The 111528-nt window shown below is 71.0% G+C and carries 108 protein-coding genes, 3 pseudogenes and 1 riboswitch (1 of these 112 only partly in view); of the genes and pseudogenes, 55 read left to right on the top strand and 56 right to left on the bottom strand.

Annotated elements, in window-relative coordinates; genetic code table 11:
• Both ACZ4UU_RS00555 and ACZ4UU_RS00550 read left to right on the top strand, forming a co-directional pair.
• Positions 1–63, top strand: partial view of a dienelactone hydrolase family protein gene (locus ACZ4UU_RS00555; RefSeq protein WP_468035591.1) — the 3' end only. Its footprint begins 1095 nt before the window's first position; the window shows 63 of its 1158 coding nt (coding positions 1096–1158); the start codon falls outside the window, past its left edge; its stop codon occupies positions 61–63.
• A 52-nt stretch (positions 64–115) separates the two neighbouring features.
• Positions 116–1228 carry a right-handed parallel beta-helix repeat-containing protein gene (locus ACZ4UU_RS00550; RefSeq protein ID WP_468035589.1) on the top strand — a complete coding sequence of 371 codons (1113 nt, stop codon included), beginning with the start codon at positions 116–118 and terminating at the stop codon, positions 1226–1228.
• Position 1229: 1 nt separating this feature from the next.
• Here the strand turns inward: ACZ4UU_RS00550 and ACZ4UU_RS00545 are convergent, their stop codons facing one another.
• Positions 1230–3437, bottom strand: a complete 2208-nt coding sequence (locus ACZ4UU_RS00545; RefSeq protein WP_468035587.1) for a glycoside hydrolase family 43 protein — start codon at positions 3435–3437, stop codon at positions 1230–1232.
• A gap of 235 nt (positions 3438–3672) precedes the next feature.
• On the opposite strand from ACZ4UU_RS00545, the gene ACZ4UU_RS00540 reads away from it, so the two are divergent.
• On the top strand, positions 3673–4827 hold the full coding sequence (locus ACZ4UU_RS00540) for a right-handed parallel beta-helix repeat-containing protein (protein ID WP_468035585.1): 1155 nt from the start codon (positions 3673–3675) through the stop codon (positions 4825–4827).
• A 185-nt stretch (positions 4828–5012) separates the two neighbouring features.
• On the opposite strand, the gene ACZ4UU_RS00535 is transcribed toward ACZ4UU_RS00540, so the two are convergent.
• The 3 genes from ACZ4UU_RS00535 to ACZ4UU_RS00525 all read right to left on the bottom strand — a co-directional run bounded on the left by ACZ4UU_RS00535 (position 5013) and on the right by ACZ4UU_RS00525 (position 7365).
• Positions 5013–5846: a pectate lyase gene (locus tag ACZ4UU_RS00535; RefSeq protein WP_468035584.1), complete on the bottom strand. Its 834-nt coding sequence runs from the start codon at positions 5844–5846 to the stop codon at positions 5013–5015.
• 86 nt (positions 5847–5932) lie between these two features.
• Positions 5933–6799, bottom strand: coding sequence for an anti-sigma factor (locus ACZ4UU_RS00530; protein WP_468035582.1), 867 nt, complete (start codon positions 6797–6799; stop codon positions 5933–5935).
• The gene (locus tag ACZ4UU_RS00525) at positions 6796–7365 is read right to left on the bottom strand and encodes a SigE family RNA polymerase sigma factor (protein WP_468035581.1); all 570 of its coding nucleotides are present in this window, start codon (positions 7363–7365) and stop codon (positions 6796–6798) included. Before ACZ4UU_RS00525 ends, ACZ4UU_RS00530 begins: the two co-directional genes overlap by 4 nt.
• A 263-nt stretch (positions 7366–7628) precedes the next feature.
• Here ACZ4UU_RS00525 and ACZ4UU_RS00520 point away from each other — a divergent pair, with 263 nt between their 5' ends.
• A complete protein-coding gene (locus ACZ4UU_RS00520; RefSeq protein ID WP_468035579.1) occupies positions 7629–9080 on the top strand; it encodes an NCS2 family permease in 1452 nt (483 codons plus the stop codon).
• 31 nt (positions 9081–9111) lie between these two features.
• Here ACZ4UU_RS00520 and ACZ4UU_RS00515 read toward each other — a convergent pair whose 3' ends face one another.
• The 6 genes from ACZ4UU_RS00515 to ACZ4UU_RS00490 form a co-directional block, all read right to left on the bottom strand.
• Complete coding sequence (locus ACZ4UU_RS00515) at positions 9112–10557, bottom strand: peptidoglycan D,D-transpeptidase FtsI family protein (protein WP_468035577.1); 1446 nt, start codon at positions 10555–10557, stop codon at positions 9112–9114.
• A 55-nt stretch (positions 10558–10612) separates the two neighbouring features.
• On the bottom strand, positions 10613–11275 hold the full coding sequence (locus tag ACZ4UU_RS00510; RefSeq protein WP_468035575.1) for a response regulator transcription factor: 663 nt from the start codon (positions 11273–11275) through the stop codon (positions 10613–10615).
• Positions 11272–12558 carry a sensor histidine kinase gene (locus ACZ4UU_RS00505; RefSeq protein WP_468035573.1) on the bottom strand — a complete coding sequence of 429 codons (1287 nt, stop codon included), beginning with the start codon at positions 12556–12558 and terminating at the stop codon, positions 11272–11274. The genes ACZ4UU_RS00510 and ACZ4UU_RS00505 overlap by 4 nt, the downstream gene beginning before the upstream one ends.
• Positions 12555–13556, bottom strand: a complete 1002-nt coding sequence (locus ACZ4UU_RS00500) for a hypothetical protein (RefSeq protein WP_468035571.1) — start codon at positions 13554–13556, stop codon at positions 12555–12557. The genes ACZ4UU_RS00505 and ACZ4UU_RS00500 overlap by 4 nt, the downstream gene beginning before the upstream one ends.
• 80 nt (positions 13557–13636) lie before the next feature.
• A complete protein-coding gene (locus ACZ4UU_RS00495) occupies positions 13637–14107 on the bottom strand; it encodes a GNAT family N-acetyltransferase (protein ID WP_468035569.1) in 471 nt (156 codons plus the stop codon).
• A gap of 19 nt (positions 14108–14126) precedes the next feature.
• The gene (locus tag ACZ4UU_RS00490) at positions 14127–14900 is read right to left on the bottom strand and encodes an IclR family transcriptional regulator (RefSeq protein ID WP_217208659.1); all 774 of its coding nucleotides are present in this window, start codon (positions 14898–14900) and stop codon (positions 14127–14129) included.
• Between the two features lie 132 nt (positions 14901–15032).
• Here ACZ4UU_RS00490 and ACZ4UU_RS00485 point away from each other — a divergent pair, with 132 nt between their 5' ends.
• Together ACZ4UU_RS00485 and ACZ4UU_RS00480 are read left to right on the top strand one after the other, a co-directional pair.
• Positions 15033–16562, top strand: a complete 1530-nt coding sequence (locus ACZ4UU_RS00485) for an aldehyde dehydrogenase (NADP(+)) (RefSeq protein ID WP_468035567.1) — start codon at positions 15033–15035, stop codon at positions 16560–16562.
• Between the two features lie 46 nt (positions 16563–16608).
• The gene (locus ACZ4UU_RS00480; protein WP_468035565.1) at positions 16609–17217 is read left to right on the top strand and encodes a DUF1349 domain-containing protein; all 609 of its coding nucleotides are present in this window, start codon (positions 16609–16611) and stop codon (positions 17215–17217) included.
• On the opposite strand, the gene ACZ4UU_RS00475 is transcribed toward ACZ4UU_RS00480, so the two are convergent.
• Entirely contained in the window at positions 17177–18565 is a 1389-nt protein-coding gene (locus ACZ4UU_RS00475) for an MFS transporter (protein ID WP_468035564.1), read from the bottom strand. The two genes, ACZ4UU_RS00480 and ACZ4UU_RS00475, sit on opposite strands and share 41 nt — an antisense overlap.
• A 71-nt stretch (positions 18566–18636) precedes the next feature.
• Between ACZ4UU_RS00475 and ACZ4UU_RS00470 the strand changes: the two genes are divergently transcribed.
• The 4 genes from ACZ4UU_RS00470 to ACZ4UU_RS00455 all read left to right on the top strand — a co-directional run bounded on the left by ACZ4UU_RS00470 (position 18637) and on the right by ACZ4UU_RS00455 (position 22081).
• On the top strand, positions 18637–19632 hold the full coding sequence (locus tag ACZ4UU_RS00470) for a GlxA family transcriptional regulator (RefSeq protein ID WP_468035563.1): 996 nt from the start codon (positions 18637–18639) through the stop codon (positions 19630–19632).
• On the top strand, positions 19629–20141 hold the full coding sequence (locus tag ACZ4UU_RS00465; protein ID WP_468035561.1) for a GNAT family N-acetyltransferase: 513 nt from the start codon (positions 19629–19631) through the stop codon (positions 20139–20141). Before ACZ4UU_RS00470 ends, ACZ4UU_RS00465 begins: the two co-directional genes overlap by 4 nt.
• 63 nt (positions 20142–20204) lie before the next feature.
• Positions 20205–20921, top strand: a complete 717-nt coding sequence (locus ACZ4UU_RS00460; RefSeq protein WP_468035559.1) for a DsbA family oxidoreductase — start codon at positions 20205–20207, stop codon at positions 20919–20921.
• Between the two features lie 107 nt (positions 20922–21028).
• Positions 21029–22081 (top strand): aminotransferase class V-fold PLP-dependent enzyme, encoded by a 1053-nt coding sequence (locus ACZ4UU_RS00455; protein ID WP_468035557.1) that lies wholly within the window; start codon positions 21029–21031, stop codon positions 22079–22081.
• Between the two features lie 166 nt (positions 22082–22247).
• On the opposite strand, the gene thpD is transcribed toward ACZ4UU_RS00455, so the two are convergent.
• The 6 genes and pseudogenes from thpD to ACZ4UU_RS00425 form a co-directional block, all read right to left on the bottom strand.
• A complete protein-coding gene (thpD, locus tag ACZ4UU_RS00450; RefSeq protein ID WP_468035555.1) occupies positions 22248–23150 on the bottom strand; it encodes an ectoine hydroxylase in 903 nt (300 codons plus the stop codon).
• A 7-nt stretch (positions 23151–23157) separates the two neighbouring features.
• A complete protein-coding gene (locus ACZ4UU_RS00445; protein ID WP_468035554.1) occupies positions 23158–23562 on the bottom strand; it encodes an ectoine synthase in 405 nt (134 codons plus the stop codon).
• A 28-nt stretch (positions 23563–23590) separates the two neighbouring features.
• Positions 23591–24862, bottom strand: a complete 1272-nt coding sequence (gene ectB / locus ACZ4UU_RS00440) for a diaminobutyrate--2-oxoglutarate transaminase (RefSeq protein ID WP_048583630.1) — start codon at positions 24860–24862, stop codon at positions 23591–23593.
• A gap of 32 nt (positions 24863–24894) precedes the next feature.
• Positions 24895–25401, bottom strand: coding sequence for a diaminobutyrate acetyltransferase (gene ectA / locus ACZ4UU_RS00435; RefSeq protein ID WP_468035552.1), 507 nt, complete (start codon positions 25399–25401; stop codon positions 24895–24897).
• A gap of 306 nt (positions 25402–25707) precedes the next feature.
• Positions 25708–25827, bottom strand: a pseudogene (locus tag ACZ4UU_RS00430) (mycothiol transferase); the annotation flags it as partial.
• A gap of 156 nt (positions 25828–25983) precedes the next feature.
• Entirely contained in the window at positions 25984–27099 is a 1116-nt protein-coding gene (locus tag ACZ4UU_RS00425) for a pyridoxal-phosphate-dependent aminotransferase family protein (protein WP_468035550.1), read from the bottom strand.
• A gap of 182 nt (positions 27100–27281) precedes the next feature.
• On the opposite strand from ACZ4UU_RS00425, the gene ACZ4UU_RS00420 reads away from it, so the two are divergent.
• From ACZ4UU_RS00420 to ACZ4UU_RS00375, 10 genes are all read left to right on the top strand, one after another.
• Positions 27282–28133: a transporter substrate-binding domain-containing protein gene (locus ACZ4UU_RS00420; protein ID WP_468035548.1), complete on the top strand. Its 852-nt coding sequence runs from the start codon at positions 27282–27284 to the stop codon at positions 28131–28133.
• Positions 28130–28963 (top strand): amino acid ABC transporter permease, encoded by an 834-nt coding sequence (locus ACZ4UU_RS00415; RefSeq protein ID WP_468035546.1) that lies wholly within the window; start codon positions 28130–28132, stop codon positions 28961–28963. Before ACZ4UU_RS00420 ends, ACZ4UU_RS00415 begins: the two co-directional genes overlap by 4 nt.
• The gene (locus ACZ4UU_RS00410) at positions 28960–29769 is read left to right on the top strand and encodes an amino acid ABC transporter ATP-binding protein (protein WP_468035544.1); all 810 of its coding nucleotides are present in this window, start codon (positions 28960–28962) and stop codon (positions 29767–29769) included. The genes ACZ4UU_RS00415 and ACZ4UU_RS00410 overlap by 4 nt, the downstream gene beginning before the upstream one ends.
• A gap of 20 nt (positions 29770–29789) precedes the next feature.
• On the top strand, positions 29790–30881 hold the full coding sequence (locus tag ACZ4UU_RS00405; protein WP_468035542.1) for an amidohydrolase family protein: 1092 nt from the start codon (positions 29790–29792) through the stop codon (positions 30879–30881).
• 259 nt (positions 30882–31140) lie between these two features.
• Positions 31141–32073: an SCO1860 family LAETG-anchored protein gene (locus ACZ4UU_RS00400; protein ID WP_468035540.1), complete on the top strand. Its 933-nt coding sequence runs from the start codon at positions 31141–31143 to the stop codon at positions 32071–32073.
• 160 nt (positions 32074–32233) lie between these two features.
• The gene (locus tag ACZ4UU_RS00395) at positions 32234–33088 is read left to right on the top strand and encodes an ABC transporter permease (RefSeq protein WP_468035538.1); all 855 of its coding nucleotides are present in this window, start codon (positions 32234–32236) and stop codon (positions 33086–33088) included.
• A 35-nt stretch (positions 33089–33123) separates the two neighbouring features.
• The gene (locus tag ACZ4UU_RS00390; protein WP_468036384.1) at positions 33124–33984 is read left to right on the top strand and encodes a carbohydrate ABC transporter permease; all 861 of its coding nucleotides are present in this window, start codon (positions 33124–33126) and stop codon (positions 33982–33984) included.
• Between the two features lie 39 nt (positions 33985–34023).
• Complete coding sequence (locus ACZ4UU_RS00385) at positions 34024–35673, top strand: type 2 periplasmic-binding domain-containing protein (RefSeq protein ID WP_468035536.1); 1650 nt, start codon at positions 34024–34026, stop codon at positions 35671–35673.
• A 32-nt stretch (positions 35674–35705) separates the two neighbouring features.
• Positions 35706–36773: a LacI family DNA-binding transcriptional regulator gene (locus ACZ4UU_RS00380; protein WP_468035534.1), complete on the top strand. Its 1068-nt coding sequence runs from the start codon at positions 35706–35708 to the stop codon at positions 36771–36773.
• A 118-nt stretch (positions 36774–36891) separates the two neighbouring features.
• On the top strand, positions 36892–38808 hold the full coding sequence (locus ACZ4UU_RS00375) for a DUF2264 domain-containing protein (protein WP_468035532.1): 1917 nt from the start codon (positions 36892–36894) through the stop codon (positions 38806–38808).
• On the opposite strand, the gene cobC is transcribed toward ACZ4UU_RS00375, so the two are convergent.
• From cobC to ACZ4UU_RS00325, 10 genes and pseudogenes are all read right to left on the bottom strand, one after another.
• Positions 38756–39817, bottom strand: coding sequence for an Rv2231c family pyridoxal phosphate-dependent protein CobC (gene cobC, locus ACZ4UU_RS00370; protein WP_468035530.1), 1062 nt, complete (start codon positions 39815–39817; stop codon positions 38756–38758). The genes ACZ4UU_RS00375 and cobC overlap by 53 nt on opposite strands.
• A gap of 219 nt (positions 39818–40036) precedes the next feature.
• Positions 40037–40465 (bottom strand): annotated as a pseudogene (locus ACZ4UU_RS00365) (cobalamin biosynthesis protein); the annotation flags it as partial.
• Positions 40435–41940 carry a cobyrinate a,c-diamide synthase gene (locus ACZ4UU_RS00360; RefSeq protein WP_468035528.1) on the bottom strand — a complete coding sequence of 502 codons (1506 nt, stop codon included), beginning with the start codon at positions 41938–41940 and terminating at the stop codon, positions 40435–40437. The pseudogene ACZ4UU_RS00365 and the gene ACZ4UU_RS00360, both read right to left, overlap by 31 nt.
• Positions 41940–42539, bottom strand: coding sequence for a cob(I)yrinic acid a,c-diamide adenosyltransferase (gene cobO, locus ACZ4UU_RS00355; protein WP_468035526.1), 600 nt, complete (start codon positions 42537–42539; stop codon positions 41940–41942). The genes ACZ4UU_RS00360 and cobO overlap by 1 nt, the downstream gene beginning before the upstream one ends.
• Positions 42539–44605 carry a putative cobaltochelatase gene (locus ACZ4UU_RS00350; protein ID WP_468035524.1) on the bottom strand — a complete coding sequence of 689 codons (2067 nt, stop codon included), beginning with the start codon at positions 44603–44605 and terminating at the stop codon, positions 42539–42541. The genes cobO and ACZ4UU_RS00350 overlap by 1 nt, the downstream gene beginning before the upstream one ends.
• A complete protein-coding gene (locus ACZ4UU_RS00345) occupies positions 44602–46113 on the bottom strand; it encodes a cobyric acid synthase (RefSeq protein WP_468035522.1) in 1512 nt (503 codons plus the stop codon). Before ACZ4UU_RS00345 ends, ACZ4UU_RS00350 begins: the two co-directional genes overlap by 4 nt.
• Positions 46110–47051 (bottom strand): cobalamin biosynthesis protein, encoded by a 942-nt coding sequence (locus tag ACZ4UU_RS00340; RefSeq protein ID WP_468035520.1) that lies wholly within the window; start codon positions 47049–47051, stop codon positions 46110–46112. Before ACZ4UU_RS00340 ends, ACZ4UU_RS00345 begins: the two co-directional genes overlap by 4 nt.
• Positions 47052–47153: 102 nt before the next feature.
• Positions 47154–47293, bottom strand: a riboswitch (cobalamin riboswitch).
• Positions 47294–47419: 126 nt separating this feature from the next.
• Complete coding sequence (locus ACZ4UU_RS00335; protein ID WP_030051597.1) at positions 47420–47641, bottom strand: hypothetical protein; 222 nt, start codon at positions 47639–47641, stop codon at positions 47420–47422.
• Between the two features lie 42 nt (positions 47642–47683).
• Positions 47684–48940: an inorganic phosphate transporter gene (locus ACZ4UU_RS00330; protein ID WP_468035518.1), complete on the bottom strand. Its 1257-nt coding sequence runs from the start codon at positions 48938–48940 to the stop codon at positions 47684–47686.
• 176 nt (positions 48941–49116) lie between these two features.
• Entirely contained in the window at positions 49117–49866 is a 750-nt protein-coding gene (locus ACZ4UU_RS00325) for a lysozyme (RefSeq protein ID WP_468035516.1), read from the bottom strand.
• Between the two features lie 207 nt (positions 49867–50073).
• Here ACZ4UU_RS00325 and ACZ4UU_RS00320 point away from each other — a divergent pair, with 207 nt between their 5' ends.
• From ACZ4UU_RS00320 to ACZ4UU_RS00310, 3 genes are all read left to right on the top strand, one after another.
• Positions 50074–50805, top strand: a complete 732-nt coding sequence (locus ACZ4UU_RS00320; RefSeq protein ID WP_468035514.1) for a class II aldolase/adducin family protein — start codon at positions 50074–50076, stop codon at positions 50803–50805.
• A 297-nt stretch (positions 50806–51102) separates the two neighbouring features.
• Positions 51103–52230 carry an alpha/beta hydrolase gene (locus ACZ4UU_RS00315; RefSeq protein WP_468035512.1) on the top strand — a complete coding sequence of 376 codons (1128 nt, stop codon included), beginning with the start codon at positions 51103–51105 and terminating at the stop codon, positions 52228–52230.
• A 193-nt stretch (positions 52231–52423) separates the two neighbouring features.
• A complete protein-coding gene (locus ACZ4UU_RS00310; RefSeq protein ID WP_468035510.1) occupies positions 52424–53836 on the top strand; it encodes a hypothetical protein in 1413 nt (470 codons plus the stop codon).
• Positions 53837–53869: 33 nt separating this feature from the next.
• Here ACZ4UU_RS00310 and ACZ4UU_RS00305 read toward each other — a convergent pair whose 3' ends face one another.
• Complete coding sequence (locus tag ACZ4UU_RS00305) at positions 53870–54286, bottom strand: VOC family protein (RefSeq protein ID WP_468035508.1); 417 nt, start codon at positions 54284–54286, stop codon at positions 53870–53872.
• A gap of 557 nt (positions 54287–54843) precedes the next feature.
• On the opposite strand from ACZ4UU_RS00305, the gene ACZ4UU_RS00300 reads away from it, so the two are divergent.
• From ACZ4UU_RS00300 to ACZ4UU_RS00285, 4 genes are all read left to right on the top strand, one after another.
• The gene (locus tag ACZ4UU_RS00300) at positions 54844–55095 is read left to right on the top strand and encodes a hypothetical protein (RefSeq protein ID WP_468035506.1); all 252 of its coding nucleotides are present in this window, start codon (positions 54844–54846) and stop codon (positions 55093–55095) included.
• A 92-nt stretch (positions 55096–55187) separates the two neighbouring features.
• Positions 55188–56786 (top strand): ABC-F family ATP-binding cassette domain-containing protein, encoded by a 1599-nt coding sequence (locus tag ACZ4UU_RS00295; protein ID WP_468035504.1) that lies wholly within the window; start codon positions 55188–55190, stop codon positions 56784–56786.
• Between the two features lie 335 nt (positions 56787–57121).
• Positions 57122–57340 carry a helix-turn-helix domain-containing protein gene (locus ACZ4UU_RS00290; RefSeq protein ID WP_019758351.1) on the top strand — a complete coding sequence of 73 codons (219 nt, stop codon included), beginning with the start codon at positions 57122–57124 and terminating at the stop codon, positions 57338–57340.
• 132 nt (positions 57341–57472) lie between these two features.
• On the top strand, positions 57473–58276 hold the full coding sequence (locus tag ACZ4UU_RS00285; protein WP_468035502.1) for an enoyl-CoA hydratase/isomerase family protein: 804 nt from the start codon (positions 57473–57475) through the stop codon (positions 58274–58276).
• A gap of 11 nt (positions 58277–58287) precedes the next feature.
• On the opposite strand, the gene ACZ4UU_RS00280 is transcribed toward ACZ4UU_RS00285, so the two are convergent.
• Entirely contained in the window at positions 58288–59010 is a 723-nt protein-coding gene (locus ACZ4UU_RS00280; protein ID WP_468035501.1) for a nucleopolyhedrovirus P10 family protein, read from the bottom strand.
• An 87-nt stretch (positions 59011–59097) separates the two neighbouring features.
• Between ACZ4UU_RS00280 and ACZ4UU_RS00275 the strand changes: the two genes are divergently transcribed.
• The 5 genes from ACZ4UU_RS00275 (at position 59098) to amaP (ending at position 61523) form a co-directional block, all read left to right on the top strand.
• Complete coding sequence (locus tag ACZ4UU_RS00275; protein ID WP_468035499.1) at positions 59098–59577, top strand: Asp23/Gls24 family envelope stress response protein; 480 nt, start codon at positions 59098–59100, stop codon at positions 59575–59577.
• Between the two features lie 66 nt (positions 59578–59643).
• The gene (locus tag ACZ4UU_RS00270; RefSeq protein WP_062719301.1) at positions 59644–59829 is read left to right on the top strand and encodes a hypothetical protein; all 186 of its coding nucleotides are present in this window, start codon (positions 59644–59646) and stop codon (positions 59827–59829) included.
• A complete protein-coding gene (locus ACZ4UU_RS00265) occupies positions 59826–60230 on the top strand; it encodes an Asp23/Gls24 family envelope stress response protein (RefSeq protein ID WP_468035497.1) in 405 nt (134 codons plus the stop codon). The genes ACZ4UU_RS00270 and ACZ4UU_RS00265 overlap by 4 nt, the downstream gene beginning before the upstream one ends.
• On the top strand, positions 60227–60940 hold the full coding sequence (locus ACZ4UU_RS00260) for a DUF6286 domain-containing protein (RefSeq protein WP_468035495.1): 714 nt from the start codon (positions 60227–60229) through the stop codon (positions 60938–60940). The genes ACZ4UU_RS00265 and ACZ4UU_RS00260 overlap by 4 nt, the downstream gene beginning before the upstream one ends.
• A 4-nt stretch (positions 60941–60944) precedes the next feature.
• Positions 60945–61523, top strand: coding sequence for an alkaline shock response membrane anchor protein AmaP (gene amaP / locus ACZ4UU_RS00255; RefSeq protein ID WP_468035493.1), 579 nt, complete (start codon positions 60945–60947; stop codon positions 61521–61523).
• Between the two features lie 8 nt (positions 61524–61531).
• Here amaP and ACZ4UU_RS00250 read toward each other — a convergent pair whose 3' ends face one another.
• From ACZ4UU_RS00250 to ACZ4UU_RS00230, 5 genes are all read right to left on the bottom strand, one after another.
• Complete coding sequence (locus ACZ4UU_RS00250; RefSeq protein ID WP_468035491.1) at positions 61532–62287, bottom strand: SDR family oxidoreductase; 756 nt, start codon at positions 62285–62287, stop codon at positions 61532–61534.
• Between the two features lie 5 nt (positions 62288–62292).
• Positions 62293–64080, bottom strand: coding sequence for a glycoside hydrolase family 15 protein (locus tag ACZ4UU_RS00245; RefSeq protein ID WP_468035490.1), 1788 nt, complete (start codon positions 64078–64080; stop codon positions 62293–62295).
• A gap of 64 nt (positions 64081–64144) precedes the next feature.
• Positions 64145–64453 (bottom strand): hypothetical protein, encoded by a 309-nt coding sequence (locus ACZ4UU_RS00240; RefSeq protein WP_468035488.1) that lies wholly within the window; start codon positions 64451–64453, stop codon positions 64145–64147.
• Positions 64450–65022 carry a sigma-70 family RNA polymerase sigma factor gene (locus ACZ4UU_RS00235; RefSeq protein ID WP_468036383.1) on the bottom strand — a complete coding sequence of 191 codons (573 nt, stop codon included), beginning with the start codon at positions 65020–65022 and terminating at the stop codon, positions 64450–64452. The genes ACZ4UU_RS00240 and ACZ4UU_RS00235 overlap by 4 nt, the downstream gene beginning before the upstream one ends.
• A 17-nt stretch (positions 65023–65039) precedes the next feature.
• Positions 65040–66578 (bottom strand): sodium:solute symporter family protein, encoded by a 1539-nt coding sequence (locus tag ACZ4UU_RS00230; RefSeq protein WP_468035486.1) that lies wholly within the window; start codon positions 66576–66578, stop codon positions 65040–65042.
• 168 nt (positions 66579–66746) lie between these two features.
• Between ACZ4UU_RS00230 and ACZ4UU_RS00225 the strand changes: the two genes are divergently transcribed.
• The 3 genes from ACZ4UU_RS00225 to ACZ4UU_RS00215 all read left to right on the top strand — a co-directional run bounded on the left by ACZ4UU_RS00225 (position 66747) and on the right by ACZ4UU_RS00215 (position 70392).
• Positions 66747–66965 carry a DUF3311 domain-containing protein gene (locus tag ACZ4UU_RS00225; RefSeq protein WP_468035484.1) on the top strand — a complete coding sequence of 73 codons (219 nt, stop codon included), beginning with the start codon at positions 66747–66749 and terminating at the stop codon, positions 66963–66965.
• A gap of 60 nt (positions 66966–67025) precedes the next feature.
• On the top strand, positions 67026–69179 hold the full coding sequence (locus ACZ4UU_RS00220) for a carbon starvation CstA family protein (protein ID WP_468035482.1): 2154 nt from the start codon (positions 67026–67028) through the stop codon (positions 69177–69179).
• 259 nt (positions 69180–69438) lie between these two features.
• Entirely contained in the window at positions 69439–70392 is a 954-nt protein-coding gene (locus ACZ4UU_RS00215) for a hypothetical protein (protein ID WP_468035480.1), read from the top strand.
• Positions 70393–70423: 31 nt separating this feature from the next.
• Here ACZ4UU_RS00215 and ACZ4UU_RS00210 read toward each other — a convergent pair whose 3' ends face one another.
• The 3 genes from ACZ4UU_RS00210 to ACZ4UU_RS00200 form a co-directional block, all read right to left on the bottom strand.
• The gene (locus tag ACZ4UU_RS00210; protein ID WP_468035479.1) at positions 70424–71215 is read right to left on the bottom strand and encodes an SURF1 family cytochrome oxidase biogenesis protein; all 792 of its coding nucleotides are present in this window, start codon (positions 71213–71215) and stop codon (positions 70424–70426) included.
• 58 nt (positions 71216–71273) lie between these two features.
• A complete protein-coding gene (locus ACZ4UU_RS00205) occupies positions 71274–71507 on the bottom strand; it encodes a hypothetical protein (RefSeq protein WP_062719308.1) in 234 nt (77 codons plus the stop codon).
• A 79-nt stretch (positions 71508–71586) separates the two neighbouring features.
• Positions 71587–72615, bottom strand: coding sequence for a DEDDh family exonuclease (locus tag ACZ4UU_RS00200; RefSeq protein WP_468035478.1), 1029 nt, complete (start codon positions 72613–72615; stop codon positions 71587–71589).
• 196 nt (positions 72616–72811) lie between these two features.
• On the opposite strand from ACZ4UU_RS00200, the gene ACZ4UU_RS00195 reads away from it, so the two are divergent.
• Positions 72812–73522 (top strand): VIT1/CCC1 transporter family protein, encoded by a 711-nt coding sequence (locus ACZ4UU_RS00195; RefSeq protein WP_468035477.1) that lies wholly within the window; start codon positions 72812–72814, stop codon positions 73520–73522.
• 103 nt (positions 73523–73625) lie between these two features.
• Here ACZ4UU_RS00195 and ACZ4UU_RS00190 read toward each other — a convergent pair whose 3' ends face one another.
• From ACZ4UU_RS00190 to ACZ4UU_RS00180, 3 genes are all read right to left on the bottom strand, one after another.
• On the bottom strand, positions 73626–74633 hold the full coding sequence (locus ACZ4UU_RS00190) for a CopD family protein (protein ID WP_468035475.1): 1008 nt from the start codon (positions 74631–74633) through the stop codon (positions 73626–73628).
• Positions 74634–74733: 100 nt separating this feature from the next.
• Positions 74734–76182 carry a CoA transferase gene (locus tag ACZ4UU_RS00185; protein ID WP_468035474.1) on the bottom strand — a complete coding sequence of 483 codons (1449 nt, stop codon included), beginning with the start codon at positions 76180–76182 and terminating at the stop codon, positions 74734–74736.
• Positions 76183–76257: 75 nt separating this feature from the next.
• Positions 76258–77787 (bottom strand): S8 family peptidase, encoded by a 1530-nt coding sequence (locus ACZ4UU_RS00180; RefSeq protein WP_468035472.1) that lies wholly within the window; start codon positions 77785–77787, stop codon positions 76258–76260.
• Between the two features lie 388 nt (positions 77788–78175).
• Between ACZ4UU_RS00180 and ACZ4UU_RS00175 the strand changes: the two genes are divergently transcribed.
• The 3 genes from ACZ4UU_RS00175 (at position 78176) to moaA (ending at position 81294) form a co-directional block, all read left to right on the top strand.
• The gene (locus tag ACZ4UU_RS00175; protein ID WP_468035470.1) at positions 78176–78532 is read left to right on the top strand and encodes a DUF485 domain-containing protein; all 357 of its coding nucleotides are present in this window, start codon (positions 78176–78178) and stop codon (positions 78530–78532) included.
• The gene (locus ACZ4UU_RS00170) at positions 78529–80157 is read left to right on the top strand and encodes a solute symporter family protein (protein ID WP_468035468.1); all 1629 of its coding nucleotides are present in this window, start codon (positions 78529–78531) and stop codon (positions 80155–80157) included. Before ACZ4UU_RS00175 ends, ACZ4UU_RS00170 begins: the two co-directional genes overlap by 4 nt.
• Positions 80158–80304: 147 nt before the next feature.
• The gene (gene moaA / locus ACZ4UU_RS00165) at positions 80305–81294 is read left to right on the top strand and encodes a GTP 3',8-cyclase MoaA (protein ID WP_468035466.1); all 990 of its coding nucleotides are present in this window, start codon (positions 80305–80307) and stop codon (positions 81292–81294) included.
• Here the strand turns inward: moaA and ACZ4UU_RS00160 are convergent.
• Together ACZ4UU_RS00160 and ACZ4UU_RS00155 are read right to left on the bottom strand one after the other, a co-directional pair.
• Entirely contained in the window at positions 81277–81516 is a 240-nt protein-coding gene (locus ACZ4UU_RS00160; RefSeq protein ID WP_468035464.1) for a hypothetical protein, read from the bottom strand. The genes moaA and ACZ4UU_RS00160 overlap by 18 nt on opposite strands.
• A gap of 214 nt (positions 81517–81730) precedes the next feature.
• Positions 81731–82129: a DUF3099 domain-containing protein gene (locus tag ACZ4UU_RS00155; protein ID WP_468035462.1), complete on the bottom strand. Its 399-nt coding sequence runs from the start codon at positions 82127–82129 to the stop codon at positions 81731–81733.
• A 212-nt stretch (positions 82130–82341) separates the two neighbouring features.
• On the opposite strand from ACZ4UU_RS00155, the gene ACZ4UU_RS00150 reads away from it, so the two are divergent.
• On the top strand, positions 82342–82623 hold the full coding sequence (locus ACZ4UU_RS00150; RefSeq protein WP_468035460.1) for a GlsB/YeaQ/YmgE family stress response membrane protein: 282 nt from the start codon (positions 82342–82344) through the stop codon (positions 82621–82623).
• A 169-nt stretch (positions 82624–82792) separates the two neighbouring features.
• On the opposite strand, the gene tyrS is transcribed toward ACZ4UU_RS00150, so the two are convergent.
• The 3 genes from tyrS to ACZ4UU_RS00135 form a co-directional block, all read right to left on the bottom strand.
• Positions 82793–84061, bottom strand: coding sequence for a tyrosine--tRNA ligase (tyrS, locus tag ACZ4UU_RS00145; protein WP_468035458.1), 1269 nt, complete (start codon positions 84059–84061; stop codon positions 82793–82795).
• A gap of 66 nt (positions 84062–84127) precedes the next feature.
• Complete coding sequence (locus tag ACZ4UU_RS00140; protein WP_468035456.1) at positions 84128–85531, bottom strand: metallopeptidase TldD-related protein; 1404 nt, start codon at positions 85529–85531, stop codon at positions 84128–84130.
• Positions 85528–87051, bottom strand: coding sequence for a TldD/PmbA family protein (locus ACZ4UU_RS00135; protein ID WP_468035454.1), 1524 nt, complete (start codon positions 87049–87051; stop codon positions 85528–85530). Before ACZ4UU_RS00135 ends, ACZ4UU_RS00140 begins: the two co-directional genes overlap by 4 nt.
• A 240-nt stretch (positions 87052–87291) precedes the next feature.
• Here ACZ4UU_RS00135 and fabG point away from each other — a divergent pair, with 240 nt between their 5' ends.
• The 3 genes from fabG (at position 87292) to ACZ4UU_RS00120 (ending at position 89285) form a co-directional block, all read left to right on the top strand.
• Entirely contained in the window at positions 87292–87996 is a 705-nt protein-coding gene (fabG, locus tag ACZ4UU_RS00130; protein ID WP_468035452.1) for a 3-oxoacyl-[acyl-carrier-protein] reductase, read from the top strand.
• Positions 87997–88001: 5 nt separating this feature from the next.
• Complete coding sequence (gene fabI, locus ACZ4UU_RS00125) at positions 88002–88772, top strand: enoyl-ACP reductase FabI (RefSeq protein WP_468035450.1); 771 nt, start codon at positions 88002–88004, stop codon at positions 88770–88772.
• Positions 88773–88934: 162 nt separating this feature from the next.
• Complete coding sequence (locus tag ACZ4UU_RS00120; protein ID WP_468035448.1) at positions 88935–89285, top strand: hypothetical protein; 351 nt, start codon at positions 88935–88937, stop codon at positions 89283–89285.
• Here the strand turns inward: ACZ4UU_RS00120 and ACZ4UU_RS00115 are convergent.
• On the bottom strand, positions 89263–89955 hold the full coding sequence (locus ACZ4UU_RS00115; RefSeq protein ID WP_468035446.1) for a FadR/GntR family transcriptional regulator: 693 nt from the start codon (positions 89953–89955) through the stop codon (positions 89263–89265). The two genes, ACZ4UU_RS00120 and ACZ4UU_RS00115, sit on opposite strands and share 23 nt — an antisense overlap.
• A gap of 70 nt (positions 89956–90025) precedes the next feature.
• Here ACZ4UU_RS00115 and ACZ4UU_RS00110 point away from each other — a divergent pair, with 70 nt between their 5' ends.
• The 4 genes from ACZ4UU_RS00110 to ACZ4UU_RS00095 all read left to right on the top strand — a co-directional run bounded on the left by ACZ4UU_RS00110 (position 90026) and on the right by ACZ4UU_RS00095 (position 92520).
• Positions 90026–91375, top strand: a complete 1350-nt coding sequence (locus ACZ4UU_RS00110) for a CynX/NimT family MFS transporter (protein WP_468035444.1) — start codon at positions 90026–90028, stop codon at positions 91373–91375.
• A 49-nt stretch (positions 91376–91424) separates the two neighbouring features.
• Entirely contained in the window at positions 91425–91541 is a 117-nt protein-coding gene (locus ACZ4UU_RS00105) for an SGM_5486 family transporter-associated protein (protein WP_468035442.1), read from the top strand.
• 188 nt (positions 91542–91729) lie between these two features.
• A complete protein-coding gene (locus ACZ4UU_RS00100) occupies positions 91730–91936 on the top strand; it encodes a hypothetical protein (RefSeq protein ID WP_468035440.1) in 207 nt (68 codons plus the stop codon).
• A 65-nt stretch (positions 91937–92001) separates the two neighbouring features.
• Positions 92002–92520, top strand: coding sequence for a SixA phosphatase family protein (locus tag ACZ4UU_RS00095; protein ID WP_468035438.1), 519 nt, complete (start codon positions 92002–92004; stop codon positions 92518–92520).
• Positions 92521–92645: 125 nt separating this feature from the next.
• Here the strand turns inward: ACZ4UU_RS00095 and serB are convergent, their stop codons facing one another.
• Positions 92646–93854, bottom strand: coding sequence for a phosphoserine phosphatase SerB (gene serB, locus ACZ4UU_RS00090; protein WP_468035437.1), 1209 nt, complete (start codon positions 93852–93854; stop codon positions 92646–92648).
• Positions 93855–94074: 220 nt separating this feature from the next.
• Entirely contained in the window at positions 94075–96015 is a 1941-nt protein-coding gene (locus ACZ4UU_RS00085) for a streptophobe family protein (RefSeq protein WP_468035435.1), read from the bottom strand.
• 243 nt (positions 96016–96258) lie between these two features.
• Here ACZ4UU_RS00085 and ACZ4UU_RS00080 point away from each other — a divergent pair, with 243 nt between their 5' ends.
• On the top strand, positions 96259–98814 hold the full coding sequence (locus ACZ4UU_RS00080; protein WP_468035433.1) for an ABC transporter ATP-binding protein/permease: 2556 nt from the start codon (positions 96259–96261) through the stop codon (positions 98812–98814).
• Positions 98815–98905: 91 nt separating this feature from the next.
• Here ACZ4UU_RS00080 and ACZ4UU_RS00075 read toward each other — a convergent pair whose 3' ends face one another.
• The 4 genes and pseudogenes from ACZ4UU_RS00075 to ACZ4UU_RS00060 form a co-directional block, all read right to left on the bottom strand.
• Positions 98906–99682 (bottom strand): transglycosylase SLT domain-containing protein, encoded by a 777-nt coding sequence (locus ACZ4UU_RS00075; protein ID WP_468035431.1) that lies wholly within the window; start codon positions 99680–99682, stop codon positions 98906–98908.
• Between the two features lie 299 nt (positions 99683–99981).
• Positions 99982–100911: an S-adenosylmethionine:tRNA ribosyltransferase-isomerase gene (locus ACZ4UU_RS00070; RefSeq protein WP_468036382.1), complete on the bottom strand. Its 930-nt coding sequence runs from the start codon at positions 100909–100911 to the stop codon at positions 99982–99984.
• Positions 100912–101145: 234 nt separating this feature from the next.
• A pseudogene (locus ACZ4UU_RS00065) lies at positions 101146–101445 on the bottom strand (S-adenosylmethionine:tRNA ribosyltransferase-isomerase); the annotation flags it as partial.
• 8 nt (positions 101446–101453) lie between these two features.
• Entirely contained in the window at positions 101454–102152 is a 699-nt protein-coding gene (locus tag ACZ4UU_RS00060) for an SDR family NAD(P)-dependent oxidoreductase (protein WP_468035429.1), read from the bottom strand.
• Between the two features lie 241 nt (positions 102153–102393).
• On the opposite strand from ACZ4UU_RS00060, the gene ACZ4UU_RS00055 reads away from it, so the two are divergent.
• The 3 genes from ACZ4UU_RS00055 to ACZ4UU_RS00045 all read left to right on the top strand — a co-directional run bounded on the left by ACZ4UU_RS00055 (position 102394) and on the right by ACZ4UU_RS00045 (position 104587).
• Positions 102394–103539, top strand: coding sequence for a GAF domain-containing sensor histidine kinase (locus ACZ4UU_RS00055; RefSeq protein WP_468035427.1), 1146 nt, complete (start codon positions 102394–102396; stop codon positions 103537–103539).
• Positions 103532–104173 carry a response regulator gene (locus ACZ4UU_RS00050; protein ID WP_468035425.1) on the top strand — a complete coding sequence of 214 codons (642 nt, stop codon included), beginning with the start codon at positions 103532–103534 and terminating at the stop codon, positions 104171–104173. The genes ACZ4UU_RS00055 and ACZ4UU_RS00050 overlap by 8 nt, the downstream gene beginning before the upstream one ends.
• 168 nt (positions 104174–104341) lie before the next feature.
• The gene (locus ACZ4UU_RS00045; protein WP_468035423.1) at positions 104342–104587 is read left to right on the top strand and encodes a chaplin; all 246 of its coding nucleotides are present in this window, start codon (positions 104342–104344) and stop codon (positions 104585–104587) included.
• Positions 104588–104847: 260 nt separating this feature from the next.
• Here ACZ4UU_RS00045 and ACZ4UU_RS00040 read toward each other — a convergent pair whose 3' ends face one another.
• On the bottom strand, positions 104848–105636 hold the full coding sequence (locus ACZ4UU_RS00040; RefSeq protein ID WP_468035421.1) for a hypothetical protein: 789 nt from the start codon (positions 105634–105636) through the stop codon (positions 104848–104850).
• 146 nt (positions 105637–105782) lie between these two features.
• On the opposite strand from ACZ4UU_RS00040, the gene ACZ4UU_RS00035 reads away from it, so the two are divergent.
• The 3 genes from ACZ4UU_RS00035 to ACZ4UU_RS00025 all read left to right on the top strand — a co-directional run bounded on the left by ACZ4UU_RS00035 (position 105783) and on the right by ACZ4UU_RS00025 (position 108197).
• A complete protein-coding gene (locus ACZ4UU_RS00035) occupies positions 105783–106580 on the top strand; it encodes an ABC transporter ATP-binding protein (RefSeq protein WP_468035419.1) in 798 nt (265 codons plus the stop codon).
• Between the two features lie 107 nt (positions 106581–106687).
• Positions 106688–107119, top strand: a complete 432-nt coding sequence (locus ACZ4UU_RS00030) for an NfeD family protein (RefSeq protein ID WP_468035417.1) — start codon at positions 106688–106690, stop codon at positions 107117–107119.
• Positions 107120–107252: 133 nt separating this feature from the next.
• Complete coding sequence (locus ACZ4UU_RS00025) at positions 107253–108197, top strand: SPFH domain-containing protein (RefSeq protein ID WP_468035416.1); 945 nt, start codon at positions 107253–107255, stop codon at positions 108195–108197.
• A 138-nt stretch (positions 108198–108335) separates the two neighbouring features.
• Here ACZ4UU_RS00025 and ACZ4UU_RS00020 read toward each other — a convergent pair whose 3' ends face one another.
• The 3 genes from ACZ4UU_RS00020 to ACZ4UU_RS00010 form a co-directional block, all read right to left on the bottom strand.
• The gene (locus ACZ4UU_RS00020; protein ID WP_062725674.1) at positions 108336–108842 is read right to left on the bottom strand and encodes an HNH endonuclease; all 507 of its coding nucleotides are present in this window, start codon (positions 108840–108842) and stop codon (positions 108336–108338) included.
• A gap of 145 nt (positions 108843–108987) precedes the next feature.
• Positions 108988–109527, bottom strand: a complete 540-nt coding sequence (locus tag ACZ4UU_RS00015) for a YbhB/YbcL family Raf kinase inhibitor-like protein (RefSeq protein ID WP_468035414.1) — start codon at positions 109525–109527, stop codon at positions 108988–108990.
• Positions 109528–109570: 43 nt separating this feature from the next.
• Positions 109571–110353, bottom strand: coding sequence for a sporulation protein (locus ACZ4UU_RS00010; protein ID WP_234768149.1), 783 nt, complete (start codon positions 110351–110353; stop codon positions 109571–109573).
• Between the two features lie 139 nt (positions 110354–110492).
• Between ACZ4UU_RS00010 and ACZ4UU_RS00005 the strand changes: the two genes are divergently transcribed.
• Positions 110493–111143, top strand: a complete 651-nt coding sequence (locus ACZ4UU_RS00005; protein WP_468035412.1) for a DNA-3-methyladenine glycosylase — start codon at positions 110493–110495, stop codon at positions 111141–111143.
• Positions 111144–111528 lie beyond the last annotated feature (385 nt).

Here is a 111528-nt window from a genome sequence, read left to right as displayed (position 1 = left end):
GGCCATGTCTTCGTCGACCGCATGCAGGAAGAGGTCCTCACCTGGCTCGACACCGTCCTGTGAACCCCCTCCTGTGCACCGTCCCCCACCCCGCACGAGGAAGGACCCGCTCTCCATGTCTCGTCGCACCGCTCTCGCCACCCTGGCGGCCCTCACCCTGGGCGCCGGCCTGGCCGTCCTCCCGACCCAGGCGCAGGCCGCCACCGTGGTGGTCAGCAACTCCACCGACCTTGCGAACGCCATCAAGAACGCCACCGCCGGCACGGTCATCCAGGTCCGCGGCGGCACCTACTACCCGACGGCGACCCTCCAGTCCACGGCGAACGGCACCTCGTCGTCGCCGGTCACGCTCACCGCGTACGGCTCGGAGACCGTCAAGATCGACGGGTCGTCGCTGCCCTCCGGCTCCTGGATCCTCAAGCTCACCGCCGACTACTGGAAGGTCTCCAACATCACCTTCCAGAACTCCCCGGACAGCGCGGTCGTCTGCCAGTCCTGCACCGGCACCAACTGGAACAACATCAAGACCATCAACGGCGGCGACTCGGGCTTCACGCTCACCGGCGACGGGACGGTCAACAACATCGTCCGGAACATCGACTCCTACGGCCACTACGACGCCGCCAACCACGGTGAGAACGCCGACGGCATCGCCGTGAAGTTCGGCTCCGGCTCCGGCAACCTGATCACTGGGGCCCGCCTGTACAACAACTCGGACGACGGTCTGGACTTCTGGTCCTTCTCCTCGCCGGTCACCGTCGAGCACACCTGGGCCATGGGCAACGGCAGGAACCGCTGGTCCGACTCGGCCTTCGCGGGGGACGGCAACGGCTACAAGCTGGGCGGCGACGGCGAGACCGTGGCCCACGTCGTCAACAACTCGGCCGCCTGGGACAACGCCGGCAACGGCTTCACCGAGAACAGCAACAAGGGCGCGATCGTCATCAACCGCACCACCGCCTACGCCAACGCCAAGTGGGGCTACTACTTCGCCACCGGCGCCGCCCGCCTCGGCAGGAACCTGGCCGTCGGCAACGGCGGCGGGCAGGTGAACAAGGGCTCCTCGGTGGTCTCGGCCGGCAACAACTGGGACTCCGGGATATCGACTCCGGCGTTCAGGTCCACGGACGCGTCGAGCACCTACAACGCCCGCAGTTCCAGCGGCACGCTGCCCGTGACCACGTTCCTGACCACGGGCAGCACCACCATCGGCGCGACGATGGACTGAGCTAGCGCCTTACGGGCCTGACGCCCTCCAGCGTCGGCACCACCGGCTCGATCGTGCCGTCGGCCGCGAACCTCAGGCGGTCGACGGTCGTCTCCCGGTGCATGCCGTCACCGCCGGGCTTCCCGGGGCCGTTCAGGGCGAACCGGTGGTAGACGGCGTACCAGTCGTCGGTGCCGGGGGTGTTCACCACGGAGTGGTGGCCCGTGCCGAGGATGCCGTACTCGGGACGCTTGGACAGGATCGTCCCCTTCTTGGTCCACGGGCCGAGCGGGGACGGTCCCGTCGCGTAGGCGACGTGGTAGTTCTCGCTACGGGTGTCGTCCTCCGACCACATGAAGTAGTAGACGCCCTTGCGCTTGATCACGAAGGAGCCCTCGCGGAAGTTGTCCGGGGTGATGTCCCGGACCTTCGAGGCGTCGTACGACACCATGTCGTCGTTCAGCGGGACCACGTACCCGTGCCCGTTGCCCCAATACAGATACGACGTGCCGTCGTCGTCCGTGAAGACGGCCGGGTCGATCATCTGGCCCTTCAGCGCACCGCCCTTGGCGACCAGCGGTCTGCCCAGCGCGTCCTTGAACGGGCCGGCCGGGGAGTCGGCCACCGCCACGCCGATCTGCTGCTCGGCGCAGAAGTAGAAGTAGTACTTGCCGTCGCGCTCGGCTATCGCGGGCGCCCAGGCGTATTTGTCGGCCCAGCTCACGTCCGGACCGAGGTCCAGGATGACGCCGTGGTCCTTCCAGTGGACCAGGTCCTTGGAGGAGTACGCCTTGAACCGGGTCCCGCTCCAGCCCTGGAAGCCGTCGGTCGTCGGGTAGATCCAGTACTCGCCGTTCAGATAGTGCACATCGGGGTCGGCGTTGAGGCCCGGCAGCGTGGGGCTGTCGGTGCGGACCGCCTCCACCGTCCAGGTGCGCTTCGTGCCGTCCGCTGCGGTCACCGTGTACTTCTGCGGCTTGCGGAAGTCGCGCCGGGTGCCGGAGCGGGGGCTGACCGAGGCGCCCTCGCCGAGCCACAGCTTCGGGGCGAGCCGGGACAGGTCCGCGTCCGGCCGCATCGGGAGCACGACCTTCGCGGCGCTGTCCGTGACGATCGCGTACCCCTTCTGGTCCTTCGCCGTCGCGTCCACGACCGCGGCGGGGCTCGCCGGGTACGCGGCCAGCAGCCGGTCGTACTCGGCCTGTGTCACCGGGATCACCGTGCCGTGCCGGGGGCTCGCGGGCAGCTGGTAGTTCCGCGAGGGGGTCCACTTGCCCGAGTCGAGGTCGGTGGTCTCGAACGGGACGTAGCCGCGGCCGCCGTACTCGTCGACGAACAGGTACCACTTCTCCTCGGTGTTCGACTTGAACACCGTCGGACCCTCGCCGCGCTCCATCGCGCCGCTGCCGATGCAGTCGGCCACGAAGTCGTACTTCGTCGAGGTCAGCGTCGTCGACTTCTCGGCGGTGATGAACTTCGAGCAGGGCGAGCTGGAGGACGGGTCGCGCTCGTCCTTGGTGTAGCGGTAGTACGTGCCGTCGTGCTTGACCACGGTGGAGTCGATGACCGAGTAGCCGGGGTCGTCCCAGACCTTCGGCGCGCTGAAGGTGCGGAAGTCCTTCGTGGTCGCGTACAGCATCTTGTTGTACGTCGATCCGGTGTGGTCGGGGTCGTCGTCGGCGTACAGCTTCGACGCCCAGAAGACGACGAACTCACCGAGGCTGTCGTCCCAGTAGGCCTCCGGCGCCCAGGTGTTGCCCGCGTTGTCGGGGGAGACCTTGACCAGGCGCTGGTCGGTCCAGTGGACCAGGTCGGTGGACTCCCAGACCATGATCGACTTGCTGCCGTGCCGCTGGACCTGGTCCCAGCTGCCGCTGCTGTTCTGGTACATCCGCAGATCGGTGGCGATCATGTAGAACTTGTCGCCCTCGGGGGAGCGGATCACGAACGGGTCGCGCAGGCCCTTCTCACCGATGGTGGAGGTCAGGACCGGCTTCCCGGCGTTCAGCTCGCGCCAGTGCAGCGCGTCGTTGCCGCGACTGAGGGCGTAGCGGATCTGCTCGCCGTCGGCGGTGCCCTCGCCGGTGAAGTAGGCGAAGAGGTAACCGGCGTACTTGGATTTCTTCACGGGTGGTGCTCCGGAATTCGCGGTACCGGCGGTACTGGAGGGGGCGGTGAGGAGGGCGACAAGCAGCGAGAGACAGGCGACTAGGAGGATTCGTGGGCGCATGTCACTCCTGTGTGGGTGTGGGGGTTCCTGTTGGGTCGTGTGCGCCTTCGGAGTCTCACCAGTGGGAAACAGCACGTCAATCGGTGAGTGGGCGATGAGAGCCGACGAAAGTTTCGCTTGCTTTCGGTGAGGTGCGGCAACCTTCCCCGGCGCGGCGGCGACCGGAGGGCAGAAGCGGGCCGGGGCGGCCCCTCCGGCCCGCTTCGTCCCCGTTGCCCCAGGAAAGGAACCATCCGTGCGCCCGAGCACCGGCCGTCACCGCAGGACCCGTACGCTCTCCATCGCCGCGGCGATCGCCGTCGCCTCCGGAGCGGGCGGCGTCTACCTCGGTCTCTCCGACGGCGGCGCCCAGGCCGCCTCCGCGACGGTCACCGTGTCCGACACCGTGGGGCTGGAGTCGGCCGTCAAGAACGCGGTCGCCGGTACGACCATCCAGGTCCGCGGCGGCACGTACGCCCCGTCGGCGACCCTCAAGTCCACGGCGAACGGCACGAGTTCGGCCCGGATCACGCTGCGGGCGTACGGCGCCGAGAAGGTGCGGATCGACGGGTCCAAGCTGCCCGCGGGGTCCTGGCTGGCCGGCATCCACGGCGACTACTGGACCGTCCAGAACCTCACCTTCGTCAACTCCCCGGCCCAGGGCTTCGTCGCCACGTCGTCCGTGGGCGGTGTGTTCAAGAACCTCGTCACCGCGAACAACGGCGACTCCGGCTTCACGCTGCGCGGTGACGGCACCTCGAACAACCTCGTACAGAACCTCGACAGCCACGGCAACTACGATCCGGCCGGGCACGGGCAGAACGCCGACGGGATCGCCGTGAAGTTCGGCTCCGGCACGGGCAACCGGATCACCGGGGCGCGCCTGTACAACAACTCGGACGACGGCCTCGACCTGTGGCAGTTCTCCTCCCCGGTCACCATCGAACACACCTGGGCCTTCGGCAACGGCAGGAACCACTGGGGCGACTCGGCATTCGAGGGCAACGGCAACGGGTTCAAGCTCGGTGGCGGGGGCGCCTCGGTGGGCCACGTCGTCAACAACAACGCGGCCTGGGACAACACGCTGCACGGCTTCACCGAGAACTCCAACACCGGCGCGATCGTCCTGAACCGCAACACCGCCTACGCCAACGCCGAGACCGGGTTCTACTTCGCCACCGGCAAGGCCCGGCTGGCCCGGAACCTCGCGGTGGGCAACAAGAAGGGGCTTTCCAAGGTCGGGGCGTCCACGGTGTGCGCGGCGAACAACTGGGACGGTGGTGTCCCGACCCCGGCCCTCAGGTCGACGGACGCGGGAACCGCGTATGCCTCCCGGCAGGCGAGCGGGGCCTTGCCGACGACGACATTCCTGACGACAGGGTCGTCGGCGATCGGCTCGACGATGAAGTGACCGCCCCTGAAGGCCGGTTGTGGGCCGCAGGCTCGTCGTGGCTGGTCGCGCCCGCGCGGCGGAGCCGCAAATCGAAACAGCCCCGCGCCCCTTCAGGGCGCGAACGCCCCCGCCGGTCGTCACCGGCGGGGGCGTTCCACTGCTGACCGAGGGGGGCTCAGATCAGCAGGTCCCTGGGGATTCGATCACTGGTACGTGATGTCAGATGCCGAGAACCTGCAAGCGGTTCCATCCGGACCGGTGCCGAGTTCCTTCGGCTCCTTGCCGCTGCTGTTGCCCTCGAAGCGGGTGCAGGTCTTGATCTTCTTGCCGTTGTCGCCGTGGACGCGGATCTTGCGCAGCGCGGCCGTGTCGCCGTAGTTGGAGTTGACGCCGACGATCGAGTTGCCGGGCGCGGTGACGTCCACGTCGTTGATGATGATCGACCGCTTGTACTGCGTGGAGCAGTTGCCGCAACTGCGCACCAGCTTGCCGAAGTTCTGCACCTGGAACTTGGTCACGACCAGCTTCCCGGCGCCGTTGAACTGGAGCACCTTGTCGTCGGCGTTCCGCGCGCCGCCGCCGTACACCGTGTACACGGCCGAGGACGACTTGCCCTTGAAGGTCGCGGCGTCCTCGCCGACGTCCTGCCACCACACGTTCTGGAGGGTGCACGAGCCCTTGCAGTGGACACCGTCCGCGGCCGGGGTGCCGATGACGACGTTCTTGAGGACCGCGCCGTCGGCCAGCTCGAAGATCGGGTCCTGGCCCTCCTCCTGGCCGCTGCCGCCCAGGTCGCCGGTGCCGTAGAACTTCGCCATCTTTCCGTCGTAGGTGCCCGACACCGGGATCGTCTTCGGCACCGGCTTGCTGTCGGTGGGCGTCGGCCAGGCCGCGGCCGCGTCGGCCGACGACAGTAACGACGTGGTGGTGAAGACGGCCGCGCCGGTGATGCCGAGGGCGGAGACTCCGGCGATCAGCGCCCGCCGCTTCGTGGCCTTGCGGCGGTGCCGGACGCGCTGTTCGGTCTGTGCTGTCATGAACCGGTTCCTTGCGTGGAGGGGGATCCTTGCGTCTCCTGGTCGCCACGCGTACGGAAAGGGTTGCCGGTCCGGCGGGCACTTCTCTACGAATCCCCGTCGGCCGCCGAATCGTTGTCGTCGTGCGCCGCGAAGCCGCCCGCCACGGACAGCTGGTCGCCGCCCGCCGTGGCCGTCATCGCATAGCGGTCGTCCTGCGCGTCCCGGCCGCCGCGCTCATGGTCGTACTGTCCGGCGAACACCCACTCGCCCTCGCGGACCGTACGGCCCTCCTTGAGCACCCAGGTGTAGACGAGGAAGCCGTCCTTCTCCTCGACCGTCAGCGTGAAGTCGTCCTCGGGCAGTGAACGCCAGGCGCCCGCGTTGTTGACCCCGCCGGTCTGCGCCACCTGCAACCGCACGGTCAGCGCGGTGAGTTGCTCGCTGGTCTTCAGGGTCAGGTTGCTCTGCGCCCAGAAGTCGTTGCTGTGCGGGTCCACCGAGCCGTCCGACCACAGGGGGCCGTCCTCCTCGTCCTCAGCGGCGGGCGGCGCGGTGGTGGGGGCCGGCTGCCGGGTCGGCGCCTCGGTCGTCTCGCGGGACTCCGGTGTGTTCTCGGAAGTCGGGTCCGCCGGTGGGGCGGGCGGGGCCGGGGGGCGGCTCGTGGCGTCCGGGGACGGGGTGGGCGTCGGCGAGGTGGCCACCGTCTGCTGCGGGGTGTCCTCCTTCACGGCGGACGCCACCGCGTAACCGCCGACCGCGAGAACACCGGCGACCGCGGCGGTGGCGGTCACCACCCGGACCCAGCCGTACACGGGTGGACGGGTCGCGCGGTGGTCACGGCGGGACTGACCGGACGGGTCCGCCATCCCGCGCTCGATCCGGGCCAGGATCCGTTCGCGGTCGGGCTCGTGCCCCTCGGCCGCCTCGTGCAGCCGGGCGCGCAGTTCGTCGTGCACGTCCCGCCGCATCATCGGTTCCTTCCTCCGGCGTCCCCGGTGCGAGCCATCGCCGCCGCATGCACCTTGAGCGGAGCGCCCTGCGTCCCGAGCAGCCGCTGCAGTTCGGCCATCCCCTTCGAGGTCTGGCTCTTCACCGTACCGACCGATATGCCCAGGGCGAGCGCGGTGTCCTTCTCGGAGAGGTCGAACGCATGCCGCAGCACCACACAGGCGCGTTTGCGGAACGGAAGTCTACGCAACGCCTCCTGGACGTCGACGACCCCCGCCACGTCCGGGTTCTCGGTCTTCTCCTCGCGCTGAGACCAGAACAGCGCCACCCGCCGCCGCTCGCGGACCGCGCTGCGGATCTTCGTGCGGGCCATGTTGGCGACGACGCCGCGCGCGTAAGCCACCGGATGGTCGGCCGCGCGCACCCGGTCCCAGCGGTGCCACAGCGCGAGCAGCGCGTCCGCCGCCAGATCGTCGGCGGCGTCCGCCTCGCCCGTCAACAGATGGGCCAGGCGCGACAGTTCGGCATAGTGGCGCTCGAAGAAGGCATGGAACTCCACGGAGGCGGCGTCGTCGACGACCGTGCCCACGGGCGACCCCTCCTGCCTGCGAAGTGTCGTTCTGATGACGAATGTGGTCGTCCGGCGATCAATTCGCGATCATCCGGTCGAGGCCCGGAACTGTAGCAGCGATCGAGAGCTCGGTTCGTACGGGACTTCGAACACCGTGTGGTACGTCGTACGTGAACAGCGCTGATTCCGTAACACGGAGAAAACCTGAACCGCGTTCAACGCGGGAACAATCCAGCCAGCATCCGCACACCGATCAAGTCAGGCAGCAAGGAGCAACCGTCATGTCCGAATCCCAGAAGGTGGCCGACCGGTCAAGTGCCCCGCCGCCAGGCGTGAACAGCGTCGACCGGTACTTCAAGATCTCCGCTCGGGGCTCCACCTTCGCCCGTGAGATACGCGGCGGCTTCGCCACGTTCTTCACGATGGCCTACATCCTTGTCCTGAATCCCATCATCCTCGGCAGCGCGAAGGACAAGTTCGGCCACCAACTGGACGCCGTCCAACTCACCACCGCCACCGCCCTGGTGGCCGCGGTCATGACGATCATCATGGGCGTCGGGGGCAACCTCCCGCTCGCGCTCGCCGCGGGGCTGGGCCTGAACGCCGTCGTCGCCTTCCAGATCGCCCCGCTCATGGCGTGGGACGACGCGATGGGGCTGGTCGTCCTCGAAGGCCTGCTGATCTGCGTGCTCGTGCTCACCGGGCTGCGCGAGGCCGTCATGCACGCCATCCCGCAGCCGCTCAAGCAGGCGATCAGCGTCGGCATCGGCCTGTTCATCGCCTTCATCGGCTTCGTGGACGCCGGCTTCGTCACCCGCATCCCGGACGCCGCGAACACCACCGTGCCGGTTCAGCTGGGCGGCACCGGCCAGCTCACCGGTTGGCCGATCCTCGTGTTCTGCCTCGGAGTCCTGCTGACGATCGCCCTGCTCGCCCGCAAGGTGAAGGGCGCCATCCTCATCAGCATCGTGACGATGACGGTCGCGGCGATGATCATCAACTCGGTCGCCGACATCAAGGCCTGGGGCCTGACCACACCCGCCTGGCCCGACAAGATCGTCGACACCCCCGACTTCGGACTCGTCGGCGACTTCAGCCTGTTCGGCGCCTTCGGCGAGACCACCGCCATCACCGTCGTCCTACTGGTCTTCACACTGGTCCTGTCCGACTTCTTCGACACCATGGGCACGGTCGTCGGCATCAGCGCCGAGGCCGGACTCCTCGACGAACAGGGCAAGGTGCCGAACCTCGGCCGGGTGCTGCTGATCGACGGCGCCGCGGCGGCCGCAGGCGGCGCGGCCTCCTCGTCCTCGGCGACCTCCTACATCGAGTCGGCGGCCGGCGTCGGGGAGGGCGCGCGCACCGGCTTCTCCAACCTGGTCACCGGCGGCCTCTTCGCCCTGGCCCTCTTCCTCACCCCACTGCTCACCATCGTCCCCCTCCAGGCGGCCGCGCCCGCCCTGGTCGCCGTCGGCTTCCTGATGATGACCCAGGTCAAGCACATCGACTGGGACAAGTACGAGATCGCCATCCCGGCGTTCCTGACCATCGCCGTCATGCCGTTCACGTACTCGATAACCAATGGCATCGGGGCGGGATTCGTCGCCTACGTAGCGATCAAGGTGGTGCTCGGGAAGGCGAAGGAGATCCACTGGCTGCTGTGGGGGACCTCGGTGCTCTTCCTGGTGTACTTCGCCATCAACCCGATCGAACAGATCCTGGGCGTCAAGTAGGTCACCCAGGGCCTGATCCAAACGACAGGCCCTAACCCTTGAGCGCCGCCTCCATCACCTTCTTGGCGACGGGGGCGGCCAGCCCGTTACCGCTGACCTCCGAGCGCTCCGCGTCCGACTGCTCGATGATCACCGCCACGGCGACCTCCTTGCCGTCGGCCTTCCCGTAGGACGTGAACCAGGCGTACGGCGTCTTGCTGTTGTTCTCGCCGTGCTGGGCCGTGCCCGTCTTGCCGCCGACCGTCGCGCCCGAGATCTGCGCGTTCGTGCCCGTGCCCTTCTCGACGACCGTCTGCATCGCCGACTGGAGCTGCTCGGCGGTGTCGGAGCTGACGATCTCCTTGCTGCCGGCGTTGTCGTCGTAGTTCTCCAGGACGTCGCCGCCGCCGTCGGTGATCTGGGACACCATGTGCGGCGAGACCAGCTTGCCGTCGTTGGCTATGGCGGCCGACACCATGGCCATCTGGAGCGGGGTGGCGGTGACGTCGAACTGGCCGATGCCGCTCAGGGCGGTCGACGCCTCGTCCATGTCGGAGGGGTACACGCTCGTGTACGCCCGCACCGGCACGTCCTGCTCCTTGTCGTTGAAGCCGAACTTCTCGGCCATCTCCCTGACCTTGTCCTGGCCCAGGGCGACGGCCATGCTCCCGAAGACGTTGTTGCACGAGTACTGCAGGGCGACCCGGATCGAGGCGTTCTCGCAGGGCGCGGACGGGTTCTCGTTCCCCAGCTTGTCGCTCGACTGCGGCAGCGGGTACGGGTCCGGGCTGTCCGTCTTCTCGTCCACCGACGAGTACAGCCCGTCCTCCAGCGCGGCCGCCGCCACGACCAGCTTGAACGTCGACCCCGGCGGCAGCGGCTGGCGCAGCGCGCGGTTCGTCATCGGCTTGTCGGGATCCTTGGTCAGCTGCTTCCACGCGTCCGCGTCACCCGTGGTGATCCGGGACGGGTCGTACGACGGGGTGGAGACGACCGCGAGGATCTTCCCGGTGGTCGGGTCGATGGCGACGGCGGCGCCCTTGTTGTCGCCGAGCGCGTCGTACGCCGCCTTCTGGACGTCCGGCTCGATCGTCGTGATCACATTGCCCGGGTCGGCCCGCTTGCCGGTGACCGTGTCCATCACGCTCTTCAGCCGGGTGTCGCTGCCGTCGAGCAGTTTCTGGTAGACGCCCTCCAGCTGGGTCGCGCCGTACGCCTGCGAGCTGTACCCGGTGACCGCCGCGTACAGCTCGCCGTCCTGGTACGTCCGCTTGTACGCCAGGTCGCCGCTCTTCATCGGCGCCGAGCCCGTGATGGCCTCGCCGCCCACGATGATGTTGCCGAGCGGCTCGCTGTACAGCGCGATCGTGTTCCGCCGGTTGTCCTTGTCGTCCGCGAGTGCCTGGCCTTCGTAGAACTGCACCCATGTCGCCCGGACCAGCAGGGCCAACACCAGCAGCAGCGTGAAGACGGACGCCCGCCTGATCGTCTTGTTCATCCCACTCCGAGGGACGATCAGGATGGGGCGGAACGTTCCCTTCCACCCCGTTTTCTCATCGGGCGTTCATGAAGCCCGCCTCGTACGCGGCGATCACCGCCTGCGTACGGTCCCGGGTGCCGGTCTTCGCGAGGATCGCCGCCACATGCGACTTCACGGTGGCCGGACCGACCTCCATGCGCCGCGCGATCTCCGCGTTGGTCAGGCCCTGCGCCATGAGCCGCAGCACCTCGCTCTCCCGGCAGGTGAGCCGCGCCACCCAGGCCGGCGGCGCCGGGTACGCGCGTGCGTGCTCGGCCGCCAGGGTGCGCACGGCCGCCGGGAACAGCAGGGTGTCGGTGTGCGAGACCAGTCGTACGGCCTGCACCAGCGCGTCGGCGTCCGCGCGCTTCAGCAGGAATCCGGCGGCTCCGGCGCGCAGCGCGTCGTACACGTAGGAGTCGTTCTCGAACGTGGTGACGACTACGATGCGGGGCGGCTCGTCGAGCGTGGCGAGGATCTGCTCGGTGGCCCGGATGCCGTCGATGTCGGGCATCCGGACGTCCATCAGGACCACGTCGGGCCGCAGCTCCCGCACCACGGACACCGCCTCGGCCCCGGTGGCCGCCTCGCCGACCACCTCCAGGTCGGGTTCGGCGGAGAGGATCGCGCGCAGAGCGGTGCGCACCATGCGCTCGTCGTCGGCGAGGACGACGCGGACGGGCGGACGGGCGGTCATGCGGGTCCCTTCAGGGGCAGTCGTACGTTCAGCCGCCACGTCCCCTCGGCGGCACCGGCCCGTGCGGTCCCGCCCAGCAGGCGCGCCCGGTCGGCGATGCCACGCAGGCCGTGACCGCCGCCGGGGCGGCAAGGGGAGGCGTCGGCCAGGGCGTCGGCCAGGGGGTTCTCGACGGTGATCTCCAAGTGCTCGCCGGCGACCCCGATCCGCAGGGTCACGCTGGTCCGGTCACCGGCGTGCTTGAGGGCGTTGCTCAGCCCCTCCTGCACGATGCGGTAGGCCTCGCGGGACAGGACGGGCGGCAGGGCCTCGGGGGCGGCGTCGAGACTCGCGGTGACCCGCAGTCCGGCCGCGCGGGTGCGGCGCAGCAGGCCGGCCAGGTCGGCGGCGAGGGTGGGCGCGGGCGCCGTTCCGGGAGCGTCGCCGTCCCGCAACACGCCCAGGACGGCGTCGAGTTCGCCGACCGTGCGCCGGGTCGTGTCCTCGATCGCGGCGAGGGCCGCACGGACGAACTCCGGGTCGGTGTCGAGGACTCGCCGGGCCGCGCTCGCCTGGAGCGTCACCGCGCTCAGGGCGTGGCCCACGGAGTCGTGCAGCTCGCGCGCGAGCCGGTTGCGTACCGCGAGGTCGGCGGCGCGCGCCTCGGCCGCCGCGAGCCGGTCCTCGGGCGTGGGGCCGAGCAACGCGGGCGCCCAGCGGGCGAGCAGCGCCCCGGCGACGGCCGCGCAGCCGGCCAGCGCGAGCAGCGTCGCCACGCCCGCGACCGGCGCACACGCCAACACCCAGGGTCGGTCCAGGGACTCGGGCAGCTCGACGGCCTCGGCGCCGCCCGCCCAGACGATCAGCGGCAGCGCGGCGAGGAAGCCCGCGAACGGCGGCACCGCCAGCGACATCCCCGAGATGATCCCGCCGAACCCCAGATGCAGCGTGAACCAGGCCGCCGCCCGCCCCTTCGCCGCTCGCGTCCGGGCCGGGCCGTACGCCAGCAGCCCCGCGTCGACCCCGCACAGCGACCGCACCGCACCCGCCTCGAGGGACCGGGTCAGCGGGAAGAAGGCGGCGGTGAGCGCGGCCAGGGGCAACCCGACGGCGAACGAGAGCAGTTGCAGGGGCAGGTCGCTGAAGACGTACCTGGAGTCGGTGGCGGGGCCGACGACGAGCTGGCCGACGAACACGTACGGCATGGCGAGCGCGCCGCCGAGGACCAGATGGATCCAGCGCCGGCGCGCCCGCCGCCCGAACAGGAAACGGCCGTACTCGCTGGACCCGCTGAACCGGCTCACGCCGTACGGGGTTTCCGGCTCGCGTCGCGCTCCGCGAGGAAGTGCACGCCGAGACAGGCGACGAGGATGCCGACGATCATCTGACCAGCGTAGGTGAGGTTCAGCAGCGGTGCCGGGCCGTCGGCGACGTCGGTGAGCGGGGCCAGCGACAGCCAGGCCGCCCAGCACACCGTGGCGGCCGAGCCGATCCAGGCGAGACCGAGCGGCACCCGGACGGGCAGCGTGCGGCCGCGCCGGAACGCCAGCAGGAGGCCGCCGACGACGGCCATGGCGAGGAAGACGACGGACAGGGCCTCCATGACGTAGAAGCCACTGGTACGGCCGGTGACATGACGCTCGTCGAGCCCCGCGGTGCCGCCGCACGCCCACAGCAGGTGGGTCAGCAGCGGCAGCAGCGCGCAGCCGGCCGCCGCGACGGCGACGGCACGCTGGGCCGCACCGATGAGGCCGACCGGAAGTTCCCAGACCCGCCCTGCCCACAACCGGCCCCAGCGGTCGCGGGCGTACAGCACGAACAGTGCGCCCAGGGTGAGTCCCTGCACGATGAACCCGGTGTAGACGACCCCGAAGACCCACGCGTCGAGGAAGGGTTCACCATCGGCCGCGGCGGTGTTCGTGGACCCGCCGAGCGCGTCGACCAGCACCTGGAGCGGAAACCCGGCCATGATCGGCGCGAGCAGCCCGGTGGCCACCCAGGCGGGGAGGCCGAGCAGCCACGCGGGTGCCCGCAGCCCCCACGGCCGGGTCAGCGCCAGCGCCAGCACGATGACGGCCGCGTCCATGAGCACGGTGACGCTGTTGGCCACGGCCATGGTCGCCCGGTGCTCCAGCAGGGAGCTGCCGTCCGGGATGCCGATCCGACCCCCCGCGATCCAGGCGGCCTTGAGCGAGAGATACGGCACGCAGGAGACGATGGCGACGGCCCGCAGGGCGCGACGGGACCTGCCGAGCCCGACGGCGCGGTCGGTCTGCGGGGCGTGAGCGAATGTCTGCGTCATACGGCCACGCTCCCGCGAGAACGCCGGTCGGCACCTCCTGCACGGCGATGATCCGTCTCCGCCGTACGGGGGAGAAGCCCTCACCCCTCCAGATGCAGCACGACCTCGTCGATCTCCTCGCCCCGCGCGTTGGCGAACCCCCGCGCCCGCGCGGTCACCCGGAACCCGCACTTGTGCAGCACCCGCAGCGAGCCCTCGTTGTCCGCCGCCGCACGCGCGTACAGCGGGCGTTCGGGGACCTCGGTGAGCAGCCCGCGCAGGGCGGCAGTCGCGATGCCGCGCCCCCAGTACGCGCGGTCGACCCAGTAGGTGACCTCACGCTCGCCCGGCTCCCCGTACACGGCCGTGCTGCCCACGACGTCGCCGTCGGCCAGGATCGTGCGCAGGACGTCCGCCGAGGACCGGATCCGTTTCCAGTGCTCGTCGAAGGCGTCCCGGTCGGCCGGGTCCTTGGGGGTGAAGGCCGCCATGCGCAGGGCCTCCGGGTCGTTCATCTGCCGGTAGAAGACCGGCAGATCGCTGTCGTGCACCTCGCGGAGTTCCACATCCATGAGGACAGAGCCTAGGGAGTCAGAGCCGGCGGGTGGCCAGCGTCAGCCGGTCGCGCGCGTCGAACAGCGCGTCCTTCACCATCTGCTCGTGGGCAGGGGTCAGCCGGGCCACCGGCACCGAGCAGCTGATCGCGTCGCGGGCCGGCGTGCGGTACGGGATCGCGACGCCGAAGCAGCGCAGCCCCAGCGTGTTCTCCTCGCGATCGACGGCGAAGCCCTGCTCGCGGACCTGGTGGAGCTCCTCGATCAGCTTCTCGCGGTCGGTGATCGTGTTCTCGGTCAGCGCGGGCAGCGTCTCCGGGAGCAGCTTGCGGACCTGTTCGTCCGAGTAGGTGCTCAGCAGCGCCTTGCCGAGGGAGGTGGAGTGCGCCGGGAGGCGGCGGCCGACCCGGGTGAAGGGCCGCAGGTAGTGCTGGGACTGCCGGGTGGCCAGGTAGACGACGTTCGTGCCGTCGAGCCGGGCCAGGTGGATGGTCTCCGTCGTGTCGTCCGACAGGCGGTCCAGGGTCGGGCGGGCCGCCGCGACCACCTCGTCGCCGTCGATGTAGGAGGTGCCGACCAGCAGCGCCCGGACGCCGATGCCGTACCGCGTGCCCGTCGCGTCCGTCTCCACCCAGCCCAGCTCCACGAGCGTGCGCAGCAACATGTAGAGACTGGACTTCGGGTATCCGACGGCCTCCTGGACCGACGCGAGGGAGTGCATGCCGGGGCGTCCGGCGAAGTATTCCAGCAGTTCAACCGTCCGTACCGCGGACTTGACCTGCGCCCCGCCGCCCGTCTCGCCAGCCGACATCGCCCTTGACCCCTTCGTTGGACGGGAAATAGTCTCCGAAGCATATTCATCATCAGAGACAGCGTTCAGTATATCGAACGAGCCTGGTGGATGACCCCGTACTGCGGCAATACATGTGTGGAGGGACCCGCGGTGGCAGCAGCACCAGTCTGGAGTGTCGACCCCCGAACCGGGAAGCAGCGTGAACAGGTTGCGGTGGAGGCCACAGCCCAGGAGGTGGACACCGCCGTCCGCGCCGCGCACGAAGCGCGCGGCGCCCTCGCCGACCGCACGGTCCGCGCGGCCTTCCTGCGCACCGCCGCCGACAAGCTCCAGGCGGCCAAGGACCAGCTCGTCGAGGCCGCCGACGCCGAGACCGCGCTAGGCCCGGTCCGCCTCACCGGTGAACTCGCCCGCACCTGCTTCCAGCTGCGGGCCTTCGCGGACATCGTCGACGAGGGCGCCTTCCTCGACGTCGTGATCAACCACCCCGACGACACCGCGACCCCGCCGATCCCGGACCTGCGCCGCTACAAGGTGTCCCTCGGTGTCGTCGCCGTCTACTCGGCGTCCAACTTCCCCTTCGCCTTCTCCGTGGCCGGCGGTGACACCGCGAGCGCGCTCGGCGCCGGCTGTCCGGTCGTCGTCAAGGCCCACCCCGACCACCCGGCGCTGTCCGAGCTGGTCGCGGCCGTCCTGCGCCGGGCCGCCGCCGAGCACGGCATCCCCGAGGGCGTCATCGGCCTCGTCCACGGCTTCGAGGCCGGCATCGAGCTGATCAGGCACCCGCTGGTCGCCGCGGCCGGCTTCACCGGTTCCATCCGGGGCGGGCGCGCCCTCTTCGACGCGGCGGCCGCGCGGCCGGTGCCGATCCCGTTCCACGGCGAGCTGGGGTCCCTGAACCCGGTCGTGATCACCGAGGCCGCCGCCGCCGAGCGCGCCGAGGCGATCGGCGCCGGGCTGGCCGGCTCCATGACGCTGGGCGTCGGCCAGTTCTGCGTGAAGCCCGGCCTGGTGCTGGTGCCGTCCGGCGCCGCGGGTGACGGCCTGGTCAAGTCGCTCACGGACGCCGTCAGCGACACCGACGCCGGTGTCCTCCTCGACCACCGCATGCGGGACAACTTCATCGCCGGGGTCGCCGAGCGTGCCGAGCTGCCCGACGTGGAGACCCCGGTGACGCCGGGCGCCGGCGGCGAGCACACCGTGAGCCCCGGCTTCCTGACGGTCGCGGCCGAGAAGCTGGCCGGCGAGGGCGCGTACGACCTGCTGCTGGAGGAGTGCTTCGGCCCGGTGACCGTCGTGGTCCGCTACGACGACGACGCGCAGGCCCAGGCCGTGCTGTCCCGGCTGCCCGGCAACCTCACGGCGACGGTCCACCTCTCCGCCGAGGAGGCGGCGGGCGAGGGCCGCGGCGCCCAGATCCTCGCGGAGCTGACGCCGCTGGCCGGGCGCGTGCTGGTGAACGGGTGGCCGACGGGCGTTGCGGTCGCGGCGGCCCAGCATCACGGCGGTCCCTACCCGGCGACGACCTCCACGTCGACGTCCGTCGGCGGTACGGCGATCGAGCGCTGGATGCGGCCGGTCGCGTATCAGGGCGCCCCCGAGGCACTGCTGCCGCCTGAGCTGCGGGACGACAACCCCCTCGGACTGCCGCGGCGGTTCAACGGTCGCCTCGAACGCTGAACGAATTGAGGGCCCATGGCGGAGGGGAAACTGAAAGAATCCGGGGATGGACATGGAACTTCCTGAACTGCCTTTTCCCCTCCGCAGCTACGGCCCCGACGGTCACTGGGCCTACGAGGACGGCATCCTCTCCGGATGGGCCGGCCCTCGCCAGGACCGCTTCGTGCCGCCCACCGACGAGGGCCTCGACCCCGCCTCCGACGCGCCGCGTCTCCTCGGTGCGCCCGAGGGCGACTTCCAGCTCATCGCACGGGTCACCGTCGGGTTCGCCGCCGGCTTCGACGCCGGGGTGCTCTACGTCCACGTCGGGGAGCGGGCCTGGGCCAAGCTCTGCCTGGAGTACTCCCCGGACGTGCCCACCGTCTGCACGGTGGTCACGCGGGGGCACTCCGACGACGCCAACTCCTTCACCGTGGAGGGCAGTTCGGTCTGGCTGCGGGTGAGCCGCACCGGCCGGGCCTTCGCCTTCCACGCCTCCCGTGACGGCGAGCACTGGACCTTCGTCCGGCTCTTCACACTGGGCGACGAGAAGGAGACCGACGCGGCCCTGGTCGGCTTCATGGCACAGTCCCCGATGGGGGAGGGGTGCGTCGTGACGTACGACCACCTGGAGTTCAGGCCCGACTGGCCGAAGGACCTGCGAGACGGAAGCTGAGCAGGCCGGTCACCGCGAGCAGCGCCGCGCTGACCACCAGGCTCAGCCGCATCCCCGTCACGAAGCCGTCGGAGACCAGCGCCCCGAACACGGCGATCCCCAGCGCCCCGGCCATCTGCCGCGCCGCGTTGAGCACACCGGCCGCCAGACCCGCCCGCTCGGCGGGCACGGCCTCCAGCATCGCCGCCGTCAGCGGCGGCACCGTCAGCGCGCAGCCCAGGGCCATGGGGACGAGGAGCAGAGCCACCACGACCGGCGGCGTGCCGGTGTCGACGTACAGCATCGCGAGCAGTCCCGCCACGGCAAGGCCCTGCCCCAGCAGCATCGGCAGCCGGGCGCCGTGGCGGCCCGCGAGCTTGCCCGCCACCACGTTCGTCACCGCGATCAGGCCCGTCATCGGCAGGAACATCAGCCCGGCCTCCAGCGCGGACCGGCCCTGCACCTGCTGGAAGAAGAGCGAGAAGACGAACACCATGCTGTAGAAGGCCACGCTGACCGCCGCGCCGGCCGCCACCGTCACCGCGACGGTCCGGTCGCGGAAGAGGCCGAGCGGAACGACCGGATGCGGGTGACGTGCCTCGATCCTCAGGAACGCGGCACCCGCCACCACGGCCACCGCCAGCGCCGCCCAGCCCGCCGTGCCGCCCTCGATCACCGCGAACGTCAGCGCCGTGAGCGCCACCACCGCCGTCACCTGGCCGGGCACGTCCAGCGGCGCCGGGCGGCGTTCCGAGCGCGGGGCCCGCAGGAGCAGCACGAGGATCAGGGCGCCGACGGGGAGGTTGACGAAGAAGATCCCGCGCCAGTCCCACGCCGTGGTCAGCACACCGCCCGCCACCGGACCCAGCGCCACCGCCGCCGAACCGCCCGCCGCCCACACGGCCACCGCCCGCGCTCGCCGCGCCGGATCGGCGTACGCCTGCCGCACCAGCGACAGCGAGGCCGGCAGCACGACGGCCGCCGCCACGCCCTGCACCACCCGCGCGCCGATCAGCGTCGGCAGGTTCGGCGCCAGACCGCAGGCCGCCGAGGCGAGTGTGAACACGGCGGTACCGAGCGCGTACGCCCGGCTCGCGCCCACCCGGTCCGAGAACGCGCCGGTCGACAGCATCAGCGCGGCGAACGCCAAGGTGTAGGCGTCCACGACCCACTGGAGGCCGGACATCCCGCCCCCGAGCGAGGAACCCATCGCGGGCAGGGCCACGTTCACGATCGACGCGTCGAGGCAGACCAGCGCGAAGCCGAGGAGACCGGCGGTGAGGGTGACGGCCGCGGAGGACCTCCTGGGCTCCAACTCGCCGTGTGGCAGGGCGAGTTCGTCGCCCTTCAGGGTCTGCTTCGTTGACATGCCCTCCATGCTGCGGGCCCGGGCCGACGTACAGTAGTGGCCGGAACGCCATGCACCCGGAGGTTCTGGCCATGCCGCAGTCGCGCGCCCCGCACCGCATCGCCGTCGTCGCACCCTCACCCGTCTCGATGTTCAACCTCGCCATCCCGGAGATGCTGTTCGGCAAGGTCGAGGTGGACGGACAACCCGGCTACGAGGTGGTCATCTGCGCCGCAGAGCCGGGCCCGGTGCCCACCACCGGGGGACTCGACCTGTACGTACGTCATGGACTCGACGCCGTGCGCGAGGCGGACACCCTGCTCGTGGCCGGCACCGGGGAACCCTTCGAACCGGAGGCCAGGATCGTGACCGCCGTCCGTGAGGCGGCCGCCGACGGCAAGCGGATCGCGTCCCTGTGCACCGGCGCCTTCCAGCTCGCCGAGGCGGGCCTGCTGCACGGGCGCAGGGCCACGACGTACTGGGCGCACGCCGACGAGCTGCGCCGCCGCTACCCGCACGTCCAGCTCCGCGGGGACGTGCTGTACGTCCAGGACGGGCCCTACGTCACCTCCTCCGGCTACGCCGCCGGCATCGACCTGTGCCTGCACGTCATCCGCACCGACTACGGCGCCGCCGTCGCCAACGAGGTCGCCCGGCGTGCCCTCGTCGCGCCCGTACGGCCCGGCGGCCAGACCCAGTTCACCCAGACCCCGCTGCCGCCCGAGCGCGGCGAGGCCTGCGCCGACACCCGGGGCTGGGCCATGCGCAACCTCGACAAGCCGCTCACCCTCACCGACCTGGCCCGGCACGCCGGCGTCAGCGTCCGCACCCTCACCCGCCGCTTCCACGCCGAGAGCGGGGCGAGCCCCTTGCAGTGGCTGCTCCACCAGCGCATCGAGCGTGCCAAGGAGCTGCTGGAGACCACCACCCTGCCCATGGACCAGGTGGCCCACGCCAGCGGCCTCGGCACGGCCGACTCGCTGCGGGGGCACCTGGTCCGGCGTACGGGACTGACGCCGAGCGGCTACCGGGCGCAGTTCAGCCGGCTCGGAACCGGCACCGCGGCAGCCACGTCCTCCGTTGCATGATCAGTGACCGGATGACCGCGAACCGTGTGATTCGCACCGCCGTGCCCGCCGAGGCCGAGGACGTCGTCGCGCTGCACGCCCGCGCCCGGGGGACGTACTACCCCGACGGGATCCCGCAGGACGGCACCGACTGGCTCGCCTCCTGGCGAAGCGCCATCGCGCGGCCGGACGGGCATGTGCTGTGCGTCGTCGAGGAGGGGCGCATCATCGGGCTGGCCTCCTTCCGCACCCCGGAGGGCGCCCCCGGTGACACGGTCAAGCTGTTCCAGTTCCACGTCGACCCCGACCACTGGCGCTCCGGCGTCGGCGCCGCCCTGCACGCGGCCTGCGTCGAGGAGTGGCGGGCCGACGGGAAGCGGACGGCCGTGCTGGACGTGCATGTCGACAACCGGCGCGCCCAGGGCTTCTACGCCCGTCAGGGCTGGGTTCCGGACCCGGAGAACCCGCCGGCCGACGGCGACCACCATCTCTTTCTGCGCTTCTCCGTCCCGGGGAATGAAGTCGGCTGATTGAAGGTTCACGCATTAAGCGGAGGGAGTCTCCGAGCCGTACGACTGGAGAGAGCCACAGACATGCGCGTCGAGATCTGGAGCGACATCGCCTGCCCCTGGTGCTACGTGGGCAAGGCCCGCTTCGAGAAGGCGCTCGACGCCTTTCCGCACCGCGACCAGGTCGAGGTGGTGCACCGCTCGTTCGAACTGGACCCCGGACGCGCCAAGGGCGACGTACAGCCCGTCATCACGATGCTCACCAGGAAGTACGGCATGAGCGAGGCGCAGGCACAGGCCGGCGAGGACAACCTCGGCGCGCAGGCCGCCGCGGAGGGGCTCGACTACCGCACCCAGGGCCGCGACCACGGCAACACCTTCGACATGCACCGGCTGCTGCACCTCGCCAAGGAGCAGGGCAGGCAGGACGCGCTGATCCAGGCCTTCTACCGGGCGAACTTCGCCGAGGAACGGTCGGTGTTCACCGAGGGCGACGAGCGGCTCGTGGAGCTGGCCGTCGCCGCCGGGCTGGACGCCGACGACGTCCGTAAGGTGCTCGCGGACCCGGACGCCTACGCCGACGACGTCCGCGCCGACGAGCGCGAGGCCGCCGAGCTCGGTGCCAACGGGGTGCCGTTCTTCGTCCTCGACCGCAGGTTCGGCGTCTCCGGCGCCCAGCCCGCCGAGGTCTTCACGCAGGCGCTGGCCCAGGCGTGGGGCGACCGGTCGCCACTCCAGCTCATCGACCAGGGTGACGCGGACGCCTGCGGTCCCGACGGGTGCGCGGTGCCGCAGCACTGAGCCGCCGGGCGAACACGCAGGTCGGGGCGGATCCATAAGCGTTGCTTAGCGAAACCACGTAAAGAATCGCAATGGACCGACAGGTGTTCAGGGCCCAGAGTGGAGCCATGGAGACCTTCGAGAGCCTGGTCCGTGCCGAGTTCGCCCCGAAGAACGTCTATCTCAACACCGCGAGCAACGGCCTGCTGCCGGCCCGCACCGTCACCGCCCTGGACCGGGCCGTGCGGATGCGGGCCGCGGGCACGCCGCTCGGGCCCCTGTACGAGGACGTGGAGGCGGTGCGCGCGTCCTTCGCCCGGCTGGCAGGTGTGCCCGTCGAGCGGGTCGCGACCGGTGCCTCGGTCGCCGAGTACGGCGGGCTGATCGCCGCCTCGCTGCCCGCCGGCGCCGAAGTCCTCACCGCGGAGGCCGACTTCGCCTCCCTCGTGAACCCCTTCCACATGCGCGGCGACCTCAAGGTTCGCGCCGTCCCGCTGGAGCGCCTCGCCGAGTCGGTCCGCCCGGACACCGCCCTCGTCGCGGTCAGCGCCGCCCAGTCCGCCGACGGCCGGATCGCCGACCTGCCCGCCGTGCGCGCGGCGGCCGAGGCGCACGGGGCCCGCACCTACGTCGACGCCTCCCAGTCGGCCGGCTGGCTGCCGCTGGCGGCCGGCGAGCACGACTTCGTCGCCGCCGTCGGCTTCAAGTGGCTGCTGGGCCCGCACGGGGCCGCGTTCTGCGTCGTCCCGGAGGACTTCGGCGGCCTGACGCCGCTGCTCGCCGGCTGGGTCGCCGGGGAACTCCCCTGGGACAGCTGCTACGGCCCCGTCCAGGACCTCGCCCACTCGGCCCGGCGCTTCGACATCAGCCCCGGCCTCTTCAGCTACGCGGGGCTGCGCGCCTCCCTGGAGCTCGTCGAGGAACTCGGGGTCCCCGCCATCCAGGCCCACGACCTCGACCTCGCCGACCGCTTCCGCGCCGGACTGACGACCCTCGGCCACGAACCGGTGCCCGCGCCCGGCTCGGCGATCGTCTCCGTTCCCGGACTCGGCGGGCGTCAGCCCGAGTTGAGCGCGGCCGGCATCGAGGTCTCCAACCGCGCGGGCAACCTGCGCGCGGCCTTCCACCTCTACAACACGGCGGCCGACGTCGACCGCCTGCTGGACGTCCTGTCCTCCTGAACCACCGGCGAGGCGCCCCTTGAGGCGGCGTAGCCGCCTCAAGGGGCGCGGGGCTGTGTCGATTCGCGGCTCCGCCGCGTGGGCGCGACCAGCCACAACGCAGCGGCACTCGCCACACAACCCGCGCCCCCCGAGCTCTAAGGCGCCCGGCCCGGCCGGCGCAGTGTCACCTCACCGGCGTGAAGTCCCTCGCGCCGATGAACTCCGGCCGCCGTACCGGAGCCGCGAAGGGCTCCACGGCCGCGTTCTCCACGCTGTTGAACACGATGAACACGTTGCTGCGCGGGAACGGCGTGATGTTGTCGCCGGAGCCGTGCATGCAGTTGCAGTCGAACCAGGTCGCCGAACCGGCCTTGCCCGTGAACAGCTTGATGCCGTACTCGGAGGCCATCTTGGTCAGCGCCTCGTCCGAGGGCGTGCCCGCGTCCTGCATCTGCAGGGACTTCTTGTAGTTGTCCTTCGGCGTGGCCCCCGCGCATCCGAGGAAGGTGCGGTGCGAGCCGGGCATGATCATGAGCCCGCCGTTGGTGTCGTAGTTCTCGGTCAGCGCGATCGAGACGGACACCGTCCGCATGTTGGGCAGACCGTCCTCGGCATGCCAGGTCTCGAAGTCCGAGTGCCAGTAGAAGCCGCTCGCCCCGAAGCCCGGCTTGACGTTGATCCGCGACTGGTGGACGTACACGTCCGAGCCGAGGATCTGCCGTGCCCGCCCGACGACCCGCTCGTCGCGCACCAGGGAGGCGAACACCTCGCTGATCTTGTGCACTTCGAAGACGGACCGGATCTCCTTGGACTTCGGCTCGATGATCGAGCGCTCGTCCGCGCGGATCCCCGGGTCGGTGACCAGCCGCTCCAGCTCCTGTGCGTAGACCGCGACCTCGTCCTCGGTGATGAGCTGGTCGATGGCGAGGAAGCCGTCGCGCTCGAAGGACTGCAGGTCACCGGTGGCGATCGGGCCCGGCGTGTCGGGGGAGCCCCACACGACGGGGTCCTGGCGCGGGGTCGACACCTCGGTGGCGCCGCGGCTGGGGTAGAGATCGGTGACGTTTCCGGTCATGGCGGTGGTCATGGGTTTCTCACACCTCCTCGGGCTCGGTGAGCAGCGGGTAGACGCCGTTCTCGTCGTGGTCCTCCCGGCCGGTCACGGGCGGGTTGAAGACACAGAGGCAGCGGAAGTCCTCCTTGATCCGCAACGTGTGCCTCTCGTGCCCGTCCAGGAGGTACATGGTTCCGGGCGTGATCGTGTGCGTCCGCCCGGTCTCGTGGTCGGTCAGCTCGGCCTCGCCCTCGACGCAGACGACGGCCTCGATGTGGTTCGCGTACCACATCGACGTCTCCGTACCCGCGTACAGGATCGTCTCGTGCAGTGAGAAGCCGACCTTCTCCTTGGCGAGGACGATGCGTTTGCTCTCCCAGGTGCCGGACGCCGCTTTCACATGGCGGTCGGTGCCTTCGATCTCCTTGAACGAACGGACGATCACGGTGCTGCGATGCCTCCTAGGTGGTGTTTCAGATGGTTTCCCGGACGGAGCGGGCGAGGACGCTGAGTCCCTCGTCCAGCTCTTCCGGGGTGATCGTGAGCGCCGGAAGCAGCTTCACGACCTCGCTCTCGGGGCCCGACGTCTCGATGAGCAGCCCGAGTTCGAACGCCCGGTGCGCGACCCGTCCGGCGCGCTCCTTGTCGTGGAACTCCAGGCCCCACACGAGCCCGCGCCCGCGGTACTCCTTGACGTCGGCGAGGTTCTCCTCGGTGATGGAGATCAGCGCCTGCTCGATCTGCTCACCGCGCTTACGGGTCTGCTTCTCCATCGCGGACCCGTCCGCCCAGTACGCCTCCAGGGCCGCGGTGGCCGTGACGAAGGCGGGGTTGTTGCCGCGGAAGGTGCCGTTGTGCTCGCCCGGCTCCCAGATGTCCAGCTCCGGCTTGAACAGGCACAGGGACATGGGCAGTCCGTACCCGCTGATCGACTTCGACACGGTGACGATGTCGGGGGTGATGCCCGCCTCCTCGAACGAGAAGAAGGCCCCGGTACGCCCGCACCCCATCTGGATGTCGTCGACGATGAGCAGCATGTCCTGCCGCTCGCACAGCTCGGCCAGCGCCCGCAGCCACTCCGGGCGGGCGACGTTGATGCCGCCCTCGCCCTGCACGGTCTCCACGATCACGGCGGCGGGCTTGTTCAGCCCGGATCCCTGGTCCTCGAGCAGCCGCTCGAACCACAGGAAGTCCTCGACCGTGCCGTCGAAGTAGTTGTCGAACGGCATCGGCGTGCCGTGCACGAGCGGGATGCCGGCGCCGGCCCGCTTGAAGGCGTTGCCGGTGACGGCCAGCGAGCCCAGCGACATGCCGTGGAAGGCGTTGGTGAACGACACGATGGCCTCGCGCCCCTTCACCTTCCGGGCCAGCTTGAGCGCCGACTCCACGGCGTTGGTGCCCGTGGGGCCGGGGAACATGACCTTGTACGGGAGGTCACGCGGCCGCAGCACCAGGTCCTGGAAGGTCTGCAGGAAGGCCCGCTTGGCGCTGGTGGACATGTCGAGCCCGTGCGTGACGCCGTCCCGCTCCAGGTAGTCGATCAACGCCCGTTTCAGGACGGGGTTGTTGTGCCCGTAGTTCAGTGAACCGGCACCGGCGAAGAAGTCCAGGTACTCGTGGCCGTCCTCGTCGTACATACGGCTGCCGCGCGCGCGGTCGAAGACGGTGGGCCAGCCGCGGCAGTAGCTGCGCACCTCGGACTCCAGGGTCTCGAAGACGCTGAGGTCGGGCTGGGTGATGGTCACGACGAATCGCTCCTCGTTGCGTGTGGGGAAAGTCAGAGGGAGAGGGGACCGATGCGGTACAGGACCTCGGGGTCGTGCGGCCCGTCGGGGAACAGGCTGGTGGGGAACAGCACCTCGCGCTCCAGGGCGGCACCGTGCCGCTCGGCGAAGGCGTCGAACAGGCGCTCGGAGGCGATGTTGCCGGGGGTGATGGTGGTCTCGATGTTCGTGACGCCGTACTCGCCGCCGACCCGTGCGACGAGCCCGTCGAGCAGCGCGGCGGCGATGCCGCGTCCGCGGTAGGCGTCGTCCACGGCCACCTGCCAGACGAGCAGGGTGCGCGGTCGCTCCGGCCGCACGTATCCGGTGACGAAGCCGACCGGCTCCCCGCGCTCGTCGCGGGCGACGGCCGACGTGCCGGCGAAGTCGCGGCACCACAGCAGATAGCTGTACGACGAGTTGAGGTCGAGGGCCTTGGAGTCTCTGGCAATCCGCCACAGCGCGGCCCCGTCGGCCACCGCCGGACGGTCGATTTGCAGGTCTGCTTGTGCGGCAGTCATGCGAATTGAATTTACCGAGGGAAATTCGAAATTGCATGGCCGTGTGGGGTTACGTATGAGCGGTGGGTGTGTTATCACGCGGGCGTGAGAGCCCATGGCTCACCGGGGTGAAGTGCCCAATTCCGTCCCTTAAATCCAGTACAAAACGGTCACGATGTGGAACGCGTCACAGCCGTGTAACTCTCACGAGACCTGTCCGAATTGGTACGGATGGCGTTCGCTAAATCTTTGTGTTTAGGGCTGGAGAAAGCGGGCAGAAGAACAGGGGAAGCTGCCCTGAAAAGAATTCCTGGAATTACGTTGAATTCAGGCTCCGGTTACACCGTCGATGCGTTCTCGCAGAATATCGGCGTGACCGTTGTGTCGCGCGTACTCCTCGATCATGTGAATGAGCCCCCACCGCAGACTGACCTCGACCCCTGCCATCGTCCGTCCCCGATCCGCCCCTCAAGCGCCGGACGGGCTGAAAGATCCAGCCCCGGCCCGGCAAATCCAGCCCCTCCGGCGTTTGAGGAGCGGGGTCTGGGGCGGAGCCCCAGAAGGATGGGACGGGTAGGGGCGGCGGGGGCGAGGAAAGCGGGGTCAGTGCCAGGCGGCGTCAACCGCCCGCAGCGCGCCCTCCACATCCACACCCAGCCCCTGCTCCGCCAGCGCAGCGCCCAGCGCCGCCAGGCACCCCCGCACCACACCCACCCTCGCATCCGCACCGTAGTGATTGACCCGGATCATCTCCTTGGCCAACGCCCCACCACCGGCGACCAGCGGCAACCCCGGATCACTCGCCACCGCCCGCGTCACCACCTCCGACGCGACCACCCCCGCCGGCACCCGCAGCGTGGTGGCGACCGGAGCGGCCTCACGGGCGTCGTGCACATACGGCTCCAACCCCCCACCCAGAGCCACCGCCCCGGCCCGGGTGGACAGCGCGGCGGCCCGGTGCCGGCCCATCACCGCCTCCAGCCCGTCCCCCTCGATCCGCTCCACACACGCCTCCAGCGCCAGCATCTCCAGCTGCGCGGGCGCATGCAGCAGCACCTTCCGTCCCCCGTCGACCCACCGCTCCTTCCAGTCCAGCAGCGACAGATACGACCGCCGCGGCGCCCGCGGATTCGACGCCATCCGCGCCCACGCCCGCTCGCTCACCGACACCGCCGACACCCCGGCCGGCCCGCCCATCGCCTTCTGCGCCCCGATGACGCACAGGTCCACACCCCACGCGTCCGGCAGCACCGGCTCCGCCCCGACCGACGCCACCGCGTCCAGGTAGAACAGTGCCCCGTGCGCCCGCACGACCTCACCGATCTCCGCGACGGGGTTGGTGTTGCCGGTCGCCGCCTCCGCGTGCACCAGGGACACGAAGTCGATCTCCGGGTGCTCGGCGAAGGCCTCCCGGATCTGGTCCGCGGTGACCGCCGTGTGGAAGGGCACCGCCAGATCGATCACGGTCGCCCCGCAGTCCCGCAGCCAGTCACCGAAGGTCTGCCCGTACGGACCGGTGATCACGTTCAGGGCGACCGTGCCGGGCCCGGCCGTCCCCCGGATCGCCCCCTCCAACGGCAGCAGCGCCTCACCCTGCATGATCACGACGTCCTGCTCGGTGCCGAGCAGCCACGCCACCCGGTCCTCGATGGCGGCGAATCGGGCGGCGCTCAGCGGGGCCAGGTCCAGGAAGGGATGGGTCGAGGCGGGGTGGGTCACGGCGGGCTCTCTTCGCTCTCTGCGCTCCGGGGGACGACGTGACGAGCGTAACCGCGCACCCCAACACCCCTTCTCACACCCGACTTCTTAGGTCGAACGGCCCCGTAACCATCGGTTTGGTTTGGGGATCTCAAACCTCTCCTTATAATCGGAACTCATAGTTCCCTGACAGGAGGCCCCCCGTGAAGACGACCCTCGGGCGCCGGACCCGCGTTCTGGCCGCCACCACCGCGACGGCCGGGCTGGTGCTCGTGGCCGGCTGCTCCTCCGACGGCAACGGCGGCAGCGGTTCGAAGACGGCGGCCGGCGGTGTCGAAGTCGTCAAGGCGGGCCGGCTCACCACCTGCACCCACCTGCCGTACCCGCCCTTCCAGTCGGAGATCGACGGCAAGGTGCAGGGCTTCGACGTCGCCCTCGTCGACCTGGTCGCGGACGACCTGGGCGTGAAGCAGGCGATCGTCGACCAGCCCTTCGAGAACTTCAAGACCGGTGGGTCCCTCAACGCCGGCCAGTGCGACCTCGCCGCCGCCGGCATGACCATCACCGAGGAGCGCAAGAAGAACGTCGACTTCTCGGACCCGTACTTCGAGGCCACCCAGGCCGTCCTGGTCGACAAGAAGAGCGGCATCTCGTCCTTCGCCGACCTCAAGGGCAAGAAGGTCGGCGCCCAGGCGCAGACCACCGGCGAGGACTACGCCAAGGGCAAGGGCCTGGACCCGGTCTCCTTCGAGTCCTCCGACGCCGTGATCAACGGCCTGCGCACCGGCCAGGTCGAGGCGGTCGTCATCGACTACCCGGTCGTCCAGGGCTGGCTGAAGGACAAGGCCAACGCGGACGCCTTCGAGGTCGCCGAGCAGATCAACACCGGTGAGCAGTACGGCTTCACGGTGAAGAAGGGCAACACCAAGCTCCGCGAGGCCATCAACAAGGCGATCAAGGACGCGAAGGCGGACGGCACGTACAAGAAGCTGTACGAGCAGTGGATCGGCCCCTACGACGAGTCCGCGGCGTCCGCGTCTCCGTCCGCCTCATGACCGGAACGGACGTACGACTCCAGCCGAAGAAGAAGGGCCTGACCCGGCGCCAGAAGCGCAGCCTGTCCCGCGGCGTCCAGTACATCGTCTTCGTCGCGGCCGTGATCGCCTTCGCGGTCGCGGCCGACTGGGACCGGCTGCAGAACCAGTTCGCGCAGAAGGCCATCGCGGAGCAGATGTTCCCCGAGGTCATCACGCTCGCGCTGAAGAACACCGTGCTGTACACCGTGTCCGGCTTCGCCGTCGGACTGGTGCTCGGCATGGTGATCGCGCTGATGCGGCTGTCGTCCGTGGGTCCGTACCGCTGGCTCGCCGGCGTCTACATCGAGATCTTCCGCGGTCTGCCCGCCCTGCTGATCTTCATCTTCATCGGGGTCGCCGTGCCGCTGGCCTTCCCGGGTACGGAGATCCCGGGCGGAACCTACGGCAAGGTGGCGCTCGCGCTCGGCCTGGTGGCCGCCGCGTACATGGCGGAGACGATCCGCGCGGGCATCCAGGCCGTGCCCAAGGGGCAGATGGAGGCGGCCCGCTCGCTCGGCTTCTCGCCCGCCCGCGCCATGATCTCGATCATCATCCCGCAGGCGTTCCGGATCATCCTCCCGCCGCTGACCAACGAACTCGTCCTGCTCTTCAAGGACTCCTCGCTGGTGCTGTTCCTCGGTGTGACGCTGGAGGAGCGCGAGCTGTCCAAGTTCGGCCGCGACCTGGCCAGCCAGACCGCGAACTCCACGCCGATCCTGGTCGCGGGCCTGTGCTACCTGCTGGTGACCATCCCGCTCGGCTTCGTCGTACGCCGCATGGAGGCGAAGGCCCAGGAGGCCGTGAAGTGACTGACAACACCCTTGGCTCCCGGCCGGAGATCGACGTCCGCGGACTGCACAAGTCCTTCGGCGACAACGAGGTGCTGCGCGGCATCGACCTGGAGATCAAGCAGGGCGAGGTCGTCTGTGTGATCGGCCCGTCCGGCTCGGGCAAGTCGACGCTGCTGCGGTGCGTGAACCTGCTCGAGGAGCCCAGCAAGGGCCAGGTCTTCGTCGGCGGCGCCGAGCTCACCGACCCGGACGTCGACATCGACGCCGTACGCCGCCGTATCGGCATGGTCTTCCAGCAGTTCAACCTGTTCCCGCACCTCACGGTGACCGAGAACCTGACCCTGCCGCAGCGGCGGGTCCTCAAGCGGGACAAGGCCGCCGCCGCGAAGGTCGCCGCCGAGAACCTGGAGCGCGTCGGCCTCGCGGAGAAGGCGTCGGCGTACCCCGCCTCCCTCTCCGGCGGCCAGCAGCAGCGCGTCGCCATCGCCCGCGCGCTCGCCATGGGCCCCGCGGTGATGCTCTTCGACGAGCCGACGTCGGCGCTGGACCCCGAGCTGGTGGGGGACGTACTGGCGGTGATGCGCATGCTGGCGAACGAGGGCATGACCATGATGGTCGTCACCCACGAGATGACCTTCGCGCGCGAGGTCGCCGACCGGGTCGTCTTCATGGACGGCGGAGTGATCGTCGAGGACGGCACCCCCGACCAGGTCATCGGCAACCCCCGGCACGAACGCACCCGCCACTTCCTGTCCCGCCTCCTGGACCCGGCGATGGCCGAGGTGGAGGAGGGGACCTCCGACCAGGTCGGCAAGGGCGACTAGCGGCTGATTAGGGTGCAGTCATGAGCGAACGCGCGGTGCTGCACGTGAAGGGCCGGGTCCTCGTCGGTCCCGACGACGTCCGGGACGAGCTGTGGGTCGTCGACGGCCGGATCTCGTACGACCGGCCCGTCGACGCCCGCGACGTCCGGACGGTGGCGGGCTGGGCCCTCCCCGGCCTCGTCGACGCGCACTGCCACGTCGGCCTCGGCCCGCACGGCCCGGTCGACGACGACGTCGCGGAGAAGCAGGCGCTCACCGACCGCGAGGCCGGCACCCTGCTCATCCGCGACGCCGGCTCGCCTTCCGACACCCGCTGGGTCGACGACCGCGAGGACCTGCCGAAGATCATCAGGGCGGGCCGGCACATCGCCCGCACCCGCCGCTACATCCGCGGCTACGCCCACGAGATCGAACCGGAGGACCTGGTCGCCTACGTCGCCCAGGAGGCCCGCCGCGGCGACGGCTGGGTCAAGCTGGTCGGCGACTGGATCGACCGCGACCTCGGGGACCTGGCACCGACCTGGCCACGGGACGCTGTCGAGGCGGGCATCGCGGAGGCGCACCGGCTGGGCGCCCGGGTCACCGCGCACTGCTTCTCCGAGGACTCCCTCCAGGACCTGGTCGAGGCGGGCATCGACTGCATCGAGCACGCCACCGGTCTCACCCAGGACCTCATCCCGCTGTTCGCCGAGCGCGGGGTGGCCATCGTGCCCACCCTCGTGAACATCGCGACCTTCCCGAAGCTGGCCGACGGCGGCCAGTCCAAGTTCCCCCGCTGGTCGGCCCATATGCGCCGGCTCCACGAGCGCCGCTACGACACCGTCCGCTCCGCCTACGACGCCGGCATCCCGGTCTTCGTCGGCACCGACGCGGGCGGCACCCTGCCGCACGGCCTGGTGGCCACCGAGGTGGAGGAACTGGTCACCGCCGGCATCCCCGCGGTCGAGGCCCTCGCGGCGACGACCTGGTCGGCCCGGAGCTGGCTGGGCCGCCCCGGCCTGGAGGAGGGCGCCGCGGCCGACCTCGTGGTGTACGAGTCCGACCCGCGGGCGGACGTACGGGTGCTGGCCTCGCCCCGGCGCGTGGTGCTGAACGGGCGGGTCGTCGGCTGAGCCCCACGGGCCGCGACGGAGCGTGACGGAATCCGGCGGTGGGCCGTAGTGCACGCCGTCCCGCGCTCCGGGGCGTCAACCGGCGTATTCGGAAAGATGCCGGTGCGACGGTGAAAGCATGGAACACCCGTGCCGCGGGATTCGAAAAGGTTCACGGAAACCCCACGTAGGAGTGAAGTCCTGGCGGATTGCTGACTGTTCACTCTCGGTACGCGATTCTTGCCGGGTCCCGAGCAAGTCTCCTCTGGGGGTCCCCACCTTGAACGGCAAGAACTTCCGCCTGCCCGCACGCCGTCTCGCCACCGTCGCGACGGCCACCGCCCTGGCCGCCGGTCCCGCGGCCCTGGGCGCCGCGGGCACCGCGCACGCGACCGGTGACGAGGGTCGCGCGAGCGCCGTCGTGCTCCGCACCGGGCTCGACGTCTCCCTGCTCAACAAGACCGTGAACGTCCCGCTCGCGGTCTCCCTCAACGAGGTGCGGGCGCCGCAGAGCGCCGAGAAGACCACGCTGACCGCCGAGTTGAACGGCGTCGACGGCGGCCGGCCCTTCAGCGTGCTGAACGCCGAGGTCGCCCAGTCGAAGGCCACGGTCGAGGGCGGCAAGGCCGAGGGATACACCCACCTCGCCCACGCCAAGGTCCATGTCCCCGGTCTGCCGCTGCTCTCGCTCATCGAGGTCGGCCAGGTCACCTCCAAGGCGACCTGTGAGGCCGGCAGGACGCCCACCGCCACCTCCAACCTCCTCGGCGATGTCACCGTCCTGGGCAAGAAGGTCACCCTGACCGCCGGCGGCACCACGAACGTCAAGGTGCCCGGCGTCGGCGACGTGCGCCTCGACTACTCCAGGACGGAGGAGACCTCGCGTACGGCGGCCGCCACCGCCCTCGAACTCAAGGTGTCCGTCAACCCGTTGAAGCTGAACGTGGCCGACGTCCAGGGCACCCTGACCCTGGCCGAGGCGACCTGCGAGACCCCGGCCGAGCCCGCGCGGCAGACGGACCCGAGCGCCGAGCCCAGTACCGACCCGGGTGCCGGTTCGGCCGGTGACGTGAAGCCCCAGGGCGAGTCCGGCGACGAGGGCCTCGCGGAGACCGGCGGCAGCTCGATGACGCCGTACATCGCGGGCGGCGCGGTCGCCCTGCTCCTCGCGGGCGGGGGTGCGGTGGCCCTGGCGCGGCGCGGCAGGAACTGACCCCGCGAGGCCGTCCCGCGGCGACCCCGGTCAACAGCCCTTCTTGTCAGGGCTGTTGACCGGCGTCTGAAAACGTTTTAACTTCCCCTCACTCCAACTCCGAGATACGAGGGGATCAGTGGAGCGTAAACGGTTTCAATCCCGCGCCCTCCTCCTGCTCATGCTCCCCGGCCTCGCCTACTTCCTGCTGTTCCACTACGGCGCCCTGGTCGGCAACGTCATCGCCTTCAAGGAGTACGTGCCCTTCGACGGCCTCTGGGGCAGCCCCTGGGTGGGTCTCGGCAACTTCCAGCGGATGTTCGAGGACGGCGCGTTCTGGGACTCCGTCCTCAATACGATCTGGATCGCCGTCCTCCAGCTCGTCTTCTACTTCCCGGTGCCGCTCGCCCTCGCCCTGCTCCTGCACAGCCTCACCTGGAGCACGGTCCGCCGCTTCGTGCAGTCGGTGGCGTATCTGCCGCACTTCATCTCGTGGGTGATCGTCGTCGCCCTCTTCCAGCAGGTCCTCGGCGACACCGGGCTGCTCAACTCCTCGCTGGACGGCATGGGGCTGCACACCGTCGACATCATCGGCGACCCCGACGCCTTCAAGCCGCTCGTGGTCGCCCAGGTCATCTGGAAGGACGCCGGCTGGGGCACGATCATCTTCCTCGCCGCCCTCGCCCAGGTCGACGAGCAGCAGTACGAGGCCGCCGCGATCGACGGCGCCGGGCCCTGGCGACGCTTCTGGCACGTCACCCTGCCCGCCATCCGCCCGGTGATCGTGCTGCTGCTGATCATGCGGCTCGGCGACATCCTCTCCGTCGGCTTCGAGCAGATGCTCCTCCAGCGCGACGCGGTCGGCCCCGAGGCCGCCGAGATCATCGACACCTTCGTCTACTACCAGGGCATCGTCGGCGGCGACTACGGATTCGCCGCCGCCGCGGGCCTGTTCAAGGGCGTCATCGGCGCGCTCCTCGTCTACGCCGCCAACAAGGTCGCCCACCGCCTCGGCGAACAGGGGGTCTACAAGTGAGCCCCGGAACCCGTTCCCCCGCCCGGCCGGGCTGGATGGAGAAGCCGAGGCCCGTCACCCAGGGTGCGAAGGCGGTGGCCCTCGTCGCCGTGGTGCTCCTGGTCTGCGTGCCGTTCCTCGTCATCGTCTCGACCTCGCTCGCCTCCACCGACGAGGTCGTGGCGAACGGCGGCTGGGTGCTGTGGCCGACCGAGCCCAGCCTGGACGCCTACCGCGACATCCTCGACGGCGGCATCGTCACCCACGCCCTCGGCGTCAGCGCGGGCGTGACGGTCGTCGGCACCCTGCTCAGCCTCGCCTGCACCGTCACCCTCGCCTACGCCCTCTCCCGCCCAGGCGTCCTCGGCGGCCGGCCGGTCCTGCTCCTGGTCCTGTTCACCTTCCTCTTCCCGCCCGGCATGATCCCGGGCTTCCTGCTGGTCAAGGAACTCGGCCTGCTGGACAGCTATGCCTCGCTGGTGCTGCCCGTCCTCGTCAACGTCTTCAACCTCGTCGTCCTGCGCGGCTTCTTCCAGGGCATCCCCGAGGAGCTGTACGAGGCCGCGCGGCTCGACGGGGCGGGGCACTGGCGGGTGCTCGTCTCCGTCGTACTGCCGCTGTCCAAGGCCGCGCTCGCCGTCGTGGGGCTCTTCTACGCGGTGGCCTACTGGAACTCCTGGTTCTACGCCTCGCTCTACCTGGAGAGCGACCACTGGCCCCTCCAGCAGGTCCTGCGCACCTACGTCATCGCGGGCTCCGGACTCACCGACGCCACCACCGGCGAGGGGACCGTCACCGCGCCGCAGACCGTGCAGATGGCGGTCCTGGTGATCGCCACCGTCCCGATCCTGCTCGTCTACCCGTTCCTGCAGAAGTACTTCACCAAGGGCGTGCTCACCGGCGCCATCAAGAGCTGACGCAGCATCAATATCCGTACGCAGAGAGGTGATTCGCCCATGCCCGGCATGTCACGACGTACCGTACTGCGTTCCGTCGCCGCCGGTGGCGCCGCAGCCGCCGTCCCCGGTCTGCTGACCGCCTGCTCCACGAGCTCCGGCGACAGCAACGTCTCCAACGCGGGCAAGGAGCTCGCCCCCTGGCCCGCGTACCGGGCCGCCGCGGGCCCCAAGCCGGACCTCGCCCCCACCGACGCCGGAGTGCAGGCCGGCTACACCTCCTACCCCGCCGACCTCGTCAAGTCCGTCGCCCGCACGCCCGGCGACGGCTCCACCGTCAAGGTCATGTCGGTCTCCTTCGGCACCCCGCCCAAGCCGGCCTCCGCCAACCGGTTCTGGGCGGCCGTCGAGAAGGCCCTCGGGGTGAGGATCGAGTACACGATCGTCTCCCAGGCCGACTACCAGAAGAAGATGGCGACGGTGATGGCGGCCGACGCCGACACCCTGCCCGACATCATCAACCTGTTCTCCGGCTTCGTCCTGCCCCGCGAGGCCGAGTTCGTCCAGCGGCGCGCCGAGGACCTCACCCCCTTCCTCTCCGGCGAGGCGATCACCGACTATCCCAACCTCGCCGGCATCCCCACCCACGCCTGGCGCGACATGGGCCGTATCGGCGGCCGCCTCTACGGCATCCCGCTGGAACGCCCGCTGCCCGGCTCCACCCTCTGGCTCAACCAGGGCATGTTCGCCGACGCGGGCATGAAGGAGGGCTGGACCTCCGACGACTTCGCCGCCGTGGCCAAGCGGGCCACCAGCGGTCGTACGTACGCGCTCGGTGCCGCCAACGGCTCCCTGTTCGGCAACGCCGTCCACTCCGCCGCCCACAACGCGCCCCAGAACTGGGCCGTCACCAAGGACGGCACCTTCCTGCCGGCCTGCGCCGACGAACGGTACAAGGCGTCCATCGCCTTCCAGGCACGGCTGCGCAAGGACGGCTGCTACCACCCCGACGCCACGTCCATCTCCCAGATCGACCTGACCACCCTCTACTACAACGGCACCGTCGGCTCCATGCAGGACGGCTTCGGCGCCTACCTGCCCAAGTACCGCGAGGCACCGGACGGGATGACCCCGGCCGCGGCGCTCCCGTACAGCGTCGGCGGCGAACCGGGCGGCATCGTCGCGGCCCGCCGCTCCTTCGGATACACCGTGCTGAAGAAGGCGAAGAAGGAACGGATCGAGCTGCTCCTGCGCGTCCTCGACCACCTCGCCGCCCCCTTCGGCAGCCAGGAGTGGGAACTCGTCCACTACGGCGTCGAGGGGACCCACTTCACCCGCGGCAAGGACGGCTCACCCGAGCCCACCAAGCTCGGCGAGACCGAGAACAACACCAACCTGCCGCTGAAGTACCTCGCCGAAGGCCCCCAGGTGCTGTTCGTACCGGGCAGGCCGGACGCCGTACGCGCCCTGCACACCTGGCAGCGGAAGGTCGTCCCGCACGCCGTCCGCGACGCCTCCTTCGGCCTCCAGTCCCGCACCAGGAACTCCCAGGGCACCACCTTGAAGGCCCTCCTCGACGACACGGTCACCGGCATCGTCGCGGGGCGGCTGCCGCTGACGGAATGGGACGCGGCCGTGAAGACGTGGCGGTCCCGGGGCGGCGACAGAATGGCCGAGGAGTTCGCGAAGGACCACGCGGCGGGCGCGTGAGCGGCGGGCCGGCGGAACAGGAGGCGCGGGGGATGGGGAACACCATGGGGGACACGGGGCCCAGGCGGAGGGTGACGATCCGCGAGGTCGCCGAACGGGCCGGCGTGTCCGTCGCCACCGCGTCGCGCGCGCTCAGCGGCAACCATCCCGTGCCCACCTCCACCCGGACCCGCGTGCTGCGGGCCGCCAGCGACCTCGACTACGTCGCCAACGCCCACGCCCGTGCCCTGGTGGGCGGCGGCCGGAAGATGGCCGCCGTCGTCGTCCGCCAGGTCACCAGCCCCTTCTACGCCCAGGTCGCCGAGGGCGTCGAGGCCGAGGCGGCCGACCGGGGCTGGCTGTGCGTGGTCGGCGCGACCGGCGGGGATCCGCAGCGCGAGATGGAGTTCGTGCAGCTGATGCGGGAGGAGGGGGCACGGCTGGTGATCCTGGTCGGCGGGGTCGTCGAGGACGACGCGTATCGCTCGCGCGTGGCCCACTACGCGCAGGCGCTGGACGCGTCGGGGGCGCGGCTGGTGCTGTGCGGCCGGCCCGCTCCGGGTCCCGAGATCCCCGCACTGGTCGTCGAGTTCGACAACGAGGCCGGTGCCCGGGCCGTCACCGGGCATCTGCTCTCCGCCGGGCACCGCCGGATCGTCTTCCTCGGCGGACTGCCCGGCAACACGGCTCTGGACGCCCGCGTCGCCGGCTACCGGGCCGCGCTCGCCGAACACGGCGTGCCCGCGGCGGCCGCGCGCGTCGTCGACTGTGGCCTGGGGCGGGCGGCGGGTCTGCGGGCGATGACCGAACTCCTCAAGGAGACGCTGGAGTTCACGGCCGTGGTCGCCGGGGACGACATGGTTGCCGCAGGGGCGCTGCGTGCCATCGCCGACGCTGGTCTGAGGGTGCCCGAGGACATCTCGGTCGTCGGGTACAACGACATTCCGCTGGCCGAGGACTTCAATCCGCCACTGACGACTGTTCGTACGCCGGCCGAGGAACTTGGACGCGCTGCGGTGCGCATTGCGCTGCGTGACCCTGACCATGCCGCCGGGAACCATCACTTGCTCGGTACGCACATCGTTGTGCGCCGCAGCGTCGCCTCGCCTCGGGTGTCGTAGGCGGCCGCGGGTGGTTTGTGGCTGGTCACGCCCACGCGGCGGAGCCGCATATCGATAACGGCCCGCGCCCCTGAGGGGCGCTTCAGTCGCCCCCAACCCATGGAGGACCGAAACTCGTATGACCGCGCCGCATGTGTCGCTCCCCGACGATCCGACGCACCTTCCCGCGACCGACCCGACGCTCTCGCCCCTCACCGGCTGGACCCGCGCCCACTGGGAGTCGATCGCGGACCGGCTCCTCGACGGGCTGTTGCCCTACGCGACCCCGAGCCTCGCCCAGTACCGCCTCCCCGGCCCGCCCAGCCACTCCGGCCCCTGGTCAGACGGCCTGGAAGGCTTCGCGCGCTCCTTCCTGCTCGCCGCCTTCCGTATCGCCGGCTCGGAGGGCCGGGTCGGCCCCGCGCTCATCGAGCGGTCCGCCGCCGGACTGGCCGCCGGCACGGATCCGCACCACGCCGAGCACTGGCCGCCGATCATCGACCGGGCCCAGCCGATGGTCGAGGCCGCCTCGATCGCCCTCGCGCTGCACGAGTCACGCCCGTGGTTGTGGGACCACCTCGACGACGGCGTACGGCAGCGGGTGTGCGTCTGGCTCGGCGGGTTCGTCGGCGCGGACGTCAACGACTCCAACTGGCGGCTGTTCCAGGTGATCACCGAGGAGTTCCTCGCCTCGGTGGGCGCGCCGCACAGCCGGGGTGAGATCGACGCGGGGCTGGCCCGGCTGGACGACTGGTACCGGGGCGGGGGCTGGTACACCGACGGTGACGGGCGGAAGTTCGACTACTACAACGCCTGGGCGCTGCACCTGTACCCGGTGCTGTGGGCGCGGATCGCGGGGCCGCGGGCGGATCCGGCCACCGTGACCCGGCACCGGGCGCGGCTGCGCGAGTTCCTCGCGGTCCACCAGCACTTCTTCGGCTCGGACGGTGCCCCCGTCCACCAGGGCCGCTCCCTCACCTACCGCTTCGCGGCCACCGCCCCGCTGTGGGCGGGCGCCCTCGCCGACGCCACCCCGCTCCCGCCGGGCCGCACCCGCCGCCTCGCCTCCGGCGCACTGAAGCACTTCGCCGAGCGGGGCGTGCCCGACGAGCGGGGCCTGCTCAGCCTCGGCTGGTACCGGCCCTTCCGCCCCGTCACCCAGCGCTACTCGGGCCCCGCCTCCCCGTACTGGGCGAGCAAGGCCTTCCTGGGGCTGCTCCTGCCCGCCGACCACCCGGTCTGGACGGCATCGGAGGAGCCGGCGCCCGTCGACACGAGGGACGTCAGCCTGGCCCTGCCCGCCCCCGGCTGGCTGCTGCACTCCACCACGGCCGACGGCATCGTGCGGCTGGTCAACCACGGCAGCGACCGCCTCCCGCCCCCACCCGCCACGGACGACGACAGCCCCCACTACGCCCGTTTCGCCTACTCCAGCGCGACCGCCCCCGAAACCCCGGGTGTCGACAACCACCTCGCGCTCCTGTCCCCCGACGGCACCCCCTCCCCACGCGGACGCATCCACCCCCTGGGCACCGAAGCCGGGCGGGCCGGGTCCCGCGGGCAGGACGGGCGGGTCGAAACCGTCAGCGTGGTGCGCGGGGCCTGGGAGGTACGGGTGCACCGACTCGACGTACCGTCCGACACGCCGGTGCGGGAGGGCGGTTGGGCGGTGGCCGACGACGCCGCGCCTCCGGACGTGCACACCGGCGCCGCCCGGGCGGTGGCCCGTCGCGCGGACGGACTGACCAGCGCGCTGGTGGGCCTCCACGGCTGGGACGACGCAGGGGCATCGGTCGTACGGGCCGTCGGTACGAACGCGGTGGGCCACCACTCGGCGACCCCCGTGCTCCAACTACCGCGATCGGGCCCGCTGTTGGTCACCCTCGTCATGCTGAGCGCCGACCCGCGGACCCCGCTCACGGGAGCGAGCGCGACCGTCGCCGCCGACGGCACCGTGGAGGTCCGCTTCCCGGACGGCGGCGTGGAGCGCGTGCCGGCCGGGCTCAGCGACGGGCCAGAGCCATCGCCTGGTCCAGCGCCCGCAGGAACCGGTTGACCGTGCCCCGGTCCCGCACCGCCAGCCGCAGCCACTCCTCGCCCAGCCCCGGGAAGGTGTCCCCGCGCCGCACCGCGAACCCGAGATCGCGCAGATGATGCCGTACGTCGGCCGCGCCCGGCAGTCGTACGAGGACGAAGGGCCCCTCGGCGGGCTCGACGACCCGCAGCCCGAGCGAGGCGAACTCGCCCAGCCCGGCAGCGAGATGGGCCCGGTCGGCGGCGACGCGGTGGGCCGCGTGGGCCGCCTCCGCGAGGGCCGGCGGTGCCACGCAGGCTTCGGCGGCGGCGAGCGCGGGCGTGGAGACGGGCCACAGGGGCTGGGCGCGCTCCAGTTCGGCGATGGTCTCCGGTGCGGCCAGGACATAGCCGATCCGCAGCCCGGCCAGCCCCCACGTCTTGGTCAGGCTGCGCAGCACCACCAGGCCCGGCACGTCCGTCCGCCCCGCCAACGCCTCCCGCTCACCCGGCACCGCGTCCATGAACGCCTCGTCCACCACCAACGTCCGCCCGGGACGTGCGAGTTCGGCGATGGCGGCGGCGGCGTGCAGCACGGAGGTCGGGTTGGTGGGATTGCCGATGACCACCAGGTCGGCGTCCTCGGGAACGGCCGCCGGATCGAGACGGAAGCCGTCCTCCTCCCGCAGCAGCACCCGTTCGACGCTGTGCCCCGCGTCCCGCAGAGCCGCCTCCGGCTCCGTGAACTGCGGGTGCACGACGACCGGCCGCAGCACCTTCAGCGCCCGCGCCAGCAGCACGAACGCCTCCGCCGCCCCCGCCGTCAACAGCACCCGCTCCACCGGCAGCCCGTGCCGAGCCGCGACCGCCGCCCGCGCCGCCCGTCCGTCCGGGTAGGCGGCGAGCGAGCCCAGCGACGCTGCGATCCGCTCCCGCAGCCATGCGGGCGGCGTGTCCGCGCGGACGTTCACGGCGAGGTCGACGAGCGCCGAACCGTCGTCACGGACCTCGGCGTCGCCGTGATGCCGGAGGTCATGCGCTTCAGTGTGCATAAGAGCGGGTTTCCTCGTCTCCATGTCCGTGTCCGTGCCCTTCCTCGGGCGCACCCTCGGGATGGCAGCGCTCCGACTCCCGTCCGAACCGGGTGCGATGACCGGCGATCGGCAGGGCGGGCGGCCCAGTGGTCACGATGACTCCTCGGCGGGTGGACCGGGGTGGTGTGCCGGCACCTCGCGCACGGCGGCACGGTCATCATGGCGCCCGTCCGGCCCGGGACGCCGTACGACGGCACAGGTCGCCCTCGCCGGCCGTCCGTCGGCACGCCGCGACTTCCGCTTCGGTACGAGGAGTTCCCCGCCGCGCGCGAGGGCGGCGGCCTCGGCGACCGAGCGGGTGCCGGTCGCGGCGAGGGGCGCGTCGGAGGGGTGGGGGACGTCGACGGCGGCCAGCTCGTCGGCGGAGTAGGCGACCAGGGGAACGCCGAGACGCGCGGCGGCCCGGACGATGCCGGGTTCGTCGGCCTTGGCGTCGAGGGTGGCGAGTTCGGTGAGGGACGCGGGGGAGAGGCCGGCGTCGCCGAGAGCGCCCTCGATGAGTGCGAGGAGTTCACCGACGGGGACGCCCTTCGAGGCACCGACACCGACCACGAGGTCGCCGACCGCGCCCGTTCTCACCGGCCGCCCCCGTCCGCGGTACGGCACCTCTCCACGAACCGCCGGGCGACACCGGGCTCGGCCGCCCAGTGCGTGTGCAGATAGCTCGCGTGCACCCCGCCCCGCACGAACCCCTCGACCCGCTTGTGCGGCAGCCGCATCCCCCAGGCGGGCAGCTCCCCCGCCCCGGGCTCCACGACCGTCCGGTGAAACTCGTGCCCCCGCATCCGCGTCCCGGCCACCGTGAGCACACTGTCATTCACGGCCACCGCGTCCCGATAGCCGAGCGTCAGCCGCTCCGACATCCGGGCACCGGCGTCGAGCACACCACACATCGGTTGCCCGTCGAGCTCCCGGCACAGATACAACAGCCCCGCACACTCGGCAGCGACCGGAGCCCCGCTCAGCGCGAACTCCCCGATGGACTTGCGCAGCGGCTCATTGGCCGACAACTCGGCCGCATACACCTCCGGAAACCCGCCCCCGATCACCAACCCTCGTGTCCCGTCCGGCAGTTGCTCGTCCCGCAACGGATCGAAGGGAACGACGACGGCCCCAGCGGCGGTGAGCAACTCGGTGTGCTCGGCGTAGGAGAAGGTGAAGGCAGGCCCCCCGGCAACGGCTACCACTGGCTGGGTCTGGAGACGGGTCTCTGCGGTCCCGATCCGGTCTCTCAGCCCGTCCGGCGTTTGAGGACGAGGCCCTTCGGGCCGATGCGGGGGTCGGGGGGCGGCAGCCCCCAGGGACGGGACGGGTAGGGGCGGCGGGGGCGAGACAGCCAGGACCTCAGCCGCATCCCACCCCGCACACGACAATTCACCCGCCCTCCGCGCCAGCGACACCAGCGCCTCCAGATCACACCCGTCCCGCACCTGCGCGGCCATGGCGGCCATCGCATCCACCGCGGCAGCCCGCCGCTCGGCGACCGGCACCAACCCCAGATGCCGCGACGGCGTATCGACCTGAGCCGTCCGCCGCAACACCCCCAGCACCGGCACCCCGGCCGACTCCAACCCCTCCCGCAACAACTCCTCGTGCCGATCGGAGGCGACCTTGTTCAGAATCACGCCCCCGACCCGCACCTCCGGGTCCCAGGACACGAACCCGTGCACCAGCGCCGCCACCGACCGCGACTGCGACGACGCGTCGACGACCAGCACCACCGGCGCCCGCAGCAGCTTCGCCACATGCGCGGTGGACGCCAGCTCCCCCTGCCCGGCGGCCCCGTCGAACATCCCCATGACCCCCTCGACGACCGCGATGTCGCAGCCCCGCGCCCCGTGCAGGAACAACGGCCCGACCAGCTCGGGCCCGCACAGATACGCGTCGAGGTTCCGCCCCACCCGCCCGGTGGCGAGCGCGTGGTACCCGGGGTCGATGTAGTCCGGCCCCACCTTGTGCGGGGACACGGCGAGCCCCCGCGCGGCGAGCGCGGCCATCAACCCCGTGGCCACGGTGGTCTTGCCGCTGCCGGACGACGGCGCGGCGATGACGAGCCGTGGGACGGAGGCGGACGAGGACATCACCACTCGATACCCCGCTGCCCCTTCTGCCCGGCGTCCATGGGGTGCTTGACCTTGGACATGTCGGTCACGAGGTCGGCGAATTCAACGAGCTTCTCCGGCGCGTTCCGCCCGGTGATCACGACATGCTGGGTTCCCGGCCGGTCGCGCAGCACCTCGATCACCTCGTCGAGGTCGACCCAGCCCCAGTGCAGCGGATAGGCGAACTCGTCGAGGACGTAGAGCTTGTACGACTCGGCCGCCAGGTCCCGCTTGACCTGCTCCCAGCCCTCCCGGGCCTTCTCCTCGTTGTCCATCTGGTCGTCACGCTGCACCCACGACCAGCCCTCGCCCATCTTGTGCCAGTCGACGGTGCCGCCCTCGCCGCTCGCGCCCAGCACTCGCAGCGCGTTCTCCTCGCCGACCTTCCACTTCGCCGACTTGACGAACTGGAACACCCCGATCGGCCATCCCTGGTTCCAGGCGCGCAGCGCCATCCCGAAGGCGGCGGTGGACTTGCCCTTGCCGACCCCGGTGTGCACCATCACCAGCGGCCGGTTACGACGCTGACGAGTCGTCAGCCCATCGTCCGGCACCACACTCGGCTGTCCCTGCGGCATTACGCGGCCCTCCTCTTCGAACCACCCTGCGATCCACTCTGAACATCCCTGACGAGCCCGGCGATCGAGTCCGCCCGCAACTCCTCCAGCGTCACCGCCGTACCGCCCAGCTCACCCGCCAGCTGCCCGGCGAGCCCCAGCCGCACGTACCCTGCCTCGCAGTCGACGACCACGGACGCGATCTGCTCGGCGGCGAACAGCCGCGCGGCCCGCCCGGCCAGGGCGACCGGCTCCGGGCCACCGGTTGCACGCCCGTCGGTCACCACGACGACCAGCGCCCGCCGCGCCGGATCCCGCAGCCGCTCCACCCGAAGCACCTCGTGCGCCTTGAGCAGCCCGGCCGCGAGCGGCGTACGCCCCCCGGTCGGCAGCGACTCCAGCCGGGCCGCGGCCGCGTCCACCGACGACGTCGGCGGCAGGGCCACGTCGGCCGCCGTCCCCCGGAACGTCACCAGCCCCACCTTGTCCCGCCGCTGGTAGGCATCCAGCAGCAGCGAGAGCACGGCTCCCTTGACCGCGGACATCCGCTGCCGCGCCGCCATCGACCCCGAGGCGTCCACCACGAACAGCACGAGGTTGCCCTCGCGCCCCTCCCGGGTCGCCTGCCGCAGATCGTCACGCCGTACGACCAGTCCAGGCCCCGACCGTCCCCGCGTCCGCTGATGCGGCGCGGCCGCGTGCACGGTGGCCGCCAGGTGCAGCTTGGTCAGCACCCCCCGGGGACGTCGCGCCCCGGTCGTCCGCCCGTGCTCGGTCCGCGCCCGCGAACGCCGCCCCGCCGCGCCCTCGCCGAGACCGGGCACGCTGAGCACCTTGGTCCGGAAGGGCTCCGAGGCCCGCACGGGCTGCTGTTCCCCGGCACCGGGAGCCTGCGGCTGCCCGCCCTCCCCGGCCTCGGGCGGCGGCGCGCCCACGTCACCGCTCTGCGGCCCGTCAGGCCCGTCCGGCCCCTCCGGTCCGGAAGGCGGCTGCCCGCCGCCCCCGCCGGGCCCGTCCGGATCGGGATCCTCGTCGCCCTCGTTCTCGTTCTGGTGCTCGCCCCGGCTCTCGTCGTCGCCGGCGAACTCCTCCAGCGTCTCGTCGAGCTTGTCCTCGTCGAGTCCCGGAGCGTCGAAGGGGTTGCGCCGCCTGCGGTGCGGCAGCGCGAGCAGCGCCGCCTGCCGGACGTCCTCGGCGAGCACATCGGTCCGCCCGGCCCACGCGGCCAGCGCCGTCGCCGTACGCGCCATCACGATGTCGGCGCGCATACCGTCCACCTCGAACGCCGCGCAGGTCGCCGCGATCTGCCGCAGCGCCCCGTCACCGAGCCGCACCGACGGCAGCAACTCCCTTGCGGTCGCGATACGTTGACGTACCTCCGCCTCGTCGTCCGCCCAGCGCGCGGCGAAGCCCGCCGGGTCGTCGTCGTAGGCCAGGCGGCGCCGAACGACCTCCACCCGCTGGTCGGGCTCCCGCGAGGCGGCGACCTCGACGGTCAGCCCGAACCGGTCGAGCAACTGCGGCCGCAGCTCGCCCTCTTCGGGGTTCATGGTGCCGACGAGCAGGAACTTCGAGGCGTGCCGTACGGAGACACCCTCGCGCTCGACGTACGACGCGCCCATCGCGGCCGCGTCGAGGAGCAGGTCGACCAAGTGGTCGTGGAGGAGGTTGACCTCGTCGACGTACAGGATTCCGCGGTGCGCGTCCGCGAGCAGGCCGGGCTCGAAGGCCTTCACACCCTCCGCCAGTGCCCGCTCGATGTCCAGGGCGCCCACCAGCCGGTCCTCGGAGGCGCCGACGGGCAGTTCGACCATACGGGCGGGCCGCTCGACGCCCGCTCCCGGCTCGTGCGGCCCGTCCGGGCACCCGGGGTCGGGCCGTTGGGGGTCGCACGAGAAACGGCACCCGGCCACGACCGGGACCTCCGGCATCAGCGCCGAGAGCGCCCGTACGGCCGTCGACTTGGCGGTGCCCTTCTCGCCGCGCACCAGCACACCGCCGACCGCCGGTGACACGGCGTTCAGCAGCAGTGCCAGCCGCAGGTCGTCCTGGCCGACGACGGCCGTGAAGGGGAAGGGTGTGCTCATGCGGGCGCTCCCGGTGGAATGAAGGGCAGTCCTTGCGGCGCGCCCGACTCGATGAGCCGCCAGAGCGCGTCCGTGTCCGCGTGCTGTTCGATCAGGTCGCCGAGCCGGTCGAGCTGTTCCTCGCGCAGGGCGGCGAACGACGTGTCGGGCGCCGGAACGAAGCGTCGGCCCGCGGCGGCCGCCACCTCGCGCAGAAAGGCCCGCCGGAAACCGTCCGACTCCAGCGAGCCGTGCCAGTGCGTGCCCCAGGTCTGACCGACCCGGCATCCGTCGAGGAAGGAGTCGCCCCCGTCGACCTCGGCGACCCCGTGATGGATCTCGTACCCCTCGACCCGCTCCCCGAGGGCCAGGCCCTCCGGTCGGGTGAGGGTCTTCTCCCGGGCGAACCGCACCCGCACGGGCAGGACCCCGAGCCCGTCGACGTGCCCCGCGCGGCTCTCGACCTCGTCCTCGATGTGCTCGCCGAGTACCTGGAAGCCGCCGCAGATGCCGAGGATCGGCCGCCCCTCGGCGGCCCGTCGCACCAGGGCGTCCGCGAGCCCGCGCTCGCGCAGCCACTCCAGCGCGCGCACGGTTCCCCGGGTGCCGGGGAGCACCACCAGGTCCGCGTCGGCCAGTTCCTCGGGCCGGTCCACGAACCGCACGACGACACCCGGCTCGGCGGCGAGGGCGTCCACGTCGGTGAAGTTGGACATCAGCGGCACGGCGCAGACGGCGACCCGCAGTACGTCCTCGCCGACCGGCGGAGCGACGACGGACTCCCGGACCGTCCCGCGCAGGGAGACCCGCAGCCCGTCCTCCTCGTCGATGCCGAGGCCGTGCCGGAAGGGCAGGACGCCGTAGGTGTGCCGGCCGGTGAGGCCGTGCAGCATGTCGAGCCCGGGTTCGAGCAGCGAGACGTCGCCGCGGAACTTGTTGACCAGGAACCCGGCGACCAGCGACTGGTCCTCGGGGGAGAGCAGCGCCACGGTCCCGAAGAAGGAGGCGAAGACGCCCCCGCGGTCGATGTCGCCCACGACCAGCACGGGCAGCCGGGCGGTGCGGGCGATGCCCATGTTGACGATGTCGGTCCGCCGCAGATTGATCTCCGCCGGAGACCCGGCGCCCTCGCAGATCACCGCGTCGTACGTGTCCCGCAGTTCCGCGAGACAGTCGAGCACGGTCCCGAGCAGCGCCCGCTGCCGTCCGCCGTGGTACCCGCGTGCGCTCATCTCGCCCACCGGCTTGCCCAGCAGCACGACCTGGCTGCTCCGCTCGCCGCCGGGCTTGAGCAGCACGGGATTCATCCGCGCGGTCGGCTCCACGCGGCACGCCTGCGCCTGCATGGCCTGCGCCCGCCCGATCTCGGCGCCCTCGCGCGTCACGAACGAGTTGAGGGACATGTTCTGCGCCTTGAACGGCGCGACCTTGACCCCCTGCCGTACCAGCCACCGGCAGATTCCCGCCGTGACGACGCTCTTGCCGGCGTCCGAGGTGGTGCCGGCGACGAGAAGTCCCCCGCCCGTCATGACGTACGTCCCTTCGCGATACGGCGCGCGGCGGCACAGACGCCGAGCGCCAGCCAGCCGACGCGCTTCGACAGCCGTACGGCCCGCTCGATGTCCTGGACGGCGACGGCGCGCCCCGCCCCGTTGAGCACCGGCCGGTGCTCGACCCGCCCGCCGTACGACAGCGTCCCGCCGAGGCGCACCCCGAGCGCCCCCGCGAACGAGGCCTCGACGGGCCCGGCGTTGGGGCTCGGGTGCCGGCCGGCGTCGGCCCGCCAGGCCCGTACTGCACCCCGGGGGTCACCGCCCGCGACGGCGGCCAGTACGGCGGTCAACCGCGCCCCCGGCCATCCGGCCACGTCGTCGAGCCGCGCCGAAGCCCAGCCGTACCGCCGGTACTTGGGCGACCTGTGCCCCACCATGGCGTCGAGTGTGTTCACGGCCCGGAACCCGAGCAGCCCCGGCACCCCGCCGACGGCCCCCCACACCAGGGCCCCGACCACCGCGTCGGAGGTGTTCTCGGCGACGGACTCCACGACCGCCCGCGCGATCCCGTCCGCGTCCAGCGCCTGCGGATCCCGCCCGCACAGATGCGGCAGCCGCGCCCGCGCACCCTCGACGTCACCGGCCTCCAGGGCGCGCCCGATCGTCCGCGCCTCCCGGGCGAGCGAAGTCCCCCCGACCACCGCCCAGGTGGCGGCGCCGGTCAGCGCGACGGAGGCGGCGGAGGAGGTACGGACGACACGGGCGGCGACGGCGCCCAGCGCCACGGCGCCACCGGCGCACACAGCGGTGTGCACCGCACCCCGCGCGCGGTGGTCGCGCCACAACACTCTTTCCACGGCGCCGGCGGCACGCCCGAACGCGGCGACCGGATGCCCCCGGCGAGGGTCGCCGAGCAGCAGGTCACCGAGAAGTCCGGCGGCGGCGCCGTACGCGAAGACGCGATCGGCTCGCATCGGGGTCAGCCGACCGTGGGGTCAGACGACGGTCTGATACTGCGTGTCGATCGGCAGGCGAGCATCGCGTTCTGTCCTCACTCAGGGTGTCCACGCCCTGGTTCGACGAGACCGGCGGTGAGAGTTCCTGGCTCCCGGGGCTTTCTACCCCGGTGACAGTGGCGGGACCGCGCCGGATTCACACCGGCTTCCTCTCCTGCCGCCGTAGCTGGCCCCGGAAGTCCACCACGGGGTTGGAAGGGCCGTCAACTTGCCGTTGACCTGCGACGGGAGAGTGTGCGAAGGCCCACACAGGCGTGAGGTGCGGGACGGTGATCCGTCCCGCACCTCGGGTGATTCAGGTGGCGCGTGCGCCGTACGTCGGGCCGTCAGGCCACGATCAGATAGATGCCGTATCCCACGGCCGCCGCGCATGCCGCGAAGCACGCGTACGCGCCGGTGACCGCGAGCGCGGCCGAGTCGCCCTGGGCCACCGCTCGTTCGCGGCGGGACAGGCCCGAGATGCCGAGGGTGAACAGGCCCACGAGGGCCACGGTGACCACGAGGCTGACGCCGAAGACGGAGCCGAGAGCCGCCCAGTCGATCTTCATGCTTCTTCTTCCTTGAGTACCGGGAGGGGTAACCGGGTGGGGTCAGACCGTGGCCTGAGAGGGCGAGGGGGACGCGGACGGCGTCGCCGTCGGCTCGGAGGCCGGGGCCGGGATGGTGGCCGACAGGTCCTCGGTCGTCGTGCCCGCCGGGGGCGGGGTCACGGCGGCCATGGCCGTGGTCACCACGCCGGCCGGCTCCTCGGTCTCGTTGACGTTGGTGTGGTCGATGACCTCGCGGCGGGAGATCTTCCAGATCGCGGCGCTGGAGCCGACCAGGAAGACCGCGACGATGGCCGTGCCCCAGGCGCCGAAGCCCGTCACGTACTCGGCGAGCGCCCCGACCAGGGCGGCGGCCGGCAGGGTCAGACCCCAGGCGACGAACATCCGGGTGGCCGTCGACCAGCGGACCACGCCGCCCTTGCGGCCGAGGCCCGCGCCCATCACCGAGCCGGAGACGGAGTGCGTGGTGGAGAGGGAGAAGCCGAGGTGGGAGGAGGCCAGGATGACGGTGGCCGCGCTGGTCTGGGCGGCGAAGCCCTGCTGCGGCTGGAGGTCGGTCAGGCCCTTGCCCATGGTGCGGATGATGCGCCAGCCGCCGAGGTAGGTGCCGAGCGCGATGGCCAGACCCGCGGAGAGGATGACCCACATGGGCGGGTCGGAGTCGGGGGCCAGGGTGCCGCCGGCGACCAGAGCGAGGGTGATGATGCCCATCGTCTTCTGCGCGTCGTTGGTGCCGTGCGCGAGGGAGACCAGGCCGGCGGAGGCTATCTGGCCGGCGCGGTAGCCCTTCCTGCTGGCCTCGCCGTCGGCCTTCTTGCCGAGCGTGTAGGTCAGGCGCGTGGCGAGCAGCGCCGCGATGCCCGCGACCAGCGGGGCGGCGATGGCCGGGATCAGCACCTTGGTGACGAGCACGTCGCCGTGGACCGCGCCCATGCCGGCCGAGGCGATGGTGGCGCCGATCAGGCCGCCCATCAGGGCGTGCGAGGAGCTGGAGGGCAGGCCCACCAGCCAGGTGAGCAGATTCCAGAGGATCGCGCCGACCAACGCGGCGAAGATGACCTCGGGACGGATGCCGGTCTCGTCGACGAGACCCTTGGAGATCGTGTTGGCGACCTCCACGGAGAGGAAAGCGCCCACAAGGTTCAGCACGGCGGACATGGCCACCGCGACCTTGGGCTTGAGCGCGCCGGTCGAGATGGTGGTGGCCATCGCGTTGGCGGTGTCGTGGAAACCGTTCGTGAAATCGAACGCGAGTGCGGTTACCACCACAATCGCGAGGATCAGCGAGAAGTTTTCCATTTACCCAGGCAATCGTTCGAGGTCATTGGCTGGACGAACGTAAGTAACCTGAGTGAACGGAAGATGAACTGAGGCGGGCCGCACGGTGTCTGTAAGAGGGGGTTGTTCGTCCGGAAGGGGAGGCCTCCCCTCCGCCCCCCTCTTGAGGTCACCGCGCGACCCGGTCGCCCCAAGGGTCAGTAGCCCCGGGCGAACTTCCTGAGCTGGGCCATCGACCCGTTGAAGAGATTCTGGTCACCCGGCAGACTGCCGCTGCCGTTGTCGTACTGCCAGATGGTCCAGAACTGCCATCCGGCCGGCAGGTTCCCCGCCGTCGCGGAGTCGTAGCGGGCTATCCACAGTGCGTGGTTCGAGGCGAAGGCGCGGCTCGCGCCGGTGCAGGTGTTCCACCAGTGGGTGGTGGTGTAGATCACCGGACGGCGGCCGGTCAGTCGCTTCACCTCGTTGCTGAAGGACTGGATCCAGCCGACCATCTTCGCCTTGCTCAGCCCGTAGCACTTGTGCTTGCCGTACGGGTTGTACTCGATGTCGAGCGCGGGTGGCAGGGTCCAGCCGTCCGACCGCCAGCCGCCGCCGTTGCGCACGAAGTGCGCCGCCTGTGCCCTGCCCGACGACTTGTTCGGCAGCGCGAAGTGGTACGCGCCGCGGATCAGCCCCGCGTTGCGGGAGCCGTTGTACTGCTGGTTGAAGTACGGGTTGCGGTAGGTGTGGGACTCGGTCGCCTTGACGTAGACGAACCGGGCGCCCTTCCCCTTCGCGCTCTGCCAGTTGACGTCCTTCTGATGGGAAGAGACGTCATGACCCCTGGGCTTGCCGGCCGCCGCGGCCGGCATCTCGACCAGCGCGGTTCCGCCCAGGGTGAGCGCCGCCACGGAGGCCGCCACGAGGCGGGAGCGGTGACGGGACGGTTTGCGATCACGGGCCATATTTCCCCCCGGAATGGCTGCGTGCACGACAAATCCCCCAGAGATTACGGGAAGATCGTTGAATCCCGGTCGATCTCAGGCCAAGCGAGACGCGAGGGTGTTCTGTGCCGTTATGCACCCTTCCGGACGTCGACCTTCCGCCCTAAAGTGCCCCGTTCCGACGGCGACTTGAGGCCATGCCGCCGCCCCGCCTGGCAGGATCGCCGCATGGCTGAGGAACGGCGGGACCAGCGGGGCGCGCGGGATACGCGGGAGGGCGCACAGGAAGTGGGGGAGTCGTGGGGCAGAAGTGCCCGCCCCGAGGAGATGGAGGCCTGGGAGGCCCTCGTCGCGACGGCTCGCCGGACCGTGTCCGACGGACTGGTCGTCGGCACGTCCGGGAACGTCTCGGTGCGCGTCGGTGACACCGTGCTGGTCACGCCGTCGGGAGTGCCCTACGATCGGCTGACCCCGGACGAGGTGACCGGGGTCGACCTGGCCGGCCGACGGGTGCTCGGCACACTCGTACCGACCAGCGAGCTGCCCATGCACCTCGCCGTCTACCGCGCCACCGGCGCCGGGGCCGTCGTCCACACCCACGCGGTCCACGCGACAGCCGTCTCGACCCTCGTCCCCGAGCTCCCGCTGATCCACTACATGGCCGGCGCCCTCGGCGGACCCGTCCGGGTTGCCCCGTATGCGACGTACGGCACGGCGGAGTTGGCCGAGAACATGCTCCGGGCCCTCACCGACCGCACCGCCTGCCTCCTTCAGAACCACGGCACGATCGCCTACGGCACCACCCTCGACCAGGCCTACGACCGCACGGCCCAGCTGGAGTGGATGTCCCGCCTGTGGCTCACGGCGTCCTCGGTACCCGGCCTGTCCCCGGCCCTGCTGTCAGCGGGGCAGGTGGCGGAGGCGGGGGAGCGGTTGCGGGGGTACGGGCAACGGGGCTAGGTATTTCAGCTCGCCCGGAGTGCTTCCAGCCCGTCCGCCGTTCGAGGACGAGCCATTGCCATCCCGAGCCCCCACCCACCCGCAGGGCGCTACGCCGGGGCTGGATTTCCAGCCCGTCCGGCGTTTGAGGACGAGGCCCGCAGGGCCGATGGCGGGGGTCTGGGGGCGGCAGCCCCCAGGGACGGGACGGGTAGGGGCGGCGGGGGCGAGGAAAATGCCGGCGCCCCCACCACCCGCCCCTCACACCAAGTCGCCCTCCCGCTGGCCCCACCCCCCGTCCGCCCGGACACTGGACAGGTGCGCACAGTCAAAGCGACGGCCGCCGCCGTCACCGTGGCACTGGCCGCCGGCGCCGCGAGCGTCGCCGCCGGGCGGTTCGCCAGTGGTGCCGCGCTGACGGCCCCCGCCGGCCGCCCCCTGCCCACCGAACCCCGGCTCACCGTGCACGCCACGGCCGCCGGCCAGATCGCCCTCACCCGCGACCTCGCCTCCCTGCGACCGGGCACCTACGGCCTCTCCGGCGACGCCTCGCACGCGGTCGTCGGCCCCGTCCTCGTCACGGCGAAGCACTCGGCCGACACCGTCGTACGCCGTCTGGAGCGCGTCACCCACGGCACCCTCGAACCCGGCGACAGCGTCTGGCTCACCCCGAACGTCCACGTCGGCAACCCGAGCGCCGCCCTCGGCCTCGACCACGCCGACATCGACATCCCGGGCGAACTCGGCCCCCTGCCCGCCTGGTTCGTCCCCGGCGCCCGGGACACCTGGGTCATCGCGGTGCACGGCCTCGGCACCACCCGCGAACAGGCCATGAACCTCATGGAGTTCCTCAGCGGCCGCCACTTCCCGGTCCTCGCCCTCGCCTACCGCGGCGACCTCGGCGCACCCCGCCCACCGGACGGCCTGGGCCACCTCGGCGAGACCGAGTGGCGCGACCTGGACGCGGCGATGCGCTACGCCGTGCGGTACGGCGCCCGGCAACTCGTCCTGCTCGGCTGGTCCACCGGCGCCACGATGGCACTGCGCGCCGCCGCGCACTCGGGCCTGCGGGACCGGGTCTCGGGCCTCGTCCTGGACTCCCCGGTCCTCAGCTGGGAGACCACCCTGCGCGCCCTCGCCAGGGCCCGCCACACCCCGGGCCCGCTGCTGCCGCTCGCGGTCCGCGCCGCACAGGGCCGCACCGGACTGAGCGCCGACCACTTCACCGGCGACGGCGCCCCCGAGCCGCTCACCGTGCCGACCCTGATCTTCCACGGTCCCGAGGACCGGGTGGCCCCCTGGAGCCTCTCCCGCCGTCTCGCCGACGCCCACCCCAACCTGGTGGCCCTCCGCACGGTCGAGGGCGCCCCCCACGCCGCCATGTGGAACGCCGACCCGGAGTCCTACGAGGAGGCCCTGCGCCGCTTCATGACACCGCTGATGTGACGCCGCCGGACCCGCACCCGCCTGCTGTCGACAGCCTGCCGACAGCACCGGTCGCTCGGATTCCGTTTAACCCCGTACCACTGGCCTGTTCTGCGTCCCTCGCCGCTCGCCGGACCCCGTGCGTTGGCCATCCCCGTAGCCCCTCGTGACATTCCGTTTGGGTTTTCGGACCGTCAACCGGAAGACTGCACCCGTGACGTCCCGTATCCCGCGCGACTCCAGGCTTCGACTCGTCCGCCCGCGACCCCTGGCCGCCGCCCCCAGAGCTGTGAACCAGCGGCGCCCGCGCCGCCCCGCACCCCGCCCTCCGGAGGGCACACCGGCCCGCTCCGAGCTGGCCAGAATGGCACGCTCGGGTCTGGCCGCGGCGGCCCGGGTCGCCCACTGGGCGGACGCCGCGCTGCGCCCCGGCCGGGACGGCGCGAGCCCCGACGGCAAGGGCACCCTCTCCGACGCGACCGCCGAACGCGCGGCCCAGGACCTCGGCCTGACCGTGGCTCAGGTCCGCGCCGACTGGGACACCGCCCGGCTCGCCGGCCTCGTCGAGGTGCACGGCGACAGCGCCCGCCCCGGCTGGCGGCTGCGCGCCTGGGACCGCGACGACAGCGCCGTGCTGCGCGGCTGGGTCGCCCTCTTCGACGCCTGGTCGCTCGCCCACCCGGAACCGGAGCAGCACGCCCACGGCGCCGTGTCCGACGTCGTCTCGGCCCTGCCCCAGGTGCTCTCCTTCCTCCAGCTGTCCGCCGGGCCCGTCCCCGTGGAGCAGCTCCTGGACCTGCTGGAACAGCGCGTCACCGAACTGCGCACCGAACGCTGCGAGATCCCCTACGGACCGCAGCCCGAGCCCCTCCCCGACGCGCCGCCCACCGAGGACCCCGAGGACGCGCCCCTCGCCCCCCTCCTCGACTGGGCCCTGCACGCGCTCGCCTCCGTCGGAGCCCTCACCTACGGCGACGGACAGGCCACCCTCACCCCGCTCGGCAACTGGGCGGTCTGGGTCAAGCTGGAGCAGATCTGCGTCGCCGCGCAGAGCCCCGCCGGGAACATCGAGCAGGCGGCCGAGGACATGCTCCGCGGCTGTGCCCAGCTCCGCCCGAACGCCGCCCGCGACGAGTACCGCGCCTGGCTCGCCGCCCGCCCCGTCGGCAGCGCCGTCACCGAACTCCTCGGCGCCGCCCGCGGTGACGACGCCCTCCTGCGCGGCCTCGCGTTCGAGGCGCTGCGCGTCGTCGGCGCCCCGGCCGAGCCCGACGTACGGGCCGTCGTGGACGAGCCGACCCTGCGGCCGTACGCCCTGCTGTGGCTCGCCGAGCACGACGGCATCGACCCCGAGGACGCCCACGAGGTGCTGACCCGCGACGAGGCCACCTGGCTGTGGGTCGACACCGCCGCCGCCGTCGCCGACCACGGCGAGGCCCCGATGCTCGTACGGCACCTGGAGTCCGCGGTGCAGCCGACGGTGCCGATGCTCCTGGACGAGGTGCGTGCCGTCGGGCATCCCCGCACCGTGCAGGTGCTGGTCGCGCTCGCCGCCGCGCACCCCGACCCCGCCCTCGCCAAGGCCGTACGCCGCGCCGCCTTCCAGGTGCACACCGGAGGGAGCTGAGCGGGCCGGAGCCGGACCCCGGCGCTCAGCCCGCTATCTCGGGTCCAGGTCGGGGGTGTACGTGCCGAAGCTCCACACGTTGCCCTCGCGGTCCCGGGCCATGTAGTCCCGCGAGCCGTAGTCCTGGTCCGTCGGGGGCATCAGGATCTCCGCGCCCTGCTCCACGGCCCGCCGGTGGTGTGCGTCGACGTCCTCCACGACGACGTACACCCCGGTCGTCCCCGCGTCCTTCATCACCTTGTCGAAGGTGCTGCCGGTGCCCTTGGAACCGAGCATCACCACGCCGTTCCCCTGCGCCAGCTCGGCATGGCCCACTGAGCCGTCCTCGCCCTCGTACACCGCCAGCGCCGTGAACCCGAAGGCCTCCGTGAGCTGCTTGATCGCCGCCTTCGCGTCCGCGTAGAGCACCGTGGGATAGACGCTCGGACGCCCACCGCTCGTACCTGCCATGCCGATCACTCCCTTGTGACCCATGTGCTCCCTCGCCGCCACCGGCCGGGATTCCCACCCGATCCCCAGTCTCGCAGCGACCACTGACAACGGCCGGTCGAGCCGGGCCCCGGCAGCGGCCGAACGAGGGACGGACCCATACCCCGCCGATGTGTCGTCACCGGATGCCCCGCCGGCCGCCTCGGGCCTGGCTACGCGCTGCGCCGGATCCGCGGGCAGTGGATCGCCTGGGTGAGGCCGTAAGGTCCCGAGACGGGTTCCGAGGGGGGCAAGGCGGCGATCCGCTTCCGACTGCCGGCGCCCCTGTACGCCCTCCTCGACGTGATCCCGCTCCTGGCCCTCGCCCCCACGCCCGCCCCACCCCCCCTGAGGCGACCAGCTCACGGTCCCTCACACGGCCCTGCACGCGTGCCGCACGCGGCCCCACGGCTCCGCACCGACGGCGACGCCCTCCGGGCCCACGACCCGCACCGGCGCCTCCTCGGCCGCGGCAGGCCGGCCGTCGTCACCCCGCGGCTTTGCGCCGCCCACCGCATAGCCGACGGTGACCTGCGCACGTGCTGCCCGCGAGCGACGGCTGCGGCTTCCAGCCCCGACGTGCCGTACATCACACCAAGTCGCTCATCGTCGCCCGGCCCTGCCCCAGCGCGGCCTGGACCGCGCAGCTCGTCGCCCTGGACGACCTGGGGCGGATCGCCCCGCGCCGCGGACCGCTCGGCAGCGAGGTGCCCGACGAGGACGACCCGGGAGACGGAAGACCCCGTCTCGAACACCCGGACCCAGAAAAAGTGCTTGCACAGCCCCGTTAGACTGGCCGTATGGCCATTCTCCTCGCGCATTAGACGGCGGGAACGTCCTCAGCCGCCCATCCCGCCACCTACCCCCGCCCTGGAGTCTGTCCGTGATCTCCGCCTCCGGTATCGAGCTGCGCGCCGGTGCGCGCGTCCTCATCGAGTCCGCGACCTTCCGCGTCGCCAAGGGTGACCGCATCGGCCTCGTCGGCCGCAACGGCGCCGGCAAGACGACCCTCACCAAGTGCCTCGCCGGCGAGGGCATCCCCGCCGGCGGCACCATCACCCGCTCCGGCGAGGTCGGCTACCTCCCGCAGGACCCCCGCACCGGCGACCTCGACGTCCTCGCCCGTGACCGCGTCCTGTCCGCGCGCGGCCTGGACGTACTGATCCGCAAGATGCGCGAGAACGAACAGCGCATCGCGGTCGGCCAGGGCGCGACCCGCGAGAAGGCGCTGAAGCAGTACGAGCGCCAGGAGACGGAGTTCCTCACCAAGGGCGGGTACGCCGCCGAGGCCGAGGCCGCCACCATCGCCGCCGCGCTCAACCTGCCCGATCGGGTGCTCGGCCAGCCCCTGCACACGCTCTCCGGTGGTCAGCGCCGCCGTATCGAGCTCGCCCGCATCCTGTTCTCGGACGCCGACACGCTGCTGCTCGACGAGCCGACCAACCACCTCGACGCGGACTCGATCGTCTGGCTGCGCGACTACCTCAAGACCTACCGCGGCGGCTTCATCGTGATCTCCCACGACGTCGACCTGGTCGAGACGGTCGTCAACAAGGTGTTCTACCTGGACGCCAACCGCGCCCAGATCGATGTCTACAACATGGGCTGGAAGCTCTACCAGCAGCAGCGCGAGGCCGACGAGAAGCGCCGCAAGCGCGAGCGGCAGAACGCCGAGAAGAAGGCCGCCGCTCTGCACTCGCAGGCCGACAAGATGCGCGCCAAGGCCACCAAGACGGTCGCCGCGCAGAACATGGCCAAGCGCGCCGACCGGCTGCTCGCCGGACTCGAGGCGGTCCGGGTCTCCGACAAGGTCGCCAAGCTCCGCTTCCCGGAGCCCGCGCCCTGTGGCAAGACCCCGCTGACAGCCGAGGGCCTGTCGAAGTCCTACGGCTCCCTGGAGATCTTCACCGACGTCGACCTGGCGATCGACAAGGGCTCCCGGGTCGTCATCCTCGGCCTCAACGGCGCGGGCAAGACCACTCTGTTGCGGCTCCTGGCCGGCGCCGAACAGCCCGACACGGGCGCCGTCGTCCCCGGCCACGGCCTCAAGATCGGGTACTACGCCCAGGAGCACGAGACCCTGGACCCCGACCGCACGGTCCTGGAGAACATGCGCTCGTCCGCCCCGGACATGGACCTCGTCGAGGTCCGCAAGGTGCTCGGCTCGTTCCTGTTCTCCGGCGACGACGTCGACAAGCCCGCCGGTGTCCTCTCCGGCGGCGAGAAGACCCGCCTGGCCCTCGCCACCCTGGTGGTGTCCTCGGCGAACGTCCTGCTCCTCGACGAGCCGACGAACAACCTCGATCCGGCCAGCCGCGAGGAGATCCTCGGCGCGCTGCGCACCTACAAGGGCGCCGTCGTGCTCGTCACCCACGACGAGGGCGCCGTCGAGGCGCTCCAGCCGGAGCGGATCATTCTGCTGCCGGACGGCGTCGAGGACCTGTGGGGCGCGGATTACGCGGATCTCGTCGCCCTCGCTTGATCGAATGCGTGATCACCGGGCTATGGATCATTCGGCCCATCCGTGATCCATCATCTGTGTGAGATCTCCTCGTACCGAGGTGTGTGCTACATCGAATTCGCGGCCGAGTCCTTTATCGACAAGGGCTCGGCCGTCGTGCTGCTCTGACCTGGGGCTTCTCAAAAGAACCCGTTCGGCCGTACGGACAACTCCCGACGGAACCCCGTATTCCGCTTGTGGGGATGTGCTCCTGTCGTCAAAACCTTGTCTCACGGACCTTGCCGAATGGGTGGCCATGAAGGCCCGGAGGGGTGATCATGAGGAGACCAGAGCGCACTTCCCATGAGGAGGCACGGGTGGCCGAGACTCTGAAGAAGGGCAGCCGGGTAACCGGCGCCGCGCGCGACAAGCTCGCGGCAGACCTGAAGAAGAAGTACGACTCCGGTGCGAGCATTCGGGCGCTGGCCGAGGAAACCGGCCGCTCGTATGGCTTCGTTCACCGGATGCTCAGCGAGTCCGGCGTCACGCTTCGTGGGCGTGGCGGCGCGACACGAGGCAAGAAGGCCGCAGGCTGATCGCGGGCGGCCCATCGGCTTCGATGGTGGCCACCCGGTCGGTCGGCTGATCGACCGGGTGGTTACTGTGCAGTCACTTAGGGGGTGCCCTTCCGGGCATCCCATGATGACCGCACTCATCGGAGGCGCCCCATGGCTTCGCCCGACCAGGAACACGCACCCCTGCTCGACAAGAACGGCGTACGGCTCGTCGTCGACGGCGCTATCGCCACGGTGACGCTGACCAACCCGGCCAAGCGCAACGCACAGAGCCCCGCCATGTGGCGGACGCTCGCCGAGGCCGGGCGCGCCGTTCCGGGCAGCGTGCGGGTCGTCGTGCTGCGCGGTGAGGGCAAGTCCTTCTCCGCCGGCCTCGACCGGCGGATGTTCACGCCTGACGGGATCGAGGGCGAGCCCTCGTTCATCGAACTGGCGCGCAGCAGCGACGGTGAACTCGACGCTGTCATCGCCGAGTTCCAGGAGGGCTTCACCTGGTGGCGGCGCAACGACGTCGTGTCCATCGCCGCCGTACAGGGGCATGCCATCGGTGCGGGCTTCCAGCTCGCGCTCGCCTGTGACGTGCGCGTCGTCGCGGACGACGTGCAGTTCGCCATGCGCGAGACCAGCCTCGGGCTGGTGCCGGACCTGACGGGTACCCACCCGCTGGTCGGGCTGGTCGGATACGGCCGCGCGCTGGAGATCTGCGTCACGGGCCGCTTCGTCACGGCCGAGGAGGCCGTCAGCAGCGGGCTGGCCAACCTCGCGGTGCCCGTCGACCAACTCGACGACGCCGTACGGGATCTGGCGGGCGCGATCGTGGCCGCGCCGCGGGACGCGGTGATCGAGACCAAGGCGCTGCTGCGCGGTGCCGTGGACCGCACCTACGACGAGCAGCGCGGCGCCGAGCGGGCCGCGCAGGCGCGCCGGCTGCGGGACCTGGCAGGCCTCGGCGAATAACGCCGCGCCGATCAACCGACGGCCGTGACCAGTACGGCCACCGTCGGGTGATCCACCAGCGCCTCGTGCACCCTCGCACGGACCTCCCGGGCCACCTCAACGGCCCGGTGGTCCGCGCTCACCGCGAGCTCCACCCGCACATGCCGACGCGGCAGGGCCGTCCCGTCGCGCCGTTCCTCGATGTGCACCGCACGGCTCGACCCGCCCAGCACGCCCGTCAGCCGGGTCACCCCGGGCACCGCCAGGGTGACGGCGGCGACGCGCTCCTCGTCGGGGTTCCCGGGCTCGGCGGCCCGCGTCGGCTCCGGCCGCCGTACGGGTGACGGTTCGGCGTCCTCGTCGAGGAGCTCCGTCACCCGCAGGTCCACCTCGCTCACCGTCAGGCCCAGGCGTTCCGTGGCCGTGGCGGCCAGCAGCTCCCGCAGCCGGTCCGCCGTCACCGGCAGCGCCTGGGCCGCCGTCGCCGCGAAGTCCGCCCTCACCCGCAGCGGGCCCGGTGACAGAGCGCTCGGCGGCGGCGGTACGGCGGCCTCGTACGTCTCCTCCGGGTCGGCGAGGGCGATCCGGAGCGCTTCCAGCCGTACCCCGCGCATGTCCTCGGCCGCGCGCCGCAGCGCCGCCTCGGCCGCCCTCTCGGAGATCCACGCGCCGTCGCGCGCGCCGCCCAGGGGCAGCAGTCTGCCGAGCCCGATCTGCTGCCGCACTGCCTGCGTCCACCGGTCCGCCGTCGTCATTCCTCCAGCCTGCCCCATCCCTGGGGCGCGATCGCGCAACCGTGCTTACGGTGGTCGAGGGACCGCAACCGAAAAGGACGAACGGCCATGACTGAGACGACGGACCAGAACCGGGGGACGGAGGCCGAGGCCGCCACCTCACGCAGGACCCAGGTCACCAAGCGCGGTGGGGGAGACCCCGGCGCCCGGGGCCGGACGACCATCGCGGACGGCGTCGTGGAGAAGATCGCCGGGATGGCCGCACGCGATGTGGACGGTGTGCACGCCATGGGCAGCGGGATCTCGCGGACCTTCGGGGCCGTGCGCGACCGGGTGCCGGGCGGGACGACGAAGTCGGTGACGCGCGGAGTGAAGGCCGAGGTCGGCGAGGTACAGGCCGCGCTCGACCTGGAGATCGTCGTCGAGTACGGCGTCTCCATCGCCGACGTCGCGCGTGACGTGCGCGAGAACGTGATCAACGCCGTGGAACGGATGACCGGGCTCGAAGTCGTCGAGGTCAACATCGCGGTGAGTGATGTGAAGCTGCCGGAAGAAGAGGAAGAGGAACCGGAGCGCCGGATCCAGTGATCCGTCGGCGGCCGGACGACGCAGTGGCCGCAAGTAGCCGGGGAGCGATGAGCTGAGGAGCGCATCATGAGCATGGCCGTGGTCGGCATGATCGCCGGCATGGCACTGGGATTCGCCGGGTACTTCGGTGGGTTCGGCGCCTTCCTGCTGGTGGCGGCCCTGGGTGCCGTCGGTTTCGTCACCGGGCGGTTCCTGGAGGGGGACTGGGAGCTCGGTGACTTCTTCCGGCAGCGTGACGAACGGCGGCGGTGACGTCGGTGAGCGGTGGGGCCACGGAACTCGGCAGCGCGCCGTACGCCGTCCCACCCGGTGAGCGAGGGGCGACCCGGATCGCCGACCGGGTCGTGGCGAAGATCGCCTCACAGGCCGCTCGCGAGGCGGTCGGCGGGCTGCCCGAGGGCGCCGCCCGGCCGTACGCCGACGTCGTCGTCCGGCCGCAGGCCGGGGACGGGACGCCCGTGGACGCCGCCCGGGTCCGCGTCCATGTCGAACTGGACTACCCCTGCGACATCGGCTCCCGGTGCGCGACCGTGCGTCGGCATGTCGTGGAGCGGGTAGGCGCGTTGGTGGGCATGGAGGTGCCGGAGGTCGCCGTGCACGTGGAGCGGCTGCACCCGGCGCGCGGGCAGGGCGCGGCAGGGAGGACGCGATGAGCGAGTCCCAGGGTTCCGAAGGCACCACACAACGACTGCCGGTCATCGAGAAGGAGACCGGTCCCGACCCCCTCGACCAGTCGGCGTCCGCAGATGGGGGCACCTCCCACGCCTTCAAGGCAGCGGGGGACTACGACCCCCCGCCCCCGGTCGACTACAAGCGCCGCGGCGACGGCCGTTTCTGGTCGGCACGGCGTGTCCCGGCCGCGATCACGGCGCTGGTGCTGGCGCTCGGGGCTGGCTTCTTCCTGTACGACATCGCGTCCGTGCGCGCCGACCGGCCGCCCATGTACTGGCGCCGGGAACTGGCCCACCAACTCGCCGACCGCCCGCTCGACGACATCTGGGTGCTCGTCGGCGCTGGCGTCGCCGCCGTCCTCGGCCTCTGGCTCCTCGTCCTGGCCGTGACCCCCGGCCTGCGCTCCGTCCTGCCGATGCGCCGCACCCACCCCGACGTACGCGCCGGCCTCCACCGCGACCTCGCCGCCCTGGTCCTGCGCGACCGGGCCGTGGAGGTCTCCGGCGTCCAGTCGGTACGGGTGCGGGTCCGCCGCCGGCGTGCCGACGTCCGCGCCGTCTCGCACTTCCGCGAACTGGACGAGGTACGCGCCGACCTGGACGCCACGCTCGCCGACGCGATCAGGGGCCTGGGGCTGTCCCGCCCGCCCTCGCTGTCGGTGCATGTGCGGCGGCTCGGACGGAAGGGGTGAGGCCGTGCTCAGGGTGGTCAACCGGGTGCTGATCGGGCTCGTCGGTCTCGTGCTGCTCGTGATCGGCGGTTCCGTGCTGGCCGTGGGGCTCGGTCTCGACCCCCCGTCCTGGTGGATCCACGACAGCCGGCACGACGTGCTGCTCAGCGATGCCGAGCGGACCCGCTGGCGGGACGACGGCTGGTGGTGGCCGACCGTGATCGCCGTGCTGGCCGTCCTGGTCCTGCTAGCCCTGTGGTGGCTGACCTCGGTCCTGCGCCGGCGCCGGCTCACCGAGGTCCTGGTCGACACCGGCGACGGCGAGGGCGCGCTGCTGCGGGGCCGGGCCCTGGAGGGCGTCCTGTCGAGCGAGGCGGCGGGCCTGGAGGGCGTCCAGCGGGCCCAGGTCCACCTGACCGGCAGCCGGGGCGCCCCCGAGGCCCGGGCGCGCCTCCTGCTGCAACCGCACGTGGACCCGGGGGCCGCCCTGAACGGCCTCACCGAACAGGCCCTGGCCCACGCGCGCAATTCAGCGGGCCTCGCGGCACTGCCGACGGACGTCCGGCTGCGGGGCGTCAAACACCGTGCGGAAAGGGTGACTTGACGGCGCCCTCAGAATCCGTGCCGCATTCCGCCGTCCACCGGCACCATGATTCCCGTCAAATAGGAAGCCGCCGGAGACAACAAGAACGCGGCCGTACGCCCGAACTCCTCCGGAGTGCCATATCGGCGCAACGGAATCCGCGCCTCGTTCGCGGCCCGCGTCGCCTCCGGATCGGCCGACATCCCGTCCAGCTCCCGTACCCGGTCCGTGTCGATACGTGCCGGAAGGAGGCCCACCACGCGAATGCCCCGCGGCCCCAACTCGTCCGCGAGGGACTTCGCGAAACCGGCCAGCCCGGGCCGTAGTCCATTGGAAATCGTCAGCCCCGGAATCGGCTCGTGCACCGAGCCCGACAGCACGAATCCGATGACCCCGCCGTCGTCGAGCTCGGCCGCCGCCGCCCGGGCCAGCCGGACCGCGCCCAGGAACACCGACTCGAACGCCGACTGCCATTGTTCGTCGGAGTTGTCGGCGACAAACCCGGCCGGCGGCCCGCCCACACTGATGAAGATGCCGTGGAAGCCGCCGAACCTTTCCCGCGCGGCGGCGATGAGCCGGGCGGGCGCCTCCGGGTCGGCGTTGTCGATGCCCGCCCCGAACGCGTTCGGCCCCAGCTCGGCGGCGGCGTCGACGGCACGCTTCTCGTCCCTGCCGGTCAGCACGACCTTCGCCCCGTCGGCCGCGAGCTCACGCGCCGCCGCGTTGCCCAGCCCACGGGTGGCCCCCGTGACGACGTACACCCGGTCCTTAAGTCCAAGATCCATGGTCCCTATCCTGCCCCGTCGTCCCCGAACAGGGCGAGGGCGGTGTTCACCAGGCCGATGTGACTGAAGGCCTGCGGGAAGTTGCCGAGCTGGCGGTCGGTCACCGGGTCGTACTCCTCGGACAGCAGGCCCACGTCGTTCGCCAGGCCCGCCAGCCGGTCGAACAGCTCCCGTGCCTCGCGCGTACGCCCCGTCATGTGCAGGGCCTCAGCGAGCCAGAACGAGCACGCCAGGAAGGTGCCCTCGTCGCCGGGCAGCCCGTCGACGGTCGTCCCGTCGGTGCTGTAGCGGCGCAGGAAGCCCTGGTGGCTGAGCTCGGCGCGGATCGCGTCGATGGTGCCGACGACACGCGGATCGTCCGGCGGAAGGAAGCCCACACGCGGGATGAGCAGCAGTGCCGCGTCGAGTTCACGGGAGCCGTAGGACTGTGTGAAGGTGTTCCGCTCGGCGTCGTAGCCCTTCTCGCACACCTCGCGATGCACCTCGTCGCGCATCGCCCGCCAGCCTTCGAGGTCGCCCTCGAGGTGCGGGTTCTGCTCCAGGGTGCGCACGGCGCGGTCGGCGGCCACCCACACCATCACCTTGGAGTGCACGAAGTGCCGGCGCCCGCCGCGCACCTCCCACAGCCCCTCGTCCGGCTGCCGCCACTCCGTCTCCAGCCACTCCATCAGGGAGGACTGGATCGCCCACATGTGCGGCTTGATGGGCAGGCCCGCCTGCCGTGCCAGTGCCAGCGTGTCCATGACCTCGCCGTACACGTCCAACTGGAGCTGTTTCACGGCCTCGTTGCCGATGCGTACGGGAGCGGAGCCGGCGAAGCCGGACAGCCACGGCACCTCGAACTCGGGCAGCCGCCGCTCGCCCGCAAGGCCGTACATGATCTGGAGGTCGGCCGGGTCACCGGCGACCGCGCGCAGCAGCCAGTCGCGCCAGGCCTCGGCCTCCTCCCGGTAGCCGGCCGACAGTCCCACGTTCAGCAGGAGGGTGGAGTCGCGCAGCCAGCAGTAGCGGTAGTCCCAGTTGCGCACCCCACCGAGCGCCTCGGGCAGCGAGGTGGTGGGGGCGGCGACGATGCCGCCGGTCGGCCGGTAGGTGAGGGCCTTGAGGGTGATCAGGGAACGGACCACGGCGTCCCGGTACGGGCCGTCGTAACGGCAGTGCTTCACCCAGTGCCGCCAGTCCCGGACGCTGCTGTGCAACGCCTTGTACGCGTCGACGAGCGGCGGGCGCGGCTCGTGCGAGGGATGCCAGGTGAGGACGAAGGCGACCTTCTCTCCCTTTTCGACCGTGAACTCCGAGTGCGTACCGAAGTTCTCGCCCCAGGTGCGCACCTCGGGTTCGCTGCGCAGCCAGACCGCGTCCGGTCCGGCCACGGCCACCCGCTGCCCGTCGGACTCGCGCACCCAGGGCACGAGCGAGCCGTAGTCGAAGCGGATCCGCAGGGTGCTGTGTACGGTGACCCGGCCGCTGAGGCCCTCGACGATGCGTACGAGGTCGGGGGCGCGGTCGCGTTGGGGCATCAGGTCGGTGACGCGGATCGCGCCCTCGTCGGTCTCCCACTCGGTGTCCAGCACCAGGGTGTCCCGGCGGTAGGCACGGCGGGTGCAGGGGCCCTGCGCGTCCTTGGGGGCGATGCGCCAGTGGCCGTTGTCCTCGTCGCCCAGGAGTCTGGCGAAGCAGGCTCCCGAGTCGAAGCGGGGCAGACACAGCCAGTCGACCGACCCGTCCCTGCCGATCAGGGCGGCCGTCTGCTCGTCGCCGATGAGGGCGTAGTCCTCGATGCGCGGGTGCACGCAATTGCGGGTTCCCCAAGGGCCGGTGGGCCAATCAGGGGCGGGGCCGGGGGAGTGACGTGTCCTACGGGGGCCCGGGGAGTGAGACGCCCGCCTGGGATCCCGTGCCGGAGAAGATCACGCCGTGCTCCGCCGGGGTCTGGTTGAGGACCCAGAGCCCGATCAGGGTGGCCAGGGCGAACACCACCGCGATCAGCACGGCGAGGACGAGCCGACGCCGGCGTTCCCGGCGCAGCCACTCGCCGCGCGCCGTGCGGTAGGCGTCGGGCGCCGCCCGCACCCCGTCGGCGAGCGCCGAGAGCGCCTCGCGCAGTTCCCGCTCAGTGCGGTCCGCACTGGTGCCGTGCGACTCGGTCGCGTCTCGATGCGTCATCGCCGGGCCTCCATCGCCTGGGTCAGGGCGGCGAGACCGCGCGCCGTATGGGTCTTGACGGATCCGCAGGAGATTCCCATCGCCGCGGCGATCTCGCTCTCCTTCAGTCCGAGCCAGTGCCGCAGTACCAGCGCCTCACGCTGCCGGGCCGGCAACTGTTGGAGCGCGTCGATCAGCACACGCTGGTCGTCCTGCAGGAGCGCGGTGCTCTCGGCGGACGCGACGAGTTCGTCGGCCGGCTTCTCGACGTGCTTGCGGGCCACTTGGAGATGCCGTATCCGCATCCGCGTCAGATTGCACACGGTGGAGCGCAGATACGCCTCCGCCGCCTCGATGTCCCTGAGGCGCCGCCACTTCCGGTAGATCTGGTAGTAGGCCTCCGCGACCACGTTCTCCGGGTCGTCGGCCCCGAGGAGGACGGCGAGGCGCAGCATCGAGGAGTAGTGCAGCTCGAACAGGCGGGCAAGACCGGCCTCGCGCTCCAGGTCGGCCGGATCGCTCGCCGCGGGGGCGAGGGGCGCGGCGGGTACCGCGTCCCCGCCGGGTGGCGGAGCCGCAGGCAGATGCAGTGCGTCTCGTTGGTGTCTCACGGGTTGCTCGCTCCCGTCTCGGGGCGCCGTCCGAGGCTCAGGCGTGACGGCAGGTCGGTCAGATCGGCGCCGCGCGGGACGCCGAGGCGTTGGAGCACCGCGGTCCCGGCCACGGCGACGGTCAGGTTGAGGAACAGGGCGGCGAGACCGGCGTAGATCTCCGGCCCGCCGCCGAGGGGCACGACCGACGAGAAGCCCTCCTGTACGACCATGAAGGTCCCGGCCACCATGCCCACGCCCCACCCGGCGAGCAGCGCCCGCGGATGCAGCCGCCCGGTGAACAGCCCCACCGCGACGGCCGGGAAGATCTGCAGGATCCAGACTCCGCCGAGGAGCTGGAGGTTGATGGCGTCCTGGTCGCGCAGCCCGAACACGAACGCCACCGCGCCCACCTTCGCGGTGAGTGACACCGCCTTGGCGATGCGCACCTGCCGCTTGGGCGTGGCCGTCGGGTGGACGTACTCGACGTACACGTTGCGCACGAAGCTGGTGGCCGCCGCGATCGACATCACCGCCGCCGGGACCAGCGCCCCCACGGTGATCGCCCCGAACACCAGCCCGGCCAGCGGCGCCGGCATCAGCCGGTCGACCAGCATCGGTACAGCGGCCTCGGCGCCGCCTGCCGGGGCGCGGACGCCCGTCGCGAGTGCCGCGATGCCGAGGAAGCCGAAGAGGGCGAGCAGCCCCGTCCAGGCGGGCAGCGCCACCGACACCTTGCGCAGCGTCCGCGGGCCGTCGGCGGCGAAACCGGCGGTCAGCACGTGCGGGTACATCAGCAGGGCGAGCGCGGAGCCGAGGGCGAGGGTGGCATAGGCGGGCTGCTGCTCGGGGGTGAGGAGCAGCGCCGGGCCGCCGAGGCGCTCGGCCGCGCCGTCGAAGACGGCACCCGGGCCGCCGAGCCGGGCCAGGACCAGCCAGGTCACCGCGGTCAGCGAGACGAAGACGGCCACGGCCTTGAGCGCGGAGATGACGGTGGGGGCGCGCAGCCCGTGCCGGTAGGTGGCGACCGCCAGCCCGGCGAACAGCGCCACCATCACCAGATCACCGGCCGCGCCCCGCGGATACAGACCCCCTGCCGTCAGCACCGCCCGGATGCCGAGCAGTTGGAGCGCGAGGTACGGCATCGTCGCGAGGATCCCGGTCAGCGCGACCACCAGGGCCAGCGGCGCCGAGCCGTACCGGCCGCGCACGAAGTCGGCCACCGTCACGTAGCCGTGCCGGCGGGCGACGCTCCACAGACGGCTCAGCAGCACGAAGGCGATCGGGCAGACGATGACGGTGTAGGGCACCGCGAAGAAGGCGGGCGCGCCGTTGCCGTACGCCAGCCCCGGTATGGCGGCGAAGGTGTACGCGGTGAAGATCGTGCCGCCGAGCAGCAGCCAGGTCCACACCGGGCCGAGGCTGCGGTCGGCCAGCGCCCAGCCCTCCAGGGACGGCAGCTTCTCGCTCGGGTGCAGGCGCCGCGCGGTCACGGCGAGCAGCGACGCTCCGCCGATCACGGCGAGAAACGTCGCGGTCATGGCGCCGTCGGCCATGGGTCACCGTCCTTGGTGTGCCTGTTCCCTCGCGTCTTGGTTGCGCGAGCCGCCGGATCGGAGGACAGGGAACCGGCGGGAAATTTCCTGGAAATTCGTTGTCAACCGGTTCGCGGGGGTGGGCAACTCTTGCACAGACCGACAGCGAGGGGGAGAGGAGCGCAGGTCATGGCACGGACCGGTCATCACCGGCTACGGCGCGTCGTGATCGCCGTACTGCTTCTCGCGCCCGCCGCAGGTCTGCTGTGGGTCCCCTGGTACGCCGGTGCCGAACCGCGGCTGGCCGGGACGCCGTTCTTCTACTGGTACCAGCTCGCCTGGGTGCCGGGGTGCGGCCTCTGCCTGCTCGCGGCGTACGCGCTGACGGACCGACATCGACGTCGCTGAGCCGCACTTCCCTTTCTGCCGCACACCCGCTGTGCCCACCTGTTCAGGTCAGGAGCCGCCATGCCCGCATCAGCCATGCCCGAATCCGGCCGTGAGGCGCCGGAAAAGTCACGAATATCGCCTAAGTCGGTCGCGATCTGGAGCGCCGTCGCCCTCGTCGGCGCCCTCGGCTGGGCCGTGCTCGCCCTCTCCCGGGGAGAGGAGATCTCGGCCGTCTGGCTGGTCGTGGCGGCCCTCGGCTCGTATGCGATCGCCTACCGCTTCTACTCTCGGTTCATCGCCCGACGGGTCCTGCAGGTCGACGACAGCCGTGCCACGCCGGCCGAACGTCTTGAGGACGGCGTCGACTACCACCCCACCGACAAGCGGGTGCTGTTCGGCCACCACTTCGCGGCCATCGCCGGCGCCGGACCGCTGGTCGGCCCGGTCCTGGCCGCCCAGATGGGCTATCTGCCGGGCACGGTCTGGATCATCGCGGGCGTCATCTTCGCCGGCGCGGTACAGGACATGATCGTCCTGTTCCTCTCCATGCGCCGGGACGGCAAGAGCCTCGGCCAGATGGCCCGGGACGAGATCGGCAGGGTGGGCGGTGCCGCCGCGCTGATCGGCGTCTTCGCCATCATGATCATCCTGCTGGCGGTCCTCGCGATGGTCGTCGTCAACGCGCTGGCGGAGTCCGCGTGGGGCACCTTCTCGGTCTCCATGACCATTCCCATCGCCCTCTTCATGGGCTTCTACATGCGCTACCTGCGTCCTGGCCGGGTGGTGGAGACCAGCCTCATCGGTGTGGCCCTGCTGCTGTTCGCCATCCTCGGCGGCGGCTGGATCCAGGACTCCTCACTGGCCGAGTACTTCGTCTGGAGTCCGGAGACCCTGGTCTTCTGCCTGGTCGGCTACGGCTTCTTCGCCTCCGTGCTGCCGGTGTGGATGCTCCTCGCGCCCCGTGACTACCTGTCGACCTTCATGAAGGTCGGCACCATCGCCCTGATGGCCGTCGGTGTGGTGATCGCCGCCCCGAACCTCAAGGCCGAGTCGGTCACGGAGTTCGCCTCGACGGGTTCCGGCCCGGTGTTCGCCGGGTCGCTGTTCCCGTTCCTGTTCATCACCATCGCCTGTGGCGCGCTGTCCGGCTTCCACGCCCTGGTCTCCTCCGGCACCACGCCGAAGCTGATCCAGAAGGAGTCCCAGGTCCGTCTGATCGGCTACGGCTCCATGCTCACGGAGTCCTTCGTCGCCGTCATGGCCCTGATCGCCGCCTGCGTGCTCGAACCGGGCCTGTTCTACGCCATGAACTCCCCGGCCGCCCTGCTCGGACCGACCGTGGACAGCGCCGCCGAGGCGGTGCGGAACCTCGGCTTCAGCATCACCCCGGACCAGCTCACCGCGGCGGCCAGGGCCGTCGAGGAGGAGACGCTGGTGGGCCGCTCCGGTGGCGCGCCGACGCTGGCGGTGGGCATGTCGGAGATCTTCGCCGGGGTCTTCGGCGGCGCCGGGATGAAGGCCTTCTGGTACCACTTCGCGATCATGTTCGAGGCGCTGTTCATCCTCACCACGGTGGATGCCGGCACCAGGGTCGGCCGCTTCATGCTCCAGGACATGCTCGGCAACGTGTGGAGGCCGATCGGCCGCGTCACCTGGAAGCCCGGCATCTGGATCACCAGCGCCCTGGTCGTCGGCGCCTGGGGATACTTCCTCTACGCCGGTGTCACCGACCCCCTCGGCGGCATCAAGCAGCTGTTCCCGCTGTTCGGCATCGCCAACCAGCTGCTGGCCGCCGTGGCCCTGGCCGTCACCACCACCGTGCTGGTCAAGTCCGGCAAGCTGCGCTGGGCCTGGGTCACCGGCGTCCCGCTGGTCTGGGACGTCGCCGTCACCTTTACCGCCGGCTGGCAGAAGATCTTCTCGGACAACCCGGCGATCGGCTTCTTCGCCCTGCGGGACAAGTACGCGCAGGCCATAGCGGACGGCCAGCTCCTGCCGGGGGCCACGAACATGGACGACATGCACACCATCGTGCTCAACAACACGGTCGACGGCGTGATCATGGCGATCTTCCTCCTGCTGGTCCTCACGGTCCTGGTCAACTGCGCCGTGGTCTGCGTCCGCGCCGTCCGCGCCCCGCAGCCACTGTCGACGACCGAGGCGCCGTACGTCGAGTCCCGCATCGACGTGCCGGAGCGGGAGGGCGAGCCGCTGGTGGGTGTCCGGTCATGAGGGCGGTGCGGTGGGTGCGGTGGTATGTGCGTGAGCTGATGGGCGTACTGAGCCTGCTGCACCGGGAGGACCAGCCGGAGGGCCGCTGTTGCTGATGCCGGAGGGCGGCTGCGGATGGTTCGTGGTCGCCCGCGCCCCTTGAGGACGTGCGGCGGACGTACCTCAAGGGACGCGGGGAACTGCGCGACCGGCCACCGGCTACCCGCAGGTGCCCGCAGGTGCCCGCAAATCAGAACCCCCACGGCGAGACACGGACAAGATGCTGAGACGCCGACCATCCCTCCTGACCCGCCCCGAACTCGACGACGACCCCCTCCACAGAACCCTCCTCGACCTCCGCCCCACCCCACAGCTCCACGGCCTCGGCGCAGGCCGCTCCAGCCCCGCCTGGGAACCCGTGGCCGACCTGCTGCACACCACCGGACGCGACTGGGACCGCCGTACCCACCGGATCTCCGTGCTCGCCGAGGAGCTACCCGCCGTGGTCTCCGAGAGATGGGCAACCGACCGCCCCGACGACGGCGACGCCCTGGTCCTGCGCGCCTTCGTCCAGTCGGCCCGCGCCCCGGCAGAGGGGCGAGCCGCGTTCCGCCGGGCCGAGCAGACGTGTCTGCGCGCCGCCGCGGCCTGCCCGGAGGACCCGACGCCCTGGCTGGCCTTACTGTCCCTGATGCATTCCTGTGCGGTGCCGGTGCAGCACGCCGCGCCGGTGTGGGACCAGGCCGTGAGCCGCGCGCCCTGGCATCGGACTGCCTACCACCTGATGCTGCGGTACCTGTCCCCGCGCGGGCACGGCGCGGTCCCCGACATGATGGACTTCGCCTGGCAGGCCGCCTTCCAGGCACCGCACGGGTCCCCGGTCGCCCTGCTCCCGGTGGCGGCCCGTGTGGAACTCGCCGCCCACCGCCAGGGGGGCACGGGCCTCGCCGAGCTCGGTGCGAGCGGTCACTGGAACGAGCCCAGGGCGGCACAGGAGATCGATACGGCCCTCTCCCGTTGGTTCCACAGCGCCGCCACACCGCACGCCGAGGCCGTCATCGACCTCAACGTCCTCGCCTTCGCCCTGATCCGCGCCCACCGCCCGGCCGACGCGGGGCAGGTCTTCCAGCGCATCGGCCGTCATATGACCCGCCACCCCTGGGATCTGCTGCCCGAGCCGGAACGCACCTTCCTGTACTGGCGGGACCGGCTGCACGGCCGCCGCGGGAAGTGAGAGGGCGCCGGTGGCACGGGCGCGCCCGGAGCTACACCGGGGCCGGTGTCGTCTCCGTCTCCTTCGGCGCGGCCGCCTGAGCCCGATCCCGGGCCTCGCGGCGGGCCAGGACGAACCAGCCGACCGGGACGCCGGCCGCGAACAGCCACCACTGGAGGGCGTACGCGTAGTTCAGCGGGGCGTTCTCCTCACCGGGCTTCCCGATCAGCTCCGGTGTGTCGCCCTTCGGCTCCGGCGTCGTCTGCACGATGTAGCCGCCGAGCACCCGCGCGTCGAGGCGCCGCGCCTCCTGCTCGCTGTTGATCAGCATGACCTGGCGGTCGGGGAGGCCCTGGAGGTTCTTGATGCCGCTCGCCTCGGTCGTCTCGTCGGGCATCAGCCGCCCGGTGACGGTGATCCGGCCGCTCGGCGGCGCCGGGATCTTGGGGAAGGCCGTCTGGCTGGGCCCGTCCGAGGGAATCCAGCCGCGATTGACCAGCAGCACCTTGCCGTCCGCCAGGGCGAAGGGGGTCAGGACGTGGAAGCCGACCTCTTCGTCGGAGTTGACACGCCGCCTGACGACGACCTCGTGCTCGGTGTCGAAGCGGCCCACCGCGGTCACGGTGCGGTACCGCTCCTTGGAGGTGACGGTGTGTCCCGGGGCGGTCAGCTTCTCCACCGCCACCGCCCGCGCGCCCAGCGCGTCGGCGACCAGCTGGTTCCGGGCGTGGCGCTCCTCGTAGCGGTGCATCTGCCAGATGCCCAGCCTGATCATCGTGGGGATGAGGAGCAGGGCGACCAGCGTGAGGATCACCCACTGCCGGGACAACAGGAAGCGGTACACCCCACGACCGTACAACTCGGTCGTGGGGTGCTTTCAGGCGGGTACGGGTCCGGGCCGGTCACACCTTGTCGACGATCCCCACCTTTCCCTCCGCGCGGGCGCAGTGGGCACCGCAGAACCACTGGCCCTCGACCTCGACGCCCTGCCCGATGATCTGGACGCGGCAGTGCTCGCAGACGGGTGCCATGCGGTGGATCGCACAGGAGAAGCAGTCGAAGACGTGCACGGCGCCCTGCGCGTGCACCTCGAAGGTCATGCCGTAGTCGTTTCCACACACTTCACATGTCGCCATGCGCCACAGGGTGAGCCGTCACCGCGGTCCGGGCGAGACGGCTCGGGGCGAGTCGCCCGGCAATCACCCGTCCGTACGGTCACTGCTCCGACGCCGGTTCCACGTCCCTGAGGAGTTGCCCGAACGCCGCCTCGTCGATCACCGGCGTCCCGTACTGGCGGGCCTTGACCACCTTCGACGTGCCCGCGTCCGGGTCGTTCGTGACGAGCAGGCTGGTCAGCCGGGACAGGCTCGTGGCCACGTGCAGCCCGGCCTCGATCGCGCGGTCCTCCAGCAGGTCGCGCTCGATCGACGTGTCCCCGGAGAAGGCGACCCGCATGCCCTGCTTGAGCCTTTTGCCCTCTTCGTAACGCCCGGGGTTGGGGTAGGGGCAAGCGGGCCTTTTGCGGGACGGGCGCCAACTGGTCGGACGATAGCTGCCGTAACCGCCGCCATATCCGCCGCCGTAACTGCTGCCGCCTCCGCCCGCCTGCTGTCCGATCCGGGGCGTGGCCGTGTCCCGCCACTCGGTCAGCGGCCGGCACTCCTGGAGCGGCAGCCGCACGCTGCCCGCCGCCGCGGCCGCCAGACTCGGCCGGAACGCCTCGGCCAGCACACGCGCGTCGTCCAGCGCGTGATGCGCGCGCCGCTGCACGACGCCGAAGTGGGCGGCCAGCGACTCCAGCTTGTGGTTGGGGAGCGGCAGGCCCAGCTCCTTCGACAGCGCGATGGTGCACAGCCGCTGCCGCACCGGGGCCTCGCGCTCCGCGCGCGCGTACTCCCGGGCGATCATCTGCCAGTCGAAGACGGCGTTGTGCGCGACGAGTACCCGTCCGTCGAGCCGGGCCGCGAACTCCTCGGCGATGTCCGAGAAGAGGGGAGCGCCCTCCAGCGCCTCGCTCGTCAGACCGTGGATCCAGACCGGGCCCGGGTCGCGCTCCGGGTTGACCGTCGTGTACCAGTGGTCCTCGACCTCACCGCGCGCGTCCAGCCGGTAGACGGCCGCGGAGATTATCCGGTCGTCCCGGGCCAGACCGGTGGTCTCCACGTCAACGACCGCGTATCCCTCGGGATACGCGGTCGGCCACGCGGTGGGGGAGGGCGCTGCGATCGCACGGTCTTCGAGCATGGTCACTGAGGATACGGGCCGGGACTGACAGTCCAGGCCGTCAGGTGCCTTGCGCCGCCCACCTGTTCGAGCGCGACGAACGCAGGCGCGTCAACCGGTCGCCGTACGCGCGGCGTTGCCGCGCGCCGGTGACCCCGCTGTCCGCCCAGGAGCGTCGATACGTCCCGGATGTCCACCGCGGTGCGATGCTCCGCATGTGACCGAATCGAGGCATGACGAGACCCACGGCGGCTCGCTGGGCGAGCGGCTGAACTGGCTGCGGGCGGCCGTTCTCGGGGCGAACGACGGCATCGTGTCCACCGCGGGACTCGTCGTCGGTGTGGCCGGCGCGACCGACGACCGCTCGGCCCTGCTCACGGCCGGCCTCGCCGGACTGCTCGCCGGGTCGATGTCGATGGCGGCGGGGGAGTACGTCTCGGTCTCCACGCAGCGAGACTCCGAGAAGGCCGCGTTGGCCCAGGAGAAGCGGGAGTTGCGGGAGCGGCCGGAGGCGGAACTGGACGAACTGACGGGACTGCTCGAACGACGGGGTCTGTCCGGGGACGTGGCCAGGGAAGCGGCCGTCCAGCTGACGGAACGGGACGCGCTGAAGGCGCACGCGCGCGTGGAGCTCGGTATCGACCCCGACGACCTGACCAACCCCTGGCACGCGGCCTGGGCCAGCTTCCTGGCGTTCACGGCCGGTGCGCTGCTGCCGCTGCTGGCCATGGTGCTGCCACCGGCGGACTGGCGCCTGACGGTCACCGTCGTCTCCGTCCTGACCGCCCTCGCCCTGACCGGCTGGAGCAGCGCCCGCCTGGGCGCCGCCGCCCCGACGCGCGCGGTCCTGCGCAACACGGCGGGCGGTGCGCTGGCCATGGCGGTCACTTACGTGGCAGGGACACTGCTGGAGGTGGCGGGGGCGTAGGCCCTGCGAGGCGGGGCCGGGCCCAGGCCTTTGTGGACCGACGGCGTCCGCGACTCGCCCGTACGCACGTGTTGACGCGCTCGGCGACGAGGACCTGACGGGCTCACCAGCGGATCGGCACCGGTAGTGCCGTCAGCAGCCCCGACACCGCGACCACCGCCCCGAGGGCGACGACCTCCGCCCGCGCGGGAGCGCAGGCGGTCAGTGGGTCGGCCGCCCGGCGCAGCCGGAACCGGGCCCACAGGGCGAGCCCGGCCACGGCCACCATCAGCAGCACCTTGGCCAGCAGGGCCCGCCCGTACGCCGTCTCGGTGAGCTGCTCGACGATCGTGTCCGACGGCATCCGGCGCAGCGAACTCCACACGCCCGTCGCCGTGATGGCGGCGAGCAGTACGGCCGCCACGCGCGCGTAGAGGCCGAGCAGAGCCGCGCCGGTCTGCCGGACGCCCCAGCCACGCAGCGTCCGCAATGCGTGCAGCAGCCCGCCGGCCCAAAGCGCCGCGCAGGTCAGGTGTACGAACGTCAGACCCGAACCCAGCAGCGGGCTGTGCTCGGTCGTGGGGTGCGCGCGCAAGGCCTCGGCGACCACGACCGCGGCCAGCGGCCAGAGCTGGGTCGCGGGCCGACGCGAGAGAGCGCACAGCCCGGCCAACGCGAAGGCGTTGACCTCCATCAGCGCGAGCTTGCCGTCGCGCGACGCGTAGAGGCCGCCGACGTCGAGGTCCGCGGGGCTGTGCGGCACGAGGTTGCCCGTGGAGACGACCGAGGCGAGCCCCAGGGCGGCGACGAAACCCGCCCCGGCCGCGTAGGCCGCCCAACTGCGGGGCACGACCGTCGGAGCGCCCGGAACGGACCGGGCCAGCCGGTTGACGAACAGCTCGCCCACCGGGACGCACAGCGCGGCGAACAGCACCGTACGCAGCAGCGCGATCCCCTCGGTGCCGGGTGCGGCGGCCTCCCCGGTGCCGTCCAGCGTGACCGACGGCCCGAGCAGCGGGATCAGCGCCGCCAGTGCCACCAGGACGAGAACGGCGACGGACCGGCCGACGCCGGGGCGCGCTCCGGGCTCACTCCCGTCGGCCACGCCGAGGGAGGGTCTTGTCAATGTCACCTCATGATCTTCACAAAACATTACAGACTCGGGCAAGCACCGGAAACCAAGTGGTGGTGCGGCATTCCGCACGGAGGTACGGCTCCGAGGGTCCCGGACCTCAGACCCACCGCGCCGGATCCGCGCCCCAGACCCCCGGGGGCCGCGCCCAGTCGACCGGACCGCCCGCGAACGACACCGGCGGCAGGGCGTACCGCAGCCGCCCGAGCGCACTGCTCCGCTCGGTGAGCCAGGCGTCGGGCGGGCTGTCGACGTCGTACGTGCCGGACGAGCCGTACGCGCCGTCCGCCGGGCCCTCCTCCGGCCCCGGCCGGATCCCGTTCATCAGCCACTCCGCCGTACGCGCCAAGGCCAGCCGAACGCACCGGCCCCGGCCCTCCCCCTGCTCCAACTGCTCGGTCAGCGCCCGCAGCACGGCCGCCGCCAGCAGATACCCCGTCCCGTGGTCGAGGGCCTGCGCGGGCAGGGCGCCGGGCGACTTCATGGCGGCCGGCGCGTCGGCCGTGGTCCTCGTCGCTCCCGCGGCCCCCTCGATCGCCGCGATTCCGGTGGCGGCCTGCACGAGGCTGTCGAACCCGCGCCGCTCGCGCCACGGTCCGTACGACCCCCAGGCCGACAGCTCCGCCACGACGAGCCCCGGCTGCCGCTCGGCCAGCGCCCGTGCCGACAGGCCGTACCGGTCGAGGGCGCCCGGCCGGTACCCCGTGACGACGACGTCCGCCGCCGCGAGCAGTTCCTCGAAGGCGCGCCGGTCGGCCGCGAGGTCCAGCGTCGCCGAGTGCTTCCCGAAGCCCGTGTCGGCGTGCTGGTCGGCCAGTTCGGGCAACCGCGGCGCGTCCACGCGCAGGACGTCCGCACCGAGCAGCGCGAGCGTGCGGGTGGCGACCGGTCCCGCGATGACCCGCGTCAGATCCAGTACGCGCACCCCGGCGGCGGGCAGCAGGGGAGTGCCGTCGAGCGACGCGAGCGCACGCGCGCGTACCGTGTCCGACCGCTCGTGCTCGACCAGCGGCCGCCGGGCCACCGACACCGCCTGCTCGTGCGCCGCCCACACCTCGGGCGTCCGCAGCGCCACCGCCAGCCCGCCGGCCGCGTACACGGTTTCCTCGACCTCCAGGGAGGAACGCTCGGCGAGGGCCGCCCCCACGGCGTCGGGATCCTCCTCGGCCACGCCCAGCGCGGCCAGCAAACGGGCCCGGTGATGGGGGTAGTTCGCATGCGTCCGCACCCAACCGTCCGCCGTCCGCCAGAAGCGCGAGAGCGGCGCGAACGTCACGGGCGCGCGCCCGTCGACCAGCAGATGCCGTTCACTCACGAACGCCGTGGCGACCGCCCCGTCGTCCAGGGTCACCCCGGGCACCTCGGCGAGCCCGGCCCGCCGCGCCCCGAGTTCCGCGGCGGCCAGCGCGCACGCACCCACACAGGCACGCGCCAACTCCCGTACGGGAAGGCGCGCCTGAAGCGCGCCCTCCCGCACCACGGTCGACACCCGGGACAGCAGGGCGGGATCGCCGCCCACCGCGGACCATGCGAACTTGATTCCAGTCATGACTGCACTATGCAGTATTGACTCGATCAATATATTGACCGGAATGCGCCCACTGCGGTGCAGGCGCCCCGCCGATCAATCAACAGCGTCCATCGCGTCGACAATGCCGAGCCCATAGAAGCCGTTGGACCGCTTGCCGCCCTCGCACACCGCGTCCTGCGTGCCGTCGCCGTCCTGGTCGTAGGAAGCCGGGCAGCCCGGGTTGTCCGCCAGGGCCTTCAGCAGCGAGCGCAGCTGGGCCGGACCCGCGTGCGGGTACCGCGACTTCAGCAGCGCGGCGACGCCGGCGGCGTGCGGCGAGGCCATCGACGTGCCCTGGAGGAAGCCGTACTGGCCGTTCGGGAGAGTGGAGAGGATCCGGCCGTTCTTCGACGGCGTGTCCGGGATCTGGTAGAGCCGGTCGCCGCCGGGGGCCGCGACGTCGACGACGCCGTAACCGTACGAGGAGTAGTACGACTTGACGTTCTGGACGCCCGTCGCGCTGACCGTGACGACACCCGGCAACTGTGTCGGTACGTCGAGGCACGCGTGCGGGTCGACGGTACGCTCCACGGGCTTGGAGTCGTCGGGGCTGCTGTCGTCGACGATCGCGTCGGAGTCCAGGTCGTGGTTGGAGTTGCCGGCCGAGGCGAAGCTGAGCGTGCCCTTGCGCTGGGCGTACAGCTGGGCCCTGTTGACCGCGTCGACGATCGCCCGCTGGTCCGGATCGTCCATGCAGTTGTACAGCCACGGATCAACGTAGTAGCTGTTGTTGGTGATCTCGACACCGTGGTCGGCGGCGAACACGAAGGCGCACACGACGCTTTCGGGGTAGTAAAGGCCGTTGACCGGGTCGCTCACCTTGATGGCGGAGACCTTGACGCCGGGGGCGACCCCCGCTACGCCGATGCCGTTGCGGGGCGCGGCGATCTCACCCGCCACATGGGTGCCGTGGGAGTCGGTGCTCGTGTACGGCCGCCAGGCGCCCGCCCCGGTGTCCGCCTTGCCGCCGGCGCAGTTCGCGGACTGGGCGGCGGAGAAGTTCGGCGCGAGGTCCGGGTGGGTGTCGTCGACGCCGTTGTCGATCACGGCCACGGTCACCCTGCGGCTGCCGGGATTGATCTTCGCCGCCCGGTCGGCGCCGATCGCGCGCAGGCTCCACTGGTCGGCCTCCAGCGGCTCGCTGCCGGTCGCGGCGGCGGACGCCCTGGCCGTTCTCGCGGCCTGCCGCTCCGACAGAAGCTGGACCGGACCCTCGTCCGTCGCGCCGGCGGCGGTCAAAGGCGTCGTACGCGTCGCACCGGCCGACTGGACGCCGCGCACCGTGCGCATCGTCTTCGCGAAGTCGGGGTTCGCCGAGTGGACGACGATCACCCCGATCCTCTCGTACGCGATCACGACCGTTCCGCCGACCGTGGCAATGGCCCTCTTCACCGACTCGATCGTGCGATGGTCCGGCCGGGTGTTGACGACATACGCCAGAGCGGGCGCGTCACCGGCCCGTACGACGGGCTCGGCGGCCGGTGCGGCCGAGGCCGCCGTCGGCAGCAGGCCGAGCGAGGCGGTCAGCGACAGAGCGAGGGGTACGGCGAGACCGAGCCCGCGTCTGAACCGCAGATGACCCATGGGATCTCCACATCATCCGGAACGAGCACCGCCCGGGCGCGGGTGGGCGCGCGGGCAGGTACATGACGAGTGGTGCAGGGTGAAGCTATCCCTGAACCTCCCGGCCAGCAATCGCTGATCCGAGCGACTTCGGAAAGACGTCCGGGGAGTTGAACCGGTCCTCGCGTGGCGCCGTGACCTTGGACAGGAGGCGCGAGCACGATCGAGCCCCCTGTCGGATCACGCGCCGGGGCCCTAACATCGCCAGCCGGCTCAAGTGATCCACGTCACCACGAGGAACAGAGCCGTCATGCCCGTACCCGATCCGCCCCCGACCTCCGATCCGTCCCCAACCCCCCAACCGTCCCCGTCCACCGTCGCAACAGCGCCCGCAACGCGAGGAGACTCCGTGGCTACCGACGCACCGCCCCCCTCGAAAGAGACACACAAACTCCCCACCACCGAGGAGTTCACCGAGGTGCAGCAGAGTGCGGAGTTCGGTGAACTGCGCCGCTCCTACCGCTCCTTCGCCTTCCCCCTGACCGTCGCCTTCATCACCTGGTACCTGCTGTACGTCCTGCTCTCCAACTACGCGGGCGACTTCATGGGCACCAAGCTGTTCGGCAACATCAACATCGCGTTCGTCTTCGGTATCGCCCAGTTCGTCACCACGTTCCTCATCGCCTGGTGGTACTCGCGCCACGCCGGCGCGAAGCTCGACCCCAAGGCCGAGGCCATCAAGACCCGTATGGAGGGCGGCGCATGAGCCCCGCGATGACCCATGTCCAGCTCGCCGCGAACGAGGCCAGCGAGCACCGTCCGCTGATCATCACCCTGTTCGCGCTCTTCGTGGTCGCGACCCTCTTCATCACCGTCTGGGCGGGCCGCCAGACCAAGGACGCCGCCGACTTCTACGCGGGCGGCCGGTCCTTCAGCGCCTTCCAGAACGGCCTCGCCGTCTCCGGCGACTACATGTCCGCCGCGTCCTTCCTCGGCATCGCGGGCGCCATCGCCCTATTCGGCTACGACGGCTTCCTGTACTCCATCGGCTTCCTGGTCGCCTGGCTGGTCGCGCTGCTCCTGGTGGCCGAGCCGCTCAGGAACTCCGGCCGCTACACGATGGGCGACGTCCTCGCGTACCGCATGCGCCAGCGCCCGGTGCGCACGGCGGCCGGCACCTCGACGATCGTCGTGTCGATCTTCTACCTGCTGGCCCAGATGGCGGGCGCCGGCATCCTGGTCTCCCTGCTGCTCGGCATCACCTCCGACGCGGGCAAGATCCTCATCGTCGCCCTGGTCGGCGTCCTGATGATCGTGTACGTCTCCATCGGCGGCATGAAGGGCACCACCTGGGTCCAGATGGTCAAGGCCGTCCTGCTGATCGGCGGCACGATCCTCATTACGTTCCTGGTGCTGCTGAAGTTCAACTTCAACATCTCCGACCTGCTGGGCACGGCCGCCGAGAACAGCGGCAAGGGCGCCGCCTTCCTGGAGCCCGGCCTCCAGTACGGCGCCACCGGCACCTCCAAGCTGGACTTCATCTCCCTCGGCATCGCCCTGGTCCTCGGCACCGCCGGCCTGCCGCACATCCTGATCCGCTTCTACACGGTGCCCAACGCCAAGGCCGCCCGTAAGTCCGTCAACTGGGCCATCGGCATCATCGGCGGCTTCTACCTGATGACCATCGCCCTCGGCTTCGGCGCCGCGGCACTGATCTCCCAGGACGAGATCATCGCCTCCAACCCGTCCGGCAACACGGCGGCACCCCTGCTCGCCCTGCATCTGGGCGGCGTCGACTCGGCGTGGGGTGCGATCCTGCTCGCCACCATCTCGGCCGTCGCCTTCGCGACGATCCTCGCCGTGGTCGCCGGTCTGACCCTGGCCTCGTCCTCGTCGTTCGCCCACGACATCTACGCGAACGTCATCAAGAAGGGGCAGGCCACCGAGAAGGAGGAGATCCGGGCGGCCCGCCTCGCCACCATCGGCATCGGCGCCGTCTCCATCCTCCTCGGCGCCCTCGCCCGCGACCTCAACGTCGCCGGCCTGGTCGCCCTGGCCTTCGCGGTCGCGGCCTCGGCCAACCTGCCGACGATCCTCTACAGCCTGTTCTGGAAGCGGTTCACCACCCAGGGCGCCCTGTGGTCGATCTACGGCGGTCTGATCGTCGCCGTCGGCCTGGTGCTGTTCTCGCCGGTCGTCTCCGGCGACCCGAAGGCGATGTTCCCGGACGTCGACTTCGCCTGGTTCCCGCTGAAGAACCCGGGCATCATCTCCATCCCGTTCGGCTTCTTCATGGGCTGGCTCGGCACGGTCCTGTCCAAGGAAGAGCCGGACGCCGGCAAGTACGCGGAGCTGGAGGTCCGGTCCCTGACCGGCACCGGCGCCCACTGAGCGGCACCCCCGAGCGGCCGCGTCGTAGATCCCTACGACGCGGCCGCGTCGTACGTCGTGGGATCGGGCCGGTGTCTCTGTCAGTGCGGTCACGTAGGCTCACAGGTGACGGAAGTTGAATCTGGTCGTGACGAGGGAGGGGGCCCAGTGCTCATCGACACCTACGGCCGTGTGGCCACCGACCTGAGGGTTTCGCTGACCGACCGCTGCAACCTGCGGTGCACGTACTGCATGCCCGAGGAGGGCCTGCAGTGGCTGGCCAAGCCCGACCTGCTCAACGACGACGAGATCGTCCGCCTCATCGACATCGCGGTGACCTCCCTCGGCATCGAGGAGGTCCGCTTCACCGGTGGCGAGCCCCTGCTGCGCCCCGGCCTGGTCGGCATAGTCGAGCGGGTCGCGGCCCTGAAGCCACGCCCGCAGATGTCGTTGACGACGAACGGCATCGGTCTCAAGCGCACGGCGACGGCGCTGAAGGCGGCGGGCCTGGACCGGGTCAACGTCTCGCTGGACACCCTGCGCCCCGACGTCTTCAAGACCCTCACCCGCCGTGACCGCCACAAGGACGTCATCGAGGGACTGCACGCCGCTCGCGACGCGGACCTGACCCCGGTCAAGGTCAACTCGGTCCTGATGCCGGGCCTGAACGACGACGAGGCCCCGGACCTGCTCGCCTGGGCCGTGGAGCACGACTACGAGCTGCGCTTCATCGAGCAGATGCCCCTGGACGCCCAGCACGGCTGGAAGCGCGACGGCATGATCACCGCGGGGGACATCCTGACCTCCCTGCGCACCCGCTTCGAGCTGACCCCCGAGGGTGCGGAGAAGCGCGGCTCGGCCCCGGCCGAGCGCTGGCTGGTCGACGGCGGCCCGCATGTGGTCGGCGTGATCGCCTCCGTCACCCGCCCGTTCTGCTCGGCCTGCGACCGCACCCGTCTGACGGCCGACGGTCAGGTACGCACCTGCCTGTTCGCCCGCGAGGAAACCGACCTGCGCGCGGCCCTGCGCTCGGGCGCCCCCGACGAGGAGATCGCCCGCATCTGGCGGCTGGCGATGTGGGGCAAGAAGGCGGGAGCGGGACTGGACGATCCGTCGTTCGTCCAGCCGGACCGTCCGATGTCAGCCATCGGTGGCTGAGGAGTCCTCCCCGGAGCCCTCTTCCCACTCCATCAACAGGACGACGTCCTTCAGAAAACCCCGCACCCCGAGGAACTGCGACAAATGCTCGCGATGCTCCTCACAAGCGAGCCATGTCTTGCGACGCTCCGGCGTGTGAATCTTCGGATTGTTCCACGCCAGCACCCACACGGCGTCGGCACGGCACCCCTTGGCGGAGCAGATGGGCGTCTCGTCACTCACAGATTCGTCTCACAGATTCGCGCACAAAAAGGCGACGCCGAGCAGCCACGGGGGGAGCTGCCCGGCGTCGGTCCGTCGCTCCGACGGGGGATGCGGAGCGCCTACGAAGTATGTCACGGGTAACCCGCCGCCCGGCACCGGAACAACACTATTGATCTGAGCTTTTCCTGAGCTTGGCGCGGACTCGACTTCCGGAGGACACCGGTCCGCGAAATCACGCCTCGTCGCGTGGTTTGCTTTGTGCGCCCGACGCGGAGTCGCCCGCGACATCTTCCGGGACGGATTCCGCGAAACCGTCATTCGTTCGCGGCGGCGCGATCATCGGCCGCACATGCGCGGTCACGAACGTCGACGGCAGAGACGGCGCATTCTCCCGCCCCGCGTTGGCGATCACCACCGCGATGTACGGCAGGACCGCTCCGAGGACCAACGCCACGATCGCGACGTGCCGTTCGACGTTCCACAGCGTGGCCGCGAGAATCACCGACACCGTACGGACCGACATCGAGATGATGTACCGACGCTGTCGCGCGCGCACATCGTCGTGGAGGCCCGCCCGGGCTCCGGTGATCCGGAACACCTCGGTATTGCCGTCAGCGTGCAGCTTCCGCATCACATTCCACCATCCGCCCGCATCGGACTCGCCCCCGGCCCGTCTCGTCTTCCACGGTACGCCTCGCCTCCGCCGCCTACGAGACCGGGGCCCCTGTCACCTGGGGGAACGCGGTGGGCCGTAACGCGTACGGCCGTACCCGGCATGCGGCGTACTCCCGTCGGACCAAGACTGGGCGTACTGCTCACCCCGAGCCGTACGAGGAGGCAGCCATGGGCTGGTTGTGGGCGATCATCGTCGGATTCGTGCTGGGCCTGATCGCGAAGGCCCTCATTCCGGGCAAGCAGCACAGCCCCCTCTGGCTGACCACCATCTTCGGCATGCTCGGCGCCATCGTCGGCAACGCCGTCGCCCGCGGATTCGGCGTCGACGAGACCAGGGGCATCGACTGGAGCCGGCACATCTTCCAGATCGTCGCCGCGGTGATCATCGTGTACGCGGGGGACATGCTGTACATGTCGACGCTGGGCAAGAGAAAACAGCGACGGGCGTGAGCGCACGACGCCCTGAGCGCACGACGCCCTGGGCGGACGCGCCCCAGAGGGGCGCGGGACGGTATCGATCTGCGGCTCCGCCGCGGGGCGCGACCAGCCACGACGAAGCCGCAGCCCGCAGATCACCGCACCCCTACGGCGCAACCGAGACGGAGCCTCCCGCGGAGCGCTACGCGCCCGTGACCTCTACAGCCGCCAGGTTCTTCTTCCCCCGCCGCAGCACCAGCCACCGCCCGTGGAGCAGGTCCTCCTTGGCGGGCACGGCATCCTCCCCGGCGACCTTCACGTTGTTCACGTAGGCCCCGCCCTCCTTCACGGTCCGCCGCGCAGCCGACTTGCTGGCCACCAGGCCGACCTCGGCGAGGAGGTCGACGACCGGGCCGAGCTGCTCGACCCGGATGTGCGGCACCTCGGACAGGGCCGCCGCCAGCGTCCGATCGTCCAGCTCCGCCAGCTCGCCCTGCCCGAACAGGGCCTTGGACGCGGCGATCACGGCGGCCGTCTGGTCGGCCCCGTGCACCAGCGTCGTCAGCTCCTCGGCCAGAGCCCGCTGCGCGGCCCGCGCCTGCGGCCGCTCCTGCGTCTGCTTCTCCAGCTCCTCCAGCTCCGCACGGGACTTGAAGGACAGGATCCGCATGTACGTCGAGATGTCCCGGTCGTCCGCGTTCAGCCAGAACTGGTAGAACGCGTACGGCGTCGTCATCTCCGCGTCGAGCCAGATGGCGCCGCCCTCGGTCTTGCCGAACTTGGTGCCGTCCGCCTTGGTCATCAGCGGGGTCGCGAGCGCGTGCACGTTGGCATGCGGCTCCAGCCGGTGGATCAGGTCCAGACCCGCCGTGAGGTTGCCCCACTGGTCGCTGCCGCCCTGCTGGAGCGTGCAGCCGTGCCGCCGGTACAGCTCCAGGAAGTCCATGCCCTGGAGCAGCTGGTAGCTGAACTCCGTGTAGCTGATGCCCTCCTCGGACTGGAGCCGGCGGGCGACGGAGTCCTTGGTGAGCATCTTGTTGACACGGAAGTGCTTGCCGATGTCCCGCAGGAACTCGATGGCCGACATGCCGGCCGTCCAGTCCAGGTTGTTCACCATCACCGCGGCGTTGTCGCCCTCGAAGGACAGGAACGGCTGGATCTGCGCGCGCAGGCGGTTCACCCAGTTCGCGACCGTCTCCGGGTCGTTCAGCGTGCGCTCGGCCGTCGGGCGCGGGTCGCCGATCTGGCCCGTGGCACCGCCGACCAGCGCCAGCGGGCGCAGGCCCGCCTGCTGGAGGCGGCGCATCGTGAGGACCTGGACCAGGTGGCCGACGTGCAGGCTGGCCGCGGTCGGGTCGAAACCGCAATAGAACGTGACGGGACCGTCCGCGAGCGCCTTGCGCAAAGCGTCCTCGTCAGTGGACAGGGCGATCACGCCGCGCCACTTCAGCTCGTCGACGATGTCCGTCACGGTTCTCGTGTCTCCTCGATGATCTTCGGCCAGTCGGATGACAGCCGACTGCAAACGCCTACGAGGTTATACGCCCTGACTGACAGAGCTCATGTTGAAATCGGGGACGCGCAGCGCCGGCATCGCCGCCCTGGTGAACCAGTCGCTCCACTCCCGGGGCAGGGTCTTCTCCGTACGGCCCGCCTCCGTCGCCCGCCCGAGCAGCCCCACCGGCGACTCGTTGAACCGGAAGTTGTTGACCTCGCCGGTCACCTCACCGTTCTCGACGAGGTAGACGCCGTCCCGGGTCAGCCCGGTGAGCAGCAGCGTCGCCGGGTCGACCTCGCGGATGTACCAGAGGCAGGTCAGCAGCAGCCCCCGCTCGGTGTCCGCGACCATCTCCTCCAGCGAACGGTCGTCGCCGCCGTCCAGGATGAGGTTGTCGATGCCGGGCGCCACGGGCAGTCCGGTCAGTCCGGCGCTGTGGCGGGTGGTCGTGAGGTGCTTCAGCTCGCCCTCGCGCATCCACTCGGTGGCCGTGAGCGGCAGCCCGTTGTCGAACACCGACTGGTCGCCGCCGGAGGCGTGCGCGATCACGAAGGGCGCGGACTCCAGACCCGGCTCGTTCGGGTCGCTGCGCAGGCTCAGCGGCAGCTCGCTCAGCTTCTCGCCGACCCGCGTTTTGCCACCCGGCTTGGAGAACACGGTGCGGCCCTCGACCGCGTCCCGCCCCGACGCCGACCACATCTGGTAGATCAGCAGGTCCGCCACGGCCGTCGGCGGCAGCAGCGTCTCGTAGCGGCCCGCCGGCAGCTCCAGGCGCCGCTCGGCCCAGCCGAGGCGTACGGCCAGCTCGGCGTCGAGCGCCGTGGGGTCCACGTCCTTGAAGTCCCGTGTGGAGCGCCCCGCCCATGCCGAGCGGGTGCGGTCCGGGGACTTGGCGTTCAGCTCCAGCGTCCCGTTGGGCTGGTCGTGCCGCAGCCGCAGCCCCGTGGAGGTGCCCACGTACGTCGACACCAGCTCGTGGTTGGCGAAGCCGTACAGTTCCCGGCCGCCCGCACGCGCGCGTGCGAACGCCTCGCCGAGCGCCGGGGCGAAGTCGGCGAACACGGTGGACGACGTCTCGGCCGGGGCGTCCGTGAAGTCCGGCGACGCCGGTGCGTCCGGCAACAGCGGCTGCGCGTCCTCGGCGGGCCCGGCACCGCGCGCGGCGGCCTCGGCGGCCCGCACCAGCGGCTCCAGCTCGTCGGCTGTCACGGCCGACCGCGACACGACCCCCGAAGCCGTGCCCTCCTTGCCGTCGACGGTCGCGACGACGGTGAGCGTCCGCCCGCGCGTGACGCCGTTCGTGGTCAGCGCGTTGCCCGCCCAGCGAAGGTTGGCGGTCGACTGCTCGTCGGCGATGACCACACACCCGTCCGCGCGGGACAGCTCCAGGGCCCGCTCGACGATCTCGTGCGGCTTGTGCGCCTTGGTGGAGTGAGCGCTCATCGACCGGCCTCCTGCGTGGTGTTGAGGATGTTGACGCCCTTGAAGAGGGCCGAGGGGCAGCCGTGCGAGACCGCCGCGACCTGGCCCGGCTGGGCCTTGCCGCAGTTGAAGGCGCCGCCGAGCACATAGGTCTGGGGACCGCCGACGGCTGCCATGGAGCCCCAGAAGTCGGTGGTCGTCGCCTGGTAGGCCACGTCCCGCAGCTGACCGGTGATCCGCCCGTTCTCGATCTTGAAGAAGCGCTGTCCGGTGAACTGGAAGTTGTAGCGCTGCATGTCGATCGACCAGGACCGGTCGCCGACGACGTAGATGCCGCGGTCCACGCTCCCGATCAGGTCCTCGGTCGACATCCCGGCCGGATCCGGCTGCAACGACACGTTGGCCATGCGCTGCACCGGCACATGGCCGGGGGAGTCGGCGAACGCGCACCCGTTGGACCGCTCGAACCCGGTCAGCCTCGCGATCCGCCGGTCCAGCTGGTAGCCGACGAGCGTGCCGTCCTTGACCAGGTCCCAGGACTGGCCGGCGACGCCCTCGTCGTCGTACCCGATGGTCGCCAGGCCGTGCTCGGCGGTGCGGTCACCGGTGACGTTCATCAGGTCGGAGCCGTACCGGAGCTTGCCGAGCCGGTCGAACGTGGCGAAGGAGGTGCCGGCGTAGGCGGCCTCGTAGCCGAGGGCGCGGTCCAGTTCGGTGGCGTGGCCGATGGACTCGTGGATGGTCAGCCACAGGTTGGAGGGGTCGACGACGAGGTCGTACGGCCCCGCCTGAACGCTGGGCGCCCGCATCTTCTCGGCGAGCAGAGCGGGGATCTGCTCCAGCTCGCTCTCCCAGTCCCAGCCGGTGCCCGTCAGGTACTCCCAGCCGCGTCCGACCGGCGGCGCGATGGTGCGCATGGAGTCGAACTCACCGCTCGACTCGTCGACCGACACGGCGGTCAGCTGCGGGTGCAGCCGTACCCGCTGCTGGGTGGTCACGGTGCCGGCGGTGTCGGCGTAGAACTTGTTCTCGTGGACCGTCAGAAGCGAGGCGTCCACGTGATTGACGCCGTCCGCCGCCAGCAGCCGCGCGCTCCAGTCCCCCAGCAGCGCCGACTTCTCCTCGTCGGGCACGGAGAACGGATCGATCTCGTACGACGAGATCCACGTCTTGTCGGCATGCACCGGCTCGTCGGCGAGCTCCACCCGCTCGTCCGACCCGGCGGCCTTGATCACCTGCGCCGACAGCTTCGCCATCGCCACCGCCTGCGAGGCCACCTTGGCGGCGGCGTCCAGCGTCAGGTCCACACCGGACGCGAACCCCCAGGTCCCGCCGTGCACCACCCGCACCGCGTACCCGAGGTCGGTGGTGTCCGACGACCCGGCGAGCTTGGCGTCCCGCAGCCGCCAGGACGCGCTGCGCACCCGCTCGAACCGGAAGTCCGCGTGCTCGGCACCGAGCGCACGCGCGCGTGCCAGGGCGGCGTCTGCCAGGGCGCGTAGCGGAAGCGCCGTGAAGGCTTCGTCGATCGTATGAGGCACGGAGGTCTCCCTGCTGTCGTGGCCTGTCGGCACCGATCATGTCGCGCGGGCAGGGTCATGGACCACACGTTTCCGGCTGGAGCCGTCGTCTTTCTGTAGGGACCCGACAGCGACACCCCTACGCCACTGTCGGTGCCCGAATGTCCCCGGACCGGACCGGCCCGATAGGTTTTCGGAGAAGCCGCCTGTCATCCAGCTGTTCGGGCGGGTGTGTCAGACCCCTATCGAAAGGGTGATCCGTTGAGCCGCTCGGTTCTCGTCACCGGAGGCAACCGGGGCATCGGCCTCGCCATCGCCCGCGCATTCGCCGACGCCGGCGACAAGGTCGCCATCACATACCGCTCGGGTGAGCCGCCGGCCGGCTTCCTCGCCGTCAAGTGCGACATCACCGACACCGAGCAGGTGGAGCAGGCCTACAAGGAGATCGAGGACGCGCACGGGCCTGTCGAGGTGCTCGTCGCCAACGCCGGCATCACCAAGGACCAGCTCCTGATGCGCATGTCCGAGGAGGACTTCACCTCGGTCATCGACACCAACCTCACCGGCACCTTCCGCGTCGTCAAGCGCGCCAACCGCGGCATGCTGCGCGCCAAGAAGGGCCGCGTGGTCCTGATCTCGTCGGTCGTCGGTCTGTACGGCGGTCCCGGTCAGGCCAACTACGCCGCCTCCAAGGCCGCCCTGGTCGGCTTCGCGCGCTCCCTCGCCCGTGAGCTGGGCTCGCGCAACCTCACTTTCAACGTCGTGGCTCCCGGCTTCGTCGACACCGACATGACCAAGGTGCTCACCGACGAGCAGCGCGCGAACATCGTGGCGCAGGTCCCGCTCGGCCGGTACGCGCAGCCGGAGGAGGTCGCCGCCGCGGTGCGCTTCCTCGCCTCGGACGACGCCTCGTACATCACTGGAGCCGTCATCCCCGTTGACGGCGGACTGGGAATGGGTCACTGATCACCATGAGCGGAATTCTCGAGGGCAAGCGCATCCTGATCACGGGTGTGCTGATGGAGTCCTCCATCGCGTTCCACGCCGCCAAGCTGGCCCAGGAGCAGGGCGCGGAGATCATCCTCACCGCCTGGCCCCGCCCCACGCTGACCGAGCGCATCGCCAAGAAGCTGCCCAAGCCGGCCAAGGTCCTGGAGCTCGACGTCTCCAACGACGAGCACCTCGCCCGCCTGGAGAGCCAGGTCCGTGAGCACCTGGGCGACCGGCTCGACGGCATCGTGCACTCCATCGGCTTCGCGCCGCAGGACGCGCTCGGCGGCAACTTCCTGAACACGCCGTTCGAGTCCGTGGCCACAGCCATGCACGTCTCCGCCTTCTCCCTGAAGTCGCTGACCATGGCCCTGCTGCCGCTGATGACCGAGGGCGGTTCCGTCGTCGGCCTCACCTTCGACGCGCAGTTCGCCTGGCCGCAGTACGACTGGATGGGCCCGACCAAGGCCGCCCTGGAGGCCACGAACCGCTACATGGCGCGTGACCTCGGCAAGCACGACATCCGCTGCAACCTGGTCTCGGCGGGCCCGCTCGGCTCCATGGCCGCGAAGTCCATCCCCGGCTTCGCCGAGCTGGCGTCCGTCTGGGACAGCCGCTCCCCGTTGGAGTGGAAGCTGGAGGACCCGGAGCCGGCGGGCAAGGGCGTCGTCGCCCTGCTGTCGGACTGGTTCCCGAAGACCACCGGCGAGATCGTCCACGTGGACGGCGGTCTGCACGCCATCGGCGCCTGATCTCCCGTACGCCGTTCGACGCCCCGTTCCCCGCCGCGCGCGGGGTGCGGGGCGTCACCCGTTCGGCCTATCCGGCCGGGCGGGCCGGGCCCACAACTGCGCACTCTGGAGTACGCGTTCACTTCGCGAGCCCCTCCCCACCACGGCCGAGGAGGTCCCCTTGTGCGCTTGTCCCGCCGCCTGGCCTCAACGACCGTCGCCGTCGCTCTCGTACTGCCCCTGTCGTACGACGCGATAGCCCACGCGCGCGTGCACATCGCGGAAGCGGAGCCCGAGGATCCGTTCGGCGCCGCCTGCCGGATACGTGTCACCGGCTCCCATGTGACCGCGTACTGCCACAACCCCTATCCGGAGACCGACAGCGTGAGCCTGCACGTCGAGTGCGCCCGCTGGTGGGACCTCGACAGCGACGGCTCCTCGGTGGACGCCGAGCCGGCGCAGACCGTGCGGCTGACCGGGCGCTGCTGGAAGGAGGTCGCCTCGGTGTGGGTCAGCCACCGGCAGGAGGGCTGAAGCGCCCCGGGCGGCACAGGAACGGATAGCTCGCCGCTTCCGCCGCGGCCGCCTCCGCGTCGCCCGCGCGGACCGCGTCGACCAGCCGCGCGTGGTCCATGTGCGTCTCCGGCGTCAGCTCCTGGCCGACGTCCTCGCGCAGCCAGTCCCGCAGCACCTCGCCCAGGTCGGCGTACATCGCGGTCATCACGTCGTTGTGGGAGGCCGCCACCACCGCCAGATGGAAGGTCGCGTCGGCCGCCACGAAGGCCTCCGCGTCACCCGACTCCCAGGCCTCCTCACGCCGCACCAGCAGTGCGTCCAGCTGCTTGAGGTCCTTCTCCGAGCGCCGCTCGGCGGCCAGCTTCGCGGCGGCCGACTCCAGCGTGGAGCGCAGCTCGGCGATGTGCCGGGGATCGGCGCCGGCGAAGCGGCGGTGCATGACGCCGGCCAGCTCGCTGGTGGCCACGACATAGGTGCCGGAGCCCTGGCGGATGTCCAGCAGGCCGTTGTGGGCGAGCGCGCGGACGGCCTCGCGGACCGTGTTGCGGGCCACACCGAGCTGCTCGACCAGCTCGGGCTCGGTCGGGATCCGGGCGCCGACCGGCCATTCGCCGGAGGTGATCTGGTTCCGCAACGCCGCGATGACCTGCTCGGACAGCGCCGAACGACGGGGGTGGCTCAAGGGCATGGCACACCTTCGCACGGGAGGACGGGCACCGGTCGGCCCGGAGGTGGACAACCAATCATCCCATGATTCTATGATGGGCCTCATGGCACGCGAGGAACCCCGGACGGCGACGTCCACGCGAATACGCACGGCCCAGACACACACCACCGAGGCTCCCACCCCTGCACGGTCCGCCGCGCGCGCGTGGACGACGCGGCTCGTGGTGCTCGGCATCGTGCTGACCGCGTTGAATCTCCGCCCCGCCATCACCAGCCTCGGCGCCCTCCTCGAAGAGGTCCGCGACGGGCTCGGCATGAGCGGCAGCGTGGCCGGACTGCTCACCTCCGTGCCCCCGCTCTGCTTTGCCGTCTTCGGCGTCATGGCCCCCCGGCTCGCCCGCCGCTTCGGCCCCGGCGCCGTGGTCTGCGCCGGCATGGCCGCCATCACCGCAGGCCTGCTCCTGCGCCCGTACGTCGGCAGCACGGCCGGCTTCCTGGCCGCCAGCGCCCTCGCCCTCATGGGCATCGCGCTCAGCAACGTCCTGATGCCGGTCATCGTCAAGCGCTGGTTCCCCGACCGGGTCGGCTCCATGACCGGCCTGTACTCGATGGCCCTCGCCCTCGGCACCGCGTCCGCGGCGGCCGTCACGGTGCCCATGACCGAGGCGCTGGGCGGCAGTTGGCAGACCGGGCTCGCGGTCTGGGCGGGCCTCGCGGCGTTGGCCGTCCTGCCGTGGATCCCCTTCGTACGGGACCGGGACCAGGAGCCGGGCCGGGCGGGCGCGCGGGGACGGGACGGGGGAGCGGCGCCCGCCGAATCCGCGCAGGAGAAGCACGCGCGCGTGGAGACCCCCACCTTGCGGATCACCCGGAGCCGCACCGCCTGGGCCCTCGCCGTCTACTTCGGCCTCCAGGCCACCGGCGCCTACATCACGATGGGCTGGATGGCGCAGATCTTCCGCGACGCGGGCGTGCACGCCGGCACGGCAGGGCTGCTGCTCGCCGTCACCATGGTCATGGGAGTTCCGCTGGCCTTCGTCATCCCGCGCCTCGCCACCCGGCTGCCCCACCAGGGCCCGATCGTGCTCGCGCTGGGCGTCTGCGGCCTCCTGGGCTACGCCGGCCTGTACCTCGCGCCCGTCGCCGGCTCCTGGGCCTGGGCCCTGCTGCTCGGCGTCTCAAACTGCTCGTTCCCGCTGGCCCTCACCATGGTCGGCATGCGGGCCAGGACCAGCTCGGGCGTGGCCCAGCTGTCGGGCTTCGCGCAGAGCACCGGCTATCTCATCTCCATCCCCGGCCCGCTCCTGGTGGGCGTTCTCTACCAGCACAGCGGCGGCTGGGGGCTGCCCATCGCGCTGATGGCCGGCCTGATGATCCCGCAGATGGCGGTGGGCGTCCTGGCGGGACGCAACCGCACCGTGGAGGACGAGGCGGCCCGCTGAGCGTCACCCCGGCGCACCCGCCGCGGACCGCGGGTGCGAGACTTGCCGTATGCCAGTGCTCGACCCGAATCCCCAGAACGGCCAGAAGAAGATGCTGCTCGTCTTCGGCGCCTTCTTCGCCATCTTCGCGATCATCGCCATCGTGGCGACGATCGCCGCGCCCTGAGACGGGACGGCCGCCACTCCCGGCGAGGTCGGCAAGCCGATGGTGGGGCTAGCACCACCATCCCCTAGGGGGCGAGTGTCAGGGTCAACTGGGTGGATCACCGGATGGGTTGACGGCCGGGAAGTCCGTAACTTCGAAGTGTGACCGCGAGAGGCGGACACGGACACTCGAAGACTTACGGAGGCGACATGTCGGCCCGCACCCACACCCCGCCCCACCCGGCGTCCACGGGCCGTGCCGACATCCGGCTGCCCTGGTGGGCCCTCGCCCTGCCGACGCTCGCGTTCGTCACCCTGCTGACGCTGATTCTCAACCCCTCCGACGCGCACGCAGCGACCGCCGAGCCCGCGATCACGCAGCTCCTCGAGCGCATACAGCAGTTGATCACGCGCTGAGCACGGTGGAAGCCGCCCGTCAACTCCCTGCGCCCCGTGGCGTGTTTCATGCGAAGCTGGATCTCATGAGCGTCGCAGAACCCCGCAGGATTGTCCTCTTCCGGCATGCGAAAGCCGACTGGCCACAGGTGAACGACCACGAGCGGCCGCTCGCCGACCGGGGCCGAAAGGACGCGGCAGAGGCCGGACGCAGGCTGGCCGACACCGACGTCCCCTTCGATCTGGCCCTGTGCTCGACCGCGACCCGGACCAGGGAGACCTGGAAGCTCGCCGTCCACGAGTTCCCGCACCGGCCGAAAACCATCTACGAAGAGCGGGTCTACGAGGCCTCGCCCGGCGAGCTGATCGCCCTGCTCAACGAGACACCCGACGACGCGCAGAACGTCCTGCTGATCGGCCACAACCCGGGCGTGCAGGGCCTCGCGGAGATCCTCTCCGGCGCGGCCGAGAGCGACGCACGCGAGCGTATGAGCCGCCGCGGCTTCCCGGCCGCCGCCTTCGCGGTCCTCTCCTTCAGCGGCAGCTGGAAGACGCTGGAGCCCGGCGTGGCCACGCTGCTCGACTACTGGGCCCCCTCCGAGTGACCGACCCACGCGAAGGGGCCCGGCACCGTGACGGTGCCGGGCCCCTGTGCACGTAGGGCCCCCGGGACGCGGCCTGGGCGGTCGACGGCGCCCGAGGCGGTCGACGCACCCGACGCCGTGGGCCGTCAGACCTCGTCGTGACTGTCCGCCGTCTCGACCTCTTCGCGGGTGACGCCCAGCAGATACAGGACCGTGTCAAGGAACGGCACGTTCACCGCCGTGTGCGCCGCCTCCCGCACCACCGGCTTGGCGTTGAAGGCGACACCCAGGCCGGCCGCGTTCAGCATGTCCAGGTCGTTGGCGCCGTCCCCGATCGCCACCGTCTGGGACAGCGGAACTCCCGCCTCGGCGGCGAACCGGCGCAGCAGCCGCGCCTTGCCCGCCCGGTCCACGATCTCGCCGGTGACCCGGCCCGTCAGCTTCCCGTCGACGATCTCCAGCGTGTTCGCCTGGGCGAAGTCGAGTCCGAGCCGCTCCTGGAGGTCATCGGTGACCTGCGTGAAACCACCCGAGACGACACCCACTTGATACCCGAGGCGCTTCAGCGTACGGATCAGCGTGCGCGCGCCCGGCGTCAGCCGCACCTCGCTGCGCACCTTCTCCACCACCGAGGCGTCCAGCCCCTCCAGCAGCGCCACGCGCGCGTGCAGCGACTGCTCGAAGTCCAGCTCCCCGCGCATCGCGGCCGCCGTCACCTCGGCCACCTTGTCCTCGCACCCGGCGTGTGCCGCGAAGAGCTCGATCACCTCGTCCTGGATGAGCGTCGAGTCGACGTCCATGACGACCAGGCGCTGGGCACGCCGGTGCAGCCCGGCCGCCACGACCGCGATGTCGACGCCCAGTGCCGCCGCGTCGGTCACCAGGGCCGTGCGCAGCGGCTCGGTCTCCGCACCGGACACGGCGAACTCCACCGCCGTCACCGGGTACTTGGCGAGCCGGAAGATGCGGTCGATGTTGGCGCCCGACTTCGTGATCCGGGCGGCGATGGCGGCCGTCGCCTCCGCGGTGAGCGGGTGTCCGAGCACGGTGACCAGGGAGCGGCCGTGGCCGCGCGGCCGGTTGTCGCCCAGGCCGGAGATGATCTCCGCCTGCATCTTCATCGACTCGGCCCAGCTGTGGACGGTCGCCCGGAGATCGCCCTCCACGCCGGCCGGAGGCTGCGTCACGAGAGCGCACAGCGTGATCCGGCCACGGGTGACGACCTGCTCGATGTCGACCACGTCGACCGAGTAGGCGGCCAGCGTGTCGAAGAGTCCGGCCGTGATGCCCGGCCTGTCCTTCCCGAAGATCTTGACGAGAAGGGTGGGGATGTCGGAGGTCTGCGAAGCGCTCATGGTGCTTCCACCGTATCCGGCACCCCGTGCCTGCCGCCCCTGAGGTCCGTCTGGCGGACACGGAACACTGGGTGTCGGTCGGGTGGCGCGCGCCTTACGTCACGGTCACGACTGCCTCGGTGGCTGTGAGGTGCCCCGGAGGCACCCGTGAGCCGACACCAGGGCGGATCTCCCCGAGAGATGCCGGTCCAGCTGGTGCCTCAGGAGCGCCTCCGGTGGATCAGGAACGCCGCTTCGGATTCCCCGGTGGCGGGGGAGCGGGCGGCGGAGGTGGAGGTGGAGGCGGCGGGGGCGGAGAGGGAGGCCCGTCGTCCGCTCCGGGTGACGGCCGTTTCCCACGCCCTCGAGGAGGTCGAGCCGACCTGGGAAGCGGCTCGATCGGCCGGACGACAGTGGGCGCGCCGTACATGTCGTCGCCACCGTCGCGCCCCGGCGCGTCCCCGGGCGACCGCGCACCCTCGGACGGCGGGACCGCCCCGGGCGGCCGCGCGTCCTCCGGTTCGCACAGCTGGTCCGGCACACGCAGATACGGGTTCGTCGCCGGGTTCGGAGGCCGGTACGGGGCGCCGGGGGCGTACGGCCCGGACCGGCCTGCGTACGGCGAAACCCCGGCGCCCTCGGTCGTAGGACCAGCAGGACCAGCAGGACCAGCAGGACCAGCAGGTTCACCGGCAGGACCAGCCGGAACCGTAGGCTCCGTGGCGGCCCGGGCACCCACCCCCGGCGTCGCCCCCACGGCCAACGGCGCCGCCCGTAGCCCCGCAGCCTCGCTCGCCCGGGCCAGCAGCGCCCCCACGGCCCCCGCCCCCGCGCCCCACACCGCCCCGAGAACCAGCGCCATACCGAGGTTCCCCCGCAGCCGCACCCCGGCGCCGAACGCATCGAAGCCCAGCACCGAAAGCGAGGCGTCCACCGACAGCTCCGTCAGCCACACCAGCAACGGCAGCGTCAACGCCGTGGCGACCCCGAGCCGCAGCGCACACCGCCCGGCGAAACGGAGGGTCCCCGGATCCCGTACACCCTCGGGATCACCTGGGCCCCCCACCGGCGTCCGCACCGCCGTCAGCACCCCCGCGAGCAGCATCATCATCGCCGTGGCGACCCCCAGCAGCCACACCCGCCCGTCCAGCTCGGCCAGCCTGCCCAGCGTCACGGACTGGTCGGCTCCGCTGTCGAGCAGGTCGTCCAGGGGATCCGGCAGCAGAGCCGCAAGCGGCCCCGTCGCCCTGCCGTCGAACGGGACGAACAGGCCGATCGGGATGCCGAGCCAGACGCCGTTCGGGGCGCCGAGGAGTGCGGCGCCCGAGATCCGCCTGGGGTGGGCGTCGCCGATCGCCGCGTACGCGGCCGCCGCGAAGCCGGCCGCGACCGCCACCAGCACCACCGTGACGAGGGCGGACGCGGCGGGCCGTACGACGCGGTGGACGGCCTCCCAGCCGCGCGGCAGCGGGGCGCGGCGCGAGGCCAGCAGGGCGATCAGCAGGATGCCGGCGGACCAGCCCAGGCCGCCGAGCAGCGTCGGCGCCGTGTCCACGGTGAAGCCGACCGCCGCCTTGGCGTCGATGAGGTCGCCGATCTGGTCGGGCAGCAGCCCCCCGATGTCCCCGATGTCACCCACTCCGGGGATCTCGATCCCGCCACCGCCCCCGTCACCTCCGCCGCCTCCCGGCAGGTCGTCGAGCCCCAGCGAGCTCCCGTCGATCGTGATGACGTCGTGCCCCGCCCAGGCCAGTCCCCCCAGCATCGCCACGAACAGCGCGACCACCGCGCCCCCGCGCGCGATCAGTTCGGCCGGCGCGATCACAACTCCCGCACCCCGCAAGGACCGTAAGAAGAACCACGACAGGAGGACCGCTCCGACCAGGCTGACCCCCAGTGGCGTGATCTCGACGGCGGTCGCCGCCTCCGCGCCGGTCAGTCCGAAAGCGGACACATCGCCGGACGGCGTGACAGAACCACCCGCCCCAAGGGCCACCACCGCCGCGGTCATGGGCCCGAGAGAGGCCGAGCTGTCGGCCTCCAGTAAATGGAGTCCGAGTGCCGCCGTGCCCGCCATCCCGATCAACGCCCAGCTCACGCAGGCGATCGCGGACAACAGGATGTCCCCCCACGGCAACCGCGTGCCGTGCCTCGGGGTCTCGACGTTCGTGGACGCGCTCATGGCAGACCCCCCGATCCGCGGCGCGGCGAGGTGTTCGCCGCGCATGTCCCCCTCGCGTGGATTACCACTCTCCGGACTGATTTCAACCCCGTCAACGGAACCAGTCGAAGCGCGTGGGCGTGGTCCTCACAAGGCCCGACTTTCGGTCAGGGGGCGGAGCCTGAAATAGTTCCCGACGATGTTCGACATCCCTAGACTCCCTGTGTTGGGGGTAACTCGGGGGACTACTCAGTGGGGCATGGAGTGCCGGAACTCGTACTGGAATTGAATGGACGGACCTGGACGCTCGACGCGTCCAGGCCCTACACCCTCGGACGCGATCCGCAGGGTGACATCGTGCTCGACGACGCCAGGGTGTCCTGGCGGCACGCCACGATCAGCTGGAGCGGCCGCAGTTGGGTCATCGAGGACCACGGCAGCACCAACGGCACATTCGTGCAGGGTCAGCGGATCCATCACCTGGAGATCGGCCCCGGCTCGGCCGTATACCTGGGCAACGCGACCGACGGACCGTGCCTGAACCTCTCCGGAACCGCGGCTTCCGTCGCCTCGCCGCAGGCCCAGCCGCAGCAGCAGCCGTACGCCGCGCAGGGCGCGAACCCCGGCTGGGCGCCGCAGGCCCCCGCTCAGCAGGCGCCGCCCCAGCAGATCCCGCAGCAGCAGGCCGGCTGGCAGCAGCAGCAGCCGACGCCGCAGCAGCAGCCGCAGTCCGCGGCGAAGGTGCCGCACCAGCAGGGCCCCGGCGGTGGCGCGGGGGCGCCGCCGGTCTACGGCGACCGCAGCCCCACCACGTTCCACCAGTTCTCCGTCGGCCGCGTCATGCGCATCGGCCGTGCCCTGGAGAACGAGCTGGTCGTCTCCGACCTCCAGGTCTCCCGGCACCACGCCGAGTTCCACTCGACGCCCGACGGCCGCATGGAGATCCGCGACCTCGGCTCCCACAACGGCACGTACGTCAACGGTCAGCCGATCGCCAAGGGTGGTTCGCAGCTGCTGGGCCCGGCGGACATCGTCGGTGTCGGTCACTCGACGTTCCGGATCGTCGGCGACCGGCTCGAGGAGTTCGTCGACACCGGTGAGGTCTCCTTCTCGGCCCGCCACCTGACCGTCACGGTCGACGGCGGCAAGCAGATCCTCAAGGACGTCTCGTTCGGTGTCCCGGAGAAGTCCCTCATCGCGGTCATCGGCCCGTCCGGCTCGGGCAAGTCGACCCTGCTCAAGGCACTCACCGGCTACCGCCCCGCCAACCAGGGCGACGTCCTCTACGACAACCGGAACCTGTACAAGCAGTTCGCCGAGCTCCGTCAGCGCATCGGTCTGGTCCCGCAGGACGACATCCTGCACAAGGAGCTGACCGTCAAGAAGGCCCTCAAGTACGCGGCCAAGCTCCGCTTCCCGGCCGACACCACGGCCCGCGAGCGCGAGCAGCGCATCGACGAGGTGCTGCGCGAGCTCAAGCTGGACATCCACAAGGAGAAGAAGGTCACCTCCCTCTCCGGCGGTCAGCGCAAGCGCGTCTCGGTGGCCCTGGAGCTCCTCACCAAGCCGTCTCTGATCTTCCTGGACGAGCCCACGTCGGGCCTCGACCCGGGCATGGACCGCGACGTCATGCAGCTGCTGCGCGGTCTCGCCGACGACGGCCGTACCGTCCTCGTCGTCACGCACTCCGTGGCCGAGCTGGCGCTGTGCGACAAGCTTCTGGTGATGGCACCGGGCGGCGCGGTCGCCTACTTCGGCCCGCCCGAGGAAGCCCTGAACTTCTTCGGCTACGACACTTGGGCCGACGTCTTCTCCGCCTTCGAGAACTACCGCGACTACGACTGGGCGGGACGCTGGAAGGGCTCGCAGCACTACCAGATGTACGCCGCGGACATCGACGCGATCGCTCCGCAGTCCGTACAGATGCCGCCGATGCAGGCGATGAAGCCGCCCAAGCCTCAGGGCTGGCTGTCGCAGTTCCTGACCCTGGTGCGCCGCTATGTCTCGGTCATCGCCTCCGACAAGGGCTTCCTGGCCCTGTCGATCATCCTGCCGCTCGTCCTCGGCTCGGTGAGCCTGCTCATCGACTCCGGCAAGGACCTCCTGGTCAACACGGAGATCAACCCGAACACCGGCAAGCCCGTCGCCAACGGCACGGCCCTCACCGTCCTGCTGATCCTCGCGGTCGGCGCCTGCTTCGCCGGCGCAGCCAACTCCGTGCGTGAGCTGATCAAGGAACGGGTCATCTACGAGCGGGAGCGCGCGACCGGCCTGTCCCGGTCCGCGTATCTGATGTCCAAGGTGTTCGTGCTCGGCCTGATCACCGTGCTGCAGGGCCTGATGGTCGGTGTCATCGGCTTCTCCAGCCGCACCATCCCGGACGAGGGCCTGATCCTCGGCAGCCAGATCCTGCTGGAGCTGTGCATTCCGATCATGGCGCTGGGCTTCACCGCGATGATGTTCGGCCTGATCATCTCGGCCCTGGTGAAGACCGCGGAGAAGACCATGCCGCTGCTGGTCATGTTCGCGATCGTCCAGGTCGTCTTCACCGGCTGCCTGTTCCCGCTGGCCGGCTCCATCGGCGTCAACGAGCTCTCGTATCTGATGCCGTCGCGCTGGGCGGTCGCCGCCGCGGGTGCCACGCTCGACTTCAACCAGATCAGTCCACCGGCCAAGGGCGACAGCAACGACCCGCTGTGGGAGCACACGGTCGGCGCCTGGTCCATGGACATGATCGCCCTGATCGTCCTCGGCGTGATCTGCGGCTTCTTCGTGGCCCGCTTCCTGCGCCGCCACGAGCCCGAGGTCATGCGCAAGTAGTCGCCTTTCCGTACGACGCCCGAAGGGCGGCACCCCGTCAGGAGGGTGCCGCCCTTCGGCGTACGGATCGCAAGGCCCGCGCCTACCTCGCTCAGTACGCGCTGTTGACGTTGTCGATCGAGCCGTACCGGTCGGCCGCGTAGTTGGCGGCGGCGGTGAGGTTGGCGACCGGGTCGTACTGGCTCTTGGCCGTGCCCGGGACGTGGTACGCGTCGAAGGTCGGCTTGATGACCTGCAGCAGACCGATCGACGGAACGCCGTTCTGGGCGTTGATGTCCCAGTTGTTGATCGCGTTCGGGTTACCCGAGGACTCCCGCATGATGTTGCGGTGGAGGCCGTCGTAGGTGCCCGGGATGTTGTGCTTCTTCATGATGTCCAGGGCCTCGCGGATCCAGCCGTCGAGGTTGTTGGCGTAGGTCTTCGCGGCGACCGGCTTGGCCTGGACGCGCTTGGCGGACCGGCTCGCGGCCTCCTTCGCCTTGCGCTCCGCCTCGGCCTTCTTCTTGGCGGCGGCAGCGGCGGCGGCCTTCTTCTTCGCGGCGGCGTCCGCGGCCTTCTTCTTGGCGGCGGCCTCGGCGGCCGCCTTCTTCTTGGCCGCGGCCTCCTGCTCGGCCTTCTTGGCCGCGATGTCCTCGGCCTTCACACTGGCGGAAGCGAGCTGGTCGGTGACGCTGCCCTTGACGTCCTTGATCTGCTCGTTGCTGTACGCGACCTTGCCCGTGGGGGCTTCGGCCGTCGTCGTCTGGGCGTTGCCGGGTACGGCGGACAGCGCCAGAGCGGCGGCACCGAGCGTGCCGACACCGGCAATCGCGATCTTGTGCCGGTTGGTCAGCGTACGACTGAGTCGGTTCTTGGCGTTCTTGAGCATGGCAGTGGGACCTCATCGAATAGCGCGGAGGTCGCTCGCTGTCCGTCGGGGGACACGGGTGCTTCCTGCACAAACGCCGCGGGGGAAACCCGCGGCGCTGAGCGACGAGAGCAATTCTTAGCGGCCGCAAAATTGTGTGGCAAAGGTGTGACGTACGATCCCCGATAGTGGACGCGCAGAGGGCAAATCAGGACAGACAGGACCGTCTGTCCCGCTCAAAAGGGACGTCGCTACCTACTACGGACTTTCGTACGTGACCTGCGCCCTATGCGCGGGCTCACATCAGTCGCGTGACAGTCTCACCGGCAGTTGCTGTCGCAATGCTCTGTGTGAGGATCCTCCGTCGGCAGGATGAGATGCACGTCGCCGAACTCGTGCCACAGGTAGAGCCCGTGCAGGGCCGCCTCGTAACCGCGGTCGATCGCGGCCCGCCCGGCGATTGCCTCCAGCATCAGCAGATGCGAGGCCTCCGGCTCGTGCAGCCCGGTCAGCAGCCCGTCCACCGCCCGCACCCCGCGCTCCGGCGTGACGACGAGGTCCGTCCACCCCTCACGCGCGCGTACGACCCCGTCGGCGTCCACCGCCGACTCCACGGCCCGCACGGCCGTCGTCCCGACAGCGACGACCCGGCCACCCGCGGCCCGCACCGCGTTGATCAACCGCGCCGAGGCCTCCGACACCGCGAACCGCTCCGGATACGGCGGCTCGTGCGCCTCCGCCGACGCCACCCCCGTGTGCAACGTGACCGGCGCGAACTGCACCCCCCGACTCACCAGCTCCGTCACCATCCGCACCGTGAAGGGCCGCGCCGCACTCGGCATCTCCGCACTGCCGGCCCCATCGCCCGACGTCAGCGCGAACACGGTCTGATACACGGACAACGCCTGGTCACGCTCGGTGTAGGAGTACCGAATCGGCCGCCCGTACTCCCGCATCACGCGGAAAATCCCGGTTCCGTCGTCTGCAGCGGTTGCGGTGTCGCCGGCTTGGGCGCCGTGCGCTGCGCGGTCTTCCGGGGCCGCAGCTGCGGCGCGGGCTCCCGTGGGACCTGCTTCCCCCGGCCTGTCGGCGCCGGCGGCTCGCGCGCGCCCGGGACCGGCTCCGTGCCGTCCCTCAATGTCTGCGGCTCGGGCTCTCTCGAACCCTGCTTCCCCAGCCCCTTCGGTACCTGCGCCCCGGCTTCCCTCCGGACCAGCTCCCCGCGGCGCCTCGGGACCTGCTCCGCCCACCCCCTCAGCTTCTGCGCCAGCCCCACCCCGTCCCGCGCCCCGCACACCGCCCGCCCCCGTGCCCCACGCTCGACCATCACCCCAGGCCCTTGCCCACCAAAGCCGCCCGCTCCCCGGGCTCAGCGGCTCCTCCAGCACCAGCCCCGCCCCACCCGGCAGCCGCACCTCAGTCCCCGCGGGCCCGCCCGTACGCGCGCGTGTGGTGCCCCGCCCGTCGGGATCGCGCAGTTCGACCGCCCACCGCCCGTCGTCCCCGCGCGTGGAGAAGTGGACCACCACGCGCGCGTGCCCGACCCACCCGTCCACGGCGGCGGCCAGCGTCTCCGACGTGTTCACCACCAGCAGATCCCCGGCCCGCAACAGCCGCGGCAGCTCCCCGAACGCGTGGTGCGACACCTCGGTGCCCCGTGACACCAGCAGCCGTACGGCATCCCGGTCCAGCCCCGGGCCACGCTGCTCGGCGGGAACCCGCGCCGACAGCTCCTGCGGCACCCTCCCCCACGCCCGAACAGGCTCGCGCGGGGGGACCCCCATCGCGAGCGTCACCCCCGCCCCTCCAACAGAGCCGGAGCCCCATAGCGGCCGCTCACCGGACGCTCGTCCAGCAGTCGCAGGAACGCCGGAACCACACTGGCCGGCGCCGGCCGCGGATCGTCGTCGTCCGGTACGGCCGCCGCGTACAGGTCCGTGGCCATGTCCCCGGGATCCACCGCCCACACCCGCAGCCCCGGCTCCTCCTCGCCGAGCACCGCCGCGAGATGGTCCAGGGCCGCCTTCGACGCCCCGTACCCGCCCCACGTCTCGTACGCCTCGGCGGCCGCGTCCGAGCTGACCGTGATCACCGTGCCCGCCTCGGACGCCCGCAGCAGTGGCAGCGCCTCCTGCACGAGGGCCAGCGCGGCCACCACGTTCACCTCCAGTGCCCGCCGCAGCCCCGCCAGGGGCAGCGCGTCCAGCCGTACGAGCGGCTCGACGCCCAGCGCGCTGGCGTTGCTCACCAGCAGATCGACACCGCCCAGCCGCCAGGCCGCCGCCACCAGCTCGGACCGGTGCCCGGCGTCCGTGACGTCCCCCGGAACGGCCGTCACGCGCGTGCCGTACGCACGAAGCCCGGCCACCGTCTCCTGGAGGGCCTCCGTCGTCCTGGCGTCGAGCACCAGATCCCAGCCGCGCGCGGCCAGCGCCTCGGCGAGCGCCCGCCCCAGCCCCTTGGAGGCCCCCGTGATGATCGCTACCGGCATGACAACCGTCCCCTCGTCTCCGGCCGCCTCGATCGGCGGTGCCCTCAACGTAGGAACGGGGCCGCCCGCCCCGCGTCGGACGCGGGCCGCAAAGTCGCGGGGCCCTTCGTCCTACGCCGCGCACCGGGGGTCTTTCGCCCTACGCCGCCGAACCTGCGACCACAGGCCTAGGTCCCGCGCCGCAGTCGGCCGCCGCCACAGGTCCGATCCGGCTGTCACACCCCGCCGGTACCGTGAGGGCATGAGTCAAGGCCACAGGTCCGGCCTCGCCGCGGTGAGCTCCGCGCTGCTGGCCATGAGCAGGCACCTCGAGGTGCGCGACGTCCTCAAGACGATCGTCGCCTCGGCCCGCGAGCTGCTCGACGCGCAGTACGCCGCGCTCGGCGTCCCGGACGACCACGGCGGCTTCGCCCAGTTCGTGGTCGACGGAGTCAGCGACGACCAGTGGAAGGCCATCGGCCCGCTCCCGCGCCAGCACGGCATCCTCGCCGCGATGCTCCAGGAGGCCAAGGTCGAGCGCCTCGCCGACGTCCGCCAGGACCCCCGCTTCGAGGGCTGGCCGTCGGCGCACCCGGACATGTCCGACTTCCTGGGCCTGCCGATCCGCGACGGCGACGAGGTCATCGGCGCTCTGTTCCTGGCGAACAAGACCTGCCCCAAGCCGGAGGGAAGCTGCGGCTTCACGGCGGAGGACGAGGAACTCCTCTCCATCCTCGCCCAGCACGCCGCCATCGCCCTCACCAACGCCCGCCTCTACGAACGCAGCCGCGAACTGACCATCGCCGAGGAACGCTCACGGCTGGCCCACGAACTGCACGACGCGGTCAGCCAGAAGCTGTTCTCCCTGCGCCTGACGGCCCAGGCGGCCGCCGCCCTGATCGACCGCGACCCGGCCCGAGCCAAGGGCGAACTGCACCAGGTGGCCGCCCTCGCCGCCGAAGCCACCGACGAACTGCGCGCCGCGGTCGTCGAGTTGCGCCCCGCGGCCCTCGACGAGGACGGCCTCGTAGCCACCCTGCGCACCCAGATCCAGGTCCTCGACCGTGCCCACAGCGCGCGTGTGACCTTCGCCGGCCGAGGCGTGAAGGCCCTGCCCGCCGCCCAGGAGGAGGCCGTGCTGCGCGTCGCCCAGGAGGCCTTGCACAACGCCCTGCGGCACTCCGGGGCCGAGCACGTCGACGTGACGCTGGACCGGCGCGGCAGCGGAGCGGTCCTACGGGTCACGGACAACGGCAGCGGTTTCGACCCGAAGGCGGTACGCCGGGCCGGACGCCACCTCGGCCTGGTCTCCATGCGGGACCGGTCGAGCGGGGCCGGCGGCACGCTGACCGTGGAATCGGCGCCCGGCAAGGGCACCACGATCGAGATGGAGGTCCCCGGTGGGTGACGCAATCAAGGTGCTGCTCGTCGACGACCACCAGGTCGTCCGCCGGGGCCTGCGTACGTTCCTCGAAGTGCAGGACGACATCGTGGTCGTGGGCGAGGCCGCCGACGGCGCCGAGGGAGTGGCCCGCGCCGAGGAACTCAAGCCGGACGTCGTGTTGATGGACGTCAAGATGCCGGGCATGGACGGCGTCGACGCCCTGCGCAAACTCCGCGAACTGAACAACCCCGCGCGCGTGCTGATCGTCACCAGCTTCACCGAGCAGCGCACGGTGATCCCGGCCCTGCGCGCGGGCGCCGCCGGGTACGTCTACAAGGACGTGGATCCCGACGCCCTCGCCGGAGCCATCCGCTCCGTCCACGCCGGCCACATCCTGCTCCAACCGGAGGTCGCCGGCGCCCTGTTGTCCCAGGAGGAGGCCAACTCCGGGCAGGGCAGAGCCGGCTCCCTGACGGAGCGCGAACGCGAGGTGCTCGGGCTGATCGCGGACGGCCGCTCGAACCGCGAGATAGCCAGAGCCCTGGTGCTTTCGGAGAAGACCGTCAAGACCCACGTCTCGAACATCTTGATGAAGCTCGACCTGGCGGACCGCACCCAGGCCGCCCTGTGGGCCGTACGCCATGGCGTGACCGGCTGAAACGCTCTCCGCAGGGCATGACGGACGGCAATACGGAGGGTTCCGCTCCGGACTGAGATTCATACCGTCGTGGGAATGTCCCCCGGATGGCGCATCCTTCGCGGATCTCCGCCGTTCTCCAGTGCGTGCTGCGGCGACTGCCGCGGCAATCGCAAGGAGGGCTTGAAAGTGAAGAACCTGAAGAAGGCCGTGGCTGTGACGATGGTGGCGGGTGGCCTCATGGCCGCCGGTGCCGGAATGGCCTCCGCCACCGACGGCGCGCACGCCGACGGCAAGGCCGTGGGCTCCCCGGGTGTCGCCTCGGGCAACCTCGTCCAGGCCCCGGTCCACATCCCGGCCAACGTCTCGGGCAACACCGTGAACGTCGTGGGCATCCTGAACCCGGCCTTCGACAACCTGGCCGTCAACCGCTGACGCCACCCCGAAGCAAGCAGTGACCTCCGGCCTCCCGGCCCACCCCCGGGAGGCCGGTCTGTGTCCAGCCCCGGGTTTCCATCCCGGGCCCCCACCCACCCGCGGGGGCTTGGCCGCACGAGGCAGGCCCTATCGGCGCCGCCCCGCCCCTCCAGGCCGTCCGGCGTTTGAGGACGAGGCCGTTCAGGCCGAAACGGGGGTCTGGGGGCAGAGCCCCCAGGCGACGCTCACACCAACGCCGATCACCAACAGGCCCACACTCACCGCACCCCCCGCTCCCGTTCCTCCACGACGGAGTTGTACGCAGCGACGAGCGCCCGCCGAGCCACCCGCTCCACCGGCCGCAACGCCTCCGCCCGAGCCCCCATCTCAGCGGAGCTGACCGCACCCCCGTGCCCGTTCTCATAAGCCAGCGAGACCAACAACCCCACCCGCCGCGCAAGCTCCAGCACCCGTACCGCCCGCGGCGGATACCCCGGCGCCAACACCTCCCGGCCACGCTCGGCCCGCGCCCGGTACGCATCGATCGCCGCCTCGGCAACCGGCCCCGACCCGGCGACGTCCAGCCGCGACAACACCTCCGTCGCGTCCCGCAGGGCCTCCGCGAGCTCCCGCTCGGCCTCACCCAGCGACGGCACATCCGCAGGCGGCGCTTCCCGTACCGGCAGCACATGCCAGACGACCTCGACATGCACATCACCGTCGGGTCCGGCCTCGTACACCTCCGGCACCAACCCGAACGCGGCGCCGTGACAGACCACCGCCTCCTCGGCATCCATCGCCCGCGCGTTGAACTCCGGAGGCCCGCTCAGCCCCAGCGGATGCCCCGGCACCGGCAGCGCGACCCGCAGCCCGTTCACCCCGAGCGTCCGCAGCCGGCCCAACGCCAGCGTGAGCCCGACGGGTGCCGACTCATCCGGCAGCCCCTCCACCCGGTGCAGGGCATCGTCCCCGACGATCTCCAGCACAGCGTCATCCGGCGAGACAAGTCCGGCCAAAAGGGCATTTCCCCAAGCCGCGAGGCGTCCTGAACGTGGTTCCGAGAGCATGCCCCCACCCTAAGGACCGGACCGATGGAATGAAGCGCCCGACCGGTGGCGTAGATTTCCTAGAGGGCTGCGCCCACCGGCGCACGCGACCACCGAGACGCCGAGACGCCGACACCGGTCACACTGCAAGGGGAGACAACGCGCTCATGAGCGATGTTCTGGAGCTTCAGGACGTATCCGTGGTCCGTGAGGGCCGGGCTCTGGTGGACCAGGTCTCCTGGTCGGTCAAGGAGGGCGAGCGCTGGGTCATCCTCGGCCCGAACGGAGCCGGCAAGACCACCCTCCTGAACCTCGCCTCCAGCTACCTCTACCCGACGACGGGCACCGCCACCATCCTCGGCGAGACCCTCGGCAAGCCCGGCACCGACGTCTTCGAGCTGCGCCCGCGCATCGGCATGGCCGGCATCGCCATGACCGAGAAGCTGCCCAAGCGCCAGACCGTCCTCCAGACCGTGCTGACCGCCGCCTACGGCATGACCGCCACCTGGAACGAGGACTACGAGGACATCGACGAGCAGCGCGCCCGCGCCTTCCTCGACCGCCTCGGCATGAGCGACTACCTCGACCGGAAGTTCGGCACCCTCTCCGAGGGCGAGCGCAAGCGCACCCTGATCTCCCGCGCCCTGATGGCCGACCCCGAGCTGCTCCTCCTCGACGAGCCCGCCGCCGGCCTCGACCTCGGCGGCCGCGAGGACCTCGTCCGCCGCCTCGGCCGCCTCGCCCGCGACCCGATCGCCCCCTCGATGCTCATGGTCACCCACCACGTCGAGGAGATCCCCCCGGGCTTCACCCACGTCCTCATGATCCGCCAGGGCAAGGTCCTCGCCGCCGGCCCGATGGAGCTCGAACTCACCTCCCGCAACCTCTCCCTCTGCTTCGGCCTCCCCCTCGTCGTCGAACAGGTCGGCGACCGCTGGACCGCACAGGGCCTCCCACTCTCCTGACCCCCTCCTTCACCCCGGGGAACCCCGGTGGAGAACCACGGTAAGAAGGGCCTCTCAAACGATCGGCGCCCTGTCCGCGACAGGGCCCACGGTCCTACCATGACCATGTGGAAATCGACGCGTGGGTTTGGTGGTTGATAGGCGCGGCAGCGCTCGGCATCGGGCTCGTGATCACAGCGATGCCCGAACTCGGCATGCTGGCGGTCGGCGCCGTCGCCGCCGCGGCGGTCGCCGGCATCTTCGGCGGTGACGCCGTCGTCCAGGTCGCGGCCTTCGTCGTCGTATCGACCGCACTCATCGCCGTCGTACGGCCCATCGCGAACCGACATCGCGCACAACGGCCCCAACTCGCCACCGGCATCGACGCGTTGAAGGGCAAACAGGCCGTCGTCCTGGAGCGCGTCGACGCCTCCGGCGGCCGGATCAAGCTCGCCGGAGAAGTCTGGTCCGCACGCTCCCTCGACACCGACCGCGCCTACGAACCAGGCCAGGAAGTGGACGTCGTGGACATCGAGGGGGCCACGGCGATCGTCATGTGACCTCGCACGACGTAAGTGACGCGAACGCGCCACGGGCCACGCGACGGTCTGTCAGACTCGACCAGCAAGATCTTCAACAACCATAAGATCTGCCGAAGTTGCCGCAGCGGAGAAGGGGTACGGGGAAACGACGATGGAACCGGTCATCATCGTCTTGATCATTCTGGTGGTGTTGGTTTTCATCGCCCTGATCAAGACGATCCAGGTCATCCCACAGGCGAGCGCGGCCATCGTCGAACGCTTCGGCCGCTACACGCGGACGCTCAACGCGGGCCTCAACATCGTGGTCCCGTTCATCGACACCATCCGCAACCGCATCGACCTGCGCGAACAGGTCGTGCCGTTCCCGCCGCAGCCGGTGATCACCCAGGACAACCTGGTCGTGAACATCGACACCGTCATCTACTACCAGGTGACCGACGCCCGCGCGGCCACCTACGAAGTCGCCAGCTACATCCAGGCGATCGAGCAGCTCACGGTCACCACGCTCCGCAACATCATCGGTGGCATGGACCTGGAGCGCACCCTGACCTCCCGCGAGGAGATCAACGCGGCGCTCCGCGGGGTCCTCGACGAGGCGACCGGCAAGTGGGGCATCCGCGTCAACCGCGTCGAACTCAAGGCGATCGAACCGCCCACCTCCATCCAGGACTCGATGGAGAAGCAGATGCGCGCCGACCGTGACAAGCGTGCCGCGATCCTCACCGCCGAAGGTACGCGCCAAGCCGCCATCCTCACCGCAGAGGGCGAGAAGCAGTCCCAGATCCTCCGCGCGGAGGGCGAGGCCAAGGCGGCTGCCCTGCGCGCCGAGGGCGAGGCCCAAGCCGTCCGCACGGTCTTCGAGGCCATCCACGCCGGCGACCCCGACCAGAAGCTCCTCTCCTACCAGTACCTCCAGATGCTCCCGAAGATCGCCGAAGGCGACGCCAACAAGCTCTGGATCGTCCCCAGCGAAATCGGCGACGCACTGAAGGGCCTCTCCGGCGCCATGGGCAACCTGGGCGGCCTGGGCGGCGGTTCGGGCAACGGCAACTCCGGTACACCGACAGAACGCCGAGAAAAGCCGTCCATCGACTGACTCGTCTTCTGCGGTACGACAGCGGGGCCCGCCTTCAAACGAAGGCGGGCCCGAACTCCCTCAGGGGCGCGGGAACTGCGCGACAAGCCACGCACAAACCCGCGGCCAACGAACAACCCAAAGCCCTACGGCGATTGGTCAGGCCGCGTCCGTCGCCAGCCAATCCGGCAGCGCCGCAAACTCCTCCGCCCCCAGCGTCAGCAACATCGCGTCAGCCGGCGTAGGCTCGAATGGCTCCCGAAGCAACGGCATACCCGCCTGCTCAGGCGTCCGGTCAGCCTTCCGATGATTGTCCTCCGCACACGAGGCGACCGTATTCAGCCACGTGTCCTGCCCACCCCGGGACCGCGGCACCACATGGTCCACGGTGGTGGCCCGGCGCCCGCAGTACGCGCACCGGTGCCGGTCCCGCACCAGCACACCCCGCCTCGACCACGGCGCTTGTCTTCGGAACGGCACCCGTACGTACCTGCACAGCCTGATCACCCGAGGCGCGGGTATGTCCACCGCGGCTCCACGCATACGCAGTTCGGGGTGGGCCTGCTCGACGACGGCCTTGTCCTGAAGCACCAGAACGATGGCTCGGTTCAACGTCACCGTCGACAGCGGCTCGAAGCTCGCGTTCAGTACCAGCGTGTCCCGCATTGCAGCCCACCTCCCGTGTGCACCTGCCCACCCCCTGGCGGGCTGGGATCAACTCTGGCCGGGCACGCCGAGATGGACAACGAAATAAAAAATGCCCGCCCCCGATCACTTCCATGACCAGGGGCGGGCAAACGTTCCATGAACGTCAGGCTTCGGCAGGTACCTCGTACTCGGCAATCACGTGCGCGCGTGCGATGGCGTGGAAGCGCAGGTTGAACCCGACGACGGCCGGACTGGCGTCCGAGTCCGGACCGAGCTTCTCCTGATCCACGGCGTACACCGTGAACACATAGCGGTGCGGCCCGTCACCAGGCGGAGGCGCGGCACCCCCGAAGTCCTTCGACCCGTAGTCGTTCCGCGCCTGTACGGCACCCTCCGGCAGCCCCTCGAACTTGCCGCTGCCCGCGCCCACCGGCAACTCGGTCACCGAGGCCGGGATGTCGAACACGACCCAGTGCCAGAACCCGCTGCCCGTAGGGGCGTCAGGGTCGTAGCAGGTCACGGCGAAGCTCTTGGTCTCGGCCGGGAAACCCTCCCAGCGCAGCTGCGGAGAGGTGTTGCCGGCCGCGTAGACCTGAGCGTCCTTGAGGATCCCGCCGGACTCGACGTCCTCACTCGTGACCGTGAAGGACGGCACGGGCGGATGGAAGTCGTGGGGCAGCGGCCGCCTCTTGAGCTCGGTCACTTCGATACCTCCTGACGAAACAGTGGAATCAGCTGTTCCGAGCCTAGAACCAGTTGCGCTTGCTGCCGACCTCGGACAGCCACTGGTTGAGGTACGCCGCCCAGTCGGTCCCCTGGAAGTCGTTCAGCCCCACCTGGAACGACCGGAAGGTGTCGCTGCCCTCGCTGAACAGCCCCGGCTTCTTGTCCATCTCCAGGACGACGTCCATCGTGTGCTCGTCCGCGACGAAGCTCAACTCGACCTGGTTGATACCGCGGTACTGCTGCGGCGGGAAGAACTCGATCTCCTGGTAGAACGGCAGCTTCTGCCGGGTACCCCGGATGTGACCGCGCTCCATGTCCGCGCTCTTGAAGCGGAAGCCCAGCTGGATGAAAGCGTCGAGGATAGCCTTCTGAGCGGGCAGCGGGTGCACGTTGATCGGGTCCAGGTCCGTGGAGTCCACGGCCCGCGCGATCGACAGCTCCGTCGTCACACCAATGTTCATGCCGCGCAGCGTCTGACCGTCGATCGTCGTGACCGGCGTCTCCCAGGGGATCTCGAGCCCGAACGGCACCGCGTGCACGGCCCCGGCCTGGAGCTCGAAGGCACCACCGAGCGACATCTTCGTGAACTCGATGTCCTGCTTGTACTCCGAGTCCTGACCCTCGACCTCGACGCGCGCCTGAAGGCCCACCGACAGGCCCTCGATGTTCTGGTTCACGGACCCGCCCTGAATCCGCACCTCACCCTGGACGACACCGCCCGGAACGACGTTGACCTCCGTCAGCACCGTCTCGACCGAAGCCCCGCCGGCCCCCAGGCTCGCGAGCAGCTTCTTGAACGCCATGACTCTCCTCTTTTCAGAGTGGATCCTTGATCCCTACAAACGCGATCCGGCCGTGGCCGGTTCCGCGTCCCACCCTGGCAAGACGCACGCCCCCTGACCACCCCGTCGCGACCACCCGTCTGCACTACCCTCGGACGGCATGATCGCGACCCCCGACCGTACGCCCTTGCCCCGGGACTTCTTCGACCGGCCCGTCCTGGAAGTCGCCCCCGACCTCCTCGGCCGCATCCTGGTACGCACCACCCCGGACGGTCCGATCGCCCTTCGCCTCACAGAGGTCGAGGCCTACGACGGCCCGAACGACCCGGGCTCCCACGCCTATCGCGGCCGCACACCCCGCAACGACGTGATGTTCGGTCCCCCCGGCCACGTCTACGTCTACTTCACCTACGGCATGTGGCACTGCATGAACCTGGTGTGCGGCCCCGACGGCCAGGCATGCGCGGTCCTGCTGCGCGCCGGCGAGATCGTCGAGGGCGCCGAGCTCGCCCGCACCCGTCGACTCTCGGCCCGCAACGACAAGGAACTGGCCAAAGGCCCGGCCCGCCTCGCCACCGCCCTGGACGTGGACCGCGCCTTGGACGGCACGGACGCGTGCGCCACGGGCGAGACCCCGCTGAGGATACTGACCGGCACCCCGACCCCCTCCGACCAGGTACGCAACGGCCCACGCACCGGCGTTGCAGGCGACGGCGGGAACGGGGACATCCACCCCTGGCGCTACTGGATCGCCGACGACCCGACGGTGAGCCCCTATCGAGCCCACATCCCGAGGCGCCGCCGAAGTTGACGCGCCCAGGGGAGGCGCGTAACGTAGCCCGAGCCGCTGAACCGGGTACTGCGAAGTCAGCAGCCGGAGCGGCCAACCCACTACCAACGAAACACCCTCAACGGGGTCGTCTTTTGGCGTGCTCGCATGCCTGAATTCGAGCCCACAGAGTCCGATTATGAATCGGACGGGGGAATCGGCTAACGTAGTGAATGTCGAAAGGCCGGAGGGCGAAAGCCCAGAGCCCAACGACAACCCCCCGACAGGGAATCGGATCGGAAAAGGATCTGGTAGAGTCGGAAACGCAAGACCGAAGGGAAGCGCCCGGAGGAAAGCCCGAGAGGGTGAGTACAAAGGAAGCGTCCGTTCCTTGAGAACTCAACAGCGTGCCAAAAATCAACGCCAG

The organism is Streptomyces sp. NPDC028907, assembly GCF_055564995.1.
This window is presented reverse-complemented; position numbering and strand designations above follow the sequence as displayed.

Bases quoted from the DNA above. Each gene is read 5' to 3' on its own strand.
- ACZ4UU_RS00465 (WP_468035561.1), top strand. From the start codon at position 19,629: ATGATCAGTGACCGGATGACCGCGAACCGTGTGATTCGCACCGCCGTG.
- ACZ4UU_RS00095 (WP_468035438.1), top strand. From the start codon at position 92,002: ATGAGCGTCGCAGAACCCCGCAGGATTGTCCTCTTCCGGCATGCGAAA.
- ACZ4UU_RS00530 (WP_468035582.1), bottom strand. From the start codon at position 6,799: ATGATGCGGCGGGACGTGCACGACGAACTGCGCGCCCGGCTGCACGAG.
- ACZ4UU_RS00280 (WP_468035501.1), bottom strand. From the start codon at position 59,010: ATGACGACGGCGGACCGGTGGACGCAGGCAGTGCGGCAGCAGATCGGG.
- ACZ4UU_RS00275 (WP_468035499.1), top strand. From the start codon at position 59,098: ATGACTGAGACGACGGACCAGAACCGGGGGACGGAGGCCGAGGCCGCC.
- ACZ4UU_RS00010 (WP_234768149.1), bottom strand. From the start codon at position 110,353: ATGGCGTTCAAGAAGCTGCTCGCGAGCCTGGGGGCCGGCGGGGCTTCG.
- ACZ4UU_RS00225 (WP_468035484.1), top strand. From the start codon at position 66,747: ATGGCACGGACCGGTCATCACCGGCTACGGCGCGTCGTGATCGCCGTA.
- ACZ4UU_RS00185 (WP_468035474.1), bottom strand. From the start codon at position 76,182: ATGACTGGAATCAAGTTCGCATGGTCCGCGGTGGGCGGCGATCCCGCC.
- ACZ4UU_RS00405 (WP_468035542.1), top strand. From the start codon at position 29,790: ATGAGCGAACGCGCGGTGCTGCACGTGAAGGGCCGGGTCCTCGTCGGT.
- ACZ4UU_RS00515 (WP_468035577.1), bottom strand. From the start codon at position 10,557: ATGAACAAGACGATCAGGCGGGCGTCCGTCTTCACGCTGCTGCTGGTG.
- ACZ4UU_RS00375 (WP_468035532.1), top strand. From the start codon at position 36,892: ATGACCGCGCCGCATGTGTCGCTCCCCGACGATCCGACGCACCTTCCC.
- fabI (WP_468035450.1), top strand. From the start codon at position 88,002: ATGAGCGGAATTCTCGAGGGCAAGCGCATCCTGATCACGGGTGTGCTG.
- ACZ4UU_RS00345 (WP_468035522.1), bottom strand. From the start codon at position 46,113: ATGACGGGCGGGGGACTTCTCGTCGCCGGCACCACCTCGGACGCCGGC.
- ACZ4UU_RS00085 (WP_468035435.1), bottom strand. From the start codon at position 96,015: ATGAGCGCGTCCACGAACGTCGAGACCCCGAGGCACGGCACGCGGTTG.
- ACZ4UU_RS00200 (WP_468035478.1), bottom strand. From the start codon at position 72,615: ATGCTCGAAGACCGTGCGATCGCAGCGCCCTCCCCCACCGCGTGGCCG.
- ACZ4UU_RS00260 (WP_468035495.1), top strand. From the start codon at position 60,227: ATGAGCGAGTCCCAGGGTTCCGAAGGCACCACACAACGACTGCCGGTC.
- ACZ4UU_RS00475 (WP_468035564.1), bottom strand. From the start codon at position 18,565: ATGTCAACGAAGCAGACCCTGAAGGGCGACGAACTCGCCCTGCCACAC.
- ACZ4UU_RS00215 (WP_468035480.1), top strand. From the start codon at position 69,439: ATGCTGAGACGCCGACCATCCCTCCTGACCCGCCCCGAACTCGACGAC.
- ACZ4UU_RS00360 (WP_468035528.1), bottom strand. From the start codon at position 41,940: ATGTCCTCGTCCGCCTCCGTCCCACGGCTCGTCATCGCCGCGCCGTCG.
- ACZ4UU_RS00270 (WP_062719301.1), top strand. From the start codon at position 59,644: ATGAGCATGGCCGTGGTCGGCATGATCGCCGGCATGGCACTGGGATTC.
- ACZ4UU_RS00535 (WP_468035584.1), bottom strand. From the start codon at position 5,846: ATGACAGCACAGACCGAACAGCGCGTCCGGCACCGCCGCAAGGCCACG.
- ACZ4UU_RS00545 (WP_468035587.1), bottom strand. From the start codon at position 3,437: ATGCGCCCACGAATCCTCCTAGTCGCCTGTCTCTCGCTGCTTGTCGCC.
- ACZ4UU_RS00115 (WP_468035446.1), bottom strand. From the start codon at position 89,955: ATGCCCTTGAGCCACCCCCGTCGTTCGGCGCTGTCCGAGCAGGTCATC.
- ACZ4UU_RS00320 (WP_468035514.1), top strand. From the start codon at position 50,074: ATGGCTGAGGAACGGCGGGACCAGCGGGGCGCGCGGGATACGCGGGAG.
- ACZ4UU_RS00035 (WP_468035419.1), top strand. From the start codon at position 105,783: ATGAGCGATGTTCTGGAGCTTCAGGACGTATCCGTGGTCCGTGAGGGC.
- ACZ4UU_RS00390 (WP_468036384.1), top strand. From the start codon at position 33,124: ATGGAGAAGCCGAGGCCCGTCACCCAGGGTGCGAAGGCGGTGGCCCTC.
- thpD (WP_468035555.1), bottom strand. From the start codon at position 23,150: ATGACCACCGCCATGACCGGAAACGTCACCGATCTCTACCCCAGCCGC.
- ectA (WP_468035552.1), bottom strand. From the start codon at position 25,401: ATGACTGCCGCACAAGCAGACCTGCAAATCGACCGTCCGGCGGTGGCC.
- ACZ4UU_RS00040 (WP_468035421.1), bottom strand. From the start codon at position 105,636: ATGCTCTCGGAACCACGTTCAGGACGCCTCGCGGCTTGGGGAAATGCC.
- ACZ4UU_RS00005 (WP_468035412.1), top strand. From the start codon at position 110,493: ATGATCGCGACCCCCGACCGTACGCCCTTGCCCCGGGACTTCTTCGAC.
- ACZ4UU_RS00140 (WP_468035456.1), bottom strand. From the start codon at position 85,531: ATGAGCGCTCACTCCACCAAGGCGCACAAGCCGCACGAGATCGTCGAG.
- ACZ4UU_RS00415 (WP_468035546.1), top strand. From the start codon at position 28,130: ATGACCGGAACGGACGTACGACTCCAGCCGAAGAAGAAGGGCCTGACC.
- ACZ4UU_RS00455 (WP_468035557.1), top strand. From the start codon at position 21,029: ATGGAGACCTTCGAGAGCCTGGTCCGTGCCGAGTTCGCCCCGAAGAAC.
- ACZ4UU_RS00180 (WP_468035472.1), bottom strand. From the start codon at position 77,787: ATGGGTCATCTGCGGTTCAGACGCGGGCTCGGTCTCGCCGTACCCCTC.
- ACZ4UU_RS00460 (WP_468035559.1), top strand. From the start codon at position 20,205: ATGCGCGTCGAGATCTGGAGCGACATCGCCTGCCCCTGGTGCTACGTG.
- ACZ4UU_RS00020 (WP_062725674.1), bottom strand. From the start codon at position 108,842: ATGCGGGACACGCTGGTACTGAACGCGAGCTTCGAGCCGCTGTCGACG.
- ACZ4UU_RS00055 (WP_468035427.1), top strand. From the start codon at position 102,394: ATGAGTCAAGGCCACAGGTCCGGCCTCGCCGCGGTGAGCTCCGCGCTG.
- ACZ4UU_RS00240 (WP_468035488.1), bottom strand. From the start codon at position 64,453: ATGACGCATCGAGACGCGACCGAGTCGCACGGCACCAGTGCGGACCGC.
- serB (WP_468035437.1), bottom strand. From the start codon at position 93,854: ATGAGCGCTTCGCAGACCTCCGACATCCCCACCCTTCTCGTCAAGATC.
- ACZ4UU_RS00325 (WP_468035516.1), bottom strand. From the start codon at position 49,866: ATGGCCCGTGATCGCAAACCGTCCCGTCACCGCTCCCGCCTCGTGGCG.
- ACZ4UU_RS00520 (WP_468035579.1), top strand. From the start codon at position 7,629: ATGTCCGAATCCCAGAAGGTGGCCGACCGGTCAAGTGCCCCGCCGCCA.
- ACZ4UU_RS00110 (WP_468035444.1), top strand. From the start codon at position 90,026: ATGATGGGCCTCATGGCACGCGAGGAACCCCGGACGGCGACGTCCACG.
- ACZ4UU_RS00470 (WP_468035563.1), top strand. From the start codon at position 18,637: ATGCCGCAGTCGCGCGCCCCGCACCGCATCGCCGTCGTCGCACCCTCA.
- ACZ4UU_RS00350 (WP_468035524.1), bottom strand. From the start codon at position 44,605: ATGAGCACACCCTTCCCCTTCACGGCCGTCGTCGGCCAGGACGACCTG.
- ACZ4UU_RS00060 (WP_468035429.1), bottom strand. From the start codon at position 102,152: ATGCCGGTAGCGATCATCACGGGGGCCTCCAAGGGGCTGGGGCGGGCG.
- ACZ4UU_RS00335 (WP_030051597.1), bottom strand. From the start codon at position 47,641: ATGAAGATCGACTGGGCGGCTCTCGGCTCCGTCTTCGGCGTCAGCCTC.
- ACZ4UU_RS00510 (WP_468035575.1), bottom strand. From the start codon at position 11,275: ATGACCGCCCGTCCGCCCGTCCGCGTCGTCCTCGCCGACGACGAGCGC.
- ACZ4UU_RS00155 (WP_468035462.1), bottom strand. From the start codon at position 82,129: ATGCGGAAGCTGCACGCTGACGGCAATACCGAGGTGTTCCGGATCACC.
- ACZ4UU_RS00330 (WP_468035518.1), bottom strand. From the start codon at position 48,940: ATGGAAAACTTCTCGCTGATCCTCGCGATTGTGGTGGTAACCGCACTC.
- ACZ4UU_RS00490 (WP_217208659.1), bottom strand. From the start codon at position 14,900: ATGTCGGCTGGCGAGACGGGCGGCGGGGCGCAGGTCAAGTCCGCGGTA.
- ACZ4UU_RS00380 (WP_468035534.1), top strand. From the start codon at position 35,706: ATGGGGAACACCATGGGGGACACGGGGCCCAGGCGGAGGGTGACGATC.
- ACZ4UU_RS00500 (WP_468035571.1), bottom strand. From the start codon at position 13,556: ATGACGCAGACATTCGCTCACGCCCCGCAGACCGACCGCGCCGTCGGG.
- ACZ4UU_RS00305 (WP_468035508.1), bottom strand. From the start codon at position 54,286: ATGGCAGGTACGAGCGGTGGGCGTCCGAGCGTCTATCCCACGGTGCTC.
- ACZ4UU_RS00385 (WP_468035536.1), top strand. From the start codon at position 34,024: ATGCCCGGCATGTCACGACGTACCGTACTGCGTTCCGTCGCCGCCGGT.
- ACZ4UU_RS00170 (WP_468035468.1), top strand. From the start codon at position 78,529: ATGAGCCCCGCGATGACCCATGTCCAGCTCGCCGCGAACGAGGCCAGC.
- ACZ4UU_RS00480 (WP_468035565.1), top strand. From the start codon at position 16,609: ATGGACATGGAACTTCCTGAACTGCCTTTTCCCCTCCGCAGCTACGGC.
- ACZ4UU_RS00075 (WP_468035431.1), bottom strand. From the start codon at position 99,682: ATGCTCAAGAACGCCAAGAACCGACTCAGTCGTACGCTGACCAACCGG.
- ACZ4UU_RS00550 (WP_468035589.1), top strand. From the start codon at position 116: ATGTCTCGTCGCACCGCTCTCGCCACCCTGGCGGCCCTCACCCTGGGC.
- ACZ4UU_RS00105 (WP_468035442.1), top strand. From the start codon at position 91,425: ATGCCAGTGCTCGACCCGAATCCCCAGAACGGCCAGAAGAAGATGCTG.
- cobO (WP_468035526.1), bottom strand. From the start codon at position 42,539: ATGCCGCAGGGACAGCCGAGTGTGGTGCCGGACGATGGGCTGACGACT.
- ACZ4UU_RS00340 (WP_468035520.1), bottom strand. From the start codon at position 47,051: ATGCGAGCCGATCGCGTCTTCGCGTACGGCGCCGCCGCCGGACTTCTC.
- ACZ4UU_RS00205 (WP_062719308.1), bottom strand. From the start codon at position 71,507: ATGGCGACATGTGAAGTGTGTGGAAACGACTACGGCATGACCTTCGAG.
- ACZ4UU_RS00395 (WP_468035538.1), top strand. From the start codon at position 32,234: ATGCTCCCCGGCCTCGCCTACTTCCTGCTGTTCCACTACGGCGCCCTG.
- ACZ4UU_RS00025 (WP_468035416.1), top strand. From the start codon at position 107,253: ATGGAACCGGTCATCATCGTCTTGATCATTCTGGTGGTGTTGGTTTTC.
- ACZ4UU_RS00150 (WP_468035460.1), top strand. From the start codon at position 82,342: ATGGGCTGGTTGTGGGCGATCATCGTCGGATTCGTGCTGGGCCTGATC.
- ACZ4UU_RS00100 (WP_468035440.1), top strand. From the start codon at position 91,730: ATGTCGGCCCGCACCCACACCCCGCCCCACCCGGCGTCCACGGGCCGT.
- ACZ4UU_RS00285 (WP_468035502.1), top strand. From the start codon at position 57,473: ATGGCTTCGCCCGACCAGGAACACGCACCCCTGCTCGACAAGAACGGC.
- ACZ4UU_RS00220 (WP_468035482.1), top strand. From the start codon at position 67,026: ATGCCCGCATCAGCCATGCCCGAATCCGGCCGTGAGGCGCCGGAAAAG.
- cobC (WP_468035530.1), bottom strand. From the start codon at position 39,817: ATGCACACTGAAGCGCATGACCTCCGGCATCACGGCGACGCCGAGGTC.
- ACZ4UU_RS00230 (WP_468035486.1), bottom strand. From the start codon at position 66,578: ATGGCCGACGGCGCCATGACCGCGACGTTTCTCGCCGTGATCGGCGGA.
- ACZ4UU_RS00250 (WP_468035491.1), bottom strand. From the start codon at position 62,287: ATGGATCTTGGACTTAAGGACCGGGTGTACGTCGTCACGGGGGCCACC.
- ACZ4UU_RS00495 (WP_468035569.1), bottom strand. From the start codon at position 14,107: ATGGATGTGGAACTCCGCGAGGTGCACGACAGCGATCTGCCGGTCTTC.